The sequence below is a fragment of the Lysinibacillus halotolerans genome, assembly GCF_003711845.1.
Classification (GTDB): domain Bacteria; phylum Bacillota; class Bacilli; order Bacillales_A; family Planococcaceae; genus Ureibacillus; species Ureibacillus halotolerans.
In genome coordinates this window covers 1-107,469 of record NZ_RHLQ01000004.1, presented here as the reverse complement: position 1 = coordinate 107,469, position 107,469 = coordinate 1, and the positions used below count along the sequence as shown (strand labels likewise).

106 protein-coding genes, 1 tRNA gene, 1 other RNA gene, 3 pseudogenes and 1 other annotated feature are annotated in these 107,469 nt (G+C 35.9%); of the genes and pseudogenes, 79 read left to right on the top strand and 32 right to left on the bottom strand.

What is annotated here, in order from left to right:
- The coding region (locus EC501_RS03440; RefSeq protein ID WP_148037792.1) for an IS3 family transposase at window positions 1-171 on the top strand (171 nt) is incomplete at its 5' end.
- A 31-nt stretch (window positions 172-202) separates the two neighbouring features.
- On the opposite strand, the pseudogene EC501_RS03435 reads toward EC501_RS03440, so the two are convergent.
- The 5 genes and pseudogenes from EC501_RS03435 to EC501_RS03415 all read right to left on the bottom strand — a co-directional run.
- Window positions 203-805: pseudogene (locus EC501_RS03435) on the bottom strand (alpha/beta fold hydrolase); the annotation flags it as partial.
- Window positions 806-914: 109 nt separating this feature from the next.
- The gene (locus EC501_RS03430) at window positions 915-1,751 is read right to left on the bottom strand and encodes an RluA family pseudouridine synthase (RefSeq protein WP_122970895.1); all 837 of its coding nucleotides are present in this window, start codon (window positions 1,749-1,751) and stop codon (window positions 915-917) included.
- A 68-nt stretch (window positions 1,752-1,819) separates the two neighbouring features.
- Complete coding sequence (locus EC501_RS03425; protein ID WP_122970894.1) at window positions 1,820-2,290, bottom strand: thioredoxin family protein; 471 nt, start codon at window positions 2,288-2,290, stop codon at window positions 1,820-1,822.
- Entirely contained in the window at window positions 2,287-2,715 is a 429-nt protein-coding gene (locus EC501_RS03420; RefSeq protein WP_122970893.1) for a disulfide oxidoreductase, read from the bottom strand. Before EC501_RS03420 ends, EC501_RS03425 begins: the two co-directional genes overlap by 4 nt.
- 143 nt (window positions 2,716-2,858) lie before the next feature.
- On the bottom strand, window positions 2,859-3,485 hold the full coding sequence (locus tag EC501_RS03415) for a GntR family transcriptional regulator (protein WP_122970892.1): 627 nt from the start codon (window positions 3,483-3,485) through the stop codon (window positions 2,859-2,861).
- Window positions 3,486-3,686: 201 nt separating this feature from the next.
- Here EC501_RS03415 and EC501_RS03410 point away from each other — a divergent pair, with 201 nt between their 5' ends.
- A complete protein-coding gene (locus EC501_RS03410) occupies window positions 3,687-4,802 on the top strand; it encodes a GAF domain-containing sensor histidine kinase (protein ID WP_122970891.1) in 1,116 nt (371 codons plus the stop codon).
- An 11-nt stretch (window positions 4,803-4,813) separates the two neighbouring features.
- Window positions 4,814-5,461, top strand: a complete 648-nt coding sequence (locus EC501_RS03405) for a response regulator (RefSeq protein WP_122970890.1) — start codon at window positions 4,814-4,816, stop codon at window positions 5,459-5,461.
- Window positions 5,462-5,526: 65 nt separating this feature from the next.
- Here the strand turns inward: EC501_RS03405 and EC501_RS03400 are convergent, their stop codons facing one another.
- Window positions 5,527-6,426 carry a cation diffusion facilitator family transporter gene (locus EC501_RS03400; protein ID WP_122970889.1) on the bottom strand — a complete coding sequence of 300 codons (900 nt, stop codon included), beginning with the start codon at window positions 6,424-6,426 and terminating at the stop codon, window positions 5,527-5,529.
- Window positions 6,427-6,513: 87 nt separating this feature from the next.
- A complete protein-coding gene (locus tag EC501_RS03395; protein WP_174232642.1) occupies window positions 6,514-7,836 on the bottom strand; it encodes a hemolysin family protein in 1,323 nt (440 codons plus the stop codon).
- A 742-nt stretch (window positions 7,837-8,578) separates the two neighbouring features.
- Between EC501_RS03395 and EC501_RS03390 the strand changes: the two genes are divergently transcribed.
- From EC501_RS03390 to EC501_RS03380, 3 genes are all read left to right on the top strand, one after another.
- Window positions 8,579-10,324 carry an ABC transporter ATP-binding protein gene (locus EC501_RS03390; RefSeq protein WP_122970887.1) on the top strand — a complete coding sequence of 582 codons (1,746 nt, stop codon included), beginning with the start codon at window positions 8,579-8,581 and terminating at the stop codon, window positions 10,322-10,324.
- Entirely contained in the window at window positions 10,321-12,054 is a 1,734-nt protein-coding gene (locus EC501_RS03385; RefSeq protein ID WP_122970886.1) for an ABC transporter ATP-binding protein, read from the top strand. Before EC501_RS03390 ends, EC501_RS03385 begins: the two co-directional genes overlap by 4 nt.
- A gap of 186 nt (window positions 12,055-12,240) precedes the next feature.
- Window positions 12,241-13,533, top strand: a complete 1,293-nt coding sequence (locus EC501_RS03380; RefSeq protein WP_338322883.1) for an MFS transporter — start codon at window positions 12,241-12,243, stop codon at window positions 13,531-13,533.
- Between the two features lie 37 nt (window positions 13,534-13,570).
- Here the strand turns inward: EC501_RS03380 and EC501_RS03375 are convergent, their stop codons facing one another.
- Entirely contained in the window at window positions 13,571-13,780 is a 210-nt protein-coding gene (locus EC501_RS03375) for a YheE family protein (RefSeq protein WP_122970885.1), read from the bottom strand.
- Window positions 13,781-13,909: 129 nt separating this feature from the next.
- Here EC501_RS03375 and EC501_RS03370 point away from each other — a divergent pair, with 129 nt between their 5' ends.
- The 4 genes from EC501_RS03370 to EC501_RS03355 all read left to right on the top strand — a co-directional run bounded on the left by EC501_RS03370 (window position 13,910) and on the right by EC501_RS03355 (window position 18,859).
- Window positions 13,910-15,055 carry a DUF445 domain-containing protein gene (locus tag EC501_RS03370; RefSeq protein ID WP_122970884.1) on the top strand — a complete coding sequence of 382 codons (1,146 nt, stop codon included), beginning with the start codon at window positions 13,910-13,912 and terminating at the stop codon, window positions 15,053-15,055.
- A gap of 20 nt (window positions 15,056-15,075) precedes the next feature.
- Complete coding sequence (locus tag EC501_RS03365) at window positions 15,076-15,420, top strand: YlbF/YmcA family competence regulator (RefSeq protein WP_122970883.1); 345 nt, start codon at window positions 15,076-15,078, stop codon at window positions 15,418-15,420.
- A gap of 229 nt (window positions 15,421-15,649) precedes the next feature.
- Window positions 15,650-17,167, top strand: coding sequence for a coproporphyrinogen III oxidase (locus EC501_RS03360; RefSeq protein ID WP_122970882.1), 1,518 nt, complete (start codon window positions 15,650-15,652; stop codon window positions 17,165-17,167).
- Window positions 17,168-17,446: 279 nt separating this feature from the next.
- Complete coding sequence (locus EC501_RS03355; RefSeq protein WP_122970881.1) at window positions 17,447-18,859, top strand: tetratricopeptide repeat-containing diguanylate cyclase; 1,413 nt, start codon at window positions 17,447-17,449, stop codon at window positions 18,857-18,859.
- A 172-nt stretch (window positions 18,860-19,031) separates the two neighbouring features.
- On the opposite strand, the gene EC501_RS03350 is transcribed toward EC501_RS03355, so the two are convergent.
- Window positions 19,032-19,646, bottom strand: a complete 615-nt coding sequence (locus tag EC501_RS03350) for a PH domain-containing protein (protein WP_122970880.1) — start codon at window positions 19,644-19,646, stop codon at window positions 19,032-19,034.
- Window positions 19,647-19,871: 225 nt separating this feature from the next.
- Between EC501_RS03350 and EC501_RS03345 the strand changes: the two genes are divergently transcribed.
- Window positions 19,872-20,660, top strand: coding sequence for an HAD family hydrolase (locus tag EC501_RS03345; protein ID WP_122970879.1), 789 nt, complete (start codon window positions 19,872-19,874; stop codon window positions 20,658-20,660).
- 54 nt (window positions 20,661-20,714) lie between these two features.
- Here the strand turns inward: EC501_RS03345 and EC501_RS18345 are convergent, their stop codons facing one another.
- The 5 genes from EC501_RS18345 to serA all read right to left on the bottom strand — a co-directional run bounded on the left by EC501_RS18345 (window position 20,715) and on the right by serA (window position 26,462).
- Entirely contained in the window at window positions 20,715-20,873 is a 159-nt protein-coding gene (locus EC501_RS18345; RefSeq protein ID WP_158599663.1) for a hypothetical protein, read from the bottom strand.
- Between the two features lies 1 nt (window position 20,874).
- Complete coding sequence (locus tag EC501_RS03340) at window positions 20,875-22,128, bottom strand: Ger(x)C family spore germination protein (RefSeq protein WP_122970878.1); 1,254 nt, start codon at window positions 22,126-22,128, stop codon at window positions 20,875-20,877.
- Entirely contained in the window at window positions 22,103-23,212 is a 1,110-nt protein-coding gene (locus EC501_RS03335) for a GerAB/ArcD/ProY family transporter (protein ID WP_122970877.1), read from the bottom strand. Before EC501_RS03335 ends, EC501_RS03340 begins: the two co-directional genes overlap by 26 nt.
- A gap of 2 nt (window positions 23,213-23,214) precedes the next feature.
- The gene (locus EC501_RS03330; RefSeq protein WP_241559263.1) at window positions 23,215-24,702 is read right to left on the bottom strand and encodes a spore germination protein; all 1,488 of its coding nucleotides are present in this window, start codon (window positions 24,700-24,702) and stop codon (window positions 23,215-23,217) included.
- Window positions 24,703-24,842: 140 nt separating this feature from the next.
- Window positions 24,843-26,462, bottom strand: coding sequence for a phosphoglycerate dehydrogenase (gene serA, locus EC501_RS03325; RefSeq protein ID WP_122970875.1), 1,620 nt, complete (start codon window positions 26,460-26,462; stop codon window positions 24,843-24,845).
- A 103-nt stretch (window positions 26,463-26,565) separates the two neighbouring features.
- Window positions 26,566-26,802, bottom strand: a binding site (T-box leader).
- 357 nt (window positions 26,803-27,159) lie between these two features.
- Here serA and EC501_RS03320 point away from each other — a divergent pair.
- Together EC501_RS03320 and EC501_RS03315 are read left to right on the top strand one after the other, a co-directional pair.
- Window positions 27,160-28,807, top strand: a pseudogene (locus EC501_RS03320) (FAD-binding dehydrogenase).
- 63 nt (window positions 28,808-28,870) lie between these two features.
- Window positions 28,871-29,653: an enoyl-CoA hydratase gene (locus EC501_RS03315; RefSeq protein ID WP_122970874.1), complete on the top strand. Its 783-nt coding sequence runs from the start codon at window positions 28,871-28,873 to the stop codon at window positions 29,651-29,653.
- A 47-nt stretch (window positions 29,654-29,700) separates the two neighbouring features.
- Here EC501_RS03315 and EC501_RS03310 read toward each other — a convergent pair whose 3' ends face one another.
- On the bottom strand, window positions 29,701-29,886 hold the full coding sequence (locus EC501_RS03310; protein WP_122970873.1) for a YhzD family protein: 186 nt from the start codon (window positions 29,884-29,886) through the stop codon (window positions 29,701-29,703).
- A 194-nt stretch (window positions 29,887-30,080) separates the two neighbouring features.
- Between EC501_RS03310 and yhaM the strand changes: the two genes are divergently transcribed.
- Complete coding sequence (gene yhaM / locus EC501_RS03305; RefSeq protein WP_122970872.1) at window positions 30,081-31,019, top strand: 3'-5' exoribonuclease YhaM; 939 nt, start codon at window positions 30,081-30,083, stop codon at window positions 31,017-31,019.
- Between the two features lie 141 nt (window positions 31,020-31,160).
- Here the strand turns inward: yhaM and EC501_RS03300 are convergent, their stop codons facing one another.
- A complete protein-coding gene (locus EC501_RS03300; protein WP_122970871.1) occupies window positions 31,161-32,069 on the bottom strand; it encodes a peptidylprolyl isomerase in 909 nt (302 codons plus the stop codon).
- 142 nt (window positions 32,070-32,211) lie between these two features.
- Between EC501_RS03300 and EC501_RS03295 the strand changes: the two genes are divergently transcribed.
- Complete coding sequence (locus tag EC501_RS03295; RefSeq protein WP_122970870.1) at window positions 32,212-32,307, top strand: YjcZ family sporulation protein; 96 nt, start codon at window positions 32,212-32,214, stop codon at window positions 32,305-32,307.
- 135 nt (window positions 32,308-32,442) lie between these two features.
- On the opposite strand, the gene EC501_RS03290 is transcribed toward EC501_RS03295, so the two are convergent.
- The 6 genes from EC501_RS03290 to EC501_RS03265 form a co-directional block, all read right to left on the bottom strand.
- On the bottom strand, window positions 32,443-32,628 hold the full coding sequence (locus EC501_RS03290; protein ID WP_122970869.1) for a hypothetical protein: 186 nt from the start codon (window positions 32,626-32,628) through the stop codon (window positions 32,443-32,445).
- Window positions 32,629-32,699: 71 nt separating this feature from the next.
- A complete protein-coding gene (locus EC501_RS03285; RefSeq protein ID WP_122970868.1) occupies window positions 32,700-33,239 on the bottom strand; it encodes a DUF3267 domain-containing protein in 540 nt (179 codons plus the stop codon).
- Between the two features lie 179 nt (window positions 33,240-33,418).
- The gene (locus tag EC501_RS03280; protein ID WP_122970867.1) at window positions 33,419-33,973 is read right to left on the bottom strand and encodes an HTH-type transcriptional regulator Hpr; all 555 of its coding nucleotides are present in this window, start codon (window positions 33,971-33,973) and stop codon (window positions 33,419-33,421) included.
- Window positions 33,974-34,158: 185 nt separating this feature from the next.
- A complete protein-coding gene (locus tag EC501_RS03275; protein WP_122970866.1) occupies window positions 34,159-34,536 on the bottom strand; it encodes a YtxH domain-containing protein in 378 nt (125 codons plus the stop codon).
- A 172-nt stretch (window positions 34,537-34,708) separates the two neighbouring features.
- Entirely contained in the window at window positions 34,709-35,242 is a 534-nt protein-coding gene (locus EC501_RS03270; RefSeq protein ID WP_122970865.1) for a tryptophan transporter, read from the bottom strand.
- Window positions 35,243-35,404: 162 nt separating this feature from the next.
- The gene (locus tag EC501_RS03265; RefSeq protein WP_122970864.1) at window positions 35,405-35,830 is read right to left on the bottom strand and encodes an HIT family protein; all 426 of its coding nucleotides are present in this window, start codon (window positions 35,828-35,830) and stop codon (window positions 35,405-35,407) included.
- Window positions 35,831-36,016: 186 nt separating this feature from the next.
- On the opposite strand from EC501_RS03265, the gene EC501_RS03260 reads away from it, so the two are divergent.
- Together EC501_RS03260 and EC501_RS03255 are read left to right on the top strand one after the other, a co-directional pair.
- Complete coding sequence (locus EC501_RS03260; protein ID WP_122970863.1) at window positions 36,017-36,757, top strand: ABC transporter ATP-binding protein; 741 nt, start codon at window positions 36,017-36,019, stop codon at window positions 36,755-36,757.
- Window positions 36,750-37,949: an ABC transporter permease gene (locus EC501_RS03255; protein WP_122970862.1), complete on the top strand. Its 1,200-nt coding sequence runs from the start codon at window positions 36,750-36,752 to the stop codon at window positions 37,947-37,949. The genes EC501_RS03260 and EC501_RS03255 overlap by 8 nt, the downstream gene beginning before the upstream one ends.
- Before the next feature lie 53 nt (window positions 37,950-38,002).
- Here EC501_RS03255 and EC501_RS03250 read toward each other — a convergent pair whose 3' ends face one another.
- A complete protein-coding gene (locus EC501_RS03250; protein ID WP_122970861.1) occupies window positions 38,003-38,503 on the bottom strand; it encodes a helix-turn-helix domain-containing protein in 501 nt (166 codons plus the stop codon).
- A gap of 215 nt (window positions 38,504-38,718) precedes the next feature.
- On the opposite strand from EC501_RS03250, the gene EC501_RS03245 reads away from it, so the two are divergent.
- Window positions 38,719-40,047 carry an MFS transporter gene (locus EC501_RS03245; protein ID WP_122970898.1) on the top strand — a complete coding sequence of 443 codons (1,329 nt, stop codon included), beginning with the start codon at window positions 38,719-38,721 and terminating at the stop codon, window positions 40,045-40,047.
- A 27-nt stretch (window positions 40,048-40,074) separates the two neighbouring features.
- Entirely contained in the window at window positions 40,075-41,058 is a 984-nt protein-coding gene (locus EC501_RS03240; protein WP_122970860.1) for an ornithine cyclodeaminase family protein, read from the top strand.
- 35 nt (window positions 41,059-41,093) lie between these two features.
- Here EC501_RS03240 and EC501_RS03235 read toward each other — a convergent pair whose 3' ends face one another.
- The gene (locus tag EC501_RS03235) at window positions 41,094-41,615 is read right to left on the bottom strand and encodes an antibiotic biosynthesis monooxygenase family protein (protein ID WP_122970859.1); all 522 of its coding nucleotides are present in this window, start codon (window positions 41,613-41,615) and stop codon (window positions 41,094-41,096) included.
- 436 nt (window positions 41,616-42,051) lie between these two features.
- On the opposite strand from EC501_RS03235, the gene hemE reads away from it, so the two are divergent.
- From hemE to EC501_RS03215, 4 genes are all read left to right on the top strand, one after another.
- A complete protein-coding gene (hemE, locus tag EC501_RS03230) occupies window positions 42,052-43,104 on the top strand; it encodes a uroporphyrinogen decarboxylase (RefSeq protein ID WP_122970858.1) in 1,053 nt (350 codons plus the stop codon).
- 75 nt (window positions 43,105-43,179) lie between these two features.
- Window positions 43,180-44,112, top strand: a complete 933-nt coding sequence (gene hemH / locus EC501_RS03225; protein ID WP_122970857.1) for a ferrochelatase — start codon at window positions 43,180-43,182, stop codon at window positions 44,110-44,112.
- 33 nt (window positions 44,113-44,145) lie between these two features.
- On the top strand, window positions 44,146-45,543 hold the full coding sequence (gene hemY, locus EC501_RS03220; RefSeq protein WP_241559262.1) for a protoporphyrinogen oxidase: 1,398 nt from the start codon (window positions 44,146-44,148) through the stop codon (window positions 45,541-45,543).
- A 142-nt stretch (window positions 45,544-45,685) separates the two neighbouring features.
- Entirely contained in the window at window positions 45,686-46,222 is a 537-nt protein-coding gene (locus tag EC501_RS03215) for a FixH family protein (RefSeq protein ID WP_122970855.1), read from the top strand.
- Window positions 46,223-46,348: 126 nt separating this feature from the next.
- On the opposite strand, the gene yhfH is transcribed toward EC501_RS03215, so the two are convergent.
- On the bottom strand, window positions 46,349-46,474 hold the full coding sequence (gene yhfH / locus EC501_RS03210; protein ID WP_122970854.1) for a protein YhfH: 126 nt from the start codon (window positions 46,472-46,474) through the stop codon (window positions 46,349-46,351).
- Window positions 46,475-46,612: 138 nt separating this feature from the next.
- Between yhfH and EC501_RS03205 the strand changes: the two genes are divergently transcribed.
- From EC501_RS03205 to EC501_RS03170, 8 genes are all read left to right on the top strand, one after another.
- Window positions 46,613-47,605 carry a lipoate--protein ligase gene (locus tag EC501_RS03205; RefSeq protein ID WP_122970853.1) on the top strand — a complete coding sequence of 331 codons (993 nt, stop codon included), beginning with the start codon at window positions 46,613-46,615 and terminating at the stop codon, window positions 47,603-47,605.
- Window positions 47,606-47,770: 165 nt separating this feature from the next.
- Window positions 47,771-48,475: a response regulator transcription factor gene (locus EC501_RS03200; RefSeq protein ID WP_122970852.1), complete on the top strand. Its 705-nt coding sequence runs from the start codon at window positions 47,771-47,773 to the stop codon at window positions 48,473-48,475.
- Window positions 48,475-49,452, top strand: coding sequence for a sensor histidine kinase (locus tag EC501_RS03195; RefSeq protein WP_122970851.1), 978 nt, complete (start codon window positions 48,475-48,477; stop codon window positions 49,450-49,452). Before EC501_RS03200 ends, EC501_RS03195 begins: the two co-directional genes overlap by 1 nt.
- A 27-nt stretch (window positions 49,453-49,479) precedes the next feature.
- Window positions 49,480-50,256: an ABC transporter ATP-binding protein gene (locus tag EC501_RS03190; RefSeq protein ID WP_122970850.1), complete on the top strand. Its 777-nt coding sequence runs from the start codon at window positions 49,480-49,482 to the stop codon at window positions 50,254-50,256.
- Window positions 50,228-52,159 (top strand): FtsX-like permease family protein, encoded by a 1,932-nt coding sequence (locus EC501_RS03185; RefSeq protein ID WP_122970849.1) that lies wholly within the window; start codon window positions 50,228-50,230, stop codon window positions 52,157-52,159. Before EC501_RS03190 ends, EC501_RS03185 begins: the two co-directional genes overlap by 29 nt.
- Before the next feature lie 188 nt (window positions 52,160-52,347).
- Window positions 52,348-53,898: a fatty acid--CoA ligase family protein gene (locus EC501_RS03180; RefSeq protein WP_122970848.1), complete on the top strand. Its 1,551-nt coding sequence runs from the start codon at window positions 52,348-52,350 to the stop codon at window positions 53,896-53,898.
- 157 nt (window positions 53,899-54,055) lie between these two features.
- Window positions 54,056-56,047, top strand: a complete 1,992-nt coding sequence (locus EC501_RS03175; RefSeq protein WP_122970847.1) for a S9 family peptidase — start codon at window positions 54,056-54,058, stop codon at window positions 56,045-56,047.
- Window positions 56,048-56,189: 142 nt separating this feature from the next.
- On the top strand, window positions 56,190-56,660 hold the full coding sequence (locus EC501_RS03170; RefSeq protein WP_122970846.1) for an S-ribosylhomocysteine lyase: 471 nt from the start codon (window positions 56,190-56,192) through the stop codon (window positions 56,658-56,660).
- A 657-nt stretch (window positions 56,661-57,317) separates the two neighbouring features.
- On the opposite strand, the gene EC501_RS03165 is transcribed toward EC501_RS03170, so the two are convergent.
- The gene (locus tag EC501_RS03165; protein WP_122970845.1) at window positions 57,318-57,710 is read right to left on the bottom strand and encodes a thiol-disulfide oxidoreductase DCC family protein; all 393 of its coding nucleotides are present in this window, start codon (window positions 57,708-57,710) and stop codon (window positions 57,318-57,320) included.
- Window positions 57,711-57,733: 23 nt separating this feature from the next.
- Window positions 57,734-58,525: pseudogene (locus EC501_RS03160) on the bottom strand (sporulation-delaying protein SdpB family protein); the annotation flags it as partial.
- Between EC501_RS03160 and EC501_RS03155 the strand changes: the two are divergent.
- Window positions 58,523-58,987 carry a sporulation delaying protein family toxin gene (locus EC501_RS03155; protein WP_479680904.1) on the top strand — a complete coding sequence of 155 codons (465 nt, stop codon included), beginning with the start codon at window positions 58,523-58,525 and terminating at the stop codon, window positions 58,985-58,987. The pseudogene EC501_RS03160 and the gene EC501_RS03155 sit on opposite strands and share 3 nt — an antisense overlap.
- Window positions 58,988-59,059: 72 nt before the next feature.
- On the opposite strand, the gene EC501_RS03150 is transcribed toward EC501_RS03155, so the two are convergent.
- Together EC501_RS03150 and EC501_RS03145 are read right to left on the bottom strand one after the other, a co-directional pair.
- Window positions 59,060-59,560 carry a hypothetical protein gene (locus tag EC501_RS03150; protein WP_122970842.1) on the bottom strand — a complete coding sequence of 167 codons (501 nt, stop codon included), beginning with the start codon at window positions 59,558-59,560 and terminating at the stop codon, window positions 59,060-59,062.
- Window positions 59,561-60,039: 479 nt separating this feature from the next.
- Window positions 60,040-60,303, bottom strand: a complete 264-nt coding sequence (locus tag EC501_RS03145; protein ID WP_174232639.1) for an autorepressor SdpR family transcription factor — start codon at window positions 60,301-60,303, stop codon at window positions 60,040-60,042.
- A 534-nt stretch (window positions 60,304-60,837) separates the two neighbouring features.
- Here EC501_RS03145 and EC501_RS03140 point away from each other — a divergent pair.
- The 20 genes from EC501_RS03140 to EC501_RS03045 all read left to right on the top strand — a co-directional run bounded on the left by EC501_RS03140 (window position 60,838) and on the right by EC501_RS03045 (window position 77,983).
- Window positions 60,838-61,701 carry a YitT family protein gene (locus EC501_RS03140; RefSeq protein WP_122970840.1) on the top strand — a complete coding sequence of 288 codons (864 nt, stop codon included), beginning with the start codon at window positions 60,838-60,840 and terminating at the stop codon, window positions 61,699-61,701.
- Window positions 61,702-61,767: 66 nt separating this feature from the next.
- A complete protein-coding gene (cccB, locus tag EC501_RS03135; RefSeq protein WP_122970839.1) occupies window positions 61,768-62,136 on the top strand; it encodes a cytochrome c551 in 369 nt (122 codons plus the stop codon).
- 155 nt (window positions 62,137-62,291) lie between these two features.
- A complete protein-coding gene (gene hprK, locus EC501_RS03130; protein WP_122970838.1) occupies window positions 62,292-63,230 on the top strand; it encodes an HPr(Ser) kinase/phosphatase in 939 nt (312 codons plus the stop codon).
- Window positions 63,231-63,270: 40 nt separating this feature from the next.
- Window positions 63,271-64,092, top strand: a complete 822-nt coding sequence (lgt, locus tag EC501_RS03125) for a prolipoprotein diacylglyceryl transferase (protein WP_122970837.1) — start codon at window positions 63,271-63,273, stop codon at window positions 64,090-64,092.
- Between the two features lie 45 nt (window positions 64,093-64,137).
- Complete coding sequence (gene ppaX, locus EC501_RS03120; RefSeq protein ID WP_122970836.1) at window positions 64,138-64,773, top strand: pyrophosphatase PpaX; 636 nt, start codon at window positions 64,138-64,140, stop codon at window positions 64,771-64,773.
- A gap of 4 nt (window positions 64,774-64,777) precedes the next feature.
- The gene (locus tag EC501_RS03115) at window positions 64,778-65,293 is read left to right on the top strand and encodes an acyltransferase (protein WP_122970835.1); all 516 of its coding nucleotides are present in this window, start codon (window positions 64,778-64,780) and stop codon (window positions 65,291-65,293) included.
- A 229-nt stretch (window positions 65,294-65,522) separates the two neighbouring features.
- On the top strand, window positions 65,523-66,680 hold the full coding sequence (locus EC501_RS03110; RefSeq protein ID WP_122970834.1) for an ATP phosphoribosyltransferase regulatory subunit: 1,158 nt from the start codon (window positions 65,523-65,525) through the stop codon (window positions 66,678-66,680).
- Between the two features lie 5 nt (window positions 66,681-66,685).
- The gene (gene hisG / locus EC501_RS03105) at window positions 66,686-67,309 is read left to right on the top strand and encodes an ATP phosphoribosyltransferase (protein WP_122970833.1); all 624 of its coding nucleotides are present in this window, start codon (window positions 66,686-66,688) and stop codon (window positions 67,307-67,309) included.
- Between the two features lie 15 nt (window positions 67,310-67,324).
- Window positions 67,325-68,602 (top strand): histidinol dehydrogenase, encoded by a 1,278-nt coding sequence (gene hisD / locus EC501_RS03100; protein WP_122970832.1) that lies wholly within the window; start codon window positions 67,325-67,327, stop codon window positions 68,600-68,602.
- Between the two features lie 4 nt (window positions 68,603-68,606).
- On the top strand, window positions 68,607-69,206 hold the full coding sequence (gene hisB, locus EC501_RS03095; protein WP_122970831.1) for an imidazoleglycerol-phosphate dehydratase HisB: 600 nt from the start codon (window positions 68,607-68,609) through the stop codon (window positions 69,204-69,206).
- A complete protein-coding gene (gene hisH, locus EC501_RS03090) occupies window positions 69,203-69,850 on the top strand; it encodes an imidazole glycerol phosphate synthase subunit HisH (protein ID WP_122970830.1) in 648 nt (215 codons plus the stop codon). Before hisB ends, hisH begins: the two co-directional genes overlap by 4 nt.
- Window positions 69,844-70,602: an imidazole glycerol phosphate synthase subunit HisF gene (hisF, locus tag EC501_RS03085; protein ID WP_122970829.1), complete on the top strand. Its 759-nt coding sequence runs from the start codon at window positions 69,844-69,846 to the stop codon at window positions 70,600-70,602. The genes hisH and hisF overlap by 7 nt, the downstream gene beginning before the upstream one ends.
- Entirely contained in the window at window positions 70,599-71,234 is a 636-nt protein-coding gene (gene hisIE, locus EC501_RS03080) for a bifunctional phosphoribosyl-AMP cyclohydrolase/phosphoribosyl-ATP diphosphatase HisIE (protein ID WP_122970828.1), read from the top strand. Before hisF ends, hisIE begins: the two co-directional genes overlap by 4 nt.
- A 184-nt stretch (window positions 71,235-71,418) precedes the next feature.
- Complete coding sequence (locus EC501_RS03075; protein ID WP_122970827.1) at window positions 71,419-72,939, top strand: tetratricopeptide repeat protein; 1,521 nt, start codon at window positions 71,419-71,421, stop codon at window positions 72,937-72,939.
- A 150-nt stretch (window positions 72,940-73,089) separates the two neighbouring features.
- Entirely contained in the window at window positions 73,090-74,037 is a 948-nt protein-coding gene (gene trxB, locus EC501_RS03070) for a thioredoxin-disulfide reductase (RefSeq protein ID WP_122970826.1), read from the top strand.
- 234 nt (window positions 74,038-74,271) lie between these two features.
- Window positions 74,272-74,742, top strand: coding sequence for an 8-oxo-dGTP diphosphatase (locus EC501_RS03065; RefSeq protein WP_122970825.1), 471 nt, complete (start codon window positions 74,272-74,274; stop codon window positions 74,740-74,742).
- 13 nt (window positions 74,743-74,755) lie between these two features.
- Entirely contained in the window at window positions 74,756-75,640 is an 885-nt protein-coding gene (rapZ, locus tag EC501_RS03060) for an RNase adapter RapZ (protein ID WP_122970824.1), read from the top strand.
- Between the two features lie 4 nt (window positions 75,641-75,644).
- Window positions 75,645-76,607 carry a gluconeogenesis factor YvcK family protein gene (locus EC501_RS03055; protein ID WP_122970823.1) on the top strand — a complete coding sequence of 321 codons (963 nt, stop codon included), beginning with the start codon at window positions 75,645-75,647 and terminating at the stop codon, window positions 76,605-76,607.
- A 73-nt stretch (window positions 76,608-76,680) separates the two neighbouring features.
- Entirely contained in the window at window positions 76,681-77,625 is a 945-nt protein-coding gene (gene whiA, locus EC501_RS03050) for a DNA-binding protein WhiA (protein WP_122970822.1), read from the top strand.
- A 100-nt stretch (window positions 77,626-77,725) separates the two neighbouring features.
- Window positions 77,726-77,983 (top strand): HPr family phosphocarrier protein, encoded by a 258-nt coding sequence (locus EC501_RS03045; RefSeq protein ID WP_122970821.1) that lies wholly within the window; start codon window positions 77,726-77,728, stop codon window positions 77,981-77,983.
- A gap of 121 nt (window positions 77,984-78,104) precedes the next feature.
- Here EC501_RS03045 and clpP read toward each other — a convergent pair whose 3' ends face one another.
- Window positions 78,105-78,701: an ATP-dependent Clp endopeptidase proteolytic subunit ClpP gene (clpP, locus tag EC501_RS03040; protein WP_122970820.1), complete on the bottom strand. Its 597-nt coding sequence runs from the start codon at window positions 78,699-78,701 to the stop codon at window positions 78,105-78,107.
- Between the two features lie 385 nt (window positions 78,702-79,086).
- Here clpP and EC501_RS03035 point away from each other — a divergent pair.
- The 4 genes from EC501_RS03035 to EC501_RS03020 all read left to right on the top strand — a co-directional run bounded on the left by EC501_RS03035 (window position 79,087) and on the right by EC501_RS03020 (window position 81,923).
- Window positions 79,087-79,161 (top strand) — tRNA-Arg (locus EC501_RS03035).
- A 515-nt stretch (window positions 79,162-79,676) separates the two neighbouring features.
- Window positions 79,677-80,477, top strand: a complete 801-nt coding sequence (locus EC501_RS03030; protein ID WP_122970819.1) for a basic amino acid ABC transporter substrate-binding protein — start codon at window positions 79,677-79,679, stop codon at window positions 80,475-80,477.
- Between the two features lie 19 nt (window positions 80,478-80,496).
- A complete protein-coding gene (locus EC501_RS03025; RefSeq protein ID WP_122970818.1) occupies window positions 80,497-81,204 on the top strand; it encodes an amino acid ABC transporter permease in 708 nt (235 codons plus the stop codon).
- Window positions 81,201-81,923: an amino acid ABC transporter ATP-binding protein gene (locus tag EC501_RS03020; protein WP_122970817.1), complete on the top strand. Its 723-nt coding sequence runs from the start codon at window positions 81,201-81,203 to the stop codon at window positions 81,921-81,923. Before EC501_RS03025 ends, EC501_RS03020 begins: the two co-directional genes overlap by 4 nt.
- Window positions 81,924-81,970: 47 nt before the next feature.
- Here EC501_RS03020 and EC501_RS03015 read toward each other — a convergent pair whose 3' ends face one another.
- Window positions 81,971-82,591, bottom strand: a complete 621-nt coding sequence (locus EC501_RS03015) for a spore coat protein (protein ID WP_174232638.1) — start codon at window positions 82,589-82,591, stop codon at window positions 81,971-81,973.
- A gap of 126 nt (window positions 82,592-82,717) precedes the next feature.
- Here EC501_RS03015 and EC501_RS03010 point away from each other — a divergent pair, with 126 nt between their 5' ends.
- The 16 genes from EC501_RS03010 to EC501_RS02935 all read left to right on the top strand — a co-directional run bounded on the left by EC501_RS03010 (window position 82,718) and on the right by EC501_RS02935 (window position 100,294).
- Window positions 82,718-82,951 (top strand): glutaredoxin family protein, encoded by a 234-nt coding sequence (locus EC501_RS03010; protein WP_122970816.1) that lies wholly within the window; start codon window positions 82,718-82,720, stop codon window positions 82,949-82,951.
- A 108-nt stretch (window positions 82,952-83,059) separates the two neighbouring features.
- Window positions 83,060-84,142, top strand: a complete 1,083-nt coding sequence (locus EC501_RS03005; RefSeq protein ID WP_241559261.1) for a sugar-binding transcriptional regulator — start codon at window positions 83,060-83,062, stop codon at window positions 84,140-84,142.
- A gap of 95 nt (window positions 84,143-84,237) precedes the next feature.
- Window positions 84,238-85,236, top strand: a complete 999-nt coding sequence (gene gap / locus EC501_RS03000) for a type I glyceraldehyde-3-phosphate dehydrogenase (protein ID WP_122970814.1) — start codon at window positions 84,238-84,240, stop codon at window positions 85,234-85,236.
- Window positions 85,237-85,506: 270 nt separating this feature from the next.
- A complete protein-coding gene (locus EC501_RS02995) occupies window positions 85,507-86,691 on the top strand; it encodes a phosphoglycerate kinase (protein WP_122970813.1) in 1,185 nt (394 codons plus the stop codon).
- Between the two features lie 61 nt (window positions 86,692-86,752).
- Window positions 86,753-87,514 (top strand): triose-phosphate isomerase, encoded by a 762-nt coding sequence (tpiA, locus tag EC501_RS02990; protein ID WP_122970812.1) that lies wholly within the window; start codon window positions 86,753-86,755, stop codon window positions 87,512-87,514.
- Window positions 87,507-89,039 carry a 2,3-bisphosphoglycerate-independent phosphoglycerate mutase gene (gene gpmI / locus EC501_RS02985; RefSeq protein ID WP_122970811.1) on the top strand — a complete coding sequence of 511 codons (1,533 nt, stop codon included), beginning with the start codon at window positions 87,507-87,509 and terminating at the stop codon, window positions 89,037-89,039. The genes tpiA and gpmI overlap by 8 nt, the downstream gene beginning before the upstream one ends.
- A gap of 64 nt (window positions 89,040-89,103) precedes the next feature.
- Entirely contained in the window at window positions 89,104-90,396 is a 1,293-nt protein-coding gene (eno, locus tag EC501_RS02980; protein ID WP_122970810.1) for a phosphopyruvate hydratase, read from the top strand.
- Window positions 90,397-90,704: 308 nt separating this feature from the next.
- Window positions 90,705-91,346, top strand: coding sequence for a TetR/AcrR family transcriptional regulator (locus EC501_RS02975; RefSeq protein WP_122970809.1), 642 nt, complete (start codon window positions 90,705-90,707; stop codon window positions 91,344-91,346).
- Window positions 91,347-91,412: 66 nt separating this feature from the next.
- On the top strand, window positions 91,413-92,555 hold the full coding sequence (locus tag EC501_RS02970; RefSeq protein ID WP_122970808.1) for an acyl-CoA dehydrogenase: 1,143 nt from the start codon (window positions 91,413-91,415) through the stop codon (window positions 92,553-92,555).
- Between the two features lie 32 nt (window positions 92,556-92,587).
- Window positions 92,588-94,222, top strand: a complete 1,635-nt coding sequence (locus EC501_RS02965; protein WP_122970807.1) for an AMP-binding protein — start codon at window positions 92,588-92,590, stop codon at window positions 94,220-94,222.
- A gap of 15 nt (window positions 94,223-94,237) precedes the next feature.
- Window positions 94,238-95,599 (top strand): acetyl-CoA carboxylase biotin carboxylase subunit, encoded by a 1,362-nt coding sequence (locus EC501_RS02960; RefSeq protein ID WP_122970806.1) that lies wholly within the window; start codon window positions 94,238-94,240, stop codon window positions 95,597-95,599.
- Between the two features lie 61 nt (window positions 95,600-95,660).
- The gene (locus EC501_RS02955) at window positions 95,661-95,873 is read left to right on the top strand and encodes an acetyl-CoA carboxylase biotin carboxyl carrier protein subunit (RefSeq protein ID WP_122970805.1); all 213 of its coding nucleotides are present in this window, start codon (window positions 95,661-95,663) and stop codon (window positions 95,871-95,873) included.
- Window positions 95,874-95,885: 12 nt separating this feature from the next.
- Window positions 95,886-96,791, top strand: a complete 906-nt coding sequence (locus EC501_RS02950) for a hydroxymethylglutaryl-CoA lyase (protein WP_122970804.1) — start codon at window positions 95,886-95,888, stop codon at window positions 96,789-96,791.
- 4 nt (window positions 96,792-96,795) lie between these two features.
- The gene (locus EC501_RS02945; protein ID WP_122970803.1) at window positions 96,796-97,575 is read left to right on the top strand and encodes an enoyl-CoA hydratase; all 780 of its coding nucleotides are present in this window, start codon (window positions 96,796-96,798) and stop codon (window positions 97,573-97,575) included.
- Between the two features lie 20 nt (window positions 97,576-97,595).
- Window positions 97,596-99,134: an acyl-CoA carboxylase subunit beta gene (locus EC501_RS02940; RefSeq protein ID WP_122970802.1), complete on the top strand. Its 1,539-nt coding sequence runs from the start codon at window positions 97,596-97,598 to the stop codon at window positions 99,132-99,134.
- A gap of 218 nt (window positions 99,135-99,352) precedes the next feature.
- Window positions 99,353-100,294 (top strand): DMT family transporter, encoded by a 942-nt coding sequence (locus EC501_RS02935; RefSeq protein WP_122970801.1) that lies wholly within the window; start codon window positions 99,353-99,355, stop codon window positions 100,292-100,294.
- Between the two features lie 42 nt (window positions 100,295-100,336).
- On the opposite strand, the gene EC501_RS02930 is transcribed toward EC501_RS02935, so the two are convergent.
- Window positions 100,337-101,290 (bottom strand): bile acid:sodium symporter family protein, encoded by a 954-nt coding sequence (locus EC501_RS02930; protein ID WP_122970800.1) that lies wholly within the window; start codon window positions 101,288-101,290, stop codon window positions 100,337-100,339.
- A gap of 352 nt (window positions 101,291-101,642) precedes the next feature.
- Here EC501_RS02930 and secG point away from each other — a divergent pair, with 352 nt between their 5' ends.
- The 7 genes from secG (at window position 101,643) to EC501_RS02895 (ending at window position 107,327) form a co-directional block, all read left to right on the top strand.
- Window positions 101,643-101,870, top strand: a complete 228-nt coding sequence (gene secG, locus EC501_RS02925; RefSeq protein WP_122970799.1) for a preprotein translocase subunit SecG — start codon at window positions 101,643-101,645, stop codon at window positions 101,868-101,870.
- Window positions 101,871-102,033: 163 nt separating this feature from the next.
- Entirely contained in the window at window positions 102,034-102,780 is a 747-nt protein-coding gene (locus EC501_RS02920) for an alpha/beta hydrolase (protein WP_122970798.1), read from the top strand.
- Between the two features lie 48 nt (window positions 102,781-102,828).
- Window positions 102,829-105,198, top strand: a complete 2,370-nt coding sequence (gene rnr, locus EC501_RS02915) for a ribonuclease R (protein WP_122970797.1) — start codon at window positions 102,829-102,831, stop codon at window positions 105,196-105,198.
- 99 nt (window positions 105,199-105,297) lie between these two features.
- Window positions 105,298-105,765: an SsrA-binding protein SmpB gene (gene smpB / locus EC501_RS02910; protein ID WP_122970796.1), complete on the top strand. Its 468-nt coding sequence runs from the start codon at window positions 105,298-105,300 to the stop codon at window positions 105,763-105,765.
- 381 nt (window positions 105,766-106,146) lie between these two features.
- Window positions 106,147-106,501, top strand: a transfer-messenger RNA (tmRNA) gene (gene ssrA, locus EC501_RS02905).
- 84 nt (window positions 106,502-106,585) lie between these two features.
- Window positions 106,586-106,759 (top strand): Zn-dependent hydrolase, encoded by a 174-nt coding sequence (locus EC501_RS02900; RefSeq protein WP_122970795.1) that lies wholly within the window; start codon window positions 106,586-106,588, stop codon window positions 106,757-106,759.
- A complete protein-coding gene (locus EC501_RS02895) occupies window positions 106,746-107,327 on the top strand; it encodes a Fic/DOC family protein (RefSeq protein WP_122970794.1) in 582 nt (193 codons plus the stop codon). Before EC501_RS02900 ends, EC501_RS02895 begins: the two co-directional genes overlap by 14 nt.
- Window positions 107,328-107,469: the final 142 nt, after the last annotated feature.

The following is a 107,469-nucleotide window of genomic DNA, read 5'->3' as shown; positions in this document are numbered from 1 at the left end:
TTTGGCATCTTAAAATCTGAACTATTATACTTGCAAGAGTTTAATAGTATCGAACATTTTGAAGAAGAATTAAGGTTATATATTGAGTACTATAATTACAAACGAATGAAGGCAAAATTAAAAGACCTAAGCCCGGTAGAATACCGAACAAAGGTCTTGGAAGCCGCCTAACAAAATATGTCTAACTTTTTTGGGTCAGTTCAGATCGTTGTCGGTTATTCATTTTCCTTATTTCTTCAATATCTTCCTTACTTAGCATTGTCGTTGCTTCTTTATATGCCAAGTTACTAAATGAAGAAAACATTTGTTTAAAAATAAATTGAGGAAATAGATTATTCATAAATGAAATTAATTTCCATGTGTATTTTTCTAGTTTTGGACGAAATAATATCTTTGCAGCTTTATATTCTACATCTTTAGGTGTAAGCCATTTTTTTGTAACAGCAGATTGTAAAGTAAGAGTACTAACTCTTTCTGGATATTTGGAAGCAAAATATATACCACTAGGTCCACCTGCAGATATAGCTATTACGTGGACTTTCTTTAAATTTAAATGATCTAATAGTTTTAAATAATACTCGCAAGCTGTAGATAGACTTTCACCTATTTCTTTTGATGTATCTCCATATCCTGCTCTTGAGGGAGTTATTATAGAAAACCCATTATCAATTAATGCTTTATAGCCAAACTCTTCATTACAATTTGAATGTCCACCGTGTAAAACGAATATAGGCTCACCTTTACCAATAATTGAATATTCAATCGTTCTATTATTTATTGATAACTTTTCTATTCTTCTTTCCATAAATTAACTCCCTCCTTTTTTTACCATAATAGACCATTAAAACTATTCCTACAATCAAAAATAAAAATTGCCTTTTTAAATGTCACGGTTATAAGGGAGAGAATTTGCGTTATATATCAGAAACAACTATCCGTTTATTGATAAAGGGATGTTCAAACTCCAGTTGGATAGCATGTAATTCATAATCACCTGATGCCGTTTTTCTTGCGTCATACATAGTGTCACCTACAATAGGATGTCCAATATGGGCCATGTGCACGCGGATTTGATGGGTACGACCCGTTTCAAGCACTAAATGGACAAGGCAAGTTTGTTTGAAGCGTTTTACCACTTCAAAATGTGTAATGGCATGTTGACCGGATTTTGAAACGACCCGTCGAGTAGCGTGATGACGATCTTTGCCAATTGGGGCATTGATTGTACCACTTTCTTGACGGATATTCCCTTGGACTTCTGCCTCATACGTTCGAACAATCGTTTTTTCTTCAATCATTCGATCGAAAATGGATTTTGCTATAGGATGCTTAGCTACTAATAATAAACCTTTTGTTCCGCGATCTAAACGGTGAACATGCTCAGCGTAATGTCCTCCACATGCGATAATATGCGCCATAACATGATTCATACAAGTGTCCACATCGCGCTCATCATTAGGATGGGTAGCCATCCCTTTTGGTTTTGATACAATAAGACAATGGTCGTCTTCGTATTGAATCGTTAAGCCGCAATGGGAAGTAGGTTTATAACTAGATGCGGGTACTTCATAGTGAAAGAACAGGATAGTGCCGACACGAAGTGGTTCTTTCCAAATGACAGGTGTCGAGTCTTCGTAAGTTACGGCTTTTGCCATTCGTAATTCATGGACAATCTTTTTTCCAAGGCGCCATTTTGTGCGCAACAATTCTTCCACGGATAGTCCTTCTTGTTGAACTTCATATTGGAACATAATATACCTCCAAAATAACAATAATCGTGCTCTATATAGAACACGATTATGAAATAGTAATACCTTTATTATTTTACTTGCTCTAAGAAATCATAAATCACTTTTGTATCTTTAGAATAATCTCCAACAATACGACTTACTTCTTTTCCATCTTTAAAGTAAATTAAAGTTGGTGTTGCTGTAATTTGATAATCATTCCAACCTTGATTGTATTCAAGAATATTATATTGATCGATATGAACACCTAATTCTTCAGCAATAGGCATAAGAGCAGGTGTCATTTTTTGACAGTGTGGACACTCTGGGCTGAACATATACGCTACGACAGGTTCGCCAGACGCAATTTTTTCTTCTAAAGCGTCGGGAAGAATGATGTTTTGATAATTTTCATCGGATAATAAATCAATCGTTGATTGATTTAAGTTATCTGTATCATAAGGATTGTCTTTTAATTTATCTTCGTTTGCTAAGTTAGTAAGTATAATAATAGCTGCAAATAAAACAACGACAATAGCACCGATAATACCTAGTTTTTTCATTGTTTTTCCCCCTTTAAAACGTTGATCATGTAGAAACTAGTGATGGCAATTAAAATGAAAGCAAGTCCAGCTAAAAATGGAATTGTAATAAATCCTAACCAGTTTATATATTGGCCTGTACAAGGAACTCGTCCACATGCTGGTGCTGATTCAGTTAAGAAATCTAGTTTTTGTATACCGTAATGATAAAGAGAGATGGCTCCACCAATACATGAAAAAACTGCAGTTGTTACGGCAATTCGTACATTTTTTTGGATGTAAGCTACTGTCGTAATGAGTAATATCGGGTACATCAAGATTCGTTGATACCAGCAAAGCTCACACGGTTCGTAGCCACGAACTTCAGAAAAATAGAGTGAACCAAGTGTTGCTACTAATGACACAAGCCATATAAATAGCAAACTATTTTCTAGTTTTTTATTCATTTAGCATCTCCTAGTAATCATATTATTACGCAGACTGATTATAGATTGTTCATAAAAATAAGTAAATTATTTTGAATTACGGATAATTATACTATAAGAAAATGATTTGACCAATCCATCATAGGAAATGTACAAAAAATGGACTAAAAGTAACTTGTATACCGCAACATATATTTTAAATCGAATTCTAAATGCTTCCTTATTAATTCCTCTGCTAAATCACTATCCCTTGATGCAATAGCCCGATATATTTCTTCATGTTCCTCATATAGTAACGGTCGTTTACTTTTCAACAATGTACGACTAAATAAGTCGAAGATGGCATCCGTCTTTTTTGCCTCTTCTATTATAACGGGGTTGTTCGATTCTAAAATAATAAGATTATGAAATTTTTTGTTTGCGCTTACAATTTCTTCAATAGTTCCGTTTTTCGAGTCTTTCATCGCCTGTTTTAGTAGACTTAAATTTTCTTTGGACATTTTTTTTGCAGCTATTTTTACAGCATAACATTCGATTAAAGTTCTTAATTCTGAATTGTGGATTAAATCATTTCTAGTAGGTTTATACACTCGCTTGTCCTTGATTAATCCTTCTTGTTCTAAATGACGAATTGCTTCTCGTATTGGTGTTCGACTTACGCCGATCGTAGCTGCTAATCGTTCCTCAACAAGTTTTGTCCCACCAGGTAATTCTCCGCTTAATATGTTGTTACGTATCGTTTCATAGGCTAAGTGATAAGCGTTAGAAGTACTAGTATTATTTACTTGCATTTCGATCCCCCTAGTAACGCTAAATTCCTTTTTATTATACACTTAAATTTCCTATTAAATGAGAATAACTTTCAAATGTAACCAAAAATTAATCAAATGTTTCATTCAAAAGTATGAGAAGACAACAAATGCCAATTACTATGGACTAATGATATGATGAAATTAGAAAATAGTTTGTTCATTTAGAGAGGTGTACACAGTTTGTCAGTAAGCGATCATTCTAATATAACGATTCTGAAAGAAATAGCCGAATTACTTAATGAAGAAACCGATTTAATTCCTATGCTGAAAGGTGCGTTATCGAAATTTTTAAGTGGAACAAATTTTGAAACAGGCTGGATTTTTTTCATTAACGAAAAGGGAAAATCGGAATTAATAGCCCATGAACATTTACCAGAAGCCCTTGCGTTCAACGGTTGTCAACATTTAAAAAAAGGTGGATGCTGGTGTGTTTCCCGCTATCGAAATCATGAGTTGGAGAAGGCTTCTAATATTATCGAATGCCAGCGGATTGAAGCGGCTATTGAAGCGAATATAGGGGATAATGCAAATATTACTCACCATGCAACAGTACCATTGCAATCGGGGGAAGAACGATTTGGTATTTTAAATGTGGCTTCTCCAAATACAGTAAGTTATACAGAGGAAGAACTGGAATTATTAGAATCGGTTGCCTTTCAAATGGGGTCTGCCATTAAGCGTATTAATTTAACAAAACAAGAACAGGAGATTGCCCTTGTACAGGAAAGAAATCGCCTCGCTAGAGATTTGCACGATTCTGTTAATCAGTTATTGTTTTCCGTCACTTTGACTGCCCGAGCAGGAATTGAGATGAGTGAACAGCAGGAAATAAAAGAAACTTTTAAAGAGATTCAACAACTTACCCAATCAGCTTTAACGGAGATGCGTGCACTGATATGGCAACTGCGTCCAAAAGGATTGGAAAGTGGGTTAATTGAAGCAATAAAAGCCTATGCTGAAATGTTAAATATTAAATTAACAGTAAACGTTTCGGGCGTTATTCAATTCCCGTCCCGTGTGGAAGAAACGTTATTTCGAATTACACAAGAAGCATTAAACAACGTACGAAAACATGCAGGTGTACAAGAAGCGATTATTTATATCACAGTTACATCAACAGATATTTTATTTGTTATTAAAGATGAAGGAAGGGGATTTGTCATCGATCCCAAATTAAGCCTTCCTTCGATTGGATTACAATCGATTAAAGATCGTGCCATTGCTATTGGTGGTACAGCTGATTGGGTTAGTGAAATTGGTAAGGGGACGGAACTGTTAATCCGTCTACCTTATTAGGGGGAGAGAAAATGATTCGAGTTTTAATTGCAGACGATCATCATGTCGTACGTCGCGGTTTATTATTCTTTTTAAAAACACAAAAGGATATAGAAGTAATTGGGGAAGCGAAAAATGGGTTTGAAGCGGTCGAGCTGGTAGAATCACTACAACCAGATATCGTCTTAATGGATCTTGTTATGCCTGAAATGGACGGGATACAGGCGACGAAAAAAATTAAAGCAAAATGGCCGAACGTTGCTATCTTAATGCTGACGAGTTTTTCTGATAAAGATCATGTTTTACCTGCCATAGAAGCAGGTGCTGCAGGATATCAGTTAAAAGATATCGAACCAGATGAATTAGTAAATGCCATTAGACAAATTATTCGCGGTGAAAACATTATTCATCCTGTTGCCACTTCCCAATTAGAAGAGGTACTACGGGAAGAAGAAAATTTACCCCATGTGAAAAATCCTTTAACACCGCGGGAAAGGGATGTGTTAGCTGAGTTAACGAAGGGGAAAAGCAACCGAGAAATTGCTTCTTCATTATTTGTAACGGAGAAAACGGTTAAAACCCATATTTCGAATATTTTTACGAAGTTGGAAGTGCAAGATCGAACACAAGCTGCCCTTTATGCAGTAAAACACGGTTTAACCGAAGGCAGTGGGCTATGAATAAATGGGTAAAGTACGAATAAAAAGCAACTTTAAGGAATACCTTAAAGTTGCTTTTTAATACTTTAGAAATGATAATCCTCTTCCACAGCGGTAGGAATTTCATGGGGTTCGATATGGACGAGCACTGTACAAAATGGATTGAATCGTTTCACAGTGGAATCGATTTTTTCTGTAATTTGATGACTTTCCCAAACATTTAAATATGGATTTACTGTTACGGTTACATCGATAAAATGGACATTTCCATGGGTTCTCCCTTTAAAATCCACTAAATCAATAACCCCATCAACATTTTCAATGAGGACGGATAATGTTTCGGTATCTTCAATATCAAAACTGTCCGTTAAAGTTTGAACCGACTCCCAAAAAATTTCGATTGCTGTTTTAATAATAATAATCCCAATAACGAGTGCGGTTAACGTATCAATAATTGGATAACCGATAATTGCTCCGAATATTCCGATTGCTGTCCCGATACTAACAAGGGCATCAGAACGGTTATCATAGGCTGCCGCCTTGACTGCTGAACTATTAATCTTTTTAGCAAGGGACAAGTTATAGCGATATACCGCGTACATAACGAAGGCACTTCCTATTGCAACGACTGCTGTTAACGTAGAAGGGCTTTGGCGTACAGGATTCCATAAATTCATGACCGAACTAAGGAGGACTTGCAAACCAACCATCATCATAATAAATGAAGCGATCATGGAAGCAATCGTTTCCGCTCTAAGATGGCCGTAAGGATGATTTAAATCAGGAGGACGTTGAGAAATTCGAAGTCCAATTAGTACGGCGATAGAAGCAATGATATCTGTTGTATTATTTAATCCATCGGCTTTTAATGCTTCTGAATCTCCAAAATAACCGATTGTAAGTTTGATGGAGCTTAAGAATAAATAGGCAATAATGGAAAGCCATGCCCCTTTTTCCCCAGCTCGTAAATTTGTATATAGCTCCACTTTGTTTCCTCCTGGCAAAACTTTAGAACATGATAAAACGACCTTCCGAAATTCGGAAAGTCGTTTTTAAATAAAGTAAATGTTTAATTAGTTATCTTCTTCTGATTCCTCTTCTTCTGTTTGTGCGGATTCAGGTAATTTTGTTACTTCTATATAAAGAATATGATGTCCATCGGATTCTTTTATTTTAAATTCGTAGCCTTGGAAATCAAAGCTATCGCCTTCAACAGCATCAAATCGTTGTGTTAAGAACCAGCCACCGATAGTATCCACATCTTCATCGTCGATTTCAATTCCTAACATGTCATTTACTTCTTCTACTAACATTTTTGCATCTATTATATAATGATCATTACTAATTTCTTGAACTTCGGGAATTTCATCATCGTCAAATTCATCTTGAATTTCCCCGACAATTTCTTCAATAATATCTTCAATTGTGACTAAACCAGATGTTCCGCCGTACTCATCCATTAGTATTGCCATATGAATTCGTTCTTGTTGTATTTTAAGTAATAAATCACTAATCGGAACTGTTTCAAAAACACGGATAATTGGTTGCATATATTCTTGGATAGATTTGTTACCGTTTGCAGGATCTTTAATATAAGCCGTTAATAAATGTTTTAAGTTTACTAGACCGATTACATGGTCTTTATCTCCATCAATAACAGGGTATCGTGTATATTGTTCCACGCCCATAACTTCAAATACTTCTTTTATAGTTAAATCTTTTTCGATACTAGTAATTTCAGTTCGAGGTACCATAATTTCCTTCGCAGTACGGTCAGAGAATTCAAAAATACTATTAACGTACTCGTATTCTGAATGATTAATCTCTCCACCTTTATAACTATCGGTTAAAATAATGCGAAGTTCTTCTTCAGAATGCGCTACTTCAGATTCAGAAACCATTTTATAACCAAATAATCCAGATAAAGCGCGGGCAGATCCGTTTAACGCTTTAATGAATGGGTACATAACATTATGGAACATAATTAATGGTCCTGATAAGTTTAAAGTAAGTGCTTCTGATTTTTCGATGGCAAACGTTTTGGGAGTTAATTCCCCTACGACAACGTGTAAGTAAGTTACGATGATGAATGCAACAACGACTGAAAGCACTCCAGATATTCTTGGATCTAAATTAAACATATCAAATAAAGGATGTAAAATTAAATCAAAGGTAGGTTCACCTAACCAACCTAAACCTAATGCAGTAATTGTAATACCTAATTGACAAGCTGATAAATACTCATCTAGATTTGAAATAACTTTCTTTGCTTTCATTGCTTTTTTGTTGCCTTCCGCAACTAATTGATCAATACGTGTTGATCGCACTTTTACAATTGCAAACTCTGTTGCAACGAAAAATGCCGTAGCAGCAATTAACAACACAAATGCTGCCAACCGAATGGTTAGCTCTACTATGTCTACGTCCAAATATTTTCTTTGTTTCCAGCCCGAATGAGGGGAGCAAACAAAGAGTACACCTCCTGTTAAATAAAAAATAATTGAATAATACAATGATAAAATATTTTATGCAAAAATACAAATTGAAAACATGCTCTTAGGAAGAATATTCACATTTTTAGAGACGAATTTCCTAGTAGGATTAGATTAATAGATGGTTAAAACAGAAGAGTTACATAGCTTACATAAAAATGTTTTCCCTATTTTCTAAAAATTGTTGACTTTCAAAAAATGGGTGTGCTACCCTTTAATAGAAAATAAACTTAAGGAAAGGGAGGTTAGGATTATGAAAATTAAATTAAATTTGCCGCCAGCAATTCAATATGTTAATCCAAGCCTTCCTATATATTTCTTATGTTTATAGCTTAAACGCGCATAAATTTAAGCAAAAAGGGATACAGGTATTGGATACTTGTATCCTTTTTTTATTGAGCATCTATCACAAAAAAGGATAGGTGCTTTTTTGCTTATAAGACATTCCAAATTATGGATATGTTCGGTGTAGAAGACAATCGAATAAGACATCATGGAAAGGATTTATGTAGAGTTGTTTAAGTACAAAATGTAAGAGAGGGAGAGATGTAATATGAAAAAGTGTTACGCAAGAAAGTTGTTAAAAGATGGGTTTGTAGATAGTGGATAGGAAAGAGAATGATGAATAGGAAAAGAAGGTGCCTAAATGTTTGATGTTTTATTTAAATTAAAATGGTTTTTTAAAAGTTATTGGAAAAGATATACGATTGCAGTCGTTCTCCTAATGATCGCCAATGTAGTGGAAGTAATTCCACCGTGGATAATTGGTGCTGCGATCGATGAAATTGCTATGAATTCGATGACGGCTGACTCGCTACGTAATTATTTATTAGCGATTATTCTAATTATCGTTGTTGGATATGCGATGAATTTCACTTGGCAATATCAATTGTTTGGTGGGGCTATTACCCTCGAACGAATTTTTCGAAAAAAATTGATGCACCAATTTTTAAAAATGACACCAACTTTTTACGAAAAAAATCGAACGGGCGATTTAATGGCTCGTGCTACGAATGATTTAAATGCAGTGTCATTAACGGCAGGGTTTGGCATTATGACCTTGATGGATTCTACAATTTACATGGGTGCCATTATTTTAGCGATGGGGTTTTTAATCTCTTGGAAGCTAACGCTTTTCTCCATGCTCCCGATTCCAATTATGGCAGTACTTATGCAATATTTGGGCAAAATTGTTCATGAACGTTACATGACAGCCCAGGAATCCTTTGGTGAAATAAATGATAGTGTACTTGAGTCGGTAGCGGGTGTTCGGGTTATCCGAGCATATGTACAAGAAAAGAAAGATGAAAAACGCTTTGCACAAATGAGTGAAGAAGTGTACCAAAAAAATATCCATGTAGCGAAAATTAACGCGTTATTCGGTCCGATTACAAAAATTGGTACAGGGATAAGTTATGTCGTTGCTTTAGGATATGGTGCTGTTCTTGTATCAAATGGTGATATGACAGTAGGTCAGCTTGTTACCTTTAACGTCTATTTAGGTTTAGCAGTATGGCCGATGATGGCTATTGGAGAGCTTATTAATGTAATGCAACAAGGTAACGCTTCCCTAGATCGTGTTCAAGAAACTTTAGACTATGAACAGGATGTAAAAAATATAAATAATCCAATAACAGTAGAGAGTCCATCATCTATTGGATTTGATCAATTTTCTTTTAAATATCCGATGTCTCAAATGACAAACATACAAAATTTATCATTACATTTAAAACAAGGTGAAACTTTAGGAGTTGTCGGGAAGACTGGTGCCGGAAAAACAACTTTTGTAAAACAACTCCTTAGAGAATATCCATTAGGTGAAGGGCAGTTTACGATTGGAGACATTGATATAGCAAAATTATCGAAGGAACAGTTATTAGAGTGGATAGGATACGTTCCGCAAGATCATGTTCTTTTCTCCAGAACAATCCGTGAGAACATTTTATTTGGGAAAGAAGATGCAACAGAAGAAGAAATAAATGAAGCGGTAAGAATGGCTTACTTTGAAAATGATTTAAAAAATTTACCGTTAGGAATGGAAACATTAGTTGGTGAGAAGGGAGTTTCCCTCTCTGGTGGACAAAAGCAGCGGGTATCGATTGCCCGGGCGCTCATTAAAAATCCAGAGATTCTTATATTAGATGATTCCTTATCCGCAGTCGATGCAAAAACGGAAGCAAAAATTATCGAAAATATTGGTCGTGTCCGAAATGGAAAAACAACCATTATTACAACCCATCGTTTATCAGCTATTCAGCATGCAGATCATATTATCGTATTGGATGATGGCCGAATTATAGAAGAAGGTACCCATGAGGAACTTCTTCAAAAGGAAGGCTGGTATAAAGAACAGTACGATCGACAACAGCTAGAGGAGGTGTCTAGCGAATGAGTACGAGTAAACGTTTAGTTCAATATGCATTACTATTTAAAAGACCTATTTATATCGGATTATTTTTACTAACAATCGCGGTATTAACCGATTTGGCAGGACCATTCATCGCGAAATACATTATTGACCATTATATGACACCAGGTTCATTACAGTTTGAACCGATTATTCATTTATTAATTGTGTTTTTTGTATTGGCGATTGCAACTGCTGTTTTAAGATACTTTATGTATATTTATTTACAAATTGGGGCGAACCGAATTATTCAAAAGCTACGCCAAGACGTTTTTGGACATATTCAAACAATGCCCATCGACTATTTTGATAATTTACCTGCAGGGAAAATTGTAGCGCGGGTAACGAATGATACGGAAGCCATTCGTAATTTATATGTTCAAGTGTTATCCCAATTTGCAACAAGCTTTATATCCATTTTCGGAGTATATATAGCTCTTTTCATATTAAATGTGAAAATGGCCCTTGTTGCATTAGTCGTTGTCCCGATCGTTTATTTTTGGATGATTGGTTATCGGAAATATGCTGCCCAATATAACCATGTTGTTCGAACTAAGATTGCAGATATTAATGCGATGATTAATGAGTCGATTCAAGGAATGACCATTATTCAAGCCTTCAAACGGGAAGAGCAAATGAAGGAAGAATTTGCTGAAATGAATAATGAGCATTATGAATATCAAAGAAAATTATTGTTTTTAGATTCAGCGACAGCATTTAATTTAGTGAATGTTTTACGTTTAATCATCTTCGCTATTTTTATTTACTATTTTGGTACCCAGTCCATGACTACTACAGATGTCATTACTGCGGGAACTTTATACGCTTTTGTTGACTATATTACGAGATTATTTAGTCCGATCGTTAATATTGTCAATCAATTCTCCCAATTGGAACGGTCCCTTGTTGCTGGTTCTCGTGTCTTTAAATTGTTAGATCGAAAAGGAGAGCCGGTAAGCACACAATCCATTCCAAGATATGAGGGGAATGTAGTGTTTGATAATGTATCCTTTGCTTATAAAGATAATGACTATGTATTGAAAAATATTAATTTTACTGCAAGAAAAGGGGAAACAGTAGCCCTTGTTGGTCATACAGGATCAGGGAAAAGTTCTATTATGAATTTGTTATTCCGCTTCTATGATCCTCAAAAGGGAAAAATTTTAATAGACGGTCAAAATATTCTATCCATCCCCCGTCAAGCCTTTCGTGAGCATATGGGAATTGTATTACAAGACCCTTATTTATTTACAGGAACGATTGCAACAAATGTCAGTTTAGGGGATCCACGTATTTCTAGAGAAACGGTTGAAAAAGCGTTAACTGCAGTAGGGGGAGAAAGGGTTTTAAAAAATCTTGAAAAGGGATTAGATGAACCGGTAATTGAAAAGGGAAGTACCCTATCTTCAGGGCAAAGGCAATTAATATCCTTCGCACGGGCATTAGCCTTTGATCCGGCGATTTTAATACTAGATGAAGCAACGTCTAATATTGACACGGAGACAGAAGAAATTATCCAGCATGCGATGGAAGTTTTGAAAAGAGGAAGAACGACTTTCATTATCGCCCATCGTCTATCAACAATTAAAAATGCTGATCAGATTTTAGTATTAGATAGGGGAGAAATTGTGGAACAAGGGACTCATGATGAGTTAATCGCATTAGGTGGTCGTTATGAGACGATGTACAGATTACAGGCAGGGGCCCTTCAATAAGAAGAAAAGTGAAGCTAGTCCTAAATGAGTTCCCATCGTTATTACAAAAGGGAAGCATTTGGGCTAGCTCTTTTTTATAAATAAGTATTGCAGTTTTATAACGAAGGTCGTATATTTAGGGTAACGAAATATATAGAAAATTCGAATTAGTCTTTACATAGTTATGTAAGTGAACGAGTGAAATGTTTGGAAAGCGGTGTAGTCGCTATGTACAAATGGATGAAAAATAGTTATAAAACAATCAAGTCATTTAATCGAAATGTTCGATTGTTTATGGTTGCCAATGTGCTTATTCAAATAGGCATGGGTGTATTTATGGTAATGTACAATCTTTACATTCGGGAGTTAGGTTATTCGGAGGCAGTCAATGGAAGCGTTATTTCTATAAATTCACTCGCAACGGCATTAATGTTAGTACCTGCTGGAATTATTAGTGATCGTTATGGAAGGAAATCCATTCTTTTAATAGGGACGCTTATAACAGCTATAATGCTTTTTGGAAGGAGTATCGTTTCAGTCGAACAACCAATTCTCACCTTTGCCTTTATAGCTGGTATCGTTTGGGCGTTTGTTCAAGTATCAGCTGTTCCTTTTCTAGCTGAGAATTCAAAACCAAATGAACGGATTCAATTATTTAGCATTCATTTTTCTTTCGTGACGATAGCAAATGTCCTTGGAAATTTACTTGGGGGATTTGTAGCAGATGGCTTTCAATTCTTTTTCCAATTGGGAGAAGTAGAAAGTATTAGAGGGTCGTTAATGATAGGAGCAGCAATTTTTACAGTCGGATTAATTCCGCTCCTTCAATTAAAAACGAGTGAAAGGTCCCAAAAGGATGAAAAAGCGTTACAAAATAAGCGATTAAAAGAAGATGATAATGGTGACAGCAACTTTAAGAAAAACTTTAAAATGATTGTTTTATTTGGCATAGCCAATTTAATGATAGGAACTGGATCTGGATTAGTTATTCCGTACTTAAATTTATATTTTGCCAATCGTTTCGATGCATCGAATTCCTATGTAGGGTTCATTATTGCATTAGGATCTGCAATGACAGCCGTTGCAATGTTGATAGGACCGATTTTAGTAAAAAGAGTAGGGAAAGTTCGGGCGTTAGTCATTTTTCAACTTCTATCAATACCATTTTTATTTTTAACTGCTTATACAAATTCGTTGTTCATTGCTTCCGTTGGATTTTTAATGAGGCAGGCATTGATGAATGCAGGAAATCCGATTCAGAGTGCCATTGCGATGGATGTTGTTCATGACAAGTATAAAGGTCTTGGTAACTCGGTAAGTCAGATGGTTTTTAATATTGGTTGGGCAACGATGGGGCTTCCTGCTGCTTGGCTCGTTACGACCTATGGAAATTACTGGGGTTATGCTTATACCTTTACGATTACGGGATGTTTATATTTAGTAGCCTCCACATACTTTTATATCGTTTTTGCTCGAAAATATAAAATAAAGGAAGTATAAAGAAGGGCGAGTTCGACATATCCGAACTCGCCTTTTATCAATCATAAACATGGAAAAGCATTAATTCATGAATCATTTTTTTAACTGTTTCTTCTTCTTCCTTAGAAGGTTTGGTACCTAACCATACAATTTTTCCATCTTTTTTATACTCAGCTTTATATTGTTGCTGTTTGTAGTAAAAAGATATCACCCACCCCGGCAATAAATTGTTTTCAAATAAAGGCTTAAATTGAAAATGTTGAATCATACGAATCCCCCTTGAAACTTTCGATTACGTTTATCGTACTAAAAGTGGGAAAGAAAGGCTAACATTATCTTTAAATCCATTTCCTTTGATATAATTGGAACACAGTTTGAAAGAAATGAGAGGATTTAGATGGAAAATGTAGTAGTCACGATCATTTTTATGGCAGTAGTTGGAGCATTAATCGGGGGATTTACGAATTATCTTGCGATTAAAATGTTGTTTCGACCATATAATGCACTATACATCAAAAATTGGCGTATACCGTTTACACCAGGTCTCATTCCGAAACGTCGTCAGGAATTATCAAAACAAATTGGTGCAACTGTAAAAAATTATTTATTAACTCCTGAAGTTTTTCAAAAGAGACTATTTAATGAAGACATTCGTTCGTCGGTTTTACAATTTGCCCAAAAGAAAGTCGAAAAAACAGTTTTTACAGATGATAAAACAATATATGACTGGTTAAAGTTAGGCGGATTTGAGCATTTGCCAAATACAATTGAAGAAAAAGTAGATTTGTTAATTGAAAAGCAATTTAACACGATGAAAACAACAATTTCTACTAAATCGATTGAGGAACTTTTACCAAACGATATTCAACAGGCTATCGATAAAAAAATTCCTGAAATCACTTCATACCTTTTAGCAAAAGGGGAGGAATATTTCCAATCCACAAAAGGTGAGATGACGATTAAAAATATGATGGATGACTTTTTAGGTTCAAAAGGTTCCTTCGGTGGAATGATTCAAATGTTATTAGGAGATTCAACTTCCATCGTATCGAAAATTCAAAAGGAAATTATACATTTTTTAAACGCACCTGGAACGAAACATTTATTAGTTAACATTTTCTTAAAAGAATGGGATACTATTAAACAACAGCCGGTTATAGAGTATCTCGAGAATATTGATTTTGATAACATTTTAAAAAATATTCAACGTTACGCAAAACAAGAACTTAACATTCAAGAACATCTTCAAAAAACGATTAGCTATTATTGGCCACAAGGGAATGAATATGTTAAAAATGAGTTGTTACCTAAATTAGTTCATAAAGGGTTTACGGAAGCTGAAAGTAAACTGGAAGATGTATTAAATCGTTTGAATTTAGAGGAAGTAGTTCGGGAACAAGTGGATTCTTTCCCTTTAGAAAAATTAGAAGAGCTTGTAATCGGGATTGCCAACAAAGAATTGCAAATGATTACGATTTTAGGTGCTGTATTAGGTGGAGCAATTGGTATTTTACAAGGATTAATTGTCTATCTTTTAAATTAAAAATGAGAGTGGGAAATTTTTTGATTAACATTTATGAAGACATTAACAAATTAGAAGCGTCTTTACGTCAAACGGATGAATTTAAAATTTTGAAAGATGCAGTTGAAGCTGTTCGAGCAGATGAAGAAGCGACGAAATTGTTTACGAATTTCCGTGATATTCAAATGAAGCTTCAACAAAAGCAAATGAACGGTGAAGAGTTACAAGAAGATGAATTAATCTTTGCACAAAAGGCTGCTCAATTAGCCCAATCAAGCCCGAAAATTTTAGCTATGTTAGAGGCTGAAATGGCTTTAAGCAAAGTAATTGAAGAAGTAAATCGTATATTAGTAAAACCTATCCAGTCTTTATACGACGGATTGTAATAGTTTAAACCACACAAAAAAATTGTGTGGTTTTTTTATGAAGAAAATAAATGTCAATATAAAAGTAATACATTTTAATGAACAATTTGTTATATTTAAATGACATGTTATAATTAACGTTTGAAAATCTCCCTTCACATACATCGCTGATTAGATAGGCTGTTTAGGGAGTAGGAATTCTCCTTTGTTGTTAAATGAACGAATATTAATAGGGAAGAGAGTATAAACGATGAAAAAGATCCAAGTTAATGAAGTGTTTAAAGAAGATTGGAATCGCGTGTTAAATCATATAGCAAATTTATTTTTTGAAGACTCAAAGATTGTAGTAGCTGCCGACGATGCAGAACTTTCTTTTCGTTTTCATTATTCAATAGATAAAGATTTCTCCATTCATACAGCTTGTGAATTAGAAGTAGAAAACGAAACATATACAAGTGATTATTCGATTCGTTATGAATCGGAAGGAACGGAAAAAGAACAAGGTATCCGTATGAAACGTGCCTTGTCCCATGTGATGTTAGATGCCCTTGAGCAATATACAGGCATGACCCAACAATGGGGCATTTTAACGGGAGTGCGTCCTACAAAGCTTTACCACAAATATCGGAAACAAGGATTAAAGGATGAAGAAATATTTGCTATTTTGAAAAAGGATTTCCGTATATCAGATTCTAAAATTGCCCTTATGCGTGAAATTGTTAAACGCCAATTAGAGACAATTCCAGATTTAGACGAAATCGGTAAGGAACTTTCAGTTTATATTGGAGTTCCATTCTGTCCGACAAAGTGTGCCTACTGTACATTCCCAGCCTATGCTATCGCAAGCAATAGGAAAGCTGGTCGTGTCGAATCTTTTATCGATGGATTGCATATCGAAATTCGTGCAATGGGAAAATGGCTTAAAGAAAATAATATGAATATTACTTCCGTTTATTGGGGTGGAGGTACTCCTACTTCAATAGAAGCCCATGAAATGGATGCCCTTTATCAAACGATGTTTGAATCCTTTCCAAATCCAGAGAAAATTAGGGAAATTACGGTAGAAGCAGGTCGCCCTGATACGATTACGATTGAGAAAATAGAAGTATTAAAAAAATGGGGAATTGATCGTATTTCAGTTAATCCTCAAAGTTATACAGATGAAACTTTAAAAGCGATTGGTCGTCATCATTCTGTACAAGAAACAATCGATAAATTTTGGTTATCTCGTAACTCGGGAATGAACAATATTAATATGGATTTAATTATTGGTTTACCAAATGAAGGAATTGAGGAATTCCAACATTCATTAGACGAAAGTGGGAAAATGCAACCTGAGTCGTTAACCGTACACACTTTATCTTTTAAACGGGCTTCGGAAATGACCCATAATAAAGATAAATATAAAGTCGCTGATCGTGAGACGGTTACAAAAATGATGGAAATGGCAAGTACTTGGACAGCTGAAAACGGTTATGTTCCCTATTATTTATACCGTCAAAAAAATATTTTAGGTAATTTAGAAAATGTCGGGTACTGTAAACCAGGAGAAGAAAGCATCTATAATATTGTGATTATGGAAGAAGTTCAGACGATTTTAGGAATAGGTTGTGGCGCTTCAACGAAATTTGTTAATCCGGTAACAGGTAAAATTACACAATTCCATAATCCGAAAGATCCGGCTGCCTATATTATGACCTTTGAAGAGACTATTGAGAAAAAAATTGAAATGCTAAATGATTTGTACCATACACAGATTAAGCAGTAGATTTTGTAAGACAGAGAATTGTTCTCTGTCTTTTTTTAACACGAACTGTATAAATACAAGTTATTTTTGTTTCAAAGTACTAACATTTTTGTTTTATTTATGTTTCAAAAATCCTTTCATTTTTACAAAATAATAGGTAAAATGAAAGAACCTAAAAGACAGAAAATTCTTTTTATAGTAAATTTAGTATTTGGAAAAATTTGTAATATACTAAAATTTTATGTATAACTTAAATATAAGATTTGAAAAAGTAGTGGGAAATAGATAGGAAGTGAAAATATGCAAGAACTAAAGGAATTAAACATTACGATGACCGCTCTTTCAAGAGAAGAACGTTTCGAAGAGTTTTTTAATTTGTTTGACCCTACGGTAAGTCTTGCATTAGAAGAACAAAATTTCACCATATTAATAGATCTATATTGGAATCGGAGTTGGATTTCTTATCAATTAGGAGATATTCAATCTTGTATTGCTGATTTAAAAAAGGCTTCAGAGTGGATTGATGAGTATGGAACGACTGAACAAAAAATCAAATATTTTAATTCCTTTGCAGCTGCTTGTGGAGAACTTGGTAACAAAGATAAATATTTGGAATATTTAAATAAGGCGAAAAATTTAGCGGTTCAATATAATGATCTATCATTACTTTGCAATATTTATAATAATTTAAGTGTACATTATATAGATATAGGTCAATCGGAAGAAGCAGTTGAACTTCTTACAAAATGTCTTCAATTATCAAAGCAGTTTTACGAAGAGCGTGGTTTTGATATTCCTGCCTATTTACATATTCGGTTAAATTTAGCCAAGGCCTATACAGAACTTCAGCAATTTGATAAAGCTGAAGAGCTTTTTGATTTTTTATTTTCTTACATTGAAGGTAAAAAAATGGTGAAACCTTCTATTTATGTTTATCAATATAAAGGACTATGGTTTAAAAAACAAAAACGTTATGAAGAAGCGTGTGAAATATTAGAGAAAGCAAAAGGGTTTGCATTAAATAACAATGATTTAATTCAATTAGAAGAGATTAATAAAACTTTAGTAGAAATTATGACGGAGCTAAATGATAAAGATCGTTTAATCGCAATTCAGAAAGATTATATTAATATTCTTTTAAAGTTGAAAGAAATTAATTTAAATCAAAATTTAATGCAAATAGAAGTCTCTCAAAATAATAAACAATACGAATCAATGTCAACGAAGGATCCATTAACAAATTGCTATAACCGTCATTATTTTGAAAAAAATATAAAAGAATGGTTAGTAGAAGCTCAACAGCAAGATGGTCTAATCGGGTTTATCATTTTCGATGTAGATTATTTTAAAGAAGTAAATGATCAATACGGCCATTTAGCTGGTGATGATGTATTAAAGAGAATCGCTTACGAGGCAAATCTTTGTTTAGCTAATTATAATAGCTTTTTGGCTAGATATGGCGGAGATGAATTTATTGCAATTTTAAAAGTGGAAAACTTAAAAGAATTACAATCGATTGTGGAAAATCTTCATAAACATCTCACTTCATTAGTGATAGAGGTAAATGATCAAAAAATTCCGATTCATATTAGTATCGGGGTAAGTACGAATTATCGTGGAATGATTACAGATGAAAAGAAAATTTTTAAATTAGCTGATGATGCATTGTATAAATCAAAACGAAATGGGCGAAATCAATATACAGTTAATTAAAAAGAATAGACAAGGGCTATTCTTTTTTATTGTTCAACGTAAGGCAATCAATGAGTCGATTTGAGAGGATGGTAACTTTAAAGGGAATATAGCAATATAATAAAAGTGGTATTAGAAAAGAACTAATACCACTTTTATTTTGGTAGAATATTTTAATTTGCTTTTAAGATGATTAGTTTTTAATAAATAATTCGAACACATCTCCAAAGTCTTCTTTTGAGTAGTTGTTACTGCTTTCTTTTAACCATTGGTTAGCAAATTCAGCAATGGATTTAAAGGATTCGGCAGGGGATGTTTGTCCATAACCTGTTGAAGAAACACTTCTTGTTGCATACTCTAAACTATCAAACATAAAGTTGCGGTGTTTTTCATTATCTCGCATCATACGTTCAATTGTAATTAAGCTTTTATAAAGATCTTTAATTTTTTCAGCATAACTTTTATTAATATCAATTGATAATGGCGTTTCGCCAATTGTGAATTTTATTTCAATATCAAGGTCAATTGTTCCTGCAGTTTCGAGCGATACTTGGCGTAACGTATTATATTTATAATCGTAACGTCTTAATGTACGCTTTTTACTTACTGCGGAATCACCATCAACATGTATAAGGGCAAAATTAGTAAAACAATATTCATCCGCTTTTGTTTTTATAAGGAAGTAAATTTTTTCGCCCTTCTCATGTAAAACGTAATCATCCGATTCTGTTTTATCGTAGTCTTGAGGTTCAATTACTTTACCGATATCCGAAAGTCCTAAAGCGTCTGCTGCAAATTTCTTAATCATTAATTTCTCTCCTTTTACTAGTGCTTCTGTTGTAAAAACAGTTGGTGCTAGAATTGTTTAACTATTATTATATAATTTTCACTTTTCAAAAATTAACCTAATAATTCTGAAAATATGATAAAATAAATATACCATTTAATTTCTATTTTAGAAAGCTACCAATAATTGGTTTAGAACGAAAATTCGATTCCAATTAAAATATAAATATATTCATAGGAGAGCCAAATGCCAATTCATACGATTATTTTTGACTTAGATGATACATTATTATGGGATAAAAAAAGTATACAAACTGCTTTTGAAAAGACATGTTATTATGCTTCAACAAAATATAATATAAAACCGGAGGAGCTGGAGGCTGCGGTTCGGCTCCATGCTCGTAAATTATATGAATCTTATGAGACCTATGAATATACAGTATCGATTGGGATAAATCCCTTTGAAGGATTATGGGGTACCTTTGACGATTCGTCTGAATCATTTCAATTAATGAAAAAAATCGTTCCGACTTATCGAAAAGATGCTTGGACAAACGGTCTGAAAGCTATCGGGATAGATGATGTCGCATTAGGTGCTGAACTCGGTGAACGTTTTGTAGAAGAACGGAAAAACTCACCTTTCGTATATGAAGATACATATAAAGTACTTGATGATTTGAAGGGGAAATATCAGTTAGTTTTATTAACAAATGGAGCACCTAGCTTACAAAATTTAAAATTAAAAATTACCCCGGAAATTAAATCCTATTTTGATCATATTATTATTTCTGGTGATTTTGGAGTCGGAAAACCGGACGCCTCCCTTTTTGAATATATGATGGAGAAGGCAAATATTCAGCCAAATCAAGGGATAATGGTAGGCGATAATTTAAATACAGACATATTAGGTTCTGCTCGTGTCGGTATGAAAAACGTTTGGATTAATCGGGAAGGGAAAAGTAACGATTCTAAAGTAACACCAACCTTCGAAGTGAAGTCTTTAACCGAATTTAAAGAACTGCTAAAGAATTTATAACAAGGAAAGCGAAATGACAGTGCAAATGTCATTTCGCTTTCTATTTTCCTGATGTCATTGTAAAACAGAGAAAAAAGGAACTACTACAATCATTATCGCCAAAATGAAAACGGCAATGGCACCTTTTTTGTTTTGCTCTTTCCATAGGGTGATGGCAAAACCAACTGCGTATAGAAACATGATGACAATAACCAACCAAATGATTAAGTCCAACCTAATCGCCACTTCCTTCTAAAGCAGGAACTTCACTTTGTTTACCAAATTGCCCAAAATTAATGTTAACCGATACATTCACTTGTAAATCAGGATATTTTTCTCCCCAATTGTATTTTTCGTATGCTGGAATCGTTGGAAATTGTTTTCTAACATCAAGGGACCAACCAAATGGTTCCCCTTTAAACTCCTTTTGCGTCTTCTTAATGAGATTATCAAATTTCGTAGTAATACGTTCTTCAATATCATTTTTTAAAATCTTTCTTTTTTTACTATCTACTGCATAGTTAATCATACTATGATTTGATAGAACTTCCACATATAGAGGAATCGTTATATCAATTGTTGGATTATCCCCGTTCAAATTTATCTTCACTTCATTATTTCTTTTCTTTACTAACCTTGTGACAACCTGATGCTCCCTATCAAAAGGGTCGGGAAATGTTGTTAACATATGCCCAGAATTTAATGTATCATTTAGTAGTATAGTAAGTCTTGTTTCTTCGCTCGTTAAAGTCCCTAACATCCTACCTTCTTTAAAAACAGCAGATCCAGCGAATTCTGAATTATTCGTTTGTCCTTCTGCATTAAATTCCCCAGCTATAAAATTATCTTCGCCTTTACGATTGTCTGAAGTGTCTTTTTCAGTAGTAGCGTATATTCCTAAAAAAATCGATCCTTTTGCTTCGATAATTCTAAAATATTTGTTAATATCCGTATCAGGTATATAACCTGTTCGAATACCATATTCGAGTATTAATTCAAAAAATTTATGAACCCTCGTTTCAAGTTTAGGTTGAGTTTTTTCTAGAAATTGACTAGCATCCTCCTTTGTTACAATCAACCGAACACCTCGTTTTATTTCCGGTTCCTTTGCAACATCATACATTAATCGTACAAAGTTTTTGTCTTTCGCTAATTCTTCCGAAACAAGAAGATAGCCTAGTTGTGTATATGAAACCTGTTTTGTAATGACCGTATTCGCCATATCCTTCGCAGAAATTAAATCATTCGTTTGAAAAGTAATAATTTCTCTTGGAGGTTCATTCGATCCTTGTCCACCTTCTGATCTAGATAATTCAGGATTCGTAATAAGAAATGTTATTTTAATTTGATTTTCTTCTTCTCCTTTATCTAGTCCAATGGCAAAAGCATAGGCCCTTTCATCTATAGCTAACTGATCCCAACAACCACTTAAAAAAATTAACATTAAAAAAAGGCACGATAATTTACTCAGCTGCTTTCTTTTTATCATTTTTTGAACCTCCTTTTAGCTTTGCTAATACCCATATAACAAATGGTAGGAACAAAAACACTGGAGTAACTAGTTTTAAAAATTCTCCTCTTAACGTATAAATTGCAAAGGTTGGAGTTTCAGGTATCATACCGAAAAATACGATTAATGTTGCAAGTATAGGGATAATGAATTCCTTTTGACTAATTTTAAATAGAGTGCTGAATAATAAGACGCTTATATAAAAGTAAAAGGAAAATCTCGCAAAAGTTGCAATTAACCAAAAGGGAAAGAATAGCGACTCTGTATTTCTTATAAACCCGAGTTGGATTGTTCGTATAGACTCATGGTAAGGATAGTCGATTAGCTTTATACCATTAAAATCAAACAGCATTACATAAGACATAATGGCTGTAGAAATTTCAATCGTTATAAAGGCTAACCCAATCCACATCCCTTTTTTTAAAACCTTTGTACTCTTTAAATACGAAGCAATGAATGCAAAATAAAATAAATCTGCAAAAATAGATATATAAGATGTACTTCCTTTTATAATTTCCCATTTTCCTGTTCCAAATAGAGGGAAAATAAATTCGGGACGACCTTGTAAAACTATTAATACTAAAACGGTTAATGCGGTAACTTTTACACCGGCAATAATAATCCATGCATAGGAACTAATATGTTCAAAACCTTTTTTTGCTCCATATGCCGCTACAGAAATTAATACTGCGTAAATAACAATAGTAGGTGTATCGTTAAAGTACATCGTTCCCATAATATCTGTATAAATGGAGGAATCGATGATAAGGGCAGAGATTTGAATAATCCATAATGCGAATAGGACGAAAAATCCAACATATTTCCCGAATACTTCTTTAATAATTTCAACAAAAGTTTTATTTGGATATATTGTGAAAATTTTTAGTATAAAAAAAACGGGTAAGATGGTTGTGACCCCAATAATAATAGGTGCCATCCAAGCAGCACTTCCCATACTACTAAAAAATAGACTTGGTGTATCATCCGCCAATTTTGTTCCGATTGTAAGAATAATAATGGCGATAAATTCTCTTGTACCAATTGTCCCCTTTGTTTTGTCCATCGCTATTCTCCTGCTTTTTTATCCATATCTTTCGGTTTTAAATAACCGGGTCTAAATATTTGATTTTGTAATAATTTCCGGAACACAGTATCCTTTGAGGAAACATATTTTGGTGTCATCGGAGATAAATATGGAACCCCAAAAGTCTTGATGGATAGCATATAAAATAAAATGACAGTAAATACTGCTGCCATCCCATAAAATCCGAAAAGTGCCCCTGAGATAATAAATAGAAATCTTAATAATCGAATGGTGAAATTCATATTAATATCACCAATTACAAAGGAGGATAAGCCGCCAAGGGCAACGATAATGACTACAAGTGGACTGACAATATTCGCTTGTACAGCCGCTTGTCCTAATATTAAAGCTCCAACAATGCCAATGGTTGGACCAATCGGGCTTGGCACTCTTAAACCAGCTTCCCTAATAAGTTCGAAGGCGATTTCCATTAACAATATTTCAATGACCGATGGGAATGGTACAATTTCTCTAGTTGCTGAGATTGCTAAAAGTAAATCTGTTGGAATCATTTCCACATGATAATTTGTGATGGAAATATAGGTAGCAGATGCAAATAAAGTGATAAATAAGGCTAAAATCCGTAATGATCTTATAAAGTTTGCAAATAGTATACGTAAATAATTTTCTTCGGAAAGATGAAAAAAAGACCAAAAAGTCGCGGGTAATACTAAAGATGTCGGTGAATTATCCATTAGTAAAATGATAAAACCATCTTCTAAATAGGCAACTGCCCGATCTGGTTTTTCCGTATTTAAAATAGTTGGAAAAATGGATTTTTCCCGGTCTTCAATAAATTGTTCTAATAAAGAGAGGTTTTGTATAGATGCTACATCTAGTGAATTGACTCTTTCTTTCACTGATTGAAGTAATTCGTCATTTACTAAATCCTTCATGTAAAGAATATATAATTCATTATTGGCTCTTACGGAAACTGGGGTTATTTCAACAATGAGACTTTCATTTTTAATCTTCTTCCGAATTAATGAAATGTTCGCCACTGCTTGTTCATTAAATGCTTCCTTTGGTCCTTTAAGGGATACTTCATTTTCTGCTTTTTCTATAGATCTTCCTTGAAATTTGCTTGCATCGATAATATAAGCCATGGAATGTCCATCAACGAGAATTACAACATTTCCTTTATTTATTTCTTTTAATATATCCCCAATTATTTCTACATTTTTAATTGTTTTCGTTGATAGAATATCTTGAACTTCCTTCGAATCATCACTATTTAATAGTAGGTTTTTTATAACTTGATTTTCAATGACTTGGGAATCTGTAATGGTACTTATATAGATGATAGAAGCCTTTTTATTTAATCCGCCAATAAGAAGGTTTCGAACTTTAACATCACTATTGATAGGAATCGAGTAAAAGGAATTGAAAATCTCCATAGTACTTTGTAAATTTCCACTAATTGTTTCTTTCTTTAGAGAAATTGGATCTAATGATAATTGTTCCGACAATGATGGTTGCCCCTTTCTCTTTTTCCAGAAATACAATACTTTTATATTGCTCATAAATAATGGTTTTATGTACTTTATCAAGTATTAAATTAAGAAAAAAGCCGCGCAATTTTTTCTTTGCGCGGCTTTTTATATAAGTATTATAAAGTAATTGCTTTAACTTCATCTATATTTTCAAGTTGAGCTACGTATTGTAAATCGAATTCGGTTACATCGTTATCAATTGTCAACATCATGACAGCAGTGCCGCCAATTTGATCTCGACCAACTTGCATTGTGGCGATGTTAATATTTTTTTCAGCTAATTTTGTGGCAACACGACCAATTGCACCTGGTTTATCTGTATTTTTAATATAAAGTAGGCGACCTTCAGGAATAACATCTACAACATAATTTTCTACTTTTACGATACGAGCCCCAAGGCCGTTTAATAATGTTCCTGCTACTGAGTGTACTTCATGCTCTGTTTTAACTTCTACTGTGATTAGATTCGTAAAACCTTTCGCAGTAGTCGTTTTATGCTCATTAATTTTAATCCCAATTCGTTCAGATAAATAACGGGCATTTACATCGTTTACGTGGTCACCATGATTTTTTATGAGCAATCCTTTTAATCCATTAGATGTTAATGGACGGACATCGTAATTTGCTACTTCACCAGCATAAGAAATATTCACTTCTTTAATGGCTTCAGTCGTCACTTGAGATAAGAAAGAACCCAATTTCTCAGCTAATTCAAAGAACGGTTCTACTTGTGCCAATAACTCTTTTGGAATCGAAGGCATATTCACAGGATTTGTAACCGTACCTGTTTTAAAGAATTTAATAATATCATTTGAAACGTCCACGGCTACTGATTCTTGCGCTTCTATTGTGGAAGCACCTAAGTGAGGAGTAGCAATGACTTGGGGTAAATTCAATAATTTGTGATCTGTCGCTGGCTCTTCAACGAATACGTCAAGGGCTGCACCGGCAACTTTTCCTTCGACGATTGCATCGTATAAATCGTCTTCGTTAATAATTCCACCACGGGCACAGTTAATAATTCGAACGCCGTCTTTCATGATAGCGAATTTTTCTTTATTTAATAAGTTACGAGTCTCCGGTAGAAGCGGTGTATGAACTGAAATAAAGTCAGCAGCTTGAACGACTTCATCTACTGTTCCTTTTGTTACGCCTAGTTCTTTTGCTCGCTCTTCTGTTAAAAATGGGTCATAAGCAATAACGTTCATTCGTTGACCTTTTGCGCGGTAAGCTACCTCTGTACCGATACGCCCGAAACCAAGGACACCTAACGTTTTGTTTTTAAGCTCAACGCCAACGTAAGATTTACGATCCCAAATTCCATTTTTTAAAGAGTTGTAGGCTTGGGGAATATGACGAGCTAGGGAAGTCATCATCGCGATTGTATGTTCAGCTGCAGAATTCGTATTCCCATCTGGTGCATTAACGACGATAATTCCGTGTTCTGTTGCTGCTGCCAAGTCGATATTATCAACACCTACACCAGCACGTCCGATTAATTTTAAGGATTTTGCTGCTTCGATAATTTCCCGTGTGACTTTTGTTTGGCTACGTACTAAAAGAACATGGACGTCAGCTAGTTTAGAAATTAATTGTTGTGGTGTGAGACCTGTATCGACGATTACATTTAAGTTTAATTCGGTTTCCTGGCGAAGGGGGAAAATACCATCTTCACTTAGGGGATCAGCAATAAATACATTAATTTCATCTGTTGTCGTAGCAGTTTTTGTTACCATTTGAATAATACGCTCCTTTAAATATGTTTTTTCTAAAGATTTTGATAATTTAGAAGGGAAAGCTTCTAAAAAATATAAAAAGCCTTTTGCTCCCTACAATTAAGTAAGGGGCGAAAGGCTAAATTAACATTCTTACGCGGTACCACCCTTTTTCGTTGCTGAAATAGACTCAGACAACCTTTAAGCAAATGCGTAACGTGCACGATTACGGATTAGCATACTTGTATTTCCGCTAATCTATTCGGGAGTGGAACTTCAATCATAGAAAACACTGATTTTCACCAACCATCAGCTCTCTTAAGTTTTCGAGGAAAGAGTATGTCTCCGTCCTAATATTTTTCGTTGATTTAATTGTTAACATCATAATCCCTATTGTTCAGTTTTGTCAACATGTTTTCAAAAAAAAATTTCGTTATAAGATAATAATACCTATTATATACGAATATTATCTAGTTTATTTTATATAACGTTCGTATTTATATCCATCCTTATACGCTATTAACATTGGGAAAATGGTAGAAGTATCAGAATATTAGGTTGATTTTATTCGATTAAATTAACTAAATTGAGGTTTTTAAGATTTTTCGTCTTTTAAAGAAAATCAGGCAAGTAAGTTAATTTATTCTTCAATGAAAAGAGGAAATAAAAAGAATGTTCAAGAAAGATAACATTATACATTTCAAAAAGGGGTGGAAGTGTGAAATACGACGTCATCATTGTTGGGGCTGGGCTCGCTGGATTAACTGCAGCTTGTGAATTACTTGATGGGAATAAAAAAGTACTAATTGTTGATCAAGAACCGGCAAATTCGATAGGGGGCCAAGCTTTTTGGTCTTTTGGGGGAGTGTTTTTAGTCGATTCTCCAGAACAAAGAAGATTAGGTATTAAAGATAGTAAAGAATTAGCATGGCAAGATTTGGCTTGGTACAGCTGGTTTTGACAGACTGGAAGATGAAGATGTATGGAGTTATAAATGGGCACAAGCATATGTAGAGTTTGCAGCTGAAGAAAAGTACGAATGGCTAAAGTCAATCGGCATTAAATTTTTCCCTATCGTAGGCTGGGCAGAGCGGGGAGGGGCGTTAGCTGGCGGACATGGCAATTCAGTGCCTCGATTTCATATCGTTTGGGGTACGGGACCAGGACTTGTAGAGCCCTTTGCAAAAAAAGTACTGCAAGCTGAAAAGGTAGGGAAAATCGATTATAAGCCACGTCATAGAGTTGATGAACTTATAACAAAAAACGGTGAGGTCATAGGGATTAGTGGAAAGGTACTTGAAGAATGTCAAATTGAACGGGGACAGGAAAGTTCGAGAATAGAAGTGGCTGATTTTGAATATTTTGCAGAGTCAGTCATTGTTGCTAGTGGTGGAATCGGAGCGAATATGGAACTCGTTCGACAAAACTGGCCGAAAAGGTTAGGCAACCCACCGAAGCAGATGATTGCAGGAGTGCCCGCCTTTGTTGATGGAAGAATGTTAAAAATCTCAGAAAATGCTGGTGCTCGTATAGTGAATAAGGACCGCATGTGGCATTATACGGAAGGTTTGAAAAACTGGAAACCGATTTGGAACAATCATGGAATTAGAATATTACCGGGCCCTTCTTCCATGTGGTTTGATGCACTAGGGAATCGTTTCAGTGCCCCAAATTTCCCTGGCTTTGATACGTTAAGTACGTTAGAGGCTATACAAAAAACGGGACACGACTATTCGTGGTTCATATTAACAGAAAAAATTATTGAGAAGGAGTTTGCCCTTTCTGGCTCAGAACAAAATCCTGATCTGACGAATAAAAGTTATTTACAGTTATTGAAGCGCGTTTTACCGGGACCTCCGACTCCAATTAAATCTTTTAAAGAATTTGGAGAAGATTTCATTGTAGAAAGAAGTTTAAAAGATTTAGTGGATGGAATGAATCAACTTGTTGGAAATGACTTATTAGATTTTATGAAAATAAAAGAACAAATTTTGGCAAGAGACAGGGAAATAGAGAATAAATTTACGAAAGACATACAGGTAATGGCCATTCAAAGTGCAAGAAATTACGTAGGCGACAAACTAATACGGGTAGCAAAACCCCATAAATTCCTTGATCCACAAAATGGTCCATTAATAGCGGTTAGATTAAATTTGTTAACGCGAAAAACATTAGGTGGCCTACAAACAAATTTAAATGGTCAAGTATTAAATGAAGCAGGAGAAATCTTGAAAGGGTTATATGCAGCAGGTGAAGTGAGCGGCTTCGGTGGCGGAGGTATCCATGGCTACCGATCACTAGAAGGGACTTTTGTTGGCGGCTGTTTGTTTTCCGGGAGACAAGTAGGGAATTATTTAAGTAAATAAAGGATATTTGATGATAGAAATTGAATAGTTAACTATAAATTGTAAAAATTAGGGGATGGTATGATGGCTTATGAAACAATAAAAGTAGAGATGGCAGATCGACGTGCAACGTTAACCTTTAACAGACCGAATGTGGCAAATGCCATGGATTTTCAAATGATGAAAGAACTAGCCGATTGTTTAGAATTTCTGAAAGATAATCCTGAAGTTCAAATTTTAGTAATAAAAGGCGAAGGGAACATCTTTTCAGCTGGCGGGGATATTAAAATGATGATGACGTCCGGTGATCCGAAAGATTTCGGAAACATCATGGAATATATTTCAAGAATGGTTTTAGCTTTGTATCAGTTGCCAATGATTACAATTGCACAAATCCACGGTGCAGCTGCAGGATTAGGGTTTAGTTTAGCGTTAGGTTGTGACATTATTGTTGCCGAAGAGAAAAGTAAACTTGCCATGAACTTTATCGGTATTGGTTTAATTCCTGATGGCGGTGGCCACTTCTTTATGAAAGAACGGGTAGGTACATCAAAGGCAAAACAACTTATATGGGCTGGAAATGTTATGAGTCCAGAAGAAGCCCTTGATTTAGGTTTAATCGATCATAAAGTGGGAGAAGGAGAGTCAGAATCCTTTGTCGATCAATTAGTCGGTAAAATTTTATCTTCTCCGATTTTAGCGATGTTAGAAACGAAGTCGATTTTACATAAACAAAAATTATCTGAACTAACATCGATATTAGAATTAGAATCAGAAGGGCAAGTACGTATGCGTAAAACGGAAGACCATTTAGAAGGCATTAAAGCATTCATTGAAAAAAGAACGCAGCAATTTAAGGGGAAATAATAGATAGGCGTCTCTGCTTTTGGAGACGCCTAATAATTTGTATTAACTTAAATGTGAAATAAAATCAATTTTCCCTTCGAATTAACAAGACGATGGGTTTTATTTTCTACCCCATGCTCTTCAATTTGTTTTTGGCCCTTTTCTTTAGCAACCTCTTCACTTTCGAATGTCCAAATTTCATCAAATAAAATTTCCCCTGTTTTTTCAAATGCTGTAAAACGAAAATTCTCCATTGTACCCCCACCTTTTTACATACTAGAAGATATAATACATTATACATAATCTATCGAATTAATTCATTGAAAATAAAGAAAATTTGATTAATGGAATGTTCTTTTGATTTTAAATCGTATCTATTAGGTTCCCGTGTTACAATAGTAATATAAGAGTTTCATACGGAATGAAGAGAAAAAGGAGTGTTTTCGATATGAAAGGAATAACCCAACTCCAAGCGGGGGAATCAGTGAATCAATTTTTACTAATTAAACAAGCAACAAAAGGAGTTACAACAGTAGGCAAACCTTTCATGACACTCATCTTACAAGATAAGAGTGGGGATATTGAGGCGAAATTATGGGATACGAACGAAGAGCATGAAAATATGTATCGTCCTGAAGTTATCGTACATATTGGTGGGGAGATTCACGATTATCGTGGGAAAAACCAGCTTCGAATTAAACAAATAAGGGTTGCTCGAGCAGATGAAGGTATTCAAATAAATGATTTATTACCGTCTGCATCTACACCGAAAGAAGAGCTTTTTGAAGAACTGACACAATTTTTCTTTGAAATTAAAAATCCAAATATTTCACGAATTACACGATACATTATAAAAAAATATCAATCAGAACTATCCGTTTTTCCAGCCGCTTCGAAAAATCATCATGATTATGCTTCTGGATTAATCGATCATGTTGTGTCAATGCTTCGTCTAGGAAAATCAATTTGTGATCTTTATCCGACGTTAAATCGCGATTTAATTTATGCAGGAATTATATTGCACGATATTGGGAAAGTAAAAGAACTGACGGGTCCGATTGCTACAGCCTATACGGTAGAAGGAAATTTATTAGGCCATATTTCCATTATGGTTGATGAAATTGGTCAGGCTGCTAAGGAATTAGGCATTGATGGGGAAGAAGTTGTCATTTTAAAACATATTGTGTTATCCCATCACGGTAAAGAGGAATGGGGTAGCCCGAAAAAGCCAATGGTTCAAGAAGCTGAAATTCTCCATTACATTGATAATATTGATGCCAAAATGAACATGTTAACAAGGGCATTATCGAAAACAAAACCTGGTGAGTTTACCGAAAGACTTTTCCCACTTGATAATCGTTCTTTCTACAAGCCAACCTTTGAGTAATTAGCAGTTCACAATGAAATAAAAATATTAAAAGCTGTTACCTAATAAGGTAACGGCTTTTTTAGTAGGGAAGGAAACGACAAATATAAAATATGAAAAAGCGTAGTATTTGAAAAATACTACGCTTTTAAATCAATTTGATTATTTATCTGATTTTTCGTCTTCAGTAGCTTTTTCATCTTCAGCAGCTTTATCGTCAGACGCTTTCTCTTCCGTTGCTGTGTAGTGGTCTAAAGCTGTTTTTAAGTCTTTATCTTTAATATCTACTTTAGCTTCTTTTACTAGCTCTACTACTTTTGATTGCCAGTCGCCTTTTTGTGCTAAGGCTTTTCTAATTTCATCTTCTTTTTCTTCCAATGTACCGTAATCTTTTACTTCACGCTTGTCCGTTACTTGGATAATATGGTAACCATATTGTGTTTGAACTGGTTCACTAATTTCATTTACTTCTAAAGCATAAGCAGCATCATTGAATTCATCTACCATTGATCCGACAGTAAACCATCCAAGTTCTCCACCGTTAGAAGCAGAACCGTCTGTTGAATATTCTTTAGCTAATGCAGCAAAATCTTCACCAGCATTTAGTTTTTCTTTCACATTACGAGCTGTTTCTTCGTCAGCTACTAAAATGTGACGTGCATTTAATTCATATTTTCCTTGATTGTAATATTTTTCAATTTGTTCGTCCGTTACATCTTCTGCAAGAGCTTTTTCTTGTAAAAGAGAGAAACGAACGTTATCTTTGAATGCTTCCTCAGTTAGGCCGTTTGATGATAATACAGATTCAAAAGAATCACCATATTGTTCTTTAACAGCTTTGAATTGCTCATCTACTTCCTCATCCGTCACTTTGTATTTACTTTCTAAAATTTGTTCAATGACAACTTGCTCTAATAGGGCATTACCTGCAAGTTTTTTAATATCATTGTAAAATTCATCTTTCGAAATATCTCCATATGAAGTTGAAACAACTACCTCATCACCAGAGTTACATGCTGATAGAGCGAAAACGGAAGTAGCTAGTGTTAGTGCTAAAAACGGTTTTTTCATAAGTAATAAACTCTCCTAACTTCGATTGAAATCAATAGTAACTATAACATAAACGGATTAAAAACAAAAATGGTTGCATGTTTATTTGCCTATATGCCACGAACATGCATGCATACTATAGTTTTTGAAAGGGGGTGTCGTGATGGGAAGCTATAATGGCGGATATGGTAGTGGTTTCGCGTTATTAGTTGTGTTGTTCATTTTATTAATCATTGTAGGTGCTGCGTTCATTTACTAATAAAACAACATACGTAACGAAACAGTCAGGGAGCTAATGTTTAGCATTAGCTCTCTTATCTTTTTATCCATACCAACTTCTTTAAACCCCTATATTGCAACCATTGTAAGTCAAAATTAATTTTTCAAGTTTCTTTTACATTGCAACGTAAACTTCAACGTAAAAGGAAACTAATAAAATGGTAACCAGTACATTTATGGTACGGAATATTTTTTCATGCTTTTCTTCTGGAATTTCTTTTAACATGACAAGTGCATATGTCATGCGGTTTATTTGAAACAAATAAAACACTGAGAATAGCACTACAACGAAAAGTAGCAAGTCTATTCCTCCCCTCTTTCACTTCCTTTAAGGATACAAAAAATGTCAATGTAATACAAGTAATTATACCACTAAAGGGTTCTTACTAAAATTTCACAACCCTTGGGTGTTTCTTCAATGACAGCATCTTTAGGAGCAACAATTAAATTTTTTACATATAAAAGATCCACAAAACAAATACTGCAATGATACCCCAATAAAATACAACTGAAGTGGGTGTACTGGGGAATAGAAATAGCAAATATGATGAGTATTGTATTTATTATGATAAACGGTGCTAATAACGTAAAAATATATCGTTTTTTTGAAATAATAGTTTTAATACGCATGCGAATGATTGGAATAAACTTGTAATCGATACGCATTCGAAATTTAACAAAGACTCGATAATCGAAAAGCGAGTAGTAATGGATAAGCTTATGTAATGGATAGAGTAATAGTAACACAACGACAAATTGCCAAAAATTATCATCCCGATATAAAGTTGGGTGTAAGCGATTAAATACTAAATAAGAAAAGGAAAAAACTAGTATAAATAAGGAAGTTACCATGATCGCTATCCAAGTTGATCCATATTCTTTTTTTATGTTTATTGTTTTCCAACAATGCAAGATAAATGACCCCACTTAAAATTTATAGTGAAAATATTGTAATGGAAAAAAGGTCTTAATGCTACACCAATTTTTTGAAAATCTTTTTAAGAAAAAGAAAAGAGTGTATCGCTACACTCATAATCATCCTTGACATTCTAAAACATATTCATACTTTATAAAGGGTTTTGATTTGTCATTTATCTTTTCACAATCAATTTGTCTTCATCTTCAACGATAGAAGAACGGAAGTTTTTAAATGAACGCTCAAAAATTTCAATAAAATCTTCCCCATAAATGTTACGTATAACGGCCATAACATCAAGAAATTCTGGAAATCTACCATACAATTCTTTTAATGCTAGAGATCCTTCAAGGATTGAATGATGTGTATCGTAATAATGATCGTACATAAGTAGAATTAGATCCTCGCCTTTTTGAGTCAGCTCGACATAAGTATTACGTTTGTCATCATCCCGCTTAGAGAACTTTAATAGGCCCCTTTCTTCTAGTTTTTTTGAGAAGTTAAAAGCAGTTGAAACATGCATTACTCCGAATCTTGCAACATCGGAAATGGATGCTCCTTTTAGATGGAAGGCAATCCATAAAATATGATGTTCATTGATGTTTAAATCATAGGGCTTAATCCATTGTTGCCAGTCTTTCTCTACAGCTTTCCATAATGCTTTTGACAATTGAGCAATTCTTTGGCTATAAAGCATTGCTTCTTTCATTGTGTATGAATCATCAGACAAAGCGAACACCTACTTTCTTCTTTCCTTAACATTATGAAAATATTATAGCAATAAAAGAAAAAAGTTTAAAGTTAGAAAAATTAAATAATTGAATTTTGCCTGAAAAATATTAAAATTTACGATGAAATAATTAAAAATTACCCATTTAATAACCATAAATTAGGTATAAATGAGTAATTGTTTTTTTATTCTTTTTTCTTGTTATTATTGATTTCTGATAAATTATTCTCGATTTCGGCGATAGATCTCTGTAATCCTTCTATTTCTTCTTTTAACTTCTCTGTATCCGATCCAATTTCTTGTCTAAAATTGGAAATGGAACCTTTTAAGTCATTCATTATATTTGGGATATTATTTTTCGCTTCGTTTTTTAAAGTTATAATCGACTCTTTCACTGAACTGGAATGGTGTTGAATTTCAGATAATCTTGTTTTAGCAATTTTTAAATTTCGTGCAACATTTGAACGAAGCTCATTTCCCGATTGGGGAGTAGAAAAAATAATAGCAGTTAATCCTCCGATAATTCCTGTTGATAATCCGATTAAAAATGGTTTCGCACGCATATTTATCACTCCTATATTGTAATCGATAGTTTATTATTTTCTTCTATATATATAAAAGTTTCCCTCTCTTCCCCATATTAAACCATGAATGAACATTTAAAAAAAGTAAGAGCAGAAAGGATTTGTCTAGAAAAAAAGTAGACAAAGTGAATGTACTTTGTCTACTTTTCATTTAAGCTTGGGATATTGACGTGTTGAATTTTGCACGTTTTAATAGGTTTGTAATAATTGGGTAGATAATGATAAACGCAATCGCATTTAATAATACAGCTGGTAAAACAACAAGGACAAATAATGCCCCAAATGCTTGCCCTCCAGGTAATCCTACTAACATTAACGCCATTGACAGGAAAGTAGTTCCAGAAAGTAATGTACCTAAACAAACTAATACTGTTCCAACCGCTATTTTTTGAGCTACTTTACGTAATGCTACCACAATAACAAAGAAGACAATACCTGTCACAACTTTATCAATTATATTCGGAACGAATCCACCGGGGAATGTGGAAAATAGACCAGATAAAATACCCGTTGCAATAGCTAACAAAAATGTCTCCTTAAAGGTAGGGAATAATAAAATCCCAATAAACATCATCGTTAACATAAAATCTGGTTTCATCCCTTCACCGTAACCAGGGATTATAAGATAAAGCGCAGCACCTATACCAACTAAAAGCGCCATTAAAACTAAATTTTTTGTATTCATTTACAAAACTCTCCTCTACTTTTCTATGCTCTCATTTCCTAACGTGCACTCGTTGCCGTTAGCGAAACTTACATTGATTTTAATCGCTTAATAAATATTTTGCAACCTCATATAATAGAATACAATTCAACGAATTTCATATAATTGTAAAAGGATACAATCTTAGTCGTTTAAGTTTTCTTTTATTTGAGATGCGATCGTTTGTAAAACATCAGAAGTAAACTCGTTTTGTTTTGTTTCCCATTTAACTTTTAAACCATCTGTTTCATCATAACGAGGGATAAAGTGTAAATGGTAATGGAACACAGATTGTCCTGCAAAGGCACCGTTGTTATTAATTGTGTTCATTCCTTGTGGATGAAAGGCATCTTTAATTGCATTAGCAATTTTAGGTGCAACGGAATAAAGTTTGGATGCAACTTCTTCTGGCATTTCAAATAAATCTTGGACATGTTGTTTCGGAATTAATAAAGTATGTCCCTTTGTTAAAGGTGAAACATCCATAAATGCATAGACGTTTTCATCTTCGTAAACTTTTGTACTTGGAATGGTACCGTCAATGATTTTACAAAAAATACAATCGTTCAAAATAAACACCCTTTCAAGTAAAGTAGTGAGACATGCCGCCTAATTGGCGATATGCTTAGTTTTTCAAAGACATCGTATACCGCTTGATTAGCAATATTCGTGTTTTTCTTATATTTTAACATATGACAACTGATTCCATTCGCATTTTTTGTTAAACTGTAGAAAGAATAGGAGTGACGTAAAAAAATGACATTGTTACAACTAACAGATGTAACCGGTGGATATACAAGAAAGCCAGTAATAAAAGATTTAACTTTTTCAATTGGTCAAGGTGAGCTTGTTGGTTTAATTGGTTTAAATGGAGCGGGGAAGAGTACGACGATAAAACATATTATCGGTACACTTTTACCACAAAGTGGGGAAATTCGTTTAAATGGTGTCACGTTGAATGAGGATATAAAAAAATATCGATCTTCCTTTTCCTATATACCAGAAACACCTGTGTTATATGATGAATTAACTTTAAAAGAACATTTAGAATTAACAGCAATGGCTTATGACATTGATCAATATACATTGAAATCACGTTCAGAAGATTTATTAAAGGAATTTCGAATGGAAAAACGTTTAAATTGGTTTCCATCCCATTTTTCAAAGGGGATGCGCCAAAAAGTAATGATTATGTGTGCATTTCTAGTAAATCCACAGTTATATATTATTGATGAACCGTTCGTTGGATTGGATCCATTAGGAATTCAATCTTTACTAGACCAGATGGATGAAAAGAAAAAAGATGGTGCTTCTATTTTAATGTCTACCCACATATTATCAACGGCCGAAAAGCATTGTGATCGAATTATTTTATTACATGAAGGTCGAGTTCGAGCACAAGGGACGATGAATGATTTACGAAGAGCCTTTAATATGCCAGATGCTACATTAGATGATCTATATATCGCAATGACAAAGGAGCAAGACCATGAATAATTTGAACGAGGTCTGGTCTAAGCGATTTACCCACTATATGAATGAAGTGCAAAAATATATGCGTTTCGTTTTCACCGGGCATTTGGCGCTTGTTCTAGTTTTTGTCATTGGTGCCGTTGGATATCAATATAGTGAATGGTTAAAAGTTGTCAAACCGTCTTTCCCAGCGGAATGGATTGTAGCGCTTATTATAGGTATCATTTTAGCACTCAGTCGACCTGTTACATTGTTGCGTGAGCCGGATCAAGTTTATTTGTTACCGTTAGAATCTAAAATGTCTTTATATTTTAAAAAGGCACTGACATGGACTTTTTGGTCTCAAATTGGACTAGTATCCGTTGTTTACATTGTGGCGATTCCTTTGTTAAATACAGTGACAGAATTATCATCTGCCCAAATTTGGACTGTATTGATAATCATTATTCTTTTAAAATATTTGAATGTGCAAATTGAGTTTCATTATCGATATGCGAATAGAGGATATAACGTTGGAGTAGACAAAGTAACTCGTGCCGTTCTTTCAATTTTAACGGTGCAATCTATTTTAACTGCACGCTTTTCCTTTGTTATTCTTTTTATCGTTTTACTTTTAATATACGATTGGGCATTAGTAAGACGGGTGAAGGAACAACCAATCCCTTATGAGCATTTTGTAAAACTAGAACAAAACCGCATGATGGGCTTTTATCGATTTGCCAACTATTTTACAGATGTCCCTCATTTGCGTGGTTCGATTCGCCGAAGAAGTTGGTTAAATTTTGTTTATTCTATTGTTCCTTACAGTCAAAAAAGTACCCAAAATTATTTAGTATATCGAACGTTTATCCGAACTGATGATCATTTTTATTTATGGGTACGTTTAACAGCCATTTCTGGCATTGTCGTATTGTTAGTGAACATTCCAATTGTTACGTGGATTGTTGCAGCGGCCCTTTCCTTTGCAACAACGATTCAACTAAAATATGCCCTTCTATCTTCAGGAGATTTTAGAATGGATCGGCTTTATCCAGTTGTAAAGACGCAACGAAAACAGGCAGTTCAAAAAGTGTTACGTCTTTTTATGGTTATTCAAGCCATTATTGTAACGATTTGCGCCTTAGGACAACCTTTGTTTTTTGTATTACCGGTTATTGTTATAGCGATAAGTGAAGTAACCTTTATGATGACAAAGGATCCTTCTGAAGAATATTAAACAAAAGAAAAGGAGTACTTAAGTTGTGAGATGCTTAAGTACTCCTTTTACTATTAATTTGTAGAAACTAATAGAAACTGAACATCTTGTTCACTATTATTCCACCAATTGTGGTTTCTTGTGGATTCTAACATGATGGAGTCGTTTTCTTTCAGTTCAATCATATTGCCTTCAAGGGATAATGTTAATGTTCCAGATAAAACGTATATAAATTCATGTCCATAATGGGTAAGTTCTTTAATTTCCTTTTCCCTCGGTTTTAGTGTAACAAGTATCGGGTGAAAGGATGGGTTTTTAATATTATTTGAAAGATCCTCATAATAAAAGGGGAAGCTTTTCACTTCTGGGCTATCATGATTTGTATCGGAAAAAAATATACTTGGATTAACGTAAAGAGCATCACTAATTTTCCTCAATGATTCTAATGTAACATTACATTTGTTTCGTTCTACTTGAGATAAGAAACTAATGGAAACCCCTGTAAGTTCTGAAAGAGTTTTTAATGTCATTTTCTTCTTTTTTCTTATTTTTCGGAGTCGTTCACCTATCGTCATGTCTAACACCTCCTAATATTTCCATAAAAAATTATACGCTAGTATTCTACTTAACTCAAACCTATAAAAAACTATTGACTGAAAATTCTAAAATGTGTAATATTTGATTTGAAATAATTTAAGTGTCACTTAAATTTTTGTACATACTTTTTTTCTTTCTTCGATTTTTAGTGACATAAAAAAATTAAGGAGGAAATGTAGTGAGTAAAAATCAAATGGTGAAAGTATGGATTGCAAGTTTAGTAGGTAGTTCAATTGAATGGTTTGATTATTTCTTATACGGTACAGTTGCCGCATTAGTATTTAATCAAGTGTTTTTTGTCGCCGATGATCCAACCGTCGGCCTATTGTTATCATATGCTTCATTAGCTTTAGCCTTCTTTATACGCCCATTAGGTGGTGTTATTTTTAGTCATATCGGAGACCGGATAGGACGCAAAAAAACCCTAGTTGTGACTCTTACAATTATGGGTGTTGCAACTGTATTGATGGGGTTATTACCAACTTATCAAGCCATAGGCGTTGCGGCTCCTATTCTATTAATTACCCTTCGTTTAGTTCAAGGAATTGGGATTGGCGGTGAATGGGGAGGTTCATTGCTTCTAGCAGTAGAATATGCTCCAAAGGACAAACGAGGATTATTTGGTGCCTTCCCACAAATGGGCGTTACGATTGGGATGTTTTTAGGTTCAGGTGCTTTAACGTTCATCACTTCGGTTGTTTCTCAAGATGCCTTTATTTCTTGGGGATGGCGTATTCCATTTATAGCAAGTGCAGTTTTAGTTATTTTCGGTCTATGGATTCGTAAAGGGCTTGATGAGACACCTTCCTTTAAAAAGGTACAAGAATCAGGAGAGATTCCAAAATTACCGATTGTTGATATTTTTAAATACCATTGGAAAGAAGTATTAATCGCCATTGGTGGAAAAGTTGTTGAAACAGCTCCATTTTATATTTTTGCAACGTTTATCGTGTCCTATGGAACGAGTAATTTAGGTTTTACCAATACACAAGTTTTAGTAGCGGTTATGATTGCCACAATTATTACTACGCTGTTAATGCCAGTTATGGGGAGTTTATCTGACAAAATTGGACGGAAAAAAGTTTATATTTGGGGTACGATTGGGATGATTTTATACGCATTCCCATACTTCTTACTACTTGAACAACGTACTTTTGCAACGTTATTAATTGCAACGATTATCGGACTAGGTATTATTTGGGCTCCAATTACTGCTGTATTAGGAACGATGTTCTCTGAAATTTTCGACGCAAAAGTACGTTATACAGGAGTTTCATTAGGGTACCAAATTGGTGCTGCAGTTGCCGGTGGAACAGCTCCATTAGTAGCTACTGCTTTATTAGTTCAATTTAACAATTCCTATGTTCCAGTTGCTATTTACATTATATTAACAGCCGTTATTTCTTTAATTGCTGTATTTTCTGTAAGAGAAAAGAGTAATAAAGAATTAGATGAATTCGAAACTGTAAGTAAAGAGGTTAAAACAGAGGGGAAAGAACGGGAAAAGACTGCTGTACATTAGTAAATAAAAATAACGGAGATGTTATGATTGATACTATTAAATGAACAAGAGATTAAAAGTTTTTATACAATTGAAGATGCTATTTCCGATGTTCGAGAAACGTTGATTGCAAAAGGTCAAAATAAAGTTCAATCCCCCCATCGAACGATTTTAGAGTTTCCAGAAAGGAATGCTTCCTCTCTTTATATGCCAAGCGCGGATTTGGAAAATAAAGTGGCTGCGGTGAAAGTTGTCACGATTTTTCCAAATAATTATGAAAAGGGATTACCAACAACTCAAGGAGTCATCGTTCTAACGAGTACGGAGACGGGGGAGCATTTATCTTTCCTTAATGCTTCTTATTTAACGAGATTGCGGACTGGCGCGATGACTGCTTTAGCAACAGATTATCTTGCTAAGGAAAGTTCTGAAGTGTTAACGGTTATTGGAACAGGTGGAATGGCATTTGAACAAGTACTTGGTGTATTAGCGGTTCGGAATATTCGAGAAATACTTTTAGTCAATCGAACGAAGGAACGAGCTCTAGTATTTTTACAAAAGTTAAAGGATTTTGGCATATCAGCGATTATTACCGTTGAAGAGGAAGTGAATGTAGCCGTCAGTAAAGCCGATATTATTTGTTGTGCTACGAAATCGACAACACCTGTCTTTAACGGGGATTATTTAAAACCGGGTACCCATGTGAACGGCGTCGGTTCTTATTTACCCCATATGCATGAAATCGATGAAACAACGATTGAATCCGCTTCTAAAATTGTGGTAGATGATGTACATGGTGCAAAGGATGAAGCTGGGGAACTTATTAATGCTAATCACAAAGGTGTTTGGTCCTTTGAACAACTATATGGGGAATTGGAATCTTTAGTAAGCGGCCATTTAATAGGAAGAGAAAATGAAAAGGAAATAACTTTTTTTAAATCTGTTGGCGCAGCTTATTATGATTTGGCTGTTGCAAAGGGTGTCTATTATAAAGCATTAGAGGATAAACGAGGAATAACGATTGAAGTATAGTGAAGTAGGGGTGTCCATTGACACCCCTATATTTTTTATTGTTCACTTTCCATTAATTTACCTGAATAAGTCGTAAGGTAACTGGCTGCGTTAAAAATATTTTGTTTTTTTACACCCGGTGTTGTACCACTAGGTTTACTATGGGCTTCTTTAAAGGATTGGGAGTTTTTCCATGTTTCAAAGGAGTTTGGACCAGTCCACTGGGTAAGGACGATATACGTATCAGAAGCTAACGGACGTAACAAACGGAAAGCGATGAATCCCGGTTCGTTTTCAATCGTTTTCGAACGTTCTAAAAAACGTTTTTCAAAAATAGGTCTACCTTCATCCGATACAGGGATATGATTAAAAACGAAATACCCCCGTTGCTCAATTTCATTCACACTATCTAATACTTCATATTTTCGTGGAGTAGCAAATAGAGTTTTTCCTTCAGTTTCATGGAGTAAAACGGAAGTTCCAGAACCATGTAAAACAATCATATGTTCCTTTGAACGATATTTTTTCATTAACTTCTCCATATATTCCGCAGTTCCAGATGTTAAATAAATAAACAAACGTAACCAAACCCCTTTCATAAATTTCTATTGATTTCATCAAAGCAAAAGAAGTAACGTTTGTCAAAAATTATTGTTGGTAAAATCTTTCGTTAAAGAACAATTTTATGACATTTCGTCGATAAAACTATACAATATGATGGTAAAAGTATATATTTGAAAACGGATATCAATGAACTAATATATTTCTTTGTTCATTTTTTGCTTTTCTTAAGGTGAGTGTAAAAAATGAACAAAGATCACCCAATTGTCTTTATTACGAACTCGTAACGAATGTTTAGAACGGTACGTTTGCATCAACGAGTGAAATGAAATAAAGGTAGTTTTTATTTTTTTGCTTTATTCTTTATAGGGATACCTATACTGAATATAAATATGCTTTGCTCGAAAGAAAAGTAGGAAACAGGGCTTATTAAATTGAGGGGAAGGTACTAAAATGAAAGCGATTAATGATACATTATTGCGGGCTGCAAGAGGAGAGCGTACAGAGTACACACCTGTTTGGTATATGCGTCAAGCTGGCCGTTCACAACCAGAATACCGAAAAATAAAAGAAAAATATTCATTAGAAGAAATTACCCATCAACCGGAATTATGTGCTTATGTCACAAGATTACCTGTAGAAAACTACAATGTTGATGCAGCAATTCTTTATAAAGACATTGTAACACCGCTTCCAGGTATTGGTGTTGATGTGAAAATTAAAGCAGGCGTTGGACCAGTTATCTCTAATCCAATACGCACAGTAGCTGATGTGGAGAAATTAGGAGAATTCAATGCAAAAGAACATACACCATTCGTTTTGGAAACAATTAAATTGTTAACGGAAGAACAATTAAATGTACCATTAATTGGCTTCGCTGGTGCACCTTTCACTTTAGCAAGTTATATGATTGAAGGTGGTCCTTCACGTAACTACAATAAAACAAAATCATTTATGGTATCAGAGCCAAAAGCATGGTTTGCTTTAATGGACAAGCTAGGTGATATGATTATTAATGACGTTACAGCTCAAATTGAAGCTGGCGCTAAAGCGATTCAAGTATTTGATTCTTGGGTTGGCGCTTTAAACGTAGAAGACTACCGCGTTTTCATTAAACCAGTGATGACACGTATTTTTGCTGAATTGCGAAAAGAAAATGTCCCATTAATCCAATTTGGAGTAGGTGCAAGCCATTTAGTTAATGAATGGAATGATCTACCTATTGATGTTGTTGGCTTAGATTGGCGCATGCCAATTCGAAAAGCTCGTGAATTAGGCGTACAGAAAGCTGTGCAAGGTAACCTTGATCCTTCATTGTTGTTAGCAGATTGGTCTGTAATTGAACAACGTACAAAAGATATTATCGATCAAGGACTAGAAGTACCTGGTCACATCTTCAATCTAGGTCATGGCGTGTTCCCTGAAGTCAATCCAGATGTACTAAAACGCCTTACAACTTTCATTCATGAATACAGTCGTGAAAGAGTAAGTCAGTTAGGTCAATAAGGTAGTGAATTCGCTAAGGAAATGTTTTAGCAAAATAATATATAACAATAAGTAAAATTTTATGAGGTGAAAAAATTGAAACCAGTACGTGGATTATTAGTAATGGCATATGGAACACCATATAAAGAAGAAGATATTGAACGATATTACACACATATTCGTCATGGACGTAAACCTTCTGAAGAACATTTAGAAGATTTAAAAAGTCGTTATAAAGCAATCGGTGGGATTTCACCCCTTGCAGAAATGACGAAAAAACAAGCTCAAGCCCTTGAAGCTCGTTTAAATGAAGTGCAAGATGAAGTAGAATATAAATTTTATATCGGTTTAAAACATATCGAACCATTTATTGAAGATGCAGTAGAAGCAATGGTAAAAGACGGTATTGAAGAAGCCGTTTCTATCGTTTTAGCACCACACTTCTCAACGTTTTCAATTAAATCCTACAATGGTAGAGCAAAAGAAGCGATTGAAAAATTAGGCAGCTCTATGAAATTAACGTCTGTAGAAGCTTGGTATAACGAACCGAAGTTCATCGAATATTGGAAAGAAGCTGTGAATCATGCATTTGCTGAAATGGACGAAGAAGAACGTGAAAAAGCTTGTCTAATCGTTTCCAATCACTCATTACCAGAAAAAATTAAAGAAGCTGGCGATCCATATGAAGACCAATTAATTGAAACTGCTCGTTTAATTCAACAAGCTACAGGTGTGAAAAATGTGGAGGTTGGCTGGCAATCTGCTGGTCAAACACCAGAGCCTTGGCTTGGACCAGATGTTCAAGATTTAACACGTGAACTTTATGAAGAAAAAGGATTCCGTTCATTCGTGTACATTCCTGTAGGATTTGTGACAGAACATTTAGAAGTTCTTTATGATAACGATTATGAATGTAAAGTTGTTTGTGATGAGCTTGGTGCGAACTATCGTCGTCCACCAATGCCAAACACGCATCCGTTATTTATAGATGCGATGGTGGATGCTATTTATAATAAATTGGCTAATTAATTTTAGAGAGTGATGATGAGGGTGACTTTAAGGATGCGAAAAGTTGCTGTTATAGGCGGAGGTATTACCGGTTTAACGGCAGCGTTCTATTTACAAAGAAAAGCACAATTGAACAATTTGCCGATTGAGGTCGTGTTAATCGAATCATCTTTACGTTTAGGGGGTAAAATCCAAACTTTAAGGAAGGATGGATTTATTATCGAACGGGGTCCTGAATCTTTTTTAGACTATAACAATAGTGTTCGTGATCTAGCTAAAGATTTAGGTATCGAACAAAAGATGATGAAGAATAACAATGGACTTACGTATGTAGCAGTCGGTAGCAATCTGTATCCAATTCCAAACAATTTTATGTTTGGATCGCTTGAAGTCTCTTCATTCATTACGTCTGGTTTATTTTCTTTAACTGGCAAAATTCGTGCTGCAGGGGATTTATTGTTACCTAAAACAAGGGATTTGGAGGATGAACCGATTGGGGATTTCTTTAGACGCCGTTTTGGTAAAGAAGTTGTTGAAAATTTAGTAGAACCTTTACTTGCAGGAACTTTTGCGGGGGACATCGACCATTTAAGTATCAAGTCGATGTTTCCCCAATTTTATCAGCTTGAAAAGAAACATCGAAGTTTAATTCTTGGTTTGAAAAAATCGGGAGAAGCATTAAGAAAAGAGCATATTGAGTCCTACCAAACTTTTGAAAATGGTTTAGAAACCCTTGTTGAAACTTTGGAATCCCAACTATCGCCCAATTCCATTTTAAAGGGAGTAAAAGTGGAATCTATTGATAAATTAAATGACGGTACGATTCAATTATTCTCTAATAATATGGCACCGATTAAATGTGATGCTGTTATTATGACGACGCCATTTAATGTGACAAAAGATATTTTTACAAGTTATGGCTTGTTGGAACATACACCAATAATGCAATATGCCACAATAGCAACGGTAACTATGGCCTTTAAACAAGGAGAAGTTGAAAAATATCAAGATGCAATGAATTTTTTTGTATCTAGAAATAGTGACTTTGCCATTACGACATGTACTTGGTGCAATCATAAATGGGAAAATGTTGCCCCAGAAGGCTATGATTTGTTGCGAGTATATATTGGGCGTGTTGGTGATGAAGCCATTGTGGAACTATCAGATAGTGATATTGAAAAAACGGTTCTAAATGATTTAGAGAGAGCCATTGGTTTAACGGAAGCACCAATATTTACAGTTGTTTCCCGTTGGAAGCAATCGATGCCCCAATATACAGTAGGGCATGAAAAACGTATGGAATCCATGAAAGAACAATTGGAGGAAGAGTTCCCTAATGTTAAATTAGTAGGAAGTTCTTATGAAGGTATTAGTGTTCCAGATTGTGTTTCCCAAGGAAAAAGCGTTGCAGATGAAATGTTAAATAAAATGTTTGAAATGCAGCTTATTTAAATTAAATCTTGAACATAGCTGTCGAATCTTAAATGGATAGACAGCTTTTATTTTTTAGAAAAGAATAAGCTCTTATTTCGAATGAAAATGAAAGTTTTGTAACCGATGAAGTTTTTCTATCTAAAAGTTGGAGGAAAAAACAATGAAAAAGTGGTTTGCAAGTTTCGTAGCAATTACGGCGCTATTAGTAGGATGTTCGTCCAATGACAAAGAAGTAGATACGAATGAAGGGCCAATAGATGCAGCGTCACTAGAAGTAGTTGTAGACATATTAACGCCTGAAAAAGTAGCAGTAAATGAACCGGTTGAATTAGCTGCCCATGTCTCTCAAAATGGTGAGAATATCAACGATGCAGAGTCTGTTGAATTTGAAGTTTGGGAATCGGGATATCGAGATGAAGGGCAAATGATGGATGGTAAGCTAGAAGCAGATGGTGTTTATAAAGCGGAAATTACCTTTGATCATGATGGGGTGTATTATATGTATGCCCATACAACGGCAAGGGGATTACACGTTATGCCGAAACAACAAATCATTGTCGGTAATCCAGATATGAGTAAAGTAAAAGAAGATAATAGTGATGATTCAATGCCAAGTGACCAAGGAGAATCTACAGAAACTGATCATAGTAATCACGGTGAGCATAGCGAATCAAATGAAGAAAGCAATCATCATTAAACAATCAAATTGAAAACCCTCAAAGCTTGAGCGAGCTTTGAGGGTTTTATCGTGTAAGCTATTTACTTATAGGTTCATCTAATAAGATGAAGGTTAATACTGAATCAATAATACACCGACTGACGACTAGAGAGAATTACATTTATCGCAAGTGTTGCCGTAACATTCACTTTGTTCTTCCATTTTGTCCCCACATTGTACACAAACTTTGTCAGGTAAATTTTTGAAGAATTCAACAACGTTTTCTAACAAGAGCCGCCCCTCCTTTTGGACATCTGTTATATTACTGATTTGATATTTTTAATTGTATTATAACAGTTTCATTTCGTCAACACATTATTTCGATTTTCGTGTAAAATAGTAAATGTATTTGAAGAGGAGTGAAAAGCTATGTATTTTATCGATAATAAAGGGATTACAGACCCTCGTATTAACTTAGCCATTGAAGAATATATTTTAAGAAATATGGATATAGAAAAGGACGATTATTTACTGTTCTATATCAATCAGCCCTCCATTATTATTGGGAAAAATCAAAACACCATTGAGGAAATCAATATAGACTATGTAGAAGAAAATGGAATTATTGTAGTAAGACGTTTATCTGGTGGTGGGGCAGTTTATCATGATCTAAACAATTTAAACTTTAGTTTTTTAACAAAAGACGATGGCAATAGCTTCCACAACTATAAAAAGTTTACACAACCTGTAGTAGATGCCCTTGCGAAACTTGGTGTAAATGCTGAATTATCTGGTCGCAATGATATATTAGCAGAAGGTCGTAAAGTATCGGGGAACGCCCAATATTCAACTAGAGGTCGCATGTTTAGTCACGGAACATTATTGTTTAATACAGATGTGGATGCGGTTGCTTCCGCGTTAAAAGTGAAAAAAGATAAAATTGAGTCAAAAGGTATTAAGTCTGTTCGTTCTCGAGTTGGTAATATTTCTGATTATTTAAAAGAACCAATGACAGTAGAACAGTTTAGAATGGAAATTTTAAAATCGATATTCGGCGGAGAAGAAAACATTCAATATTACAATTTAACCGATGAAGATTGGGAAAAAATCCACCAAATTTCAAAAGAACGTTATCAAACATGGGAATGGAATTATGGAAAATCACCACGTTTTAACATTCAAAAAACGAATCGCTTCCCTTCAGGAAGTATCGATATCCGTTTAGAAGTGAACAAAGGAATTATTGAAGAAGCTAAAATTTTCGGAGACTTCTTCGGTGTAGGTGATGTTGCAGAAATTGAACAACGTTTAATTGGGACAAAGTATAATCGGACAAGCATTGATGATGCTTTAGAATCAATTGATATTCCCTATTATTTCGGTGGTGTTACAAGGGAAGAGTTTTTAAAATTAATTTATTAATACTAGTTTTTCAAGGCTAAAAGGTGCTCCTTCTATGTTTAGGGGCATCTTTTTTATTTTGTAATCGAAACGTTTAGAAAAAAGAATAGCTCCAGGTTTATGACCCTTTGACTTTTTGATAAAATAAAGTAATTAAGCATTCCAAAATATAACGGAGGAATGGGTATGGTAAACACAAGAATATTCATTGTGGAGGACGATCATAAAATCGCCTCCCTTTTAGCAGATACATTAAGAAAATACCAATATGAAGTAGAAATAGTACAAAATTTTGATGAAATCGTGGAGGAATGTAATGCATTTGCACCCCACATCATTTTGTTAGATATTAATTTACCATCTTATGATGGCTATTATTGGTGCCGACAGTTAAGACAATATACAAAGTGTCCAATTATTTTCATCTCAGCTCGTTCTGGGGAAATGGATCAAATTTTTGCCTTAGAAAATGGCGGGGATGATTTTATTACAAAGCCTTTTAATTATGAAATTGTTTTAGCGAAAATTAAAAGTCATTTAAGAAGAACATATGGTGAATATTCTTCTAGACAAGAAGAACGAACAATCATTTTAGGACAGTTAACCCTTTATTTAGAAAGAATGGAATTGCATTTAAGGGAAATTGAAATTCCGTTGCAAAAGAAAGAATGTATTATTTTAGATTTACTTATGGGTCAATCTCCAAAAGTCGTATCAAGGGAAAAATTGCTGGAAGAACTTTGGGATGACCAAACTTTCGTCGATGAAAATACGTTGAACGTTAACATGACCCGTGTTCGAAAAAAATTAGCTGATTACGGCGTTCTTTCGGTCATTGAAACGGTTCGTGGGGCAGGATATCGTTTCGTGTTGAATGCGGAGGAAATGTAATGGGGTTAAAGTTATTTATAAAGGATAATTGGTCATTAGTAGTTTTTGAGCTATTTATCGTTCTTTTTATATTATCCGTTTATTGGTTGGATGGATTTCGAAATATTAATACCGCTATCTATACAATTATTATTAGTTTAATATTAACGGTTTCCTATTTAGGAGTTCGCTATTTTTTCCGTCATCGATATTTGAATAAGATTACCCAATTACCTTTCACGATGGAAGACGCCCTACAGAAAAACGCTAAATCCCCGGAACATTTTCAAACGGAACAATTTTTACAAGAACTATATCGAGTGTATCAACATGAAGTACAAGCTTTGTATGCCACTCAAACAAGACATGAAAAGTTTTTAAACCAATGGATTCATCAAATGAAAACACCTATTGCCGTATTGGAGTTGTTGTTGCAAGAAGATGGCCCTCTTGATAAAAACAGTGTCCAGGAGGAAGTAGAACGGTTAAGACGTGGACTGGAAATGGTGTTAATGAATGCAAGACTCGATAAGTTCGAAGATGATATGCAAGTCGAACAAGTAAACTTAAAACAAATCGTCAATGCAACTATAAACGACAACAAACGTTTATTTATAACAAATCGAGTCTTTCCAGAAACCCATATTGATGAAGATTTAACGGTTGCCAGTGATTCGAAATGGTTAAAATTTATTTTAGGTCAATTTATTACAAATGCCGTGAAGTATACATTTGAACAAAATAAACGCATCATCGTGTCCGCAACAAAGAATGAATCGAAAGTGACGTTAACCGTAAAAGATGAAGGAATAGGTATTCCAAAGTCAGATTTGACCCGAGTGACGAAAGCCTTTTTCACAGGGGAAAACGGGCGTAAAACCGGCGAATCTACGGGGATGGGATTATATTTAGCGAAGGAAATATGTGAGAAATTAGGGCACGAATTATTGATTGAATCTGAAGTAGGGGTAGGAACGACTATCATACTAACTTTCTAATACTATTTGATATGAGGGAATGGAACAATGCCAATATTACAAGTGAAAGATGTAACAAAAGTATATGAAGGAAAAGTAACGAATCGAGCATTAAATCAGCTTTCCTTTGATGTGGAGCAAGGGGAGTTTTTAGCTGTAATGGGTCCCTCAGGTAGCGGGAAATCCACGTTATTAAATTTAATCTCGACGATTGATCGTCCCACTTCCGGTGAAATTATTTTCAATGATATGAAGCCACAAAGCTTAAGTCCAAATGAACTAGCCTATTTTAGAAGAAGGGAACTAGGATTTGTTTTTCAAGATTTTAATTTGTTGCCTATGTTAACGGTAGAGGAAAATATCATTTTACCTTTAACTCTCGATCAAAAGCCGGTAGAGATGATGGAAGAAAGGTTGAAAAATTTAGCTAAAAGGCTCGATTTAACTTCCTACTTACATAAAAGACCGAATGAAATTTCCGGTGGACAAGCCCAAAAGGTAGCTATTGCGAGGGCGTTAATTCATGAGCCTACGATTATTTTAGCTGATGAACCGACAGGGAATTTAGACTCAAATAATTCCCGTGAAGTGCTTGAGCTGTTAAGTAAAATCAATGAAGAAAAACGGGCAACAATTATTATGGTTACCCATGACCCAATTGCCGCGAGTTTTTGTGATCGGGTGTTATTTATAAAAGATGGTGAATTTTTCAATGAAATTCATCGGGATGATAGACGCCAAACATTTTTCCAACGAATACTAAATGTGCTGAGCTTACTAGGGGGAGGACAAGTAGGTGACCTTTCATCAATTCGCTTACCGTAATGTGATACGAAATATTCGAATTTATGCCGCTTTCTTTATGGCAAGCTTTTTTTCCGTATTTGTTTTCTTTATATATTCGATGCTGATGTTCCATCCCGCAACGGAGAATGGCTTTTTAGGGAATGTCCCAATTCTTTGGATGGTCATTGCTGAAATCATTTTAGTGCTGTTTTCTTGGTTTTTTATTTTCTATTCGATGAAAGCTTTTTTAGAAGCTAGATCGAAAGAATTTGCGATTTTGCTTCACTTAGGGATGGAGAGAAGACAGCTTTCGAAGCTCATTTTTTTGGAGACGATTATTATCGGCTCCATTTCTATTGTGTTAGGGATTATTTTTGGATTTTCCTTTTCTAAATTTTTCTTTATGATTGTCCGGGAAATTTTATTTTTGGAAGATCTACCCCTTTATCTTTCATGGGAACCATTTTTATTAACGATTGGTGTTTATTTAAGTGCTTTCATTTTTATTTCGTTATTTTGTTTCCATTTTGCACCGGAGAAAAATATTATTGATGTATTTAATGGACCAAAAAGTGTTGAAATACAGGTGGACTATACGAAAAACAAAGCGATACTTGGGCTTATCTTCATCGTTTTGAGCTACTGTTTAGCTCTTCTTACTACACGGGGAACCTTCGAAATTTTTTCAGTATTAATTCCGATTTTTATTACGATTGGTACGTATTACTTTTTCGCCCATACGACCCAATATTTCTTTGCCAGGGTAAAGGGGAGAAAAAGTCTTTATTGGAAAAAATCCCGAATGCTACCGATTGCAGAACAGACGTTTATTTTTAAAAACAACGGAAAAATTTACTTTATTATGACGATGGTATCTACATTAGCCTTTTTATCGATTGGATTGCTTGCTGCTTTTTCATCTTATACATCCCAATACGATAAACTGAATCCTTTAGGGTTAATTTATAAAGGGCATATCGATAATCCGTATGAACATAAACATATTCAATCCATCGTATCGGAGTTAGAGCATAAAGGATTATCTTATCAACTTACCCAATTTACTGTGTTAAAGCAGACATCATCTTTCACCAATTATGAAGTGGAAGTTTTTAGTGAGTCTGATATTAATAGTTTATTATTTTCTTATGGCTATCCGTTAATTAACTTATCGAAGGGGGAAGGAATGTTTATTCCTTATTCGGAAGATTCGATTAAGAAATTGGCCAAACGAACAGTAGACACTGTTTTAGTTGAAAACAATGTACCTATCCATATTGACGAAGTATATCCAAAGTTAATCTTTCCAAGAACTATCGTTGGTTTAAATGCCATTATTATTAGTGATGAAGATTTTAAACAACTAGTACATCCATATAGTGGATTCCCTGAAGTAGAACCAGGGTATCATTTATATACGTTCGATATTCCCCAGTGGATTGAAGCGAATGAAGTCGGATTTAATATTCAACAAAAGGTTTCGAAGGAGTATTTAAAAGATGAATATCATTTACCTTATTATTTTGAAAATGCAGGATTAAATTATTCGTATCTTTTATCTACGTATTCATTACTTACTTTAGTAGGCTTACTAGTAGCAGCAGTCTTTTTATTAGCAGCAGGTAGTTTTATTTACTTTAAATTGCATACGAATTTAGAAGCTGATAAGAAAAAATTCGATGTGTTAAAACGTATGGGGATCTCCAATAGTGAGCTGAAATCCCTTGTTACGAAACACCTATTACCTCAATTTTTCTTACCATGGGGTGTTGCACTATTCCATAGTCTTTTTGCATTCTTTACGCTGCAAAATTTATTGAGAGATTTTGCTAATATATCAATTGTTAAAGAAGTTGTTATCTCCTTTAGCCTATTAATCCTTTTGCAACTTATTTATTTTTATTTAATTCGATGGCGCTATTTAGCTCATGTTCGAGATTAACAAAATAAATGTTATTAGTAGAATAATTTTTCGTTTTCGAAGAGAAAAATGTAATAAAATACTAAAATAGATTGTTTTATTAATATAAATAATTTATAATATTTAGAAAATGAATAGTAATTCATTTTCATCTCCCTTTTGTCAATTTCGTAGCAAAAGGGAGTTAAGCGCAAAGGGGGAAGGGTGTTTTGAATTTAGTTGAACGTGTTCGACAAACAGCATTAGAACAACCCGAAAGACGTGCATATCATTTTTTAGGGAGTGACACTACATACGGTGAGTTCGAACAAACAGTAAGTCGTTTTGCATGGGCATTACAACAACTTGGGGTGGAAAAGGGAGATCATGTGGCGTTTTTATTAGGAAATACTCCACATTTTTTAATTTCGTTGTATGCGACAATGCGAATCGGAGCAACTGCAATACCAGTAAATCCAACGTATACGCAGGAAGAAATATCGTACATTATTCAAAATGGTGATGTGAAAGTAGTCATCGCCCTTGATAGTTTACTGCCATTCGTAGAAGCGGGGGTAAACGTATTACCACAGGTAGAAAAGTACATTATTTGTGAAACATCATTGAATATAGAGGAACGAATAGAATCCCTTTCTTCAATAGCAAAGGAAAAGACGTTTTTATTTTCTGAAGTACTAGGGGAGGCTACATCCTCCATAGATCCAGTTCATGTGGAAGAGGATGATGTGGCAATTATTTTATATACTTCAGGAACGACGGGCTATCCAAAGGGAGCTATGTTAACCCATCGCAACCTGTACTCCAACGCACGGGATGTTGGGCATTATTTAGAAATGAATCCGGATGACCGAGTTATTGCTACTCTACCTGTATTTCACGTGTTTGCCTTAACGGTTGTTGTCAATGCGCCGTTACTTCAAGGGGCTACGGTACTATTAGCGCCAAAATTTAGTCCAAGTGAAATTTATGAACTTGCTGGAAGGGAACAGGCAACAGTATTTGCAGGTGTACCGACAATGTTCAATTTTCTTTATCAATTTGATGGCAATACGGAAAATTTCTCACACTTACGTCTAGCCGTTTCAGGTGGGGCACCATTACCTGTTCAAGTTCTTTATAATTTTGAAGAGAAATTTAAAGTACGCGTTTCAGAAGGTTATGGTTTGTCAGAAGCTTCACCCGTAACATGTTTCAATCCATTGGATCGGGAACGTAAAGCTGGATCGATTGGGATGTCCATTCCAAATGTTGATAATAAAATTGTTGATGAAAATGGAAATGAGGTCCCAGTTGGAGAAGTAGGCGAATTAATTGTTCGTGGTCCGAATGTGATGAAAGGCTATTATAAAATGCCAGAAGAAACGTATAATGCGATTCGTGGTGAATGGTTATATACTGGTGATTTGGCGAAAAAGGATGAAGAAGATTACTTCTATATTGTCGATCGGAAAAAAGATATGATTATTGTGGGCGGATTTAATGTGTATCCCCGTGAAGTGGAAGAAGTATTATTCTCTCATCCGAATGTGTTAGAAGCGGCAGTCGTCGGTATGCCTGATTCCAATTTAGGAGAAGCAGTACATGCCTATGTTGTATTAAAAGAAAATAATACGTCTATTGAAGAATTACAACAGTATTGTTCCAATCGTCTTGTGAAATATAAAGTTCCGACTGTAATCGAGCTGTTAGATGAACTACCGAAAAATTCGACAGGGAAAATATTACGCCGTTCCTTAAAAGAATTTGAGAGAGCGAAATAAATAGATGGAAAGAGATTATCTCCAATAAGGGGGATAATCTTTTTTATTTTCTATTAGATTCTATATTTTTGATAATTAAAAATAGTTTGACATAAATGGTCGTCGTGATAAACTTTATATTACGGAAATCGAAATATTGAAAAGGATGGTGGAACAAATGGTTACAAAAAGAAAGCTGAAAAAAGAGGATTTGTTTAAAATTCAGTCCATTACAAACCCACAATTTTCTCCGACAGAAAAGGAAGCTGTCTTTCTTAATACGTTTATTGATGAAAAAGAGGATCAATATTTTAACCATTTATATTATGTAAATGTAGATTCTAATGAAGTCGTTCAATGGACTTTTGAAAAGGAACGAATTTCAAATCCTAAATGGTCACCAGATGGAAAACAAGTTGCCTTCATTTCCAATCGTAATGAAAAAAATCAACTTTATATGATAAATAAAAGTGGTGGCGAAGCAAAAAAAATAACAGACCTTGAAGAAGGAATCCAATCATTTTTATGGTCACCATGTGGGGAAAAAATATGGTTTACGAGTAGCTTGAAGGAAGGGGCAACCTTTGCTGAAAAGGTGAAAAAAGAGGAAGAAAAGGAAAAACTAGAAGCTTATACTGTACACAAAATGCGTTATAAAATGGATGGGGTAAAGGGACATGGGCTTGTTAAACAAAAGGTTTCCTCCCAAATTGGCTTTGTTTCTTTAAAAGATAACTCCATTCAACAGTTTACAGAAGGGAAAGATTCTTACTCTTTAAACGATATTTCTCCTGACGGAAAAAAACTTATTATCGGTATAAAACATCATGATCAGCCTGATTACGAATTTAATAATCGATTATTTATTGTAGATGTTGAAACGAAAAACAGAACGGTATTAGTAGACCAGGAAGGTTACTATGGCGGGGCAAAATATTCATATGATGGTAGATATATAGCCTATGTTGGAAGCGATGCAACTTATAAAAACGCGACCCACTCCAACGTGTATATTTATGATACGGAGACTGAGTTAACTCAAAATTTAACAGAAAGCATTGATAGCCCTGTAGGTGATTATGCTGTTGCCGATGTTCAGCAAGGGGTTGCAGCTCCAGATGTAGTTTGGACGAAAGACAACGACTTATATTTCCAACTTTCTACAACGGGGGATGTTCAATTATATTATGCAAGTTTAGATGGGGCTGTTTATCCTGCGACACCAGAAGGGGAGCACGCATATGATTATGCCATTTACAAAAATGGTCAAATTGCATTAGTTTGTGTATCGAATCCTGTTTCCCCAGGGGAGTTATATAAAGTTGATATTGCGAAGGGCGAACGAAATCAAATCACGCACTTTAATGATGAATGGTTAGAAGAAGTTGAACTTGTAAAACCAGAATCCTTTTACTACACAAGTACAAATGATGTATCTGTCCATGGTTGGTTAATGAAACCTAGCCAATTTAAAGATGGGGAAAAGTATCCATTAATTGTTGAAATTCATGGTGGTCCTCATACGATGTATGCCAATACATTCTTCCATGAAATGCAACTGTTAGCAGCTCAAGGTTACGGTGTACTTTATGTAAATCCAAGGGGAAGCCATGGCTATAGTCAAACGTTTGTTGATGCAGTGCGCGGTGATTATGGTGGAGGAGATTATGAAGACATTATGGCTGGTTTGGATGAAGTCCTTCGCGAGCATTCTTGGATTGATGCAGAACGCCTAGGAGTTACAGGAGGTTCTTACGGTGGATTTATGACAAATTGGATTGTCGGTCATACGAACCGTTTTAAAGCAGCGGTAACGCAACGAAGCATATCTAACTGGATTAGTTTCTTTGGCGTTTCTGATATTGGTTATTATTTTACACCGTGGCAAATTGGTGCCGATATGACAGATCCAGAAAAGCTATGGCATCATTCTCCATTAAAATACGCGAATAATATTGAAACACCGTTATTAATATTGCATAGTGAACTGGATTTCCGCTGTCCAATTGAACAAGCCGAACAATTATTTATTACATTAAAATCGATGGGGAAAGAAACGAGTTTCGTTCGATTCCCTGACAATAATCATAACTTATCTCGTACAGGTACACCGAGCCTACGAATCGAGCGTTTAACTCAAATTATTACATGGTTTAAAAACTATTTATAAAATTTGAAGGAATGGTGTTGTCACCAGTGACAGAAATAAGCCAAACCTGTAAAATAGTATAGATAAATGAGAGTTGAATATCCGTCTACTATTCATGATTGCTCGTTTACAATCAAGGAAATTAGAAATGAGGTATAAAATCGTGCCAAAAATGAATGTTGAAAGTTTCAATTTAGATCATACAAAAGTGGCAGCGCCATATGTAAGACTTGCCGGGATTAAGGAAGGGCAAAATGGCGATGTTGTCCGTAAATATGATGTCCGTTTCAAACAACCAAACGAAGAACATATGAAAATGGATGCTCTTCACTCAATAGAGCACCTTATGGCAGAAAATATTCGTAACTATACGGACTTTGTAGTCGATATGAGTCCGATGGGATGCCAAACAGGTTTTTATTTAACGATGATTAACCATGATGACTATGAAGAAGTGTTAACGATTTTAGAAAAGACATTACAAGATGTTGTTAACGCTACGGAAGTTCCAGCTTGTAATGAAGTGCAATGTGGCTGGGCAGCAAACCATAGTTTAGAAGGTGCCCAAAATCTTGCAAAAGAAATGTTAGAAAAACGCAGCGAATGGTCAACGGTTTTTAAAGAGGAACAATAAGAAAAATTATTACTTCAGATTGTAGGCAAACTTGAAAATTCTAGTTTGTCTACAATCTGAGTTTAATTCTCAAATTTTGCTACTAATTTTGTTGTTTTTACTTTATTACTGATTCTTTTAACTTAGCAAACACTGTTCTTTTTGAGAACTATTCTTTTCCTTAGTGTCGCTAATATATTATCGAACACTTTTATAACATTTTTTTATTTAATGAATCAAAATTTGATATAAGGAAGATGAATGGTTGTAGTAAAATCCAAAGTATACACCCATTAAAAAAGAGAGATTCTTCGATGAAGATGAAATAGACCTATCTCCTGGTATTTACAAATTAATTATCCCAAGTCTATATTAAACTCAAAATGTCATCAGTGAAATAAATAACAAACTAAAATGACCAGCCTTTCCTTAATTATTAAAGACTGGTCTTATACTCTAGACAAAGTCGCTTTCGACGACTTTGTCTATTATTTTTTTATTCAGTAAATCATATTCTGACAAATAACTGATGTAAAATTAGTATTAAAATTAAAAAAATTCAAAAAGTAACATTAAAGTTTGGTAATAATTTGTATATTTCGATACTCTGTGACCGTTCTTTAATTGTTAAGAACTATGCTTTTTTCTTGAAAAAATATAATCTCCATTTAGTCCATATTAATCTAAGAAACGTTTGCGAACTTCTGGAGAAGGAATCATACAAGTTTCTCTTTTACCAAACCACCTATAGCGGTTTTTTGCAACAATATTATAAATGAAATCTCTTAATGGTTTAGGGATGATTATCAATATATACCCCGTCTTATACCATCCTTTTAAATTTTTGCAAATTCGAAGTACTGCAGAAGATTTATAATGATATTTATTATTTTCCAACAGAAAAATACTATCAATATCATGTGGCGCACTATACTTATTTAATAAACAAATCCCGATTTCACTCTGTAATGATGCAAATTTAAAATAGCCTTTTTTATCATTTTTAATTATGAATTGAACTGCACAATCACAAAAGTTACAATCCCCATCAAATAAAATAATCCCGCTCATTTTTTTCAATCCTTTTTTATTTTTTACTTAAAGATACTCCGTCCTGAACTATCTACAAAGAAACGTTTAGTGTTTTTCAAATTAATATATTTTTTCAATGTCTTTTTTACTTTTGTAAATGAATATTCGTTATTCCACTGTCTTAAATACAATATAACAGCTGCACACATTGTGATTCCAAAAGTTACAATCCCAATCGTAAAAATAATCCCAATGTGAAAAATAATCCCTAAATTGTGTCCAAATCTTTTAAGTGGACTTGAAGCAAACATACAGATAACCAAAAACAATTCGAAAACAGTGACTGCCCATGTTACCAGAATAATGAATGGGCTATTTAATAATGGTTCTAATACATTTAATTGATAAGGAGGTAAGCCGAAAATTGGATCACTAAAGAAATAATATAGTGCAGTTCCATCTGCCCATTCAGGATTTTTTAATCGTTCTAAAGCAGCATTAAGATATATAATACCCACCTGAATTTTTATTAATATCATAAATAGCCAAGTTATATATTTGCTATAAAAATTGTTACAATTTTCAACAGTTTTGTAAAAATGATTCTTTCTTCTATCCAAAAGTGTGATTGGAATTAACAAAAAAGTAAGGACGGTATTTATCTGTTCTCCACCGTCTATTGTAGTAGCTGACCACTGAAGGGTATATGCTATATACCAATGAATAATACCGGTATATTGGGGTCTCCAGCCACTTGCGATAATAAAGAGGCAGAGGATCATTAAAAATCTAATTAATTCTAGAGAAATGTTAAAATGGTCAGCAACACAAAATGCAGAAGGAGCAGTTAAATATTCGCAAGATACGTCACCAAAAAGGCAAAATCAAAAGAAGGGGAGAAAGCTGCCGTCGCTATTGTTGAGTACATCGAGGAAGTGGATCCTACATATTTTGATGAGCTAAAAAGCTCTATTGAAAATAAGGACCCAAATAAACTGGTTGAGACATTAGCAGAGGGAGAAAAGTTAATTGTTTCTTATGCCGAAGATAGCGGAAATAAAACAGAGGTATTAACTGAGGAAGATGTAGTTACACCTCAAGCATGTGGTCCAACAGTATGCGTTTTAGTTGTAGTAGCAGGCGTATACTTATATGTTGGCGGTGTTCAGGGCGTAGTTCTACAAACTGGGGCTGCAATTACAACAGGTATATGGAAATATGTTGCATATACATCAAGTTCCGTTCAACAGGCGTATGCTATTGAACAAGCAGCTGTAGAAACATTGGATATGTTGACAGAACAATCGGGAAAATAGGGCATTTTTTAGAAAAGGCATACTCTTTGAGGAGAATGCCTTTTCCATTTCAATCATATCGAGGTATTTTAACTATTTATCAAAGGTATTTATCCAAATTAAACCTACAATGATAATGATCAGATTAGAGAGGAAGAAGGCAACAATACCTATACTATTAATATTTCCACTTGTTACATCATTTATAATATTATTTAATAATAATGCAATTAATACAGAAATAAATAAAGAAAAATTTGTGCTTAACACTTGTAAGAATACCTGAATTTTTGTTTTTATGTTATTTTGGGCATTTATTTCATCTTCGTTAGTCTTAAAAGTACTGTGAAATTTTTTCATGTCTACCTTTACCTTTTTTCCAAGTAGAAATGTAATGATATATACTAAAATGTTAATCCCTATTAGTAAATAATATTCAGAAGCATTTCCAAACGAATCAGCAGTTCCACCGAAAGAGAAGTGAATTGGTACTTGAGGATTATTATTACTTATAATGACATAGCTGATCACGATTAATTGGAAAAAAACAGTTAAACTGAAAAAAATATGCAAGCCCCTTGTTATTGACCTCATATTCAGACCTCCTTCAAATTTGAATATTTTATAATTATAAAGATGGTTAAAATTCCTAGTAACGGCATCAAAGTCCAAACTGATATATATAGAACATAATAATTATTAAAATTAAAATATGACAGAACTATATATAATAAACCACAAATTATAGATATTAAACCAATTCTTCTTCTTAATCTATATTTATTCAAATGAACTGTTGTAAACATTCTTCCTATCTTTTTCCCTAAACTGTGAGTGAAATAATTCCCCAAGAGTAATAATAATAATCCTATATAGAAGGTGAGTAAGGAGTACAAAGTAACATTATTAGTTTTATTAGATAAATTAAAGATTAATGTTACGATTAGTATTAGTGAGATTAATGAGAATAAGTTATGTGCTCTTCCAAATCTATAGTAATTTAGCTGAAAAAATAAAAATGCACAAAGAAGTAAAAAAATTATTAAAGCATAGTAATTTAATATATCCAAAATTTACTCCTCCTTTTTTTGCAAAGACACCAATTTTAAGATGACATCCTCTACAATTGTTGTGTTTAAGGAATAATATACAAACTGTCCTTTTTTAATTTTAGTAACTAACCTTGCTTCATAAAGAATATTTAAGTGGTGTGAAAGACTTGCCATGGAAATTGGGAAGTGTTTTGCAATTTCACCTACATTTAAATCTCTATCTTTTAATAAAGAGAGTATTTCTCTCCTAGTGGGATCAGCTAAGCCTTTAAATACATCGGGCAATATAATACACCTTCTTTAGATATTTAGAATATTATCTAAATAAATTTTTGATTAATTTTAATCAATTGTCAAATACAGGAATTGATAAATGTTAAATAGTAAGTAAATTTAAATTCACGTTAGTGAAGTACACCTATTATTGTGCAACCTCCTTTTTATATGAACCGGTTAGTGATGTGAAAAATGAGAAAATGACGGTTTATAGATGAACATCGTTTTTAGAAAGTCTAATTTTCAAATTAGACTTAGAATATTGACAAAAGATCTGTAGAAGAGGCATATTCTAAGGCATTTTATTGGCAATCAGCAATAATAAAAATCTTTATAAATTTGGTTTGATTCAAAAGGCTGTGACTTAAGAAATTAAGTATTACACCTTTGATGGAGTCTTACAGTTTTTTTACCTTCAAAAAATAGTATTTTTAGGTTAGAGTGATCTGTCCGGTATGTAGACTTTATTAAATTTCTCTTTTTTTACTGCTTTTGTTATAATCATGCAGAGAAAATTGAGAAACGATGTGAGTGAGGAACTGTATGGGTAAACATAATAAGATTGTAATGAATTCGCCAAAAATAATCGTGATGGAATATATTTATGTTCTTCTTGGGGCTGCCATAATTGCCTTTGGATTTAATGCTTTTTTATTTCCAAATCAAGTTGCATCAGGCGGGGTTAGTGGAATTAGTACGATTTTGCACGGTCTTTTTGGATGGAATGCAGGGATTGTGCAATATGCTTTTAATATACCCCTTTTCATAGCTGGTGTTGTTATTTTAGGTAAAAACTTTGGTTTAAAATCGTTTATCGGAACAATCGCATTACCATTTTTCGTCATTTTGTTTGAGGAGATGGATGCGCTCACAACGAATTCGTTACTGGCTGCTCTTTTTGGAGGCATTGTTGTCGGATTAGGTATCGGCTTAGTATTTAAAGGAAAGGCTTCAACTGGAGGTACCGATTTATTAGCCCAAATTATTACAAAATATACCGGGCTCACATTAGGGACAAGCGTTCTAATGATTGATGGTTTGATCGCTTTAAGTGCTGCCATCGTATTTGATTTAGAAAAAGGCCTTTATGCATTAATCGGATTGTATGTGACGACGAAAACAATTGACATTGTTCAGTTAGGATTTAGTCAATCAAAAATGGTCTATATAATTACGAATAAACAAGATGAAATGCGAGATGCTATCTACAAGGAAATTAACCGGGGAGTAACGAAAATGCCAAGCTTTGGTGGATATACTGGTGAACAGCGACTTATGTTAATGGTAGTCGTCTATCAAACAGAGTTCACAAAGCTGAAACAGGTTATTCAAACGGTTGATGCCACTGCATTTGTCATTGTTTCTGATGCGTATGAAGTGTTAGGAGAAGGTTTTAAACGGGTTTAAACAGGTTTAAATTTGGTATAATGACCAATGGTATCCACCTATTTAAAAATTTTGGAGGGGTTCAAAATGAAGAAAACATGGTTAGCACTTGCATTCGGATCTGCACTATTTTTAGCTGCTTGTGGCGGCGGTGACGATGAAGCAAACGATACTAACACAGGTACAGACGAGACAACAACAGAAGAAACAACTGACAATGGGGGTACTGCCGACACTGGAGCAGGTGAAGAGATTGTAATGGACTCTTGTGTTACTTGTCACGGCGGTAACCTACAAGGTATGGGTAACACACCTTCATTAGCTGACGTCGGTACGCGTCTTTCTGAAGATGAAATTTTAGACGTTATTTTAAATGGTAGAGGTGGAATGCCTGGCGGGTTGCTTCAAGGAGAAGATGCGGAAGCAGCTGCAGCTTGGTTAGCTACACAAAAATAAGCTTGAATATAATGTGAAAGACAAAGTCATCCTTGTTGACTTTGTCTTTTTTATATGTTGTGATTTCGTGAAGTCAAGTATATTTTAAATACAAACTTCCTCTATCATGCTAAAATAGTTACTATATGCCAGTAAAAAGGTAGGGGAGTATACTGATGATTCAAGTAACAACAAAAGAGGTAATTGAAAAATTTAATTTAACGTTAGTAAGTGGGCATGAAGGAATCGGCCGATATATTACGACGAGTGATATTTCTAGACCTGGACTTGAAATGGCTGGTTATTTTACCCATTATCCGGCGAACCGAGTGCAGTTAATTGGTAAAACCGAATTATCTTTTTTTGAAATGCTCCCAACGGAATTGAAAAAAGAACGTATGTTAAAACTCTGCTCACAAGATACACCTGCTATTATCGTTTCTAGAGGGATGGAAGTGCCAAAGGAATTAATCGACGCTTCCAATGAAACGAATGTCCCAGTATTATTAACGGATATGAAGACGACTCAATTTTCAGGTCGATTAACGAACTATTTAGAAAGTAAATTGGCTCCTTACGCTGCTGTACATGGCGTTTTGGTCGATGTTTACGGAATCGGTGTATTAATTATTGGGAAAAGTGGAGTTGGGAAAAGTGAAACGGCACTGGAGCTCATTAAAAAGGGCCATCGGTTAGTTGCGGATGATTGTGTAGAAATTAGACAAGAAGCTGAAAATTTAATCGTTGGAAGTGCACCTCCTTTATTGGAACATTTGCTCGAAATTCGAGGTATTGGAATCATTGATATTATGACATTATTCGGAGCAAGTGCAATTAGACCTTATAAACGGATTACTTTAATTATTGAACTGGAAAATTGGGACCCAGATAAAACGTATGACCGTCTAGGGTTAGATGAAGAAAAAATGAAAATTATCGATACAGAAATAACGAAATTGACGATTCCAGTTCAACCTGGAAGAAACGTTTCCGTTATTATCGAAGTTGCGGCTATGAATTACCGTTTGAAAAAAATGGGAGTGAATGCAGCGCAAGAGTTTTCAAGAAGATTAGATGAGATGATTTCTTATCAAGATGAAATAGATGATTACTAACAAAAGGGTTTAGTAGTTTTAACTTGAGAGGGGCTTATGAATGGAACAAATATTACTAGCAATTGATCCAGTGGCATTTTCGATAGGTAGCATCGAAGTAAGATGGTATGGAATTTTAATTGCCAGTGGCATTGTACTAGCGTATTTCGTTGGTCAAAGGGAAGCGGTAAAACGAGGGTTACCTGATGATTTTCTTGCTGATATGTTAATTTGGGCAATCCCTATTTCAATCATTTGTGCACGGTTATATTATGTTGGAATGAAATGGGAATATTATGGCGCAAATCCGGAAAAAATTATTCAAATTTGGAATGGGGGGATTGCCATCCATGGTGCATTAATCGGTGCGGTTATTACTGCTTTTATTTTCTGTAGAAGTCGTGGAATTAGCTTCTTAAAAGTAGCAGATATTGTTGCACCAAGTCTTTTAATCGGGCAAATTATTGGTCGTTGGGGTAACTTTATGAACCAAGAAGCTTTCGGAGGACCGGTTTCCCGTGCGTTTTTAGAAAACTTAATGTTGCCAAATTGGATTATTGAACAAATGTACATTCAAGATTTAGGAACTTATGTACATCCGACATTTTTATATGAATCATTATGGAATGTTTTAGGGCTTATTATTTTACTTGTATTACGAAAAGTCAATTTGCATCGTGGGGAAATTTTCTTCTCTTATATGATTTGGTACTCAATCGGACGTTTCTATATAGAAGGTATGAGAACGGACAGCCTATATTTAGTTGGAGAATTACGTTCAGCACAAGTTGTATCGATTCTCGCAATCGTTATAGGAATTGTTGCCATTATTTATAGAAGAATGAAAGTAAGACCTGCAGTCCGCTATTTAGATCCAAAATAAATTCTATCATCTGTTGTTTTATAGCGATTAAAGGAGCTACGAACTATGAAAGCTTTACTGTTTGATTTTGATGGAACACTATTAGATACGAATGAATTAATCATACAAACCTTTATGCATGTTTTAGAAGAACGATTTCCCGGGCAATATTCGCCAAAAGATTGCATAAATTTTATCGGTCCGTCATTAAAAGAAACCTTTGAACAATTAACGCCAAACGAAGTTGAGGAAATGATTGAAAAATATCGACAATGGAATGAAGCACATCATGATGAATTAGTGAAAGAATTCGAAGGAGTCGTTCCAACTTTAGAACAACTAAAGGAACAAGGTATTCGATTAGCAATTGTTTCAACGAAAAGAAAAGATACGATTGAAAAAGGTTTAAACATAATGGGAGCAAAACATTTATTTGAATTTTGGATAGGCACAGATGATGTAAAACGGGTAAAACCTGATCCAGAACCGGTATTACTTGCCATTGATAAACTAGGTGTAAGTAAAAAGGATGTGATCATGATCGGGGATAACTATCATGATATCGAGGCGGGAAAAAACGCTGGTGTTAAAACAGCTGGTGTTGCCTGGTCGTTAAAGGGAGAGCAATTCTTACAACAATTTAATCCTGATTATATGCTACAACATATGTCGGATTTATTAACGATTGTGAAGGAGTCCTAATTGTATGAGAAGAACGGAACGATATCCTGTTCAAGGTGCAAACTCATTATGGAAAGTATATAAAACGGTATCCTTTTGGAAAGTAATGAAATGTTTTATCTTTATTCAAATTGGTCGTATTACTCCGTTTATGGGGATGAAAAATTGGATATATCGTACGTTTTTACATATGAAAATAGGTGAAAAAACATCTCTTGCTTTAATGGTAATGCCTGATTCGATGTTTCCTGAAAGAATATCAATTGGAAGGAATACAATCATTGGGTATAATACGACCATTTTAGCCCACGAATATTTAATTGAAGAATACCGACTAGGCGATGTGAAAATCGGAAACGAAGTGATGATTGGTGCCAATACTACAATTTTACCTGGTGTTGAAATTGGAGATGGAGCCATTGTCTCCGCAGCTACACTCGTTCATAAAGATGTTCCGCCAGGGAGTATGGTTGGTGGAAACCCAATGCGTATTATTTATACTGCTGAACAAATGGCAGAAAGAAAAAGGTCAGAAAGTTAAAAAAGCATCCAAAGTATTTTCAAAAATACTTTGGATGCTTTTTCTTTTCCTATAGCAATGCTTGATGCTTTAAGAAAAGGAGTATAATAAAATTATTACTATTTATAATTATCAATCTATTTAAAGAGCAATGATGTTGACTATTTATTGAAAATTAGATAAAATACTTTCATATACTAACTCTCTAATTCTCTAGTGTGTTAAAGTGAAATGATGGGAAGTGTCAAAGATGTCAGCGATAAAAATGTTCGAGAAACCATTAGGAATGCGGGATACATTCCCCGTTACATACGAAAAAATAGAAGAAGTTCGTCAAACAGGTCGGAAATTCCTACGTGCCCGTGGATTTGATTTCATTGAAACACCAAGTTTAGAATACTTCGATACTGTAGGAAAAGCATCCGCAATTTATGATGCTTCATTATTTAAGTTAGTGGATAGTCAAGGCAATACCCTTGTTCTTCGTCCAGATATGACAACGCCGATTGCCCGTGTAGCAACATCAAAACTTTTGAAAGAAAAAATCCCATTGCGTTTAGCCTATTTTGCCAATGTTTTTCGTGCTCAACAAACAGAGGGGGGCCGTCCAGCTGAGTTTGGACAAATGGGCATTGAAATTATCGGTGATTCTTCCGTTTATGCAGATGCTGAAACGATTATTACAGCGATTCATTTAATCCAGTCCTTTGGTATCCATTCCTTTAAAATTACAATCGGCCACGCCGGCGTATTAAATTGTATTTTAAAGGATTATACAGAAAGCGATGAGCAAGCAGAAAAACTTCGCACATTATTAGTGGAACGAAATTATGTAGGGTTTGAAGAAGCGGTTGAACAATTTCATTTACCAAAAACAAAGTCCGATGCGCTACTACAGTTTATAAGTGAAGCGACAAATATTGTTTCCATTGAACATATTGAAAAATACGTACGCAAAAATGATGCGTTGGCATATGTGCAACAATTAATGGAATTAGTTTCGAATGCCGATTTATCACCTTATGTTGCTTTAGATTTCACATTATCAAGTCATATGAATTATTACACAGGTATGTTGTTTGAAGTGTTCGCAGAAGGTAGTGGTTTTGCCCTTGGAAATGGTGGAAGGTACGACGGTTTACTTCATCATTTTGGAAGTGAAGTTGGGGCAACCGGCTTTGGAATTCGAGTGGATCGACTTTTAGAAGTTTTACCGACAAAACCAACTTTGGAACAACAAGTAGCGATCATCTTTGAGGAATGTCAATTTACAAAAGCATTGGAATTAGCAAACAGCTTACGACAAGAAGGAAAACTCGTTACAGTTCAATCGAAAAAAGGGCTAATCGATGAAGAAGCCTTTACGAAACAATTTGAAAAGGTTGTCTATGTCAGCCAGGAGGATTAAGTATTATGACTCATTTAACAATTGCGATGCCAAAGGGACGAATTTTTGAAGAAGCTTATCAAATGCTTATTGAAGCAGGTTTTAACTTACCGGAAGAAGTGGAAATGTCCCGCAAGCTTATGATTGAAATTCCCGAAGAAAAAATCCGTTTTATATTAGCAAAGCCAATGGACGTACCTGTATATGTGGAACATGGCGTAGCTGATATTGGAATTGCAGGAAAAGATGTATTACTTGAACTAAGACGTAATGTACATGAATTGTTAGATTTGAAGATTAGTCAATGTTATATCGCCTCTGCCGGATTACCAAATACAACGATGAACGAAATTGCACCTCGCATTGCGACAAAGTATCCGAATATTGCGATGAACTACTATAAAGAAATTGGCGAACAAGTGGAAATTATAGAATTGAACGGTTCCATCGAATTGGCTCCAATGATTGGGTTGGCCGATCGCATTGTCGATATTGTATCGACTGGAAGAACGTTACTGGAAAATGGTCTTGTTGAATATGAACATATAGCGGATGTGTCTTCGAGATTAATTGCAAATCCTGTTAGTTATCGAATGAAAAGTGGACGTATTCAACAATTAGTGACACGGTTAAAAAAATTGGTCAATTAGAGAGAAGGGCTTTTTGTGAAAATAACAAAATTATCGAACGCAATATCTTTAAAACGACAATTGGAGGGTGGCAACGAACAACAGCTATTAACCGTTCGCCAAGTATTGCAAGACGTGCGGAATTTAGGAGATGCAGCCCTTCGCAAATATAGTGAAATGTGGGACGGGATCCAAATAGAAGATTTTCGTGTATCGAAACAAGAAATCGAAGAAGCCGTTTTAAACTTTGACCCACAATTAAAATCAGATTTAGAAGAGGCTGCAGCGAATATCCGTTATTACCATGAAGCGCAAAAAAGGGAAGGTTACAAGCTTCCTTTAGAAAATGGTTCTTGGTTAGCCCAACGTATCGTCCCATTGGATGCAGTTGGATTATACGTTCCAGGTGGATTGGCAGCATACCCGTCATCGGTACTCATGAATGTTATTCCAGCCCAAGTGGCGGGGGTGGAGCGGATTGTGATTACTTCCCCTGCCGGAAAAGATGGGAAGCTACCTGAAGCGGTTCTTGTGGCAGCTTCTATATTAGGCATTACCGAAATTTATAAAGTTGGTGGAGCGCAAGCCATTGCGGCATTAGCCTATGGTACGGAAAGTATAGCACCAGTCGATAAAATTACAGGTCCAGGAAATATTTACGTTGCTTTAGCTAAACGGGAAGTGTTTGGAGAAGTGGCGATTGATATGATAGCCGGTCCGAGTGAAATTGCTGTATTGGCTGATGACACAGCCTTCGCAGATGAAATTGCAGCAGATCTCTTATCACAAGCAGAACACGATGCATTAGCGTGCGCCGTATTAATTACGACAAGTGAACGGTTAGCTCTAGCTGTGGCAGAAGAAGTTGAGAAACAATTAAGAAGTTTACCGAAAGAAGAGATAGCAAGAAAATCGATTGAAAACTTTGGTCAAATTTATATAGCTGACACGATGGAGCAAGCAATTGATGCAGTGAATTCCCTTGCACCAGAACATTTAGAAATTGTGACACAACATGCGGAAGAAGACTCGCTAAAAATCCGCCATGCTGGAGCGATATTTATTGGTAGATACAGTTCAGAGCCAGTAGGGGATTATTTTGCTGGTACGAACCATGTTTTACCGACAAATAGTACAGCCCGTTTTGCCAGCGGATTAAATGTCGATGATTTTATTAAAAGAACAAATGTTGTTTATTACACTGAAAAAACGTGGGAACAAAATGGACCGAAAATTGCCCGACTTGCTCGAATGGAAGGGTTAGAAGGTCATGCCCGTGCCGTAGAATCCCGTGGATGGACTAAAGGAGATTAATAAAATGACAGATGGAAGATTTGCAAAAAAAGAACGGAATACGAACGAGACGAAAATTTATGTTGAAATCAATTTAGATGGAGAAGGAAAAGCAGAGGTTAATACAGGTGTTCCTTTTATGGATCATATGTTGGATTTATTCCTAAAACACGGTTTGTTTGACGGGAAGATCGTTGCCGATGGAGATACGCATATCGATGATCACCATACGACAGAAGATATTGGAATCGTTTTAGGACAAGTAATACGTGAAGCCCTCGGCGATAAAAAAGGAATCAAACGATATGGGAATGCTTTTGTTCCAATGGATGACGCATTAGCACAAGTCGTAATTGATTGCTCCAATAGACCTCATTTAGAATTTCGCGTTGAACCGGAATTAAAACAAAAGGTAGGTACCTTTGACACAGAGCTTGTCCATGAATTTTTATGGAAGTTCGCATTGGAAGCCCGCATGAATGTCCATGTCATTGTCCCTTATGGTCATAATACCCACCATATTATAGAAGCAATATTTAAAGCGTTGGCAAGAGCGATTGATGATGCGGTACAAATTGATCCCCGCGTAAAAGGAGTACCGTCAACGAAAGGGTTGTTGACATGAAAATAGGCGTTATTGATTATGGAATGGGCAATTTATTTAGCGTTGAACAAGCATTAAAAAGACTAGATTGTGATGTTGTTGTATCATCCGATGTTCAACAATTGGCTAAAACCGACGGACTCATTTTGCCGGGGGTTGGAGCATTTCCAGATGCGATGAAACGGCTGGCAGAAACGGGGCTAGATCGATTTATTCAGGAACAAGTAAAGGCGAAAAAACCGCTATTAGGAATTTGCTTAGGTATGCAATTACTTTTTGAAGAAAGTGATGAAGTGACACCTACGAAAGGGTTTGGATTTTTTAAAGGAAAAATCGTCCGCTTCTCTGGTGAAACAGCTAATGGTGAGCAATATCGTGTCCCTCACATGGGATGGAATACGTTGGACTTCCAATCTATCCCGAAATGGTTAGAGGGGAAAGGATTACCGGAAAATCGTTTCGTATATTTTGTTCATTCATTTTATGGAACGAATACGGAGCCGCAACAATTAGTTGCAACTGCAAACTATTTTGATGTGAAAGTGCCAGGAGTTGTGCAAGGAGGAAATGTATGCGGCATGCAATTCCACCCTGAGAAATCTGGGAACTTCGGTGTATTTTTACTTCGCCAATGGTTACAAGGGGTGGGGGTGTCAACATGCTAACAAAACGAATCATTCCTTGCCTTGATGTGAAGGAAGGACGGGTAGTAAAAGGAGTTCAATTCGTAGAACTGCGCGATGCCGGAGACCCGGTTGAGCTGGCAAAATTTTATGATGAACAAGGGGCAGACGAATTAGTATTTTTAGATATTTCTGCTTCCCATGAAGGTCGAGAAACGATGGTAGATGTCGTAAGAAAGACCGCCTCTACCCTTGCCATCCCTTTTACAGTAGGGGGAGGAATTCGCAGTTTAGAAGATATGAAACGAATTTTACGGGCAGGGGCAGATAAAGTTTCCGTCAATACGTCAGCATTAGAGCGACCTGAGTTAATAAAAGAAGGATCTGATTTCTTTGGAGCCCAGTGTATTGTTGTTGCCATTGATGCAAGATTTTCAGAAGAAGATGGGACATGGATGGTTTATACCCACGGTGGACGTAACAAAACGGAATGGCAAGTGGTCGAATGGGCAAAAGAAGCTGTACGTTTAGGCGCAGGTGAAATTTTATTAACGAGTATGAATCAAGATGGGGAAAAAACGGGTTTCGATTTACAGTTAACAAAAGCAGTAAGGGATGCTGTTACCGTTCCAGTAATAGCTAGTGGTGGTGCTGGTAACGCCCAACACTTTGTTGATGTATTAAAAGATGTAGATGCCGATGCAGCCCTTGCAGCATCCATTTTCCACTATAAAGAAACGAGCGTAGCAGAAGTGAAAACTTACTTGCGCGAAAAAGGAGTTTGTGTCAGATGATAAAAGGATTAAAGTTTGATGACAAAGGGTTAATCACTGCAGTTGTGCAAGATGCACAATCTAAAGAAGTATTAACTGTTGCATATATGAATGAAGAATCTCTACAAAAAACGATCGAAACAGGTGAAACTTGGTTTTACTCCCGTTCAAGACAAGAACTTTGGCATAAAGGAGAAACAAGTGGCAATACACAAAAAGTAGTATCCATTAAAACTGATTGTGACAAGGATGCGTTAGTAGTAGAAGTATTGCCTGCTGGTCCAGCATGTCATAATGGAACAACTTCATGCTTTACTGAAACAATTGTACAAAAGGATCAAGTTGGTTCCGTTGACATTATTCCATATTTAGCAGAAGTTATCCGTCAACGTGAAATCGAAATGCCTGAAGGAGCTTATACGACCTATTTATTTGAAAAGGGAATCGATAAAATATGTAAAAAAGTAGGGGAAGAGGCGACGGAAGTTGTAATCGGTGCGAAAAATCGTGATGCGGAAGAAGTGAAATGGGAAGCCGCCGATTTACTTTACCACTTATTCGTATTGCTACAAGAACAAAAAATTAATGTGTATGACGTTTTAAAAGTATTAAAAACTCGTCATGAGGAAAAAAGAGCGAGTACTAAAAAATAATCGTTGAAAAAACAAATTGATTAATTCGAATTTAATGACGTTATTTGTAATTGTGGTATAATGAAAATTAATTTGCCTAGGAACGTACTATTACGTTCCTTTTGCTATGTTACAGTTCTTTTTTACTCGTAACGTATATGGTCGTTACGCCAAGGCGTAATGTATGAAGTTCGGAGGATTTACTTTGGAAAAACAACGTCAAAAAGAGAAATTAAATAATGTTGTATCCTTTATTCCAAATGGAGATTACTATTTTAATAAAGCGCTGAAAGCTATGGATAAAGATCAAATGGATAAAGCGTATAAATATATGAAACGAGCGGCAGAGCTAAGTCCAGATGATGCCCATGTTTTAATGCAATTTGGGATTTTAGAAATGGATGCCCAAAACTTCGAAAAGGCATATGAACTAATACATACAGCATATAGTTTGGATCCTAGTGAGCCTGAACACGTATTTTTCTTAGCGGAAATTTCAGGTTGTATCGGGATGGTACGCGATGCCCAAAAATATGCGGAAATGTATTTGCAAATGGAACCTGATGGAATGTATGTCGTAGAGGCGGAAGAAATATTGGAATTTCTTCAATATGAAGAAGAGGAAATGGAACATATTGATGAAGAAGATTCTGAGAAATTAATTGCCCAAGAAAAAGCTCGTCGTTTAATGGAAAACGGTCAATTTGATGAAGCGATTGAAGTGTTGGAACAATTAATCGAAACCTTCCCAGACTTATGGCCAGCTTATAACAATTTATCTTTAGCTTATTTCTATGTTGGAGAAACGGAACAGGCAAGGGCACTATTAAACAATGTTTTACGAGAAAGTTTAGGAAACTTACATGCCCTTTGTAATTTGGCTGTCATAGCATATTATGAGAAAAATGAATCCGAGTTATCCGCTTTAGTCGAAATGTTGAAGAAAATAAATCCCTATGATTGGGAAAATCGCTATAAGCTAGGAGCTACTTTAGCTTTAATCGGCGAATATGAAGTGGCTTATAAATGGCTACAAAGCATGAAAAGAAAAGGATTCCCGGGAGATGCAGGCTTTTACTTTTGGTTGGCACAATCGGCTTATTTTTCTGGTCATATAGAAGAAGGAAAAGCAGCTTGGAAGTTGTTGGTGGAAATGGATCCGACAAAGGATGGCTATGAACCATGGTTAAATGCATCGGAAGAACATGACGAATCATTAGAAAACAATCGGGAATTTATTATTGAAAAAATTAGTAGTAAATATAGCACCCATCGTATGTTTGGATTTTTCTTACTTAGTAAATCAGCTTATAAGCAAGAAATAATCGCACATCCTAAATTAATCGATCTATCAAAGTATAGTGGTATTGAAAAATTATGTTTAGCCTATGCTCTTCAACATCAATTTACAAACGATAACGATACGGAAAAATATTTTGTTCGTTCTATGGAAGTTGCGGAGGAATTATATAAAAGCTTGAACCCGATTACGTTAGAAGTACAATATTTATTCCAAATGTGGTTTGTATTAAGTGAACGGGCATTGAAAAATGATTATCCATTTAAAAATGTAAAAGCTTTAGCAGCAGCTGTTGAGTATATGTTCTTTTCAACTATTAATAGTAAAAAAGTGACGAAAAAGCATTATGCTGAAAAATATAATATTTCCGTATCAACGTTAACGAAGTATGTGGAGGAATTAATTCACTATTTACCTTTCGACTAACTAGGCAATATATTTGAAGTTAGTTGTGGAATGTCCTAGGATGAAAGATGTAAAGAACAATTTTTTATAACGGTGTGTGTAAAAAATTTTAGTAATACAATGAATGAAAGCGAAGGAAATTTGTCGCTTCTTTATAAGGAGGCTTTTTTAATGGCTGAAGAAAAAATATATGACGTAATTATTATCGGAGCAGGTCCTGCAGGGATGACAGCAGCGGTTTATGCTTCCCGTGCAAATTTATCAACTTTAATGATTGAGCGCGGAATTCCCGGTGGGCAAATGGCCAATACGGAAGAAGTTGAAAACTATCCAGGATTCGAAACAATTTTAGGACCTGAACTTTCTACAAAAATGTTCGAACACGCAAAAAAATTCGGCGCAGAATACGCTTATGGTGATGTTGCTGAAATTATTGATGGTGAAGAATATAAAGTAATTAAAGCAGGTTCAAAAGAATATAAAACACGTTCTATCATTATTACTACTGGTGCCGAGTACAAAAAAATGGGTATTCCAGGGGAAAAAGAACTTGGTGGCCGCGGTGTAAGTTACTGCGCTGTTTGTGACGGTGCATTCTTTAAACAAAAGAATTTAATCGTTGTAGGCGGTGGGGATTCAGCAGTCGAAGAAGGAGTTTATTTAACTCGTTTTGCTGATAAAGTAACGATTGTTCACCGACGTGATAAATTACGTGCTCAAAAGATTTTACAAGATCGTGCCTTTGCAAATGAAAAAGTAGACTTCATTTGGAATCACACATTAAAAGAAATTCATGAAAAAGACGGTAAAGTAGGAAGTGTAACATTAGTTTCAACAGTAGATGGTAGTGAACAAGAATTCCAAACAGATGGCGTTTTCGTTTATATCGGAATGGTGCCACTAACAGCTCCATTTAAAAACTTGGGCATATTAAATGAACAAGGATATATCGTAACAGATGACAAAATGGAAACTTCTGTAAAAGGAATTTTTGCTGCTGGTGATGTTCGTGATAAAATGCTACGCCAAATTGTAACAGCAACTGGTGACGGCAGTATCGCAGCTCAATCAGCACAACATTATGTTGAAGAACTAAAGGAAAAAATTGGGCAAAAGTAATGTGCTTTTAATTTTCCTGTAACTTCCTTGCAATAAAGAATATGTATAATCGGGGGTATAAACTTTGACCCCCTTTTTTTAGTATTTTAGTTGCTTCCGTTATGGAAGCAACTTTTTTTTGTTATTTGAAAATAGCATGAAATCTATTTTATAAACGTATTATTTTGTAAGGTAGTCTCAATAGAGGGTATAATAGAAAACAAAGGGAGTATCAAATGATTTGAGGTGGGTGTAATGCAGCGTATTGCAAATTTATTAGCAATTCAAGATGGGGAAGTATTACTTCTCCAAAAGCCTAGAAGAGGTTGGTATGTTGCGCCAGGTGGAAAGATGGAATTAGGTGAATCCATTTATGAGGCAGCTTTAAGAGAATTTAAAGAGGAAACAAATGTTACCCCAAAAAATTTACATCTTAAGGGAGTCTATACGATGGTTATTAAAGATGGGGAAACCGTTAAAGACGAATGGATGCTTTATACATTTGTCGCCCATGGTATCGAAGGACAACCCTTTGAACAGACAAGGGAAGGGGTTCTAGAATGGCACCCGGTTGATCATCTATCCAATCTTCCAATGGCTGAAGGCGATCGGAAAAATTTATTGTTTGCCGCATTAAATGAAGGGATTCAATATGGTACATTTATATATACAGAGGATTTTGAGTTACTAGATGAGCGGTTGCAAACGTCGAATGAACTTAAGTAGAGGAGATGATCACATGGGTAATAGTCATATCTATACACATGAGATAGTCATTATTACAGGGATGTCCGGAGCTGGTAAGACAGTCGCAGTCCAAAGCTTTGAAGATTTAGGTTATTATTGCATTGATAATTTACCCCCTGCTCTATTAACGACTTTTTTAGCATTAATGAAAGAATCCGAACGAAACATTACACGTATTGCCGCTGTAATGGATATGCGTGGAGGAGAATTTTTCGAATCATTAATCGATGCCCTAGATTTATTGGAAAAGGAAGCATATGTTAAAACACGGGTATTGTTTTTGGATGCTGATAATGAAACCCTCGTTCGACGTTATAAAGAAACAAGAAGATCTCACCCTTTAGCTCCTCAAGGATTACCCCTCGAAGGAATTGAAAAGGAAAGAGCAATGCTTGCTGAACTAAAAGGTCGAGCAAAGTTTGTCTATAATACTTCCCATATGAAACCGAGAGAATTACGAGAACGAATTGGCAATGAGTTTTCCAATACGAACAGGCCAAAGTTCTTTATTAATGTCATGTCCTTTGGATATAAAAATGGAATTCCGATTGACGCAGATTTAGTATTCGATGTCCGTTTTTTAACGAATCCGTATTATGTGGAGGAATTACGTCCAAAGACAGGTTTACAAGAGGAAGTATCATCCTATGTATTAGCTTCTGAAGAAACACAAATGTTAATAACGAAATTAAAAGATTTGTTTGAGTTTATGATTCCGCAATATATCCATGAAGGGAAAGCACAATTAGTGATTGCTTTTGGATGTACAGGTGGTCAACATCGTTCTGTAACATTAGCTGAATATTTCGGGAAACTATTTAGCGATCATTACAAAACTGCCATTACCCACCGTGACATCAATCGCAGAAAGGATTGAAGTAATGAAAAAAAAGAGAACGAATATTGTAGTCATCGGAGGTGGAACGGGCCTTTCAACAATGTTGCGCGGATTGAAAAAATATCCCTTTGACATTACTGCAATCGTAACGGTTGCCGATGATGGAGGCTCTTCAGGTCGACTCCGTGATGACTACGATATTCCGCCACCTGGTGATATTCGCAACGTGATTGCTGCCCTTTCTGATACGGAACCGTTAGTTGAGCAAATGTTCCAGTATCGTTTTTCGCAATCCGTTGAATTAGGTGGTCATTCATTAGGAAATTTAATGCTAACAGCACTAACGGATATAACAGGAGACTTTAGTCATGCGATTGCTGAAATGAGTAAGGTCTTAAAGGTGCACGGGAAAGTAATACCAGCAGCAAATAAAAAAATTACATTGAACGCAGAACTTGTTGACGGATCTATTATTGAAGGGGAGTCTAAAATTCCATCTTCCCATCTTCCAATTAAACGGGTCTATTTAGTGCCTGAAGATGTAAAAGCGCTCCCGGAAGCGATTCGGGCGATTGAGAAGGCCGATTTTATTCTTGTAGGACCTGGAAGTTTATATACAAGTATTATTCCCAATTTATTAGTCAAAGAAATTGGAGATACTTTAGTAAAGGCAAAGGGAAAACGGATTTATATTTGCAACTTAATGACACAAAAGGGTGAAACGATTCGTTATCGTGCCACAGATCATGTTCAAGCGATTTATGATCATGTAGGAAAGCCTTGTTTAGATGCCATTTTAGTAAATGATATTGAACTCCCCTTACCGATAAAAGAAAATTATCGAGAAGAAAATGCAGAACCAGTTCTGATTGATATAGAAAAATTAAAGAGCATGGGATTGGAAGTTATTAAAAAGGAAATCGCAACAATCCAATCTGGGGTTGTCCGCCATGAATCCAATAAAATTGCGAAATGGTTGTATGATTACACATTGAAGAGAATGTAAGTAAGCAAAACGAACTCTAGAATGGAATATATGATATGATTGTTTTCATACATAGGTAAAAGGGGGGAGAAAGATGTCATTTGCTTCCGAAACAAAAAAAGAGTTAACGCAAGTAGAGACGGATGAGCATTGCTTAAAAGCGGAAGTCTCTGCACTTATACGAATGAACGGATCATTATCCTTTACAAATAGACAGCTGAGTTTAGACGTGCAAACAGAAAATGCAGCAATTGCAAGAAGACTGTACACGATTGTTAAAAAATTATATCCATACAATGTGGAACTTTTAGTGCGAAAAAAAATGCGCTTAAAGAAAAATAATGTTTACATTTGCCGGGTTCGGGATGGTGCTCGTGAACTATTAACAGATTTAGATATTTTATCTGGGGATTTTCAATTAAATCATTCCATTTCTAGTTCGTTGTTATCAAATAAAAATCAAAAACGAGCCTATTTGCGTGGAGCGTTTTTAGCAGGTGGCTCTGTAAATAACCCCGAAACTTCTGCTTATCATCTAGAGATTTATTCTTTATATAAAGAGCATGGGGAAGCATTAGCCGATTTAATGAATCAATTTAATTTAAATGCAAAAACAATCGAACGGAAAAAGGGATTTGTCACCTATTTAAAAGAAGCTGAAAAAATTTCTGATTTTTTAGGAATTGTTGGCGCCACACAGGCGATGCTAAAGTTTGAAGATGTACGGATATTACGGGATATGCGAAACAGTGTAAACCGTATCGTCAATTGTGAAACGGCGAACTTAAACAAAACAATCGGTGCGGCTATTCGTCAAGTGGAAAACATCCGATTTATTGAAAATACGGTCGGACTTGATCAACTTCCTGAAAAGTTACGAGAAATTGCACGGCTTCGTGTTGAGTATCAAGATGTGACTTTAAAAGAACTTGGCGAGATGGTTTCCACTGGAACTGTAAGTAAATCGGGGGTAAATCATCGTTTACGTAAAATTGACGAAATAGCGGATGCTTTAAGACGCGGCGAAACGATAAAATAGTGATTGTTCAAAAAATTGTAGTAATCTAACATTGTTCTTTTTATACAATTTAGATAAGATAAAATTATATTATGTACGGTGTGAAAGGGAGTATCGATAAATGGTTGAAACCAATGTAGAAGTGAAATTGAAATCTGGTTTACAGGCAAGACAAGCTGCTTTATTTGTACAAGAAGCAAATCGTTTTAAATCAGAAGTGTATTTACAAAAAGACGAGAAAAAAGTGAATGCTAAATCCATTATGGGGATTATGAGCTTAGCAATTGCAAGAGGAACAACTGTTACACTTATCGCAGACGGTAAAGATGAACAAGAGGCTATCGACGGATTATCATCCTTAATTCAAAGAGAAGAATAACAATGAGAAAACTTGTAAACGCTCGCAACTTTAAGGGGGTGTCTCATACTTAAATGAGACGTCCCTTTTTTATAAAAAAATGATGATAAGGAAATTCCTTATCACCATTTTGTTTCGATTATTATTTTTTAGAATCTTCGATACGAGTAATGATATTGTCAATTAAACCATATTCTTTCGCTTGTTCTGCTGTCATGAAGTTATCGCGATCTGTATCTTGAGCGATTTTTTCTAACGGTTGACCAGAACGTTCAGATAAAATTTTGTTTAATTTATCACGTAAGAAAAGAATACGTTTTGCAGCAATTTCGATTTCAGTTGCTTGCCCTTGAGCTCCACCAAGTGGTTGGTGAATCATCACTTCAGCATTTGGTAATGCGAAACGTTTACCTGGTTCACCAGCAGTAAGTAAGAATGCACCCATTGAAGCTGCCATGCCGATACAAATTGTAGAAACTTGAGGCTTAATATATTGCATTGTATCGTAAATAGCCATACCAGCTGTAATGGAGCCACCAGGTGAGTTAATATATAGGGAAATATCTTTATCTGGATCTTCTGCTGCTAAAAATAATAATTGGGCAACAATGGAGTTTGCTACATTATCATCAATAGCGCTACCAAGTAAAATGATGCGGTCTTTTAAAAGTCTTGAATAAATGTCATAGGCACGTTCACCGCGGTTTGTTTGTTCGATAACTGTAGGAATTAAATTCATTGTAAATCCTCCTTAAAAAGATTTAGTCGTTTACTACGTGCTGAAGCTTTCACTTCAGCTGTACTCATATCATACACAGAATAGTCAAGGAAGGTCAAATATAAACCACTAATTGTGAATAAAATAAATTTAAAATGAAAATTACTATTATTCTATGGGGATAGTAGAGCTATAAGATGGGAATGGAAAAGGCATTCAAACCAATTTTGTGTATGAAATCATCCAGTATTTCTTTAAAAAAATTATCCCTAACTTCAATTTTATAGTTGAATTGTCTTATATACATTTGTATAATAGAAAGGTCATAAATCGACACTATGCTTTTTACTAGAAGTTCAATTTTATATTGAAAATCGTTTTAGTCGATACAAGTGACATATTAAACGTCCTCGTGGTGTAATGGATAACACAGAAGATTCCGGTTCTTCCGCTGGGGGTTCGATTCCCTCCGAGGGCGCCATTTTACTGTTTTAACTATATAATATAATACGTAATACCTTCCTGAATTTTACTAGTTTTAGCAGCCTATTAAAATTCAGAGGGAATGAAACATAAGGGATAAAATGTAATTACTGTACCAATTCATTTTATCCCTAATTCATTCTCTTTAAACTATCATTACCAATTTTTTCATATATAAATTTATGAGCGTCGATAATGGAATAATTTTAGTTTGAGGTTTGAATAAAGAAACAAGATCCGAAAGTTCAATTAGAACTCTCGGGTCTTTTTTTGTATTTGAACATTAATAAGAAATCTAAACAAAACCCCTCTTAAGTCATAAATATTCGACTTTTCTATAATAGTTTCTAGTAAAAAATAACCGATAATCCGCAATTTATTTTAAGTATTTAGAAAATTAAATGTTGTATTAAAATTTTGAACTTTATATAATTGGGAATATCTAAACTTATTTTATTTTCAATTTTCTGATTATAGAATAATATGAATCACTTATTTTGAAGGAGGAATACGATGTTAAAGAAAAATTTATTTAAGCTATTGATGCCTTTTGCTGCCGCTTCACTTATTTTAGCTGCATGTGGTGCAGAAGAGAATGGAGCTTCCGGATCATCCGACTCAACAAGTACTGAAGGGGAAACAACGAAACTAGTAGTAGGTACAGATGCTGCCTATGCACCTTTCGAATCCTTTGACAATAGTGGGAATATTGTCGGTATTGATATTGATATTGTGAAAGCAATAGGGGAAGAAATTGGAGTAGAGTTTGAAATTAATAACGTTGGATGGGAGCCGTTATTCCAACAAATAACAAATGGAGAAATTGATTTAGGTATTTCTGCGATTACAATAACGGATGAGCGGAAAGAAACTTATGATTTCACAGAACCGTACTATGAGGCTACCCAATTAATCGTCACAAAAGAAGATTCGGATATTACTAAACTTGATGATTTAAAAGATAAAAAAATCGGAGTACAAATTAATACGACTGGTCATTACGCAGCCCAAGATCTACAAGGGAAAACAAGCACGAATATTTTACCTTACGAAACAACGCCAATTGCGATTCAAGAAGTGATTAATGGTACTGTAGATGCGGCTATTGGAGATAACGCCGTCATTCTTGAATATATTAAAAACAACCCAGATTCGAAATTAAAAGCGATCGAGGATGATAGTTTTGAAAAAGAATATTACGGGTTAATGGTGAAAAAGGGAAATACAGAAGTGCTTGAACAATTAAATGAAGGCCTTCAAAAAATTAAAGAGAATGGTAAATTGGCTGAAATTACAGGTCAAGAGCTGGATTAATTAGTTGGAGGTGTTTCAGATGAACTTCTTAGATATGCGGTGGGATATTGTCTGGGACTACCGTGAGTTTTTTATAAATGGTTTATGGGTGACGATTATTTTAACGATATGCGGTTATTTAGGAGGTATCGTACTAGGGTTATTACTAGGATTAGGTAAAACGTCTAAAAAAAGATGGGTTTATTGGCCTTGTAAAATTTATGTAGATCTTTTCCGTGGAACGCCAATGTTAGTTCAAATATTAATCATTCATTTAGCATTTATACCCGCGGTTTTCGGTCAATCCTTTGGTTTTTTGGTTTCCGGTATAACAGCCCTCATTTTAAATAGTGCCGCTTATAATGCAGAAATTATCCGTGCCGGGATTGAATCGATTGATAAAGGTCAAATGGAAGCTGCCCGCTCCCTTGGATTAACGGAACGCCAAGCGATGCGGAAAATTATATTACCTCAAGCCTTTCGTCGAATGATTCCACCATTAGGTAATGAATTTATTGCATTATTAAAGGATTCTTCCCTTGTAACGGTTATTGCTGCGAATGATATTTTATATGCAGCGAAAGTGGTAGCAGGCGCTTACCAACGTTTCTGGGAACCTTACTTAGTGGCAGCAATTATGTATTTAATTTTAACGTATGCTGTAGCGAAACTAATTGCATATGTTGAGAGACGGTTTAGTATCCATTACAATCCGCGGAAAAAACGAGAGGAGCGGATTGCATCATGATAAAAGTAGAAAATTTACACAAAGCTTACGGAAAATTAGAAGTATTAAAGGGAATTAACTATGAAGTTCATGAAAAGGAAGTAGTTTGTGTAATCGGTCCATCGGGTTCTGGTAAAAGTACGTTTTTAAGATGTATCAATTTATTAGAGGAAATTACCGATGGTGCGATTTATATTAATGGGGTTATGGTCAATGATCCGAAAACGAACATAAACGAAATCCGAACGGAAGTCGGAATGGTATTTCAACAGTTTAATTTATTTCCCCATATGACAGTGATTGAAAATATTACGATGGCGCCAATGCTCATACGTAAAATGGACAAAAAGGATGGGGAAAACCTTGCCTTGGAACTATTAGATAAAGTAGGTTTAAAGGAAAAGGCGTACAATTATCCTGAACAGCTTTCCGGTGGGCAACAACAGCGGGTAGCCATTGCGCGGGCCCTCGCGATGAAACCGAAAGTGATGTTGTTTGATGAACCAACATCTGCCCTTGACCCTGAAATGGTAAAGGAAGTATTAGATGTGATGAAACAATTAGCCGTTGAAGGAATGACGATGGTTGTTGTCACCCATGAAATGGGCTTTGCCCGAGAAGTGGCGGATCGGGTCGTGTTTATGGATGGTGGGTATATTGTGGAACAAGGAAATCCTGAAGAATTATTTAGTCGTCCTCAAAATGAACGAACGAAAGCCTTTTTAGGAAAAGTATTATAAATGAAAACAAATCCATTTGATGATGCCATCAAATGGATTTGTTTATTTTAGTTTGGCATATCTTTTGCTTTATCTGCTTGCCCGTACATATTTAACATCGTTTGCATATCTTGTGATGAAAGTTGTGGTACTTGGTAGTAACCATTTTTGTTTTGGTAAAGAGATAATTCGTATGCCATTTCGATACAGTTTTGGATAGAGTCTTGTAATACACGACGTACTACTGGGTTTGTTGATTCAAGGGCTGCCGTTGTTTTACCAGTTGCCCCCATTTTATGACAGTTTAATAAGAAGCCTGAAATAATACCGTCATTGATTTCGTTTGCAGAAGTCATCGGTTTTTTCGGTTGGCCAGGTGTTAAACCGTATTTTGTATCGTTACCCATTTGCATTTTGTAAGAACGAGTAGGGTGACTTGGATCTTGTCCTGTTTTGAAACATTCAGCCGTAATATTGTACTCGTCTAACATGAAGGCATATTGTCTATCCAAAATATTTAGAAGTTCTTGGTCTTGTACGTGAGGACGGAAGAAGATAAATGTGTTCATTGCACCAATGGAAGCACTTAGAACTTCATGAACGTCTAATACTTCATGGGCACCATGGTTCATCGAAAGTGGCATATTTCCTTGCATTGCTTGAGATTCATTCATGAATTGATTTTCCATAAATTTTTTCCTCCCAGAATTTAGTGTACAAATTGTACGACATTAGTTTGTGTAAGTTACAATTTGATTATTCAGCTCATTTTTGTAATGCTATAAACAGTTGAACGAATGTGGAGGAAAAGAAAGATGAAAATCAATTTTTATAGTCGACCAAATTGTTTATTATGTGAAGAAGGTTTGCTTACATTAAAGCTTGTCCAAGAAGATATGGATTTTGATATTGAGGTTATTAATATAGAAGAAAATGAACAATTGCATGAAAAATATATGTTGATGATTCCAGTCGTTGAAAAAGATGATCAAATTATACAATATGGAAATTTAGACTATGTTACCCTTTATGAGGCACTTCATCGTTAAAATGAAGTGCTTTGAAAAAAATGGTTGAAATCATTTGTAGATTTTTATAGAAAATTGTATACTTTACGTAGAATATTTTTTTACCCTATGTGGGACGAAAAATATTTAGTGGGACAAAATCTACCCAACTGGAGGTGTGTTTTCATAAAACATGATCCTTATAAGTTAGTTCAGCAACTTATTCCTGAGCTTTCCACAATCTTTCCTTTAAGGTATCGAATACTTCAAATCATTGCAGTATCGGGACCTGTTGGAAGGAGAACGATATTAGATACATTAGATGTTTCAGAACGAACTGTTCGGAATGAAACGACATTGCTGATGAATCAAAATTTAATTGAAACGTCCCAAAAGGGAATGATATGTACCGAAAAGGGATATGAAGCTTTAGAAAATTTAAAAGAAGTTTTCCAAGAACTTTCCGGTTTAAGCTTAAAAGAGAAAAAACTTGCCCAATTGTTAGGGATAGAAAAAGTTATCATCGTCCCTGGAGATGTTGATGCGGATGAAAGTATTAAGCAACATTTAGGAAAAGAAGCAGCTCTCTATTTAACAAACATTGCTAAAAAGGAGCAGAAGGTTGCCATAACGGGCGGTAGCACAATTGCATCACTACCGAAGTTTTTGTCACCGACAAAAACGCTCAGCACGTTAACCTTTGTCGCTGCACGAGGTAGTTTTGGGAATCAAATGAATTTACAAGCTAATACCCTAGTTTCCCAATTTGCTTCGAAATGTGGTGCGGACTTCCGCACATTGTATTTGCCAGAAAATTTAAGTGAAGCAGCCTACGCAACGATGAGCGAAGAGCCCGTTGTAAAAGAAGTGCTTGATTTGTATGAACATATTGATATTGTCATCCATGGAATCGGTACGGCAAAAGATATGGCGAACCGACGTCATTCCAGCGAAGAAATACTCAATTTGTTAAAGGAAAAAAATGCGATTGGCGAAGCCTTTGGTTATTATTTTGATGAGTTTGGTGAAGTAATATACCGAATAAATACGATTGGCATTCAGCTAAACGAAGTGAAAAATAGTCCGCAAATTATCGCTGTGGCAGGAGGCTCGATGAAAGCGAAAGCGATTCAAGCCTACTTTAAAAATGCAGCAAAGCAAACGACGTTAATTACGGACGAAGGTGCTGCAAATGAAATGTTACAAAGTTCAACGAATGAACTTTCCTTATAGCAAGTAAATCACGGATAAATAAGTTTTATTTAGGCTAAACTTTTAAAGGCCTTAAGAAATATTATAAATAAATTTTTTATTTGGAGGAATTTGATATGGCAATCAGAATTGCAATTAACGGGTTTGGACGTATTGGTAGATTAGTTTTTCGTGAGGCAATTCAATCGAATGAATTTGAAGTTGTTGCTGTAAATGACTTATCAGATGCTCATCAACTGGCTCATCTTTTAAAATTTGACTCAGTTCACGGTATATATAACGGAGAAGTACAATCAGAAGATAATGCGTTCATCGTCGATGGTAAAAGAGTAAAAGTTCTTTCTGAAAAAGACCCTGCGAATTTACCATGGGGTGAGCTAGATATCGATGTAGTAATTGAATCTACTGGTAGATTCCGTTCAATGGAAGAAGTTTCATTACACGTGCAAGCTGGTGCGAAAAAAGCGATTTTATCTGCTCCTGCAAAAGGCGACATGCCAACTTATGTAATGGGCGTTAACCATACGGAATATGATCCAAGTCAAAATGTCATTTCCAATGCATCTTGTACAACAAACTGTTTATCACCTGTTGCGAAAGTATTGGATGAAAAATTCGGCATTAAACGCGGCTTGATGACAACAATTCACTCTTATACAAATGACCAACGTATTTTAGACTTCCCACATAGTGACCCAAGACGTGCCCGTGCAGGTGCTGTATCAATGATTCCAACAACTACTGGTGCTGCCGTAGCGGTTGCGAAAGTTTTACCGCAATTAAAAGGGAAATTAGATGGTTTCTCTATGCGTGTACCAACACCTAACGTATCTTGTGTGGACCTAGTGGCTGAGTTAAATACAACTGTAACACCAGAAGATGTTAATAATGCGTTAAAAGAAGCAGCAAGCGGTGAGCTAAAAGGTATTCTTGACTATAACGAATTACCTTTAGTTTCAATCGACTACAACGGTAACCGTCATTCTTCAACTGTGGATGGATTATCTACTATGGTATTAGATAATAATATGATTAAAGTACTTGCATGGTACGACAATGAAATTGGATATTCTAATCGACTATTAGATTTATCTAAATACATTACACAACAATAAAGAATAGGTTTAATGTGTTATACTTTTTAAAAATATGTGGCATATTTGCCTTGTAGTATATAAAAAGTATAGCCTTTATAATTATTACCATTTATAATAATGGGGGGTAAAAAGCGATGGAGTAAACTACCCATCGCTTTTTTTTCGAAGGTTAGACGGCGTACATTTCACGTCGTAAGGTAAAGGATATATTGTTTATCTTACTTATAAAAAGCAGTTTTAAATACCATAGGAAATCGATTCTCGATTGATTTGAAGGAGGCTTCTTCCATGTTTTTAAAGAAGACAATGAATGATGTAGAAGTAAAGGGAAAACGAGTATTTGTACGTGTGGATTTCAACGTTCCGATGGAGAATGGCGAAATTACAGATAATACACGTATACGCGCGGCAATCCCAACGATCCAACAATTAGTAAATTCAGGAGCAAAAGTTATTTTAGCTTCCCATTTAGGCAGACCAAAGGGTGAAGTGAAAGAAGAGTTACGCCTAACAGCAGTTGGACACCATTTATCGAAACTAATTGGACAACCGGTTATTAAATTAGACGAGTCCATTGGGGAAGAAGTAGAAACAACGGTTGGAAACATGAAAGAAGGCGATATCGTCCTATTAGAAAACGTTCGTTTCCATAAAGGTGAAGAGAAAAATGATGAAGAATTATCTAAATCCTTCGCTAAATTAGCTGACATTTATGTCAATGATGCCTTTGGCGCTGCCCACCGTGCCCATGCATCAACAGAAGGAATTGCGAAATACATTCCTGCAGTATCTGGCTTATTAATGGAAAAAGAATTGGATGTATTGGGGAAGGCTTTATCGAATCCTGAAAGACCGTTTACTGCCATTATCGGTGGCGCAAAGGTTAAGGACAAAATCGGGGTTATTGAAAATCTATTAGATAAAGTAGACCATTTAATTATCGGTGGAGGACTTTCTTTCACATTTACAAAAGCTCAAGGATATTCCATCGGTAAATCCTTATTGGAAGAAGATAAAATTGAGTTAGCCCAAGGATTCATCGCAAAGGCAAAAGAAAAAGGTGTACAACTTCATATGCCAATTGATACTGTTGTAGCGAATGAATTTTCAAAAGATGCCCAAACAAAAGTTGTTTCGATCGAAGACATTCCAGAAGACTGGATGGGTCTAGACATTGGTCCGAAAACAGCAGAACGTTATGCAGAAATTATTAAACAATCTAAGCTAATCATTTGGAATGGTCCTATGGGTGTGTTTGAAATGGACAAATTTGCAAATGGTACAAAAACAGTAGCACAAGCAATGGCTGAAACAGAAGGCTACACAATTATTGGTGGTGGCGATTCTGCAGCTGCGGTAGAAAAATTCGAAGTAGCCGATCAAATGGATCATATTTCAACTGGTGGCGGCGCTTCACTTGAGTTAATGGAAGGGAAACAACTTCCGGGAATCGTAGCATTAAACGATAAATAAAAATGCTTATGGTGGTACATTAAAAGTAGTCGCCAGAGCGGAAATTTAAGGAGGCATTTTCATGCGCAAACCGATCATCGCAGGGAACTGGAAAATGTATAAAAGTTTTGATGAGGCAGTGGAATTCGCAGAGGCAGTACGTGAACAAGTTCCTTCTGAAGACAAAGTAGATGCAGTAATTTGTGCTCCAGCTCTTTATTTACCAACGTTAGTTGATGTAGCAACGGAAACGGATTTAGCAATCGGTGCCCAAAACATGCATTTTGAAAATGAAGGTGCTTTTACAGGGGAAATTAGTCCTTCCCAACTAGCATCCATTAATGTAGACTACGTCATTTTAGGGCATTCCGAACGTCGTGAGTATTTCAACGAAACGGATGAAGCGGTAAATAAAAAAGTTCGAGCAGCATTAATCAACGGGATTGTACCGATTATTTGTTGCGGAGAAACGTTGGAAGAGCGAGAGTCTGGTCAAACAGAAGAGAAAGTTTCGACACAAGTTACCGCTGCCCTTGAAGGCTTTACTCCTGAAGAAGTAAAACATATGGTCATTGCATATGAACCAATTTGGGCAATTGGCACAGGGAAAACTGCAACAGCAGATGATGCGAATCATGTTTGCGGTAAAATTCGTGAAGTCGTTGAAGGGTTATACGGCCAAGAAGCTGCGGAAAGTATTCGCATTCAATATGGTGGTAGTGTAAAACCAGAAAACATTGATGAATTATTATCGAAGGAACATATCGATGGAGCCCTTGTTGGTGGAGCAAGCTTAAAAGTAGATTCTTATTTAAAATTATTGGAGGCGGCAGTCAATGCCTAAACAACCAGTTGCATTAATTATTTTAGACGGTTTCGCATTTCGCGATGAGACCTTCGGAAATGCGGTCGCTCAAAGTAAAAAACCGAATTTTGATCGATACTGGTCCCAATTTCCCCACTCAACATTAACAGCTAGTGGGGAAGCTGTCGGTTTACCGGATGGTCAAATGGGAAATTCTGAAGTAGGTCACTTAAACATCGGTGCGGGCCGAATCGTATATCAAAGTTTAACGAGAATCCATAAATCAATCCGTGAAGGTGACTTTTATAAAAACGAAAAATTTTTAGCTGCGGTCGAACATGCAAAAGCGAATAATTCGAAACTACATTTAATGGGACTTCTTTCTGATGGTGGCGTTCATAGTCACTATGAGCATTTATTTGCTTTATTAAAATTAGCAAAGGCCAATGGTTTAGAAGAAGTGTACGTTCATGGTTTCTTAGATGGCCGGGATGTAGGACCAACTACAGCCATTGAGTATATCGAAGAAACAGAAAAGCAAATGAATGAAATTGGTGTCGGAAAATTTGCTTCTATTCATGGCCGCTATTATGCAATGGATAGAGACAAACGTTGGGAACGGGTTCAATTAACGTATAACGCATTAGTAGATGGCATCGGTCAAACGGCCGTATCGGCTAAAATCGGCGTGGAATCATCCTATTCCCGTGATGTCGTAGACGAGTTTGTTATTCCTTTTGTCATTACGGAAGAAGGAAAACCGGTTGCTACTGTTGATACAAACGATGCGGTCGTATTTTTCAATTTTAGACCGGACCGGGCGATTCAGTTATCAACAGTGTTTACGAACGATCAATTTATCGGCTTTAAATTATCTGAGAAACATCCGACAAATTTAAAATTCGTTACGTTTACCCACTATAGTCACGATGTAAAGGCAGATGTAGCGTTTGAAAATGTAGATCTAGTCAATACTGTCGGTGAAGTCATTGCAAGGGAAGGTTTAACGCAGCTTCGTATTGCAGAAACTGAAAAATATCCCCATGTCACATTCTTTATGAGTGGGGGAAGGGAAGAAAAATTCCCAGGAGAGGAAAGAATTTTAATCGCCTCCCCTAAGGTTGCTACATATGATTTAAAACCAGAAATGAGTGCATATGAAGTAACAGATGCCTTATTAGAGTCCATTGATAAGTTTGATGCGATTATTTTAAACTATGCAAATCCAGATATGGTCGGCCATAGCGGTATGCTTGAACCGACGATTAAAGCAATTGAAGCAGTGGATGAATGTTTAGGAAAAGTAGTTGACGCAATACTAGCTAAAGGTGGAGCGGCAATTATTACGGCTGACCACGGTAATTCCGATGAAGTCGTGACGATTGAAGGAGAACCGATGACAGCCCATACAACAAATCCTGTACCGGTTATTGTCACAAAACAAAATATAGTGATTAGAGATGGAGGCATTTTAGCCGACCTAGCTCCAACTATGTTAAAATTGTTAGGTATCAAACAACCACAAGAAATGACAGGTAAACCACTATTTGACTTTATTCAGTAAGCAGTCACACTATCCGGCAAAGTTTCTTGCCGAGATCAAATTGATTAAGTGAGGAGAATTGATTATGCCATTTATTACACAAGTTTATGCTCGAGAAGTTTTAGATTCCCGTGGTAACCCAACAATTGAGGTAGAAGTATTTACTGAATCAGGTGCCTTTGGTCGTGCGATCGTGCCATCTGGTGCTTCCACAGGAGAATATGAAGCAGTTGAATTACGCGACGGTGACAAATCTCGTTATCTTGGTAAAGGTGTATTAAAAGCAGTAGAAAACGTTAATACAATTATCGCGGAAGAGTTAGAAGGTAATTACTCTGTTCTTGATCAAGTTGTGATCGACAAAGCTTTAATCGAACTTGACGGTACTGAAAATAAAGGGAAATTAGGTGCGAACGCAATCCTTGGTGTATCTTTAGCGGTTGCCCACGCTGCTGCAGACTACTTAGATGTTCCTTTATATCAATACCTTGGCGGCGTCAATGCAAAACAACTGCCAGTACCTATGATGAACATTTTAAATGGTGGTGCCCATGCCGATAACAATGTGGACATTCAAGAATTCATGGTGATGCCTGTAGGTGCAGAAAGTTTCCGTCATGCCCTTCGAATCGGTGCTGAAATTTTCCATAGCTTAAAAGCGGTATTAAAAGACAAAGGTTACAATACAGCTGTTGGTGACGAAGGTGGATTTGCGCCAAACTTAGGTTCAAATGAAGAAGCAATTACAGTTATTTTAGAAGCAATTGAAAAAGCTGGTTACAAACCAGGAGAAGAAGTACGTTTAGCAATGGACGTAGCATCTTCTGAACTTTTCAATAAAGAAGATGGGAAATACCATTTAGCTGGTGAAGGTGTTGTGAAAACATCTGAAGAAATGGTGGAATGGTATGAAGAGTTAACTTCAAAATACCCAATCATTTCTATTGAAGATGGTTTAGATGAAAATGACTGGAAAGGTCATAAATTATTAACAGAACGTATCGGCAACCGTGTTCAACTAGTTGGGGACGATTTATTTGTTACAAATACAAAAAAATTAGCGCAAGGTATTGAACAAGGAGTAGGAAATTCTATCCTTATTAAAGTAAACCAAATCGGTACGTTAACAGAAACATTTGATGCGATTGAAATGGCAAAACGCGCTGGTTATACAGCAGTTATTTCTCACCGCTCTGGTGAATCAGAAGACGCTACAATTGCAGATATTGCCGTTGCAACAAATGCAGGTCAAATTAAAACAGGTGCTCCGTCCCGTACAGACCGTGTAGCGAAATACAACCAACTTCTTCGTATTGAAGACCAACTTGGTGTAACAGCTCAATTCCTTGGATTAAAATCTTTCTACAACTTAAAATAATGAACATGCTGGTGTCTTTTAAAGACGCCAGCATTTTTTTATCGTTCAAAGAATTTTATAGTTTTTATTCCTACTATTTTATCTATCACTTCATTGCCTAAACCTTCAAAAATCCGCTTAAACCTTCGTCATTCAACGTTTTTCGCCAACTGTTTTCTATTATCTTTCTACCTTTATAAAAATTAAAAAATATTTTTTATTTTTTTGTCATATTTTCATAATGTAGAGAATATAAACATATTAGAGAAAAATAATGCAATTGTGAGGGGAATGTGGAGTGATAAAACGATAAGAAGGGTAGATTTCAAATGCATAAGAAACCATTGAGGCAACGAATATTGGAAAGTTCATTATTGTTATTTCAAGAGAAGGGGTACCATGGCGTTACTGTAGATCAAATTGTGGAACAAGCTGGTACTTCAAAGGGAGGGTTTTACCACAATTTTAAATCAAAGGATGAATTACTTTATGAAATTCATGATGTCTTTATTTCCTATGTCATTGAAAAGGCACAGGAATCATATAATCTAAATGCCACGCCAATCACCCGGTTAAGCGGTATATTGCAATCTTTCGTAAAAGTATTTGATCTGTATAAACCGTATATAACGGTTTTTTACGAGGAAAGTGCTTATTTACAAGATGCGTATAAAATGGTTATTAATGACAAACGAGACCGTTATCGCAAAATAATTGAAAGCGTTATCAAAGAGGGGCAAGAAGGCGGTGACTTTCGAAGGGAAATTCCAACGAACATCGCGGCATTGTCCATTATCGGGATGATTAACTGGACGTACAAATGGTATAAATCCGATGGTCCGTTAACGATGGAACAAATTACAGACATCTTTAAAGATTTGATCTTCCATTCGTTAGCAACGGAACAAGGATTTCAAGAAGCACGTAAGTTAAACGAGTTGAACATGGCAACAGGGGTATCAAATAAATAAACCAACTAGTCGGTCTATTTTTTTACAATGCTGAAACCGACTAGTCGGTATTAGGGGGAGAAAAGGATGAATTTTGAATTAACAAAAGAACAATTAATGATACGAGACATGGTACGGGAATTTGCAGAAAAGGAAATTGCACCGTACGCACGAAAATTAGACGAAACATCTTCTTTTCGTGTAGAAAGCTTTAAAAAAATGGGAGAGCTCGGCTTATTAGGTATTCCATTTCCTGAGGAATATGGCGGTTCTGGTGGAGATACGATTTCCTACGCAATTGCGGTAGAGGAAATCGGAAAAGCGTGTGGCGGCACAGGATTAAGTTATGCTGCGGCTATTAGTTTAGGAGCCTCGCCAATTTATTACTTCGGTACAGAGGAACAAAAACAAGAATGGTTAGTACCGATGGCGCAAGGGAAAGCATTAGGTTCCTTTGGTTTAACGGAGCCAAATGCTGGATCGGACGCAGGGGGAACTAGAACAAAGGCGGTATTGGAAGGCGACGAATATGTCATTAACGGCGAAAAATGTTGGATTACGAATGCTGGATACGCTCGACAAGTAATCGTCACAGCGGTTACGGGAGAAAGAGAAGACGGCAAAAAAATTATTACATCGATTATTGTTCCGACAGAAACGCCAGGTGTCAAAATTAATTGTAATTACGACAAAATGGGGGTTCGTGCTTCCAACACATGTGAAATTGTACTCGAAAATGTACGGGTACCGAAGGAAAATGTGTTAGGTGACGAAAAACGAGGGTTTAGTCAATTTTTAAGTACGTTAGACGGTGGTCGTATTTCCATTGCGGCATTATCCGTTGGGATTGCTCAAGCTGCCTACGAAAAGGCATTGCAATACGCAAAGGAAAGAGAGCAATTTGGAACGTCCATTTCAAAATTCCAAGCGATTCAATTTAAATTAGCAGATATGGCGATGGAAATTGAACTCGCGCGAAATTTAGTTTATAAAGCAGCATGGTTAAAAGACAATAAAAAACCATTTGGAAAAGAAGCGGCAATGGCGAAATTATTTGCCTCTGAAATGGGCTTTAGAGTTTGTAACCAAGCGATTCAAATCCATGGCGGATATGGCTATATGAAAGAATACGATGTGGAACGTCATTTACGGGATATTAAACTAATGGAAATCGGGGAAGGAACGTCCGAAATTCAACGTCTTGTCATTTCAAGATTAATAGGTTGCTAGCATATGAAATAGGAACGGTGAGGAGGAGTTTAATGGCAGATTTAGTTTATCAAACGATTGGTCAGTTATTAGAAGAAAAAGCACGGCTCTATCCGAATGATGAAGCACTTGTTTATGCTGACCGGGATTTACGATTGACGTATAAAGAGTTGGACGCCCTTTGTGATCAAGTGGCAAAAGGCTTGATGGCATTAGGCATTGAAAAAGGGGAACATATCGCCGTTTGGACAACAAATACACCGGAATGGGTAAGCCTTCAGTTTGGTACTGGAAAAATGGGGGCACCCCTCGTGACGGTGAATACGAATTATCGTTCGACGGAACTGGAGTATTTGCTAAAACAATCGGATTCGACAACCCTCATTTTAATCGAACAGCTAAAAGATCATCGTTTCATTGATACGATTTATGAACTATGTCCGGAACTAGCCCATTGTAAACCAGGGGAGCTGGAATCAAAACGGTTACCGAAATTAAAAAATGTCATTGTATTAGGGGATCATTCCTACGATGGTGTTTACAATTGGTCAGACATTTTAAATGCCGCATCGCTTATTTCGGATGAGCAGCTAGCAGAGCGAAAAGCGAGCCTCCATTATGAGGATGTCATTAATATTCAGTACACTTCCGGAACAACAGGTTTTCCGAAGGGGGTTATGTTAACCCACTCGAATTTAATTAATAATGCAGTGAACATTGCCGAATGTATGAAATTAACGAATGAAGACCGTCTATGTATTCCGGTACCTTTCTTCCATTGTTTCGGTTGTGTTATTGGAACATTAGCCATTGTTAGTTGTGGTGGAACAATGGTGCCTGTTCAAGAGTACAATCCGGAAGTCGTTTTACAAACGGTGGAAAAGGAAAAATGTACTGCACTGCATGGTGTACCAACGATGTTCATTAGTGAATTGAATTTACCGAATTTTTCGGATTATGACCTGTCATCGTTACGTACAGGGGTAATGGCAGGCTCCAATTGCCCAGTCGAAGTGATGAAAGCGGTTATTCAAAAAATGGGCATGAAGGATGTCACAATCTGCTACGGTCAAACGGAATCTTCACCTGTGATTACCCAAACAAGGGCAGATGATCCATTTGACTTAAAAGTGGAAACGGTCGGTCGAGCATTGCCAAATGTTGAAGTGAAAATTGTAGATCCGATTACGAATGAAGAAGTGCCTCCGAATACACAAGGCGAGCTTTGTACTCGCGGCTACCATGTAATGAAAGGATACTATAACAATCCGGATGCAACGGAGGAAGCAATCGATGCCGATAATTGGTTGCATACAGGGGATATTGCCACAATGGATGAAAATGGTTACGTCCGTATTACCGGTCGTCTAAAGGACATGATTATTCGTGGTGGAGAAAATATTTATCCGCGTGAAATTGAAGAGTTTCTTTATACATTGCCAAAAATTTTAGACGTGCAAGTGGTCGGGGTTCCAGATGAAAAATATGGTGAAGAAGCAGCTGCCTTCATTATTTTACGTCCAGGTGAAACAGCGACGGAAGAAGAGATTCGGGATTATTGTCATAATAAAATTTCCAAACATAAAATTCCGAAATACATTCTCTTTATCGATAGCTATCCAATGACAGCTTCCGGAAAAATACAAAAATATAAGCTAAGAGAGCAGTTTACTGAACTTGTTAAATAATGAGAGGTGAAGCGAATGATTTCGAAAATTTTAATTGCCAATCGTGGTGAAATTGCACGAAGAATTATTCGAACGTGTCAAAAGATGAACATTCAAACAGTTGCCGTTTATTCAGAAGCAGATGCCAACGCCCTTCATGTGAAAGAAGCAGATGAAGCTTTTGAAATTGGGAAACCGCCTGTTGCTTTAAGCTATTTAAATATCGAAAAAATCATAGAAGTGGCAAAGGAAACGAAGGCTGATGCGATTCATCCTGGATATGGCTTGTTATCAGAAAACGCCCAATTTGCAAAACGTTGTGAAGAAGAAGGCATTCGCTTTATTGGTCCGAATGCTGAAGTCATTGCTTCAATGGGCAGTAAATTGGAAGCGCGGAAAACGATGCAAAAGGCAGGGGTTCCAATTATCGAAGGAATCGATGTGCCGTTAGAAAACATCGAAGAAGCGAAGGAGATTGCAAATAAAATTGGATTTCCGATTATGTTGAAGGCTTCTGCTGGTGGTGGCGGCATCGGGATGCAACGAATCGATCGGGAAGAGGAATTGGAAAAAGCCTTTGAAGGAAATAAAAAAAGGGCGGAATCATTTTTCGGAGACGGCACGATGTATATCGAAAAACTGATTGAAAATCCTCACCATGTGGAAGTTCAAATTATCGCCGATAGCCATGGCAATGTCGTGCCCCTTTTTGAGCGGGAATGTTCTGTACAACGACGCAATCAGAAGGTTGTTGAAGAGGCGCCATCACCATTTATCTCTACTTCGACTAGAGAGAAAATGCTGGATGCGGCGGTACAGGCGGCAAAACATATCGGCTATACAAATGCGGGAACGATTGAGTTTTTAGTCGATGGGGACGAAAACTTCTATTTCTTAGAAATGAATACGAGATTACAAGTGGAACATCCCGTAACGGAAGAAATTACAAAACTAGATTTAGTCGAATGGCAAATACATGTTGCCAATGGTGCTCCGTTAACCTTTACGCGGGAATCCATTAAGAAACACGGTCATGCCATTGAAGTGCGTATTTATGCGGAAAATCCGAAAACCTTCTTCCCATCGCCGGGAACGATTACAGAATTACAGCTTCCGGAAGGGGAAGGCATTCGTCATGAAATAGCGGTTGAATCAGGCTCAGCCGTCACACCTTTCTATGATCCAATGATTGCAAAGTTAGTTGTCTGGGCCGAGACGAGAGAAATCGCGGTAAGGCGACTAACAGATGCATTGCAACAGTATAAAGTAACAGGGATTGAAACGAATATCCCAATGCTGTTAGAAGTCGTTCAAAAGCAACCATTTATTGACGGGATGACGACGACAAGTTTTGTAAATGATTATTATTTACCGCAAATACAGAACGTAAAGAATTAACGATTACAGGCTTCTAGGAAAACTTAGAAGCCTTAATATGAAAAATTTGGAGGGATTATTTATGACAACAGTAAAAGCAAGTATGGCAGGTACAGTTTGGAAAATCATCGTGACGGAAGGGGAAGAAGTAAAAGCAGGGCAAGATGTGGCCATTTTAGAATCGATGAAAATGGAAATTCCGATTACAGCTGAAGTAGACGGGAAAGTGAAAAAAATCCTTGCCCAAGAAGGCGATTTTATTAATGTCGATGATGATATTTTAGAACTGGAATAGGGAGGGTTACGGATGAACCTTCCTCAAAACGTCGTTCTTAAAGAAGTAGGACCTAGGGATGGGTTACAAAATGAAAAAGGTGTAATTGAAACGAAGGATAAAATTCAATGGATTGATCAGTTAAGTGAATCGGGATTGAACTATATTGAAGTCTCATCCTTCGTCCATCCAAAATGGATTCCCCAACTGGCAGATGCTGGGGAAGTGTTAAAGTCGATTAAACGTCAAAAGGACGTTACATATGCAGCCCTTATCCCGAATATCCGAGGGCTCATGCGTGCCCTTGAAGTAGGAATCGATGAGGCAAGTGTCTTTATGTCAGCAAGTGAAAGTCATAATCAAAGCAATATTAATAAAACGATCGATGAGACGTTTCCCGTGTTAAAGGAAGTCGTGGAAGAAGCGAAAAAAGCAAATTTAACCGTTCGAGGTTATGTTTCGACGGTTATCGGATGTCCTTTTGAAGGGCCAATTGCACCGGAAAAAGTGTTAAGAGTCGTGGATGCCCTTTTAGAAATGGGGGTAACGGAAGTTTCCTTAGGGGATACGATTGGTGTTGCGGTCCCAACACAAGTGGAACAACTATTAACTCTTTTATTCAACCATTATTCTCCAAGCCTCTTTGCGATGCATTTTCATGATACGCGAGGAACGGCCATTGCCAACATTGTGAAATCCCTTGAAATGGGGATCACGACCTTTGATAGTTCTGTCGGTGGACTTGGTGGATGCCCATATGCAAAGGGAGCAACGGGAAATGTGGCTACAGAAGATGTGCTTTATTTACTTTCGGAAATGGGCATTCAAACAGGGGTACAAATGGAATCAATTATAAATGCCGGATTTTTCATCGAACAAAAAATAGGAAGAAATCTAGTATCAAAGCAAATGGAGATTGCTAGAAAGGAAAGGGGGTAAGCAGATGACGCTCGTTCAATTAAAAACGATTGAACATGGCATTGGAATCGTTACGTTAAATCGAAAAGAAGCGGCCAATGCGATGTCGGTTCAATTACTTACGGAATTACAGGAGACGTTACATGAAATTCATTACAACCCTCAAATTCGTGTCGTGTTATTAACCGGGGATGGAGAGAAAGCATTTTGCGCGGGTGCAGATTTAAAAGAGCGAAAAGGGATGAATGAGCAGCAAGTAAAAGAAGTCGTATCCTTAATTGGCAGTACCGTTAACCAAGTGGAAGCATTACCCCAACCAGTCATCGCTGTGTTAAATGGTGTTGCCTTCGGTGGCGGTTTGGAACTGGCTTTAGCTTGTGATTTGCGCATTGCGGCAAGCCACGTGAAAATGGGCTTAACGGAAACATCCCTCGGCATTATTCCTGGAGCAGGGGGAACACAACGTTTACCTCGATTAATTGGAATTGGAAAAGCAAAGGAACTCATTTATACAGCTAGAAGAATCGATGCGAAGGAAGCTTACGAAATCGGATTAGTGGAACATGTGGTAGAGCACGAACAATTAATGGATAAAGCGATACAACTTGCTTTAGAGATGGGGAAAAATGCCCCTCTTTCACTGATTCAAGCAAAAACAGCGATTAATAAAGGGCTGGAAGTCGATTTAATGACCGGATTACAAATTGAATCTTTAGCCTATGATCGATTACTCCATACAGAAGATCGATTAGAAGGATTATTGGCGTTCCAAGAAAAACGTCAACCAAAATATACGGGAAAATAACTAAGCAAGGGGGAACGGATATGAGCGATATTATTATCGAAAATAGACATGGCCAATTAAAAGAAACGATTCACCAAGGTGGTCAACAAAAATACCATGAAAAAAATGCAGAACAAGGAAAATTATTTGTTCGAGATAGATTAAGATTATTGTTTGATGATGATTTACAAGTGGAAGACGGCGCCTTTGCAAACTGTATGGCAGGGGATTTACCAGCCGATGGAGTTGTAACAGGTATTGGGAAAATTCATGGACGTACCGTTTGTGTCATGGCTAATGACTCCACGGTAAAAGCGGGTTCTTGGGGAAAACGAACAGTCGAAAAAATTATTCGTATTCAAGAAACGGCTGAAAAGTTAGCCTGTCCTCTTATTTATTTAGTCGATTCTGCAGGGGCACGGATTACCGATCAAATTGAAATGTTCCCTGGAAGAAGAGGAGCTGGGCGCATTTTTTATAATCAAGTAAAATTATCTGGGAAAATCCCGCAAATTTGCTTATTATTCGGTCCTTCAGCTGCTGGTGGGGCGTACATCCCAGCCTTTTGTGATATTGTCGTCATGGTCGAAGGAAATGCATCGATGTATTTAGGATCCCCTCGTATGGCGGAGATGGTTATCGGAGAGAAAGTAGACTTAGAAACGATGGGCGGCGCAAAAATGCACTGTTCCATTTCCGGTTGTGGCGATGTGTTAGCGAAAACGGAGCAAGAAGCAATCGACTATGCTCGTAACTATTTAAGCTACTTCCCAAACAATTATCGGGAAAAAACAGCAGTGGCAGAACCGAAGCGTCCGGCTGATTTTGAAAAATCAATCGCAGACATTATCCCGGAAAATCAAAATGTTCCTTTTAATATGTACGATGTCATCGATCGCATAATTGACGAAGGTTCATTTTGTGAAGTGAAGAAATTATTCGCGGCGGAAATGATTACGGGTCTAGCTCGAATGGATGGGCAAGTTGTTGGAATTATCGCGAACCAGCCTCGTGTAAAAGGTGGCGTATTATTCCACGATTCAGCCGATAAAGCAGCGAAATTTATTAATTTATGTGATGCCTTCCATATTCCACTCGTCTTTTTAGCAGATGTACCAGGCTTTATGATTGGTACACAAGTTGAAAAAGCGGGCATTATTCGTCACGGGGCAAAAATGATTTTTGCCATGAGTGAGGCGACCGTACCGAAAATGACGGTCATTGTACGGAAAGCATACGGTGCAGGCCTTTATGCAATGGCAGGTCCGGCATTTGAACCAGATTGCTGTATCGCCTTAACAACAGCACAAATTGCTGTCATGGGACCAGAGGCAGCTGTTAATGCTGTATACGCGAATAAAATTGCCCAATTACCGAAGGAAGAACAAGCGGCCTTTATCCAAGAAAAACGAGATGAATATAAAGAAGAAATCGATGTCTATCGTCTTGCTTCCGAATTAATTATTGACGATGTCATTGAACCGAACCAATTACGAGAAGCGTTGACAACAAGATTACAAGCTTATATGTCAAAATATTTACTATTCTCCGAGCGCAAACACGGAGTAAGCCCAGTATAAATTTAAAAAGCTGTTTCAGAAAGTCGTCATACTTTCTGCTAACAGCCTTTTTTTATTCGCAATCTTTCTGACTTTTCTACAAATTCCGGTTCGAATAACGCTATGATTATATTATAATCTTGTTAGGGGAGAGAAAGGTGCTTCAAAGTCCCTAATATGGTGGAACCGGAACCACAAATGGTCAAAGAGGGAAACCTCTATTCAAAAGGGGGAGTACTGTGCTTAAAGTTTATTCAATTATGGTGTTAACGATGTTTCTTTGGGGGATTAATGTATCCCTGTTAAAATTGCTCCTTGTAGAAATCCCTCCGTTGGTTATGCAAGGAACACGTATCTTCATTGCTGGAATAACGTTGTTTCTTATTTTACTCGTGATGAAAAAGAAAATGATTTATAAAGAAATGCCGTGGAAGTTTCTTTTATTAGCGAGTTTACTAGGGGTCATTGCTCACCATTCATTGTTAGCGACTGGATTATTCGAAACGACTGCCATCAAATCCTCGCTTATATTAGGTTTAGCACCGTTAATTACCGCGATTATCGCTGTAGCGACAAGGTCGACTTCACTAACGGTGTTGCGTTTCATTGGATTTGTGATAGGGTTTATCGGCATTATGGTCGCAGTAGTCGATGACATGTCAGCTGTCACGAATCTTGTTACGGGTGATTTTTATGTATTAGCTTCCATTATTGTTCAAGCTTTTAGTTTTTTTATCATTCGTCGTATTACGTTAACGATACCGCCCCTTGTTGTAACGGCCTATATGTTAACAATCGGCTCCCTGTTACTCGTTTTATTTACTTTCGTGATGACGCCGAAAGGATTTATCCGTTTTGCCGAAATTGATATAACTTTATGGGGAATCTTTTTATTTTCTGCTGTATTTGCCACAGCTGTGGGACACAGTTTATTTAATTCGATGATTAAACGGATCGGTACTGCCGAAACGGCCATTTTTAATAATTTAAGTACGATTTTCGCTTTAATCGCATCTGTCCTTATTTTAGGGGAAGAAATTCATGTTTCTCAAATTATCGGATGTTTCCTTATTGTGATCGGTGTTTTAATTGGCACCGGTGGAGTAGAGGAATGGTTGAAAAAACGAAAACAACAGAACGTCGCCGAAACTTTTAGTGAAAAGGCCACATCATCGTCATAACAAAAAGGGTGGAGATTGTATCCACCCTTTCATTGTGTTTAGTTATTTATTTTCTTCTTCCTTCGCCATTTTCGAAGCCCTCGAACTCCAATAAGTGGCTAAAATTGGTCCGGAAATGTTGTGCCAGAAACTAAAGATGGCACTCGGTACGGCAGAAACCGGATTAAAGTGGGCCATAGCTAATTGGGCGCCTAAACCGGAATTTTGCATTCCCACTTCGATGGAAATCGCTTTTTTATCTTCATATTTCATTTTGAATAGTTTCCCAATTAAATAGCCAAATAAATAACCAAGCCCGTTATGGAGAATGACTACTGCGAAAATAAGTAGCCCCGTTTCTAAAATTTTGTCGCGGCTACCACTTACGACAGCAGCAACAATTAATACAATCGCAATAACCGAAACAGTCGGTAAAATGTCTACACTTTTTGCCACAAGTGGTTTAAAGACGAATTGAGCAATAATCCCTAAAATAATCGGAATTAAGACAACTTGTACAACCGACATAAACATAGCTGAGAATGATACCGGTAACCATTCACTAGCGAGTAAATAAATTAAAGCAGGTGTGACTAATGGTGCTAATAATGTTGTAAAGGAAGTAATCGTAACAGATAAGGCCGTATTTCCTTTCGATAAGAACGTCATAACGTTGGAAGATGTACCTCCAGGACAACAACCGACTAAAATGACTCCAACGGCAACTTCCGGTTGTAGTTGGAATAGTTTGGCTAAAGCAAAAGCTAAGGATGGCATAATAACGAACTGGGACACAATCCCAATTAATACCCCTTTTGGTTCTTTCATAATGAGTTTAAAATCTTCAACTTTTAACGTCATCCCCATCCCAAACATGACAATGCCGAGTAATGGCGTTATATAATTACCAAGCCATGTAAAATTATTTGGCATCCAAAGGGCTAATCCGGCAGCTACTAAAACCCAAAGGGCAAAAGTATTTCCGGCAAATTTCCCAATTTTTTGTAAAGCGTTCATATTCGTGTTACCCCTTTTCTATTGAATGGGTATCATTCTAAAAGAATATTTTCATAATTACAATAAAATTCTGAAAAATAAGAATAATTGTCGTTAAGTGAGAAAAAAAGTATAAAAATGTAGAATAAAAGAGAAAAAATGATAGAAATCAGTAAAGCGTTTTCTTAATATGAATAAAGGCGGCATCATCCTAATTTCATAGATTTACATTCAAATTAAAACTAACACCGTTTTGAAAGATTTCTATTGAATACTAAATTATACCAACCATTTTCCGTCTGAATATTGTATCTTTAGTGGAATTTTGCTATACTGACTATGTTGTGAAGTTTCTATTTCAGGAGGTGGAGTTATGCATACTTTGTTACTAACATTATTGATTATCGTAAGCGTTGCTTTAATCGTGATCGTATTACTACAATCAGGTAAAAGTACAGGCTTATCAGGTGCCATCTCGGGTGGAGCTGAGCAACTTTTCGGTAAACAAAAAGCAAGAGGAATGGATTTAATTTTACATAGAATAACGATTGTTCTTGCCGTATTGTTTTTCATTTTAGCTTTAGTGATTGTGAAAATTTAATCGATTGTACATGATTAAATGGTGAAATTTTCGCCAATCCTATTAGAAATAAATGAATTTAATTTACATTATCCAACGCCTAACCGAGAATGGTTAGGCGTTTTAATTTATAATATGAGATGTACAGAATATGTATACGTAACTATTTTTTGGAGGATTTCATATGCGTAATGCTGAAATAAAACCATTTTTCTTTAAAGCAGGGGAACGGGCCGTACTATTATTACACGGTTTTACAGGCAGTTCTTCAGACGTTCGGATGCTCGGAAGGTTTTTAGAAAAGAAAGGTTATACAAGCCATGCTCCCCATTATAAAGGTCACGGCGTACCACCTGAACAGTTAATCGAAACATCGCCAGAGGATTGGTGGCAAGATGTTGTAAAAGGATATAACACATTAAAAGAGGCAGGCTACGAAAAAATCGCTGTCGTCGGTTTATCATTAGGTGGCGTCTTTTCATTAAAATTAAGTTTATCAACACCTGTGAAGGGAATTGTAACGATGTGTTCGCCAATGGTCATGAGAACAACGGAAAAAATGTTTGATGGCGTTTTAAAATATGCTGGCGACTTTAAACGTTTTGAAGGAAAAGACGAAGCAGTCATCGAACAGGAAGTAGAATCGATTCGTCAACAGGGAATGCCGTCGTTATCGGAACTAAAACAACTTGTCGAAAGTGTTCGATCTGAGTTAGATATGGTTTATGCACCGATTCTCGTCGTACAATCAAAAAATGATGAAATTATTGACCCGAATTCTGCTCATATTATTTATGATGAAGTGGAATCCTTAAGAAAAGAAATCAAATGGTTTGAGCATTCAGGGCACGTTATTACATTAGATAAAGAAAAAGCGTTGCTACACGAAACGGTTTATGAATTTTTACAATCACTGGATTGGGAAGACTAACCGTAAACCCAGCATTGTATTTAGTATTGCAAAAAGGAGGGAAATTATATGACACAAAGTAATGAATTACAAGAGCGTCTATTACAGTTAATGAAGCAAGATGATTATAAACCACTAAAGGTGGATGAACTGGAAGAGCTGCTTGAATTAGAAGATGCGGACGAATTTAAAGAGCTAGTGAAAATGCTTGTCCGCATGGAAGATGAAGGGTTAATCGTACGTTCCCGTTCAAATCGTTACGGATTGCCAGAACGGATGAACTTACTTCGAGGGAAATTCATCGGTCATGCAAAAGGCTTCGGTTTCGTGACGCCAGATGAAGAAGGCATGGATGATATTTTTATTCCACCCCATGAAGTCAATGGCGCATTAAACGGAGATATCGTCTTAATTCGTGTATTAAAAGAATCATCGGGAGACAGAAGAGAAGGTACCGTTACAAAAGTAATTGAACGTAGTAAAACGACATTTGTTGGTACATATCAAGCAAACAGAGGCTTTGGTTTTGTCGTAACAGATGATAAAAAGTTAAACATGGATATTTTCGTAACGAAAGAGGATTCCTTGGGGGCTGTAGATGGCCATAAAGTCGTTGTGGAAATTACGAATTGGCCAGATGATATTAAATCGGCAACAGGAATGGTTACGAAAATTTTAGGTCATAAAAATGATCCAGGTGTCGATATTTTATCGATTCTTTATAAACATGGCATTCCACCTGAGTTTCCACCAGAAGTAGTAGAGGCTGCTGGAGAAGTGCCAGATGAAATTACGGAGGCGGATTTAGTCGGTCGTCGTGATTTACGGAACGAAACGATTGTGACGATTGACGGCGCCGATGCAAAAGACTTGGACGATGCTGTAACCGTTACGAAGTTGGAAGATGGTACGTATAAACTAGGCGTTCATATTGCCGACGTTAGTTATTACGTAACAGAAGGTTCCATTATCGATACGGAAGCTTATGAACGGGCAACGAGTGTTTATTTAACAGACCGAGTGATTCCAATGATTCCTCACCGATTATCCAATGGTATTTGTTCATTGAATCCGCAAGTGGATCGTTTAACTTTGTCTTGTGAAATGATTATTGACCAAAACGGACAAGTCATTGAACATGAAATTTTCCAAAGTGTCATTAAAACGACGGAACGAATGACTTATTCCGATGTGTATAAAATTTTGGAAGAAGAAGACGAAGAGCTAATTAAACGATATGAAAAGCTTGTGCCGATGTTTCAAGATATGAAAGATCTCGCTGCCATTTTACGGAACAAACGAATGGAGCGCGGTGCGATTGACTTTGATTTTAAAGAGTCGAAAGTGCTAGTAGATGAAGATGGCTGGCCTACGGATATCGTTATTCGTGAGCGCACAGTATCTGAACGGTTAATCGAAGAGTTCATGTTAGCAGCGAATGAGACAGTTGCCGAACATTTCCATTGGATGCAAGTGCCGTTTTTATATCGGATTCACGAAGATCCAAAACCAGAAAAATTACAACGCTTCTTTGAATTCGTCACGAATTTCGGTTTAGTTGTTAAAGGAACAGGAAATTCGGTTCATCCAAAAGCGTTACAAGATATTATTACGGCAATTGAAGGAATGCCAGAAGAGCCGGTTATTTCAACAATGTTATTACGTTCGATGCAACAGGCGAAATATTATCCAGAATCGATTGGTCACTTCGGTTTATCGACGGATTTCTATACCCATTTCACATCACCAATCCGACGTTATCCGGACTTAATCGTTCACCGCTTAATCCGTACGTATTTAGTTGAAGGGGATGTATCGAAGGAAACTACTTTCAAATGGGCACAAGTAATGGATGAAATTGCGGATCATACTTCCGAACGGGAACGCCGTGCAGTCGATGCAGAGCGTGATACGGATGCATTGAAAAAAGCACAATTCATGTCCGATAAAATTGGCGAAGAGTTTGAAGGGATTGTTTCTTCCATTACGAACTTTGGTATTTTCGTCGAGTTACCAAATACGATTGAAGGACTTGTCCACATTAGCAATATGACCGACGATTATTATCATTTCGATGAACGTTCGATGATGATGATTGGCGAGCATACGAACCGCCAATTCCGTATTGGGGATGAAGTGAAGGTTCGCGTATCCAATGTTATTATAGAAGAGTCATCGGTTGACTTCGAAATCGTCGATATGGTGAAATCTTATGGTGGCAGAACGCGAAAAAGTGCACCAAAAGTTATTCATGCAGGAAGAAAAGCCGATGGAGAAGGCCGAAGTAATCGCCCTGGTAAAAAGGAGCGCAACGAAAAAGGTGGCGCTGGACGAGGGAAAGATGAAAAAGCTTCAGGCGGACGTAAAGTAAAACAAAAACAAAAGTTTTACGAAGGCGTTGCGAAAAAATCGAAAAAGAAAAAATCAAAAAGACGATAAACATCGCCCAAGTGTAAGCGAAAGCTTGCACTTGGACGTTATTTTGTTTAAAAAGATAGTATACTTTGTTGGTATTGGTAGATTGGGAGGTGTCCTTTTATGGCAAAAGGAACTGGGAAAGTATTAGCACAAAATAAAAAAGCAGGCCATGATTACTTTATTGAAGAAACGTATGAAGCGGGAATGGTGTTGCAAGGAACGGAAATTAAAGCCATCCGCGCAGGAAAAGTCCAATTAAAGGATTCCTTCGTGCGTATTCGAAACGGCGAAGCATGGATTTCTAATATGCATATTAGTCCATATGATCAAGGAAACCGTTTTAACCATGATCCACTTCGTGTGCGTAAATTGCTGTTACATAAAAAGCAAATTAATGAATTAATCGGCTTAACAAAACAAGATGGTTACACAATTGTTCCATTAAAAATGTACATTAAAGACGGCTATGCCAAACTATTAATCGGGCTAGGGAAAGGTAAGAAAAACTACGACAAGCGCGATGACATGAAGAAAAAAGAAGCTAAGCGTGAAATGGAAAGAGCATTTAAAGCAAAAAATCAATTCTAAGTTAAAATGATTACAAAAGATGAATCATAATCTTCTGCGTAGTTAACAGAGTGAACGGAAGCAAAGCGTGAAATGGAACGTGCGTTTAAAGCGAAGAATCAATTCTAAGGTAAAGTGAGTACGAAAGTTGGTTCTCATTCTTCTGCGGAGTGAACGGAAGCAAAACGGAAATTGTAACGAGCATTTAAGCGAGGAATCAGTTTTAGAGATTCGCTAGTTCTATAGGACTTTGGTTAATAAAGGTACTGTAGGAATAAAGAGATGTGTTGAAGTTTTGCTATAATTATCTTATAATAAGAATACAAATTGCCAGTGCATTAAGGCACAAGCTTATACTGCCTTTTCCCGTATGTGTGTAAACACATCTCCTTATTATAATAGGGGGACGTTACGGATTCGACAGGGATGGTTCAAGCTTGAGCTGCGCGTCGGAGGTCTCGGCTCCGTCATCAACGGAAGTTATATAATAACTGGCAAACAACAAAATTTAGCTTACGCAGCTTAGTCTCGTAGCGCTCCGCCTCTCTATCGCCCATGTAGAGAACGTGGGGCTCAACTTTAGTGGGATACGGTCGGTGGTGCCGCTTGAGTCACCGTCAAGAGATTTCCAAGCTAGCGTGCAGGACGCCTGTTTGTCGGCATAATGACACGCGAATTGTAAGTAGGCAAACTACACGCGTAGAAGCTTGAGTATTGGAGTTTCTGGACGCGGGTTCGACTCCCGCCGTCTCCATAGAAGATGATAGCAGCTTGGTCTAATTAATGATCTAAGCTGTTTTTTCTTTATATAAAAATTTTTAATCGGTGGGGTGTAGCAAGAATGAAAAAAATCACTGTAAATTCTTTAGAATATAAACGAGTTGAAAAAAATTTAACTTTGGAAAATTTCACTATAGACCCTATAATTGCCAAAAAGGCAATGGAAGTGGTGAATTCTGGCCAACCGATAACACCGAAACTAATTAGAGATGTGTTGAATAATGGGAAAATATAATTTTGATGAAGATGAAACTTATTTACTTTCTCAGAGTGTTCATAAAGTCAAAAATTTAGATGAACTTGAGAAAATCGAGCAATACGCCTTTTTCATTCGTTCATTTCAATTGGAGCAAGGACTATATAAAGTACAAGGGTTTACTTTTAATGATTTAGTTAAACTACACCACCATTTATTTCAAGATATTTATACATTTGCAGGCAAGATACGTAATGTCCAATTAACAAAGGGTAGTACAAGATTCTGTCAGTTTCAGTTCATAGAATCAATGGCTAATGAAATTTTCCAGCAGCTAGAAAATGAATCGGATTGGATGACCACTCAGATAGCGGCAAAACGATTAGCCTACTACATAGCAGAATTAAACATGCTACATCCATTTCGAGAGGGTAATGGTCGTACCCTTCGGATATTCATACAAAATTTGGCTCAAGCAAAAGGGTATATTTGGCATTACAATCAGATGCAAAAAGAAGAATATATACAAGCAATGATTGAATCCAAATATAATTATTCAAAGCTTGAACAAATTATCTATAATTCACTAGAAAAATTGAATGAATAATAAAGGATTTTGTACCGTATGTGAACTGAACCCCGAATAGTGGACACTTTAAAAAAAGTGGACCTATTCGGGGTTTTTCTATTTTCTTCAATGAACTACCCCGTTATACTTAACATACTATTTATGAACGGGAGAATTTTTA

Coding starts and splice junctions, on each gene's coding strand:
- EC501_RS03430 (WP_122970895.1), bottom strand. CDS start 1,751: ATGTTCCAATATGAAGTTCAACAAGAAGGACTATCCGTGGAAGAATTG.
- EC501_RS03425 (WP_122970894.1), bottom strand. CDS start 2,290: ATGAAAAAACTAGGTATTATCGGTGCTATTGTCGTTGTTTTATTTGCA.
- EC501_RS03420 (WP_122970893.1), bottom strand. CDS start 2,715: ATGAATAAAAAACTAGAAAATAGTTTGCTATTTATATGGCTTGTGTCA.
- EC501_RS03415 (WP_122970892.1), bottom strand. CDS start 3,485: ATGCAAGTAAATAATACTAGTACTTCTAACGCTTATCACTTAGCCTAT.
- EC501_RS03405 (WP_122970890.1), top strand. CDS start 4,814: ATGATTCGAGTTTTAATTGCAGACGATCATCATGTCGTACGTCGCGGT.
- EC501_RS03390 (WP_122970887.1), top strand. CDS start 8,579: ATGTTTGATGTTTTATTTAAATTAAAATGGTTTTTTAAAAGTTATTGG.
- EC501_RS03385 (WP_122970886.1), top strand. CDS start 10,321: ATGAGTACGAGTAAACGTTTAGTTCAATATGCATTACTATTTAAAAGA.
- EC501_RS03375 (WP_122970885.1), bottom strand. CDS start 13,780: ATGATTCAACATTTTCAATTTAAGCCTTTATTTGAAAACAATTTATTG.
- EC501_RS03370 (WP_122970884.1), top strand. CDS start 13,910: ATGGAAAATGTAGTAGTCACGATCATTTTTATGGCAGTAGTTGGAGCA.
- EC501_RS03360 (WP_122970882.1), top strand. CDS start 15,650: ATGAAAAAGATCCAAGTTAATGAAGTGTTTAAAGAAGATTGGAATCGC.
- EC501_RS03355 (WP_122970881.1), top strand. CDS start 17,447: ATGCAAGAACTAAAGGAATTAAACATTACGATGACCGCTCTTTCAAGA.
- EC501_RS03350 (WP_122970880.1), bottom strand. CDS start 19,646: ATGATTAAGAAATTTGCAGCAGACGCTTTAGGACTTTCGGATATCGGT.
- EC501_RS03345 (WP_122970879.1), top strand. CDS start 19,872: ATGCCAATTCATACGATTATTTTTGACTTAGATGATACATTATTATGG.
- EC501_RS03340 (WP_122970878.1), bottom strand. CDS start 22,128: ATGATAAAAAGAAAGCAGCTGAGTAAATTATCGTGCCTTTTTTTAATG.
- EC501_RS03335 (WP_122970877.1), bottom strand. CDS start 23,212: ATGGACAAAACAAAGGGGACAATTGGTACAAGAGAATTTATCGCCATT.
- serA (WP_122970875.1), bottom strand. CDS start 26,462: ATGGTAACAAAAACTGCTACGACAACAGATGAAATTAATGTATTTATT.
- EC501_RS03315 (WP_122970874.1), top strand. CDS start 28,871: ATGGCTTATGAAACAATAAAAGTAGAGATGGCAGATCGACGTGCAACG.
- EC501_RS03310 (WP_122970873.1), bottom strand. CDS start 29,886: ATGGAGAATTTTCGTTTTACAGCATTTGAAAAAACAGGGGAAATTTTA.
- yhaM (WP_122970872.1), top strand. CDS start 30,081: ATGAAAGGAATAACCCAACTCCAAGCGGGGGAATCAGTGAATCAATTT.
- EC501_RS03300 (WP_122970871.1), bottom strand. CDS start 32,069: ATGAAAAAACCGTTTTTAGCACTAACACTAGCTACTTCCGTTTTCGCT.
- EC501_RS03295 (WP_122970870.1), top strand. CDS start 32,212: ATGGGAAGCTATAATGGCGGATATGGTAGTGGTTTCGCGTTATTAGTT.
- EC501_RS03275 (WP_122970866.1), bottom strand. CDS start 34,536: ATGCGTGCGAAACCATTTTTAATCGGATTATCAACAGGAATTATCGGA.
- EC501_RS03270 (WP_122970865.1), bottom strand. CDS start 35,242: ATGAATACAAAAAATTTAGTTTTAATGGCGCTTTTAGTTGGTATAGGT.
- EC501_RS03260 (WP_122970863.1), top strand. CDS start 36,017: ATGACATTGTTACAACTAACAGATGTAACCGGTGGATATACAAGAAAG.
- EC501_RS03255 (WP_122970862.1), top strand. CDS start 36,750: ATGAATAATTTGAACGAGGTCTGGTCTAAGCGATTTACCCACTATATG.
- EC501_RS03250 (WP_122970861.1), bottom strand. CDS start 38,503: ATGACGATAGGTGAACGACTCCGAAAAATAAGAAAAAAGAAGAAAATG.
- EC501_RS03245 (WP_122970898.1), top strand. CDS start 38,719: ATGGTGAAAGTATGGATTGCAAGTTTAGTAGGTAGTTCAATTGAATGG.
- hemE (WP_122970858.1), top strand. CDS start 42,052: ATGAAAGCGATTAATGATACATTATTGCGGGCTGCAAGAGGAGAGCGT.
- hemY (WP_241559262.1), top strand. CDS start 44,146: ATGCGAAAAGTTGCTGTTATAGGCGGAGGTATTACCGGTTTAACGGCA.
- EC501_RS03215 (WP_122970855.1), top strand. CDS start 45,686: ATGAAAAAGTGGTTTGCAAGTTTCGTAGCAATTACGGCGCTATTAGTA.
- EC501_RS03205 (WP_122970853.1), top strand. CDS start 46,613: ATGTATTTTATCGATAATAAAGGGATTACAGACCCTCGTATTAACTTA.
- EC501_RS03200 (WP_122970852.1), top strand. CDS start 47,771: ATGGTAAACACAAGAATATTCATTGTGGAGGACGATCATAAAATCGCC.
- EC501_RS03195 (WP_122970851.1), top strand. CDS start 48,475: ATGGGGTTAAAGTTATTTATAAAGGATAATTGGTCATTAGTAGTTTTT.
- EC501_RS03190 (WP_122970850.1), top strand. CDS start 49,480: ATGCCAATATTACAAGTGAAAGATGTAACAAAAGTATATGAAGGAAAA.
- EC501_RS03175 (WP_122970847.1), top strand. CDS start 54,056: ATGGTTACAAAAAGAAAGCTGAAAAAAGAGGATTTGTTTAAAATTCAG.
- EC501_RS03165 (WP_122970845.1), bottom strand. CDS start 57,710: ATGAGCGGGATTATTTTATTTGATGGGGATTGTAACTTTTGTGATTGT.
- EC501_RS03150 (WP_122970842.1), bottom strand. CDS start 59,560: ATGAGGTCAATAACAAGGGGCTTGCATATTTTTTTCAGTTTAACTGTT.
- EC501_RS03140 (WP_122970840.1), top strand. CDS start 60,838: ATGGGTAAACATAATAAGATTGTAATGAATTCGCCAAAAATAATCGTG.
- cccB (WP_122970839.1), top strand. CDS start 61,768: ATGAAGAAAACATGGTTAGCACTTGCATTCGGATCTGCACTATTTTTA.
- hprK (WP_122970838.1), top strand. CDS start 62,292: ATGATTCAAGTAACAACAAAAGAGGTAATTGAAAAATTTAATTTAACG.
- lgt (WP_122970837.1), top strand. CDS start 63,271: ATGGAACAAATATTACTAGCAATTGATCCAGTGGCATTTTCGATAGGT.
- ppaX (WP_122970836.1), top strand. CDS start 64,138: ATGAAAGCTTTACTGTTTGATTTTGATGGAACACTATTAGATACGAAT.
- EC501_RS03115 (WP_122970835.1), top strand. CDS start 64,778: ATGAGAAGAACGGAACGATATCCTGTTCAAGGTGCAAACTCATTATGG.
- EC501_RS03110 (WP_122970834.1), top strand. CDS start 65,523: ATGTCAGCGATAAAAATGTTCGAGAAACCATTAGGAATGCGGGATACA.
- hisG (WP_122970833.1), top strand. CDS start 66,686: ATGACTCATTTAACAATTGCGATGCCAAAGGGACGAATTTTTGAAGAA.
- hisB (WP_122970831.1), top strand. CDS start 68,607: ATGACAGATGGAAGATTTGCAAAAAAAGAACGGAATACGAACGAGACG.
- hisH (WP_122970830.1), top strand. CDS start 69,203: ATGAAAATAGGCGTTATTGATTATGGAATGGGCAATTTATTTAGCGTT.
- hisF (WP_122970829.1), top strand. CDS start 69,844: ATGCTAACAAAACGAATCATTCCTTGCCTTGATGTGAAGGAAGGACGG.
- hisIE (WP_122970828.1), top strand. CDS start 70,599: ATGATAAAAGGATTAAAGTTTGATGACAAAGGGTTAATCACTGCAGTT.
- trxB (WP_122970826.1), top strand. CDS start 73,090: ATGGCTGAAGAAAAAATATATGACGTAATTATTATCGGAGCAGGTCCT.
- EC501_RS03065 (WP_122970825.1), top strand. CDS start 74,272: ATGCAGCGTATTGCAAATTTATTAGCAATTCAAGATGGGGAAGTATTA.
- rapZ (WP_122970824.1), top strand. CDS start 74,756: ATGGGTAATAGTCATATCTATACACATGAGATAGTCATTATTACAGGG.
- EC501_RS03055 (WP_122970823.1), top strand. CDS start 75,645: ATGAAAAAAAAGAGAACGAATATTGTAGTCATCGGAGGTGGAACGGGC.
- whiA (WP_122970822.1), top strand. CDS start 76,681: ATGTCATTTGCTTCCGAAACAAAAAAAGAGTTAACGCAAGTAGAGACG.
- EC501_RS03045 (WP_122970821.1), top strand. CDS start 77,726: ATGGTTGAAACCAATGTAGAAGTGAAATTGAAATCTGGTTTACAGGCA.
- clpP (WP_122970820.1), bottom strand. CDS start 78,701: ATGAATTTAATTCCTACAGTTATCGAACAAACAAACCGCGGTGAACGT.
- EC501_RS03030 (WP_122970819.1), top strand. CDS start 79,677: ATGTTAAAGAAAAATTTATTTAAGCTATTGATGCCTTTTGCTGCCGCT.
- EC501_RS03025 (WP_122970818.1), top strand. CDS start 80,497: ATGAACTTCTTAGATATGCGGTGGGATATTGTCTGGGACTACCGTGAG.
- EC501_RS03020 (WP_122970817.1), top strand. CDS start 81,201: ATGATAAAAGTAGAAAATTTACACAAAGCTTACGGAAAATTAGAAGTA.
- EC501_RS03015 (WP_174232638.1), bottom strand. CDS start 82,591: ATGGAAAATCAATTCATGAATGAATCTCAAGCAATGCAAGGAAATATG.
- EC501_RS03010 (WP_122970816.1), top strand. CDS start 82,718: ATGAAAATCAATTTTTATAGTCGACCAAATTGTTTATTATGTGAAGAA.
- gap (WP_122970814.1), top strand. CDS start 84,238: ATGGCAATCAGAATTGCAATTAACGGGTTTGGACGTATTGGTAGATTA.
- EC501_RS02995 (WP_122970813.1), top strand. CDS start 85,507: ATGTTTTTAAAGAAGACAATGAATGATGTAGAAGTAAAGGGAAAACGA.
- tpiA (WP_122970812.1), top strand. CDS start 86,753: ATGCGCAAACCGATCATCGCAGGGAACTGGAAAATGTATAAAAGTTTT.
- gpmI (WP_122970811.1), top strand. CDS start 87,507: ATGCCTAAACAACCAGTTGCATTAATTATTTTAGACGGTTTCGCATTT.
- eno (WP_122970810.1), top strand. CDS start 89,104: ATGCCATTTATTACACAAGTTTATGCTCGAGAAGTTTTAGATTCCCGT.
- EC501_RS02975 (WP_122970809.1), top strand. CDS start 90,705: ATGCATAAGAAACCATTGAGGCAACGAATATTGGAAAGTTCATTATTG.
- EC501_RS02970 (WP_122970808.1), top strand. CDS start 91,413: ATGAATTTTGAATTAACAAAAGAACAATTAATGATACGAGACATGGTA.
- EC501_RS02965 (WP_122970807.1), top strand. CDS start 92,588: ATGGCAGATTTAGTTTATCAAACGATTGGTCAGTTATTAGAAGAAAAA.
- EC501_RS02960 (WP_122970806.1), top strand. CDS start 94,238: ATGATTTCGAAAATTTTAATTGCCAATCGTGGTGAAATTGCACGAAGA.
- EC501_RS02955 (WP_122970805.1), top strand. CDS start 95,661: ATGACAACAGTAAAAGCAAGTATGGCAGGTACAGTTTGGAAAATCATC.
- EC501_RS02950 (WP_122970804.1), top strand. CDS start 95,886: ATGAACCTTCCTCAAAACGTCGTTCTTAAAGAAGTAGGACCTAGGGAT.
- EC501_RS02945 (WP_122970803.1), top strand. CDS start 96,796: ATGACGCTCGTTCAATTAAAAACGATTGAACATGGCATTGGAATCGTT.
- EC501_RS02940 (WP_122970802.1), top strand. CDS start 97,596: ATGAGCGATATTATTATCGAAAATAGACATGGCCAATTAAAAGAAACG.
- EC501_RS02930 (WP_122970800.1), bottom strand. CDS start 101,290: ATGAACGCTTTACAAAAAATTGGGAAATTTGCCGGAAATACTTTTGCC.
- secG (WP_122970799.1), top strand. CDS start 101,643: ATGCATACTTTGTTACTAACATTATTGATTATCGTAAGCGTTGCTTTA.
- EC501_RS02920 (WP_122970798.1), top strand. CDS start 102,034: ATGCGTAATGCTGAAATAAAACCATTTTTCTTTAAAGCAGGGGAACGG.
- rnr (WP_122970797.1), top strand. CDS start 102,829: ATGACACAAAGTAATGAATTACAAGAGCGTCTATTACAGTTAATGAAG.
- smpB (WP_122970796.1), top strand. CDS start 105,298: ATGGCAAAAGGAACTGGGAAAGTATTAGCACAAAATAAAAAAGCAGGC.
- EC501_RS02900 (WP_122970795.1), top strand. CDS start 106,586: ATGAAAAAAATCACTGTAAATTCTTTAGAATATAAACGAGTTGAAAAA.
- EC501_RS02895 (WP_122970794.1), top strand. CDS start 106,746: ATGGGAAAATATAATTTTGATGAAGATGAAACTTATTTACTTTCTCAG.